A 115,343-nucleotide genomic window follows, 5' to 3' on the forward strand; every position below is an offset into this window, starting at 1 on the left:
GTATACTGGTGGCTTTAGGTAGTGATAATGAAGCTGACCACGCTTTTTTACCTGCTTCATTAACGGCATATAGAGCGCCATTCTTAGTCAAACCATAGATGAATCCATTACTGTACGTGAACAATGGGGCTAATTCACTTCCGAATTCCCACATTTTTTTACCTGTTGTAGCATTCAATGCGACTAGTTTTTCATTCCGCTGCAAGGCAAAGACTTTCCCATTCTCGGCAAGGGCTGTAACGTTCTGCCCAGTGATTCTATCTTCTTTTAAGATGGCAAGCGGTGATGACCATACAGGTACAAGAATAGGTGCTTTGACTTCATTGTAATAGGGATTGCTTGTGCTTATAACTGCTTGTTCCGCGGAAGTGACGGATAACGATCCGTTGTAAGCTATTGGGGATGCAATGCATGTAACAGCTAAAACTTTAATCATTGTCTTGTGCAAAGACTGAATCATCGTTTCACGCTCCTCAAAAATAGTGATTACTATAATTAGACATTATAAATGGCAAAAAGTTACTACTTCTGTAGAACAAGCATAAACGCCTACGGCTTTTTTGTAAGGACGTTAAGCGTTCAAGCGAGAAATATAGAACATAAAGTTGAACTAAGGCAAACTATGTTACGCTCCGCAAAACAGTTATGACCTAGCAACTCTATTTGACGGAGGGAACTATTACGCCTCATAGCAACACTGTTTCTCTAGACCCACCCGAATCTCGGAGTGTAGTATAGAACAATACTATTCTTTGGGGGTTCTTTTTTTTGGAAAATTACAACGACATCAAACAAGGTGAAAGAGGAGCATGGCTAAGCATAGTTGCCTACATATTTCTATCCGCCATCAAACTGTTTATTGGTACGGTTGCGGGATCTCAAGCGCTACTTGCAGATGGCCTGAACAACAGTACTGATATTATCGCTTCTATCGCCGTACTAATCGGTCTTAAGATCTCCAGGAGACCGCCGGATTCCAATCATAGCTACGGGCATTTCAGAGCAGAGACCGTGGCATCCTTAATAGCTTCATTTATTATGATTGTGGTAGGGCTTCAAGTGCTGTACCAAGGCGTGAACAAATTTATTCAACCTGAACTGGAAAGTCCAGATCTTATAGCAGCCTGGACGGCAGTTTTTTGTGCTGTGATAATGATGGGCGTATATATGTATAACATTAGACTGGCCCGCTCTATTAATAGTAACGCTATGCGAGCAGTAGCACTAGATAATCGATCAGATGCTTTAGTTAGCATAGGTGCTTTTGTCGGAATTGTGGCTTCTGGATTTGGAATTCCATGGCTTGATCCGCTTACAGCGATTATTGTCGGCCTGATTATCTGCAAGACGGCATGGGATATCTTTAGTAAAGCTACACATGACTTAACGGACGGTTTTGATGCGGAAGAGCTTGAACTCATGAAAGAAACCGTTGCTGAAATTGACGGTGTGCAATCCATTAAAGATATTAAAGCTCGCATCCACGGGAATAACGTGCTAGTTGATACAACTGTATTAGTAGATTCCGAGCTTAGTGTGGTGCAGAGCCATGATATTACGGAAGAAATTGAAGAACAATTGAAAGATCGGCACCAAGTTTCAAATGTGCTTGTCCACATAGAACCTGTAATGAAGTAGAAAAGGATATAGATGTGACATTCCCTTGGATGGATATGGGATTTTGCCTGTGATGTTGTTAATAGATCTTTTGTGCGGAAAGGTGGAGAATTAGTTGTATTTATCGATATGTTAATTTCAGGAAATGGAATGGTGATTTCGTGATTGAATGGAAGGATTCTTATGATATCGGTGTTGAGAAAATAGACTGTCAGCACAGACAGTTGTTGGCGAAATTGAATGAATTTTTTGATGCTTGCAGTAAGCAGCAGGGGAAAGAGAAGATCGAAGAAACGCTCAAATTCTTGAAGGAATATACCATCGAGCATTTTAGCAATGAAGAGCAATTGATGGAAGAGATCGATTTTCCTGAATTGGCGGAACATCGTAAGACGCACGCTAATTTTGTAAAAGCCGTTCTTGAATTAGAAGAAACGATTAAAACCAAGGGAGTCTCCGTTCTCTCGACGATTAAGCTTAACCGTACGTTAACCGATTGGCTTCTGAATCACATTAATAAATGCGATAAGCTAATTGGCGAATGTATGGCCACGCGTGATAGAGCAGTATAATTGAAGACCTCCAACGAAGATGCCGACGGGCATTTTCTTTTTTTTTTTGACGGGGAATGTGTTAAAGAATTGTAGTGCGTTATTTGATCCATTTTCCGAAGACAACATCGTAATTTATACTGGGATAACGGTTTGTGTTATGATTTGAGATAAGTCGTATAGAGTTAGTATGGTAAAGGGGAGTGGAACGATGAAAACATTACGAATGTTAGCTTCAGGGTTTGCTATGCTGCTTATTCTGGGCCTTGTTAATTTTTACATTGGGTATCACGGTTGGCTGCTTGTCCATGAATGGTTCTCAGGCGCTTCCTCTGTTCTGTTCTGGACATTATTCCTGCTTGTTGCCTTTGCGTATGTCGTTGGAATGATACCTTGGCCTACAATTGTGAAGCCGTTAGCCAGATTCTTTAAGGTGATTGGGTCGTATTATCTAGCTTGCATGGAATTCGCTATTATCATGTTGCCATTAGCTGATCTGTTATATGTGCTGCTGGGCTGGATGGGTGTCGATCGAACCCACTACGTCTCAGAAGCGGGTGGTACATTGCTAATATTACTGGTTGTTTTTCTAGTCTGGGGTTCGATCAACGCTTGGAGTACAGTAGTTCGTACCCATCCTGTTCCCATTGATAAATCTATCGGAAATAGTACGCCACTTACCATCGCGGTTGCATCCGATCTGCATTTAGGAAATATCGTCGGCAATCGGCATCTCAAAAAAATGGTTGCACAAATGAATGCTATGAAGCCTGATGTGATTTTGCTGGCTGGGGATGTACTTGACGATAGTATTGAGCCATTTATTCGCAATAGTATGAGTGAACAGCTAAAGCAGCTAAAAGCTCGCCATGGTGTCTACGCAGTACTGGGCAATCACGAATATTACGGTGGTTCGATTAAGGAATATACAGATTTAATGAGTAGCATAGGCATTAAAGTCCTACAGGATGAGGTTGAAGAAGTGGCGGGAACTTATATTGTAGGTCGAAAAGATAAGACTGCCGAGACGATGGAAACCGGAGGTAGATTAAGCGTAAACTCCTTATTGAATGGCCTCGATCTAACGCGTCCTGTGATCATGATGGATCATCAGCCTACCGGATTTGATGTCGCTGCCCAAGAAGGCGTAGATATTCTACTCTCAGGTCATACACACCGTGGACAGATTGCTCCTAATCACTGGATCACCAAGCGGTTGTTCGAACTGGACTGGGGCTACCTCCGCAAGGATAAATTGCATGTCGTTGTTTCCTCTGGTTATGGGACTTGGGGACCTCCAATCCGTTTAGCCAGCCGTTCGGAGATCATTAAGCTTGAAGTGGTGTTAGAAGGGACTAAACAATACAGTGAAGAAGCCGTGTCTACAAAGACGGTGTTAATCTAAAAGCAATCTTTAATGATATGAGGCTGCCCGAATCCGTAGAATTTTTCTGCGAGCTGAGGCAGTTTCTTTTTTTTGACAATTAGTAGAGCTTGTAGTATGGTTTAAAATAGTTAAGTACTTAACTAAATTGGAGTTGAAAAATCTAAGATGGATCATTTACAACCGTTGGTATTGAATCAGCCGCTACATACTCAGGCATTTTTCACTTTAGTTGATACTACTGCAAGCTTAGTTTCTGTCTCTGATAAATATTGGCAGTCGAAAGGATTAAATGGCGCAAGAATTCGTATCTTGGTAGAAATATCTAAACAGGGCGGAACGATTTTACCTTCTACACTGGCTCACAATATTGGGGTTACCAAAGCTAATATTAGTCTGTTGCTGACACCCCTAGAGAAAGATGGTTGGATTACCCGCTCGAACCATACTCAGGATGGTAGAAAAAGCGTTATTACAATTACGGGTGAAGGACAACGATTACTTTTGGAGCATCTTCCCGGAAATCGTCAAGCGGTCGCTGAACGTATGCAGGGTCTGGATGAACAAGAGCTTCGGCAACTCATCGTTTTATTAGAAAAGCTTAGCAACGGCTAGATATAAATAATGATGTGGTCTTGAAAAGATGGAACAGAAAGGTTGGGGTGTTATGTCAATTATGGTTACTGGGGCTACTGGTCAATTAGGAAGTTTGATTATAGACAATCTTCTTCAGTTTGTGCCGGTAGGTGAGATAATCGCATGTGTTCGTGATCGGGATAAAGCAAATGATCTTTTGGAAAAAGGGGTTGAGATTCGCTTTGGCGATTATGATCAGCCTGATACTCTAATTCAAGCTTTTACAGGTGTAGCAGAGCTATTATTCATCTCTAGTTCACATCCCGATGATAACGTCAGATTAAATCAACATTCTGAGGTTGTTCATGCAGCATTAAAGGCAGGGGTGAAGCATTTGCTGTATACAAGCTTCGCATTTCCACCTAAAGGACAAATTCCAGCTAATCATGTTCACTTACTTACAGAGCAGATGATTCTTAAATCAGGTATTGACTATACATTTCTACGCAACGCTGTGTATATGGATTTTGTGGATGTACTAGGTCTGAAAGAGGCGATCCAAAGCGGTGAGTTAATCACCTATCCGGGGAACTGGTTATTTAATTCGGTGACACGAAAGGATCTCGCTTTAGCTACGGCGGTCGTGCTTACAACTACAGGTCATCTTAATCAAATTTATGAATTAACCGCACCGCGCTCTTGGGACTTCACCGAACTTACGGAGGTATTATCCGAGCTCACAGGAAAAAGAATCGTTCATCGGCAGGATTCAAGCATTCAGCACTGGATTTATTCATTCCTCGGGAAGATAGATACAGCTTCTACTTCAAAAGATATGGAGAGACTAATGGGACGGCCTGTTACCTCTTTGAAGGAAAGTATCATCACTTTCCTTCATGTTTAAATAATGACTCTGACTTATTCAACTATATAGTGGTTCGATCTAAAGTAAGTAAATAATTATATTTACTGGCATGTTTTAATTCATCTAATATAATCCCATAAACAGTATCACGGTATACTCCAACAGGCAGACCAAACCATATTTTGCGATACTTTTCGACTGCAGCCAGTTCACCTTGGAGTGCTTTTTCTAAACCTTCTTCATAGGAACTGATCCGTTGATATTGTTCACTACTAATTCCAGTGATATCTTGACCCGTAATTTCTTTGAACATCCCGCGGAACATGGAGTTGTGACCCCGTTCGTCATCTCGTATTGAGGTGATGATGGAGGCTTGCTCGGAATTTGGGGCCAGTTTGATAAGTTCATCATAGAAAAGCTCATCATTTCGTTCACCTTGCACAGCTTCTTTGATTAAATTTAATGCTTGAGGAAGAGAGGTTGCCCAGATAGGTTTGAAATCAGATCTATTCTGAGATAAAGGTGTCCAATACATAGTTCTTACTACCTCCTGATTCGTTCTTTATTATTAGTGTAGTATATGTACGAATGCCCAAAATGGTCTCTTCCGGTTCTTTAGTTGTTCTAACCCTTTAAAGTTGATACTATGGGTTCATCCGTTATTCAGGGAGTGTAAACGATGAAAAAGATTTTAGTAGCAGATGATGATAGTAATATTCGTACATTATTAAAGCATGTATTGACCAGAGAAGGTTATCAAATCATGGAAGCCAGCGACGGCCGGGACGCGATACATAAACTGAAAGAAAGCATTGTGGATTTAGCCGTTGTGGATGTGATGATGCCACATGTGGATGGGTTGGAGCTATGCCAGCATATAAGAGAAACGTATGATATACCGATCATTCTGTTAACAGCCCGGCAACAGCTAAGTGATAAAGAACAAGGCTATTTGCGGGGGACAGATGATTATGTAACGAAACCTTTTGAGCCGGAAGAATTGTTGTTTCGGATCAAAGCATTATTTCGGCGTTATTCCATCGCTTCGGATGATCGGATTCGTTTAAATTCACTAGTTATTGATCGTAAAAATTATGAGATTACTGATGGTGATGAAGTACTACTGTTACCGGTAAAGGAATTTGAACTGCTCGCACAACTGGCACAATATCCAGGAAGACTGTATTCACGCAGTGAGCTGATTGAACTGGTATGGGGAATGGATTATGAAGGTGATGAACGCACAGTGGATGTACATATCAAGCGATTGCGTCAACGGTTTTTGGATTATCAGAATGATTTTGTGATTCGGACGGTACGGGGAATTGGATATAAATTGGAGATGGTGAGCTCGTGAAGTCTTTGTATGTGAGAATGTGCATTCTCTTTTGCTCGGCCATTGTGGTGAGCAGCCTTCTTGGCTTCTTGGTATCAAATATTTATTATCAAGCTCAGATTAAATCGCAGAATGATGCGAAGCTTACGGGGATGGCCATTGGAATCCAGCAGTTTGCAGAATCTCACCCGGAATCTATGGAGGATTACCTGCGAAGTGTAGCTGTACTGGGATATAAGATCTATTTAATCGATGCAGAAGGTCAATCCCGGTTTTACGGCAAGCCATTTCGGAAAGAGGATTTAAATCCGCAGCAATTAGAGAAGGTCCTGAATGGACAAGTGTATCACGGTGTTGCTGAGTTTCCTGACAGCGCATTTATTACAGGTTTTTTTGATAATCAATTACGCAATACGATAGGCGTACCTATTGAAGTCAATAATGAGACTTTTGCGTTATTCATGCGGCCGGATGCAGAGGTTCAGTTCGGTGAACTGCGCGTGTTTTTTGCTGTCATCATCGGTTTTACCGTGTTATTCAGTCTAGGGTTCGTCATGATCAGCGTACTGCATGTGGTCAGACCCATTACACGTTTGACAACGGCAACTAAACGAATTTCAAAAGGTAGATATGATATTAAATTAAATACTTGGCGGCGGGATGAGATTGGCCAGTTAGCCTCACACTTTATGATTATGAGTCGTGAGCTGGAAAGGACCAATCGTGCGCGTCAAGAGTTTGTTGCGAATGTGTCGCATGAAATCGAATCGCCATTAACTTCTATTCAAGGATTTGCTCAAACCCTTAAAGATCCTACATTACCCGAGGATGAACGGATAGAGTACCTCAATATTATTGATCAAGAAAGCCATCGTCTATCGATGCTTAGTAAACAGCTGCTAACGTTATCTTCCCTCGATTATGATCCGAATTCCTTGCAGAAGAAACCTATAGATTTGCGTGCACAGCTTCGGCAGGTTGTACAAATCATGGAGTGGAGATTAACAGAGAAGCAATTAGCGGTTCGTTTAAGTCTTGCGGATATTAGCGTACATGGCGATTCCAATCTATTGTATCAGGTGTGGATGAACCTCATTACGAATGCTATCAAATATACACCTGCTGAGGGATCCATTATGATTTCCGCAAAGCTTGATGAAGGGAACTGTGTAGTAACCTTTTCGGATACTGGGGAAGGTATTCCTGCTGAGGAATTACCACTCATCTTTGACCGTTTTTATAAAGTCGACCGAGCACGTACACGAGAAACGCATAGTAGCGGTCTTGGACTAGCGATTACGCAAAAAATTGTAGAGACACATAACGGAACCATAGAAGTATCCAGTACAGTTGGCAAAGGCACGACCTTTACTGTAACTCTTCCGCTTTTGTAACTCGTTATTCATACTCCGTTCATTTTCATCTTCTAAACTGTGACTATACAGATTAGAAGGAGTGGTAATATGTTTCTAGCCTTAAGAGAAATGCGACATTCTAAAGCCAGATACCTGTTAATAATGGTAATCATGTTATTGGTTTCCTTTCTTGTACTTTTCGTAACGGGACTGGCCAGAGGATTAGCGTATGCTAATATCTCAGCAATAGAGAATATGCCGGCAAACTATTACGTGGTGCAGAAGGATGCGGATCAGACGTTTAGACGTTCTCAGTTAACGGATACGGAGCTGGGTAGTGTTCGAGCAGTAGTAGGAGATAATAATGCCTCTTCACTCGCTCTACAGATGAGTACAGTGACTACGAACGATGCGGATACTAAAGCAGACGTAACTTTTTTCGCGGTTGATATGAACGGTTTACTGGCTCCAAAAGTGATTGAAGGTGACAAGATTACGAATGATACGCAGGGAAGTGTCATCGTTGATCGTGACTTGGAACAGTCGGGCATTAAGATTGGTAGCACGATCCAAGATCAGGCAACTGGGAAGGAATTTAAAGTTACAGGATATGTTGAGAATAGCTCATACAGCCATACCCCAGTAGTCTATATTAACAATAAAGACTGGCAGGAAATGAGACAAGGCGTTAATCAAGGTAGTGAGGCTACATCCGGAGCGCCTTTTAATGTAATTGCGCTTAATGCAAACGCAGGGCAAGTGGATAAGATCTCTGCTAGTACGAAAAATGTGGAAGTTATTACGCAAAAAGAAGCGATCTCTAATATTCCGGGTTATTCATCAGAACAAGGTTCACTGCTTATGATGATTGCCTTCCTGTTCGTAATTGCTGGTTTTGTTCTGGCTGTATTCTTCTATGTCATTACAATTCAGAAAACAAGCCAGTTTGGCATTCTGAAAGCCATGGGTACAAAAATGTCTTACTTGGCTTGGAGCGTTGTAGGGCAGGTCATGATATTAGCTATTGCAAGTCTAAGCATTAGCTTGCTGCTAACTTTTGGAATGAATCAGGTACTACCAGACACTATGCCGTTCCAACTGGAACCTTCTACGATTCTACTAACCAGCGGCTTGTTCGTGGGGATGTCTCTTTTAGGATCACTTATTTCTGTCGCTAAAGTGGCAAAAGTAGATGCATTAGAAGCAATTGGGAGGGCTGGAGCATGAGTGCGAAATTATTGATGAAGCAAGTAACCAAGACCTACGGAGACGGCGATACAACGGTATCTGTTCTGAACAATTTGAATCTTATAGTTAATGAAGGGGAATTCGTTGCTGTCCTTGGACCTTCTGGAACAGGGAAGAGTACATTCCTATCAGCAGCTGGTGCGCTTCTTACGCCAACCAGTGGTGAAATTTTTATAGACGGAGAATCTCTTACAGATAAAAGTAAAAGTGAGCTGACTGAGCTACGATTAGAGAAGATAGGCTTTATGTTCCAAAGCGCACAGCTATTGCCTTACTTGAAGGTAGAAGAGCAGCTTCTCTTTGTAGCTAAACAGGGGAAGATGAGTTCTAAGGAAGCTAAGGAACGGGCAGCTGATTTGATGAAGCGTCTGGATATCTGGAAACGTCGAAACCATTATCCTGAACAACTATCAGGCGGGGAGAAGCAACGTGTAGCTATCGCAAGAGCTTGGATGAATAAACCTGCAATCTTGTTTGCAGATGAACCAACAGCAAGCTTAGATTTCAAACGAGGCAGAGAAGTTGTGCAAATGATTGCTGACGAAGTAAAGAATGAGGGTAAAGCTGCCGTAATGGTCACTCATGATGAACGGATGCTCGAATGGTGTGATCGAGTGCTACATCTGGAAGATGGACATTTGGTTGAACATGAGTTAAGAAAAATTTTGTAAAAAAAACGATTCATGCTATTTATGGCATGAATCGTTTTTTGGTGTGTGAACAATGGTTTGTTCTTATTTGTCAGCTATGGTGACTTGGCCTGAGCCATATGTGTCAAACCAGCCTTTAATCGTGTTGAAATCACTGCTGAATGACAGTGCCAGTTCCAAAAGAATTCGGGCATGAGCTGCGTTCAGATTATCTCCGGCAATTATGCCGTCACTTGAAGCATAGTTGGAACCGGAACCCGTACGCGTGGTAGACACGAAGATAACTCCGTTTTCCTTAATAGCTTTCGTACGAGCTTCTCCCATAGCTTTAGATACGCCGCCAGCCCCTGTGCCTGAAGTTACAATACCTTTTGCTCCATCTTGAACAAAACCTGTAATTGCCCCAGAACCGGCATCTTGATAAGCATAAGCAATTTCTACCTTAGGCATATCACTGCTCTTAATCTTCGTTAGATCGAATGGCGTTGCCCATTTGTCAGCGGTCAATAGTGCTCTGGAATTCGCCCGATAAATTCTTATATTATTCTCATCGATATATCCGAGGATTCCTAGTTGTGGAGATTCAAAAGTGTCTGTACGATAGGCATTCGTCTTGGTAACCTCTCTAGCCGTATGAATCTCGTCATTTAGCATGAGCACAGTACCGTAATATTTCGTCTTTCCGCTAGCTGCTAGTTTAATAGCGTTAAATAGATTGGCCTGAGCATCACTTCCAATAACAGTCCATGGACGCATAGAGCCAGTTACTACAACAGGTTTGGAGCTACGCACTGTAAGATCAAGGAAATATGCAATTTCCTCCATCGTGTCCGTACCTGTAGTAACAACGATGCCATCTTGGGTTTCTAGTGCTTTATCTACTTTTAAGGAGAGATCATATAGTTGTTGCATGGTATACGAGCCAGAGCCTGCATTCCCGAATTGATAGCTAGTTACATCTGCGAACTTTTTAAGGTTAGGCAGTGCCTTAACCATATCTTCCATTAACAAAGTCCCGGCTTTATAGTTCTGGAAGCTGGTCTCATCCACAGATTTACCGGCAATAGTACCACCGGTTGCTATGACTTGGACCTTTGGAAGCTTAACCGTTCCTTCAATCGTTTGGGTAACCTCAGCTGCGTAAGTGGGAGAAACGGGAAGCATTGTTGTAGCAGAGAAGAGTAGAGTGAAAGAGAGTCCTGCGGCAACAGTAGTTTTGGCGAGCATTGATTGTAATCCATTCATAGATGTAACCTCCCATTTAATTATGTATTCTCACGTTAATGTTATTTTATATTACATAAACGTGATTCATGATTGGATTATATCTATGAATATATTATAATGACAAGTTTACTGACATATCAATAAAACGCTTAAATACACTATTAATAAAAGATATCTATTTATATCTTGTGTATACTATGAATTTTATTATATTTTTTTAAAGTGAAATATAATATTGATGTTATATTTTATCACATAATATTAGAGGTGAATAAATAACAAAATGCCGGACAATCTTTAGGAGATTGACCGGCATAGTTATTAGATTTACCTGACTACTTATCTTTTCTAGAGACAAGTAGTTTTTGAATAAAGACATGGGTAGCCATGGAGGAGGAGCTTTCTTTATGGCGAATGATGGAGAATTGTCTTTCAAGATGATGATGTCGGATGGGAAGCTCACAGATTTCACCACTTGCTAATTCTTTGCGCACAATCCATCTGGAGAGCATCGCGATTCCCAAACCGGAGGCAACGGCTTCCTTAACTCCTTGACTACTGTTGAAGACATAGGATCTTTTGACGGAAATCTCTTCTTCTTGAATGAAATGATCACTGAAAGCACGCGTTCCAGAGCCAAGCTCTCGCAGAACCCAAACCTGATTTTGTAGCATCCCTTGCTCCACAGAGACTATTTTTGACAAAGGGTGGTTGGCCGGGGAGACCATAATCATCTCGTCCTTCATGTAAGGGGTAACGATCAGATCATTCTCATGGGCTTCTCCTTCGATAAACCCAATATCCAATTCATTGGCTCTTACCCCACCAATAATTTCTTCAGTATTACCGATCGTCACCTGAAGCTTGACTTGTGGGTATTGATTTGCAAATTCCGCAAGTCTTGAGGGTAATATATACTCTCCAATCGTAAAGCTCGCACCAATATGTATACTGCCAGTAACCTCATCCTGTAGCATTTGTATTTCCTGATGAGCTTCTTCGAAGTGGGCCAATATTTGTTTGGCGTGATTATAAAGTATTGTACCTGCTTCGGTTAATTTTACCTGTTTCGAGGATCGGTGTAGAAGCTTTGCGCCTAGTTCATTCTCGAGATTCCGGATATGTAGACTGACACCGGGTTGAGATAGATTCAGTAATTCTCCTGCTTTAGAGAAATGACTTTGCTCAGCAACTGTAACGAAAACCCGTAATGTATCCACAATCATAGAATTCCCTCTCTAAAAGTCCCGAATGTATTTAAAGTTCCTTATCAAGCACGAACTGAGCTTTCTTCTGCGAAAATCCAATACGTGTATAGAAACGTACCGTATCTTCTCTAGTTTGGTTGGTGCGCACTCTTAATTTGTTCACTCCAATTTGTGCTGCCCAGCGTTCACAGGTTTCAACAAGTTGTCTGCCGATCCCTTCTCCGCGATACTGCCCATCGACCACCAAACCACAAATTTCAACAAAGGGTGGAGATTCAATTAACATTCGCACATTGGCGTGAATCCATCCGATTAATTGGCTATCCGACTCTGCTACATAAATAGCATGATCTTTACGATTTCTGATATCTTGAAGTCTATCTGCTAGCTGTTCGATATTTAAAGGATATCCAAGCTCACTGGATAGTTTTGCAATTTCTTGCGTGTCGCTATATGAAGCTGTCCTAATATGTATGATCATCCGCCACCTTAAAATGTTGTTTCATGCTGCTTTTTTATTATAGTTCATCTCATTCAGAGGAACATCTCTATGTAAATTACTTCGTACTATTTCGATAAGTGGATGGGGATAGACCCATCGTCTTTTTGAAATATTTAGAGAAATGAGCCAATTCCATGCCGACTTGTTCCGCAATATCTGAAATGCTGTAATCTGTGTAAGAAAGCTGTCTTTTAGCGTGCTCCATACGTTTCAATTGAACATAGGCCATTGGAGTCACCCCCATGAATCTTTTGAAATAAGGTATAAAATAGTTCGGGTGCAGGTGGACAAGCTCTGCTAGTTCATCAATCTCTATGGGCTTATTTAGACAATAATCGATGTAATGGAGCACATGAGCCAGCTTACCATGGTCTCCGGTGTGTATGAATTGCGTCATAAAGTCTGTGTGACTACTGTCGCTCGATTCAAGACAAGTGGCAATGAGATTAAGTAAACAAGCCTGAGTGCGAAGGATAGATAAGACATCGTCCTTTTGAAATTGTTCGATCATCTCCACGAAAGTTGCCCTTATTGAATCTGGATTAGGCGAATCACAGATGTATAATTTTTTCTCCGCATGGAATAAGGGCCATTCTCCAATGTCAGCATCAAAGTGGCAGTAATAACGGATATATGGATCATCGATAGAAGTTTCGGTAGTTTGTGTGCTCCCCGCAGGCATGATCATTATCTGACCTGGCTTCGGATAGTAGGTAATCCCGTTTATAATTACTTTCCCCTCACCCCCATCAATAAAATACAGCCGATTAAAAGCGGGGGTTTCCAGCGTGCGGTTCCATCCGGGATATCTATTACTAAGTTGGGCATGGGTCACAGTAACCTTGAGATTCTGCAGGAGACGTCCTGATAAGTTCCCTGAATTGTTCATCATTTAACTCCTTTAAAGCTTTTATATCCTCATTATAACGGTTTCATTTAACTAAAACATCTTACTCAAATACAAATAGTTCTTAATTTCGATCATGTTCATGTCCTTAAATAAAGTATATCCTCTAACCATAACCATTAATAAGGAAGTGATCAGAGATGGGTACAGTTCGTTATGGGATTATTGGTATTGGAAATATGGGAACCGCACATGCGCAAAGTCTGCTGAGTGAGATTAAGGGGGCTGAGCTTACAGCCGTATGTGATATAAGAGAAGAACGTTTGAAATGGGCTGAAGAGCAGTTACCTGAGAATGTTAGGAAATATTCTACGCCGAAGGAATTATTCGAGTCACGTATCATGGATGCGGTATTAATCTGTACTCCGCATTATGATCATCCTACACTTGCAATCGAAGCTTTTCAGCATGGTTATCATGTACTAGTGGAGAAGCCTGCAGGTGTTTATACGAAAGCTGTTCAACAGATGAACGATGCTGCAGCACAGTCTGACCGCAAATTTGGAATCATGTACAATCAGCGTACAAATCCTTTGTATCAGAAGCTGAGAGATCTTATTCAGTCTGGTGAGTTAGGTGAGATCCGCCGGACGAATTGGATTATTACCGACTGGTATAGATCGCAGAACTACTATAATTCTGGTGGCTGGCGGGCGACATGGGCGGGTGAAGGTGGCGGGGTATTGCTTAATCAAGATCCTCATCAGCTAGATTTATGGCAATGGACGACAGGCATGATGCCGAAGCGGATAAGAGCATTTTGCCACCTTGGAAAATATCGCAACATTGAGGTTGAAGATGATGTAACCGCTTATGTGGAATACGAGAATGGCGCTACAGGTCTGTTTATTACTACAACTGGAGAGGCACCGGGAACTAATCGTTTTGAAATCAATGGCGATAATGGAAAAATCGTAGTGGAAGACGGGAAGCTAACCTTTTGGCGTTTACGTACACCGGAGCCGCAGTTCAACGCAGAGTTCACGGGAGGTTTCGGTAGTCCGGAATGTTGGAAATGTGAGATACCTGTACAAGATGGCGGAGGAGAGCAGCATAAAGGAATTCTACGGAACTTTACGAATGCCATTTTGCATGATGAGGCATTACTTGCTCCCGGGGAGGAAGGGATTAAGGGGCTAACCCTTTCAAATGCCATGTATTTATCGGCTTGGACGGACAATTGGGTGGAGCTTCCGATGGATTCGGATTTATTCTACGAAAAGCTGATGGAAAAAGTAAAAAACTCGACTTTCCAAAAGGAAACCTCAGAAACTAAAACATTGAATGTTAAAGGAACTCATTAAATAGAAGAAAGAGAGAGGTTAAATCCTATGAAACGTTCGACGATTGCGGCTCAAATGTACACGTTACGTGATTATACTCAAACTGCGGAGGATTTAAGATCAACTTTTCAAAAGGTATCGGCAATGGGTTATGAGAGCATTCAGATTTCATCCATTGGACCGATTGATCCGATGCTCGTTAAAGAATATGCGGATGAAGCAGGGCTGGTTATATGTGCGACCCATGTGTCCTGGGATCGATTAGTGAATGATCTGGATGCGCTAGCCGCAGAGCATAAGCTGTGGAATTGCAAATATATTGGACTTGGAAGTTTACCAGAAGAATTTCGTACGGGACTTGAAAGCTACCGGAACTTTGCGAAATTGATATCTGAAATTGCAATAACATTAAAAGAACAACACGGTCTGCAATTTGTTTATCATAATCATGATTTTGAATTTGAACGCTTTGAAGGTACTACTGGAATGGAAGTACTGCTCAATGAGACTGATCCATCAGTTGGTTTCATACTTGATTTATATTGGGTGCAGGCAGGTGGCGCGAGTCCGGAAGAATGGATACGTAAAGTTGAAGGCAGAATGCAGGTTGTGCATTTAAAGGATATGGCGATAGTTGATAGGAAACAGGTTTTTGCTGAAATAGGCGAAGGAAACATGAACTATGCGGAGATCATTACTACTTGTCGTGAGACGGGTGTTGAATGGTACGTAGTGGAGCAGGATGTTTGTAGACGTGATCCTTTTGAGAGCTTAGAGATGAGTCTGCGCTATCTCATTAGCTTATTATAGAATCGATAAGAAACCGTTAGGAGGATTCTGATGAATAGAATAGATGGGATGACCTATGCACCCACATATGAAGCTAAACCTGTAGTGAAGCCAGGTGAATTCATCATCGCAGCTATTGCACTCGATCACGGTCATATTTACGGGATGTGTAATGGGCTCGTTGAGGCTGGTGCAGAGCTGAAATGGGTATATGATCCGGATGAAGAGAAAGTTAGAGCATTCATAACCAAATATCCTGGAGTTAGGGCTGCTGAGTCTATGGATGAAATATTGGAAGATCCAGAGGTTCGCTTAGTTGCAGCGGCTGCTATTCCTTCAGAACGAGGTCCCTTAGGAAATAAGGTTATGGCTCACGGGAAGGATTATTTTACGGATAAAACCCCTTTTACAACACTTGAACAACTGAATGATGCTAGAGCTATGGTCGTAGCAACCAATCAGAAGTATATGGTTTACTATAGTGAGCGTCTTCATGTTGAAAGCGCAATCTATGCGGGACAGTTGATCCGTCAGGGGGCTATTGGTCGTGTTCTTCAAGTCATTGGATTAGGGCCGCATCGTTTAAATGCATCTAGCCGTCCAGAATGGTTTTTCGAGCGGGAGAAATATGGAGGAATTCTATGCGATATTGGCAGCCACCAAATTGAACAATTTTTGTATTATACAGATTGTCAGGATGCTTCAGTTGTTCACAGTAAGGTAGCAAATTATAATCATTCGTCTTACCCTGAATTGGAGGACTTCGGTGATGCGACGCTTGTTGGGGACAATGGGGCAACCCAATACTTCCGTGTAGATTGGTTTACACCTGATGGGCTCGGAACCTGGGGAGATGGACGTACAATGATCATGGGGACTGAAGGCTATATTGAATTGCGAAAATATACTGATGTCGGGCGTTCAAATACAACAGATCATGTGTACTGGGTGAACGGAGAAGGGGAGCATTATGAGCATGTGGCTGGAAAAGTTGGTTTTCCGTTCTTTGGTGAACTTATACTCGATTGTCTGAACCGGACTGAGCTGGCCATGACTCAAGCACATGTCTTCAAAGCTGCTGAACTATGTCTGATGGCTCAAGCTCAAGCGATGAATCTAACCCCTGATCAACTAAAATAGCGAATGGAACGATTATAGGAGGGTGGAATAGATGACTACACTTGGAGCAGCGATTATTGGCTGCGGGGCGATTTATCCTCTCCATGCTAAAGCAATATCAGCAATAAAAGATGTAAACCTACTTCTAGTTGTAGATATCGATGCTGATAAAGCTACACGAGCGGGAATAGAATATGCCTGCGATGCCACTGATGATTATAGAGAAATCTTAAATGATAATCGTATTGATGTTGTTCATCTCTGTACACCTCATCATCTTCATGCAGAAATGGCTGAAGAGCTATTACGTGCGGGGAAGCATGTGTTAACTGAAAAGCCAATCTCCGTTGACCTTCCTTCAGCCATGCGCATGCTGGAAGCAGCGCAAGAGAGCTCTGGCCAGCTTGGTGTGGTGTTCCAGAATCGTTATAATGATGCTTCCGTTTATATTAAGAAGACTATAGATTCCGGTGATTTTGGGAAGCTGCTTTGTATGAAAGGTGTCATAACCTGGCATCGAAACGAAAGTTACTACAAAAATAGCAATTGGAGAGGAAGGTGGTCCACGGAAGGCGGAGGTGTTCTAATAAATCAGACCATTCATACCTTGGATTTACTACAGTGGTATGGGGGTGAGATTAAATCCGTGAGAGGGAGTATTACCACGGATGTGCTTGATGGCGTCATTGAAGTAGAAGATACTGCCCATGCTTGTATCGACTTTGCCAATAATGTTCGCGGGCTGTTTTATGGCACGAATACCTATCTTGAGAACTCTCCGGTGGAGTTGGAGCTAGTTTTTGAAGAGGGGACGCTTAACCTCCGTCGAGAGCACTTATATCTTTGGAAAGATGGGAAGGAAACCTTGGTTTGTGAGCCTATTTTCAGTCCTGCGGAAGGCAAATCGTATTGGGGGACTGGGCATAAGAGACTAATTGAGGACTTCTATGACCATATTTTCAGTGGATCAAAGTTTTGGCTGGATGGTCCTGAGGGGATAAAGGCGCTGGAACTGGTGAAGCGTATTTATAGCTCATCGCAGAGGAACAAATAAGTCATAAATATAGCGAAGGCTGTTCCATATGTAGATTTATCTACGAATGAGGCAGCTTTTTCGTGTTTAGGGACTTCCCGCATTTGGTTAAACACTAAGAAGACGACGACTTGCAGAGGAAGATGGATTTGATTAATTCTCCTTAGTGGAATAATCTAAAGTAAGTATAGGTTATTAACAGCAAGATATCTGGAGGGTGCATACAATATGGAGAAAATACTACTGAACATTAGAACGAACACCAAGCTAATTTCCATTATGCAGACCATTGTTTTTATCTTTGTCATATTATACGTACTGATGTTTCTTTCTGGTGGATTATTCACCACCTTTTTTATTATGCTCATTGCTTGTTTTGTTAGTGTAATTGCTGCTTTACTCATGCTAATTCGTAAAAGCTTCTTATGGGCAATTGTTGATCTTGCTGCTGCGGGCAGTATGTTCATTTATTTTATTTATAATGCTTAACTGTTATTAATCCTTGCAAGAAGCGGGTTTATGGCTGTAGCTTAAGTTCCTTAACCTGGAGGACTTATTTCTCTCTTTTTTGCAAGCTTTTAAATAATTTATTTTTTTCATATAATAGTAGATATTAAATTTATAAATAATTGTAATACACTCGGATAAGGGTATAATTGAGACAGAAAAGGTGTGACGCCTAAGAAGGAGCGCCCACATCCTTTCTGCAAAATTCAGGGGATAAGGATGGTAATAATGGGCAAAAGTGCAACTGAAACAGACGTCATTTTAATTGGTGCTGGAATCATGAGTGCGACTTTAGGAACACTTTTAAAAGAATTAGTGCCGGATTGGAAGATTAAAGTGTTTGAAAAGCTCGAAAATGCAGGTGAGGAAAGCTCTAATGAATGGAATAATGCAGGAACTGGACATGCGGCGCTCTGCGAGCTTAACTACACTGTCGAAAAATCCGACGGAACTGTAGATATAAGTAAAGCCATCCAAATTAATGAACAGTTTCAACTTTCAATGCAATTTTGGTCTTATTTGGTAAATCGTAAGTTGATACATAATCCTCAGGATTTTATCATGCCCTTGCCCCATATGAGTTTAGTACTAGGGGAGAAGAATGTAGCTTTTTTGAAGAGAAGATTTGAAGCGCTGTCAAAAAATCCTTTGTTCCAAGGAATGGAATTTTCCGATGATTCTAGCAAATTAATGGAATGGATACCGCTTATTATACAAAATCGTCCATCGAATGAACCTATAGCAGCAACAAAAATCGACTCAGGCACAGATGTTAACTTTGGTGCTTTAACGCGTATGTTATTTGATCACTTAAAGAGAAAGAATGTAGATCTCCATTATAAACATAGTGTAGATGGAATCAAACGTACTAGCGATGGGTCGTGGGACTTGAGAGTGAAGAACGACAGCGGTGCTATTGAACACCATACTGCAAAATTTGTCTTTGTTGGTGGCGGGGGAGGAAGCTTGCATATCCTGCAAAAATCCGGTATTCCTGAAGGGAAACATATTGGCGGATTCCCGGTAAGTGGAATATTTATGGTGTGTAATAAACCAGAAGTTATAGCCCAGCATCATGCAAAAGTATACGGTAAAGCTAAAGTTGGAGCGCCTCCAATGTCTGTTCCGCATCTGGACACTAGATTTATTGACAACAAAAAATCGTTGTTATTTGGACCGTTTGCTGGCTTCTCACCAAAATTTTTAAAAACGGGTTCAATGTTTGATTTGATCACTTCCGTAAAACCGGATAATCTCCTAACGATGCTGTCGGCAGGTGCAAAGAACATGTCTTTGACCAAATACCTGATCGAGCAAGTGTTGTTATCGAAAGAAAAACGCATGGAGGAATTACGAGAGTTTATCCCGAATGCCAAAATAGAGGATTGGGATCTAGTTGTAGCAGGCCAACGCGTACAGGTAATCAAAGATACAGAGGATGGCAAAGGTATCCTTCAATTCGGTACAGAGGTAATTAGCGCCGCAGATGGTTCGATTGCAGCATTGCTTGGGGCTTCCCCAGGTGCTTCTACGGCTGTTCACGTGATGCTTGAAGTACTTAACAAATGTTTCCCTCAGCATATAAAAGAGTGGGAACCGAAAATTAAAGAAATGATTCCTTCTTATGGTCTGTCACTACTGGAAAATCCAGAGCTTTTGCATGAAGTGCACACATTAACGGCAACTACATTGGGTCTAGGTGGAAAAGAGCGAGTGCATAGTTAAGCAATGATCAATCGCTCGAAAGTATGATAATTGACAGAGATTTTCTTCAAGAAAGCCTATGGATTTCATTCATAGGTTTTTTGTATAGGGAAATTGAACAGAAAAGTGGGGTATATATGAAACGAGGAATCACTTTTAAGATTCCAAATGATTACGGGAAAATACTTGGAGATCTGTTAAAGCCATTTAATACCGAAACATTCAATTGGTATATAGGTGGCGAGGAATCTTATTTTATCCAAAACGATACGTTAGGAGAGGTCATGTTCCATGAAGAAATTTATGGAATGGACGGCAACGTCCTGAAAGAACTGTTGGAGAATAACGAATACTATATCATCTTTGCGAACTTCAAGGCTTTTCTACGAGAGAAGGACGTAATAGATGTACAGACCTATGAGGAGTTTTTAAATAGTGATTGCCAGCTTGTACTTTTAGTCGTCGACAGTGAATATGCTACAGTTTATTGTAAAGATCAGGGGATGCTTGAAGCACTGTGTCATAACGCAATTTCAAATGGATATGATGATGTGCAATACATTACGAATGAAAATGACTTCAGAACAAGATTATCAGTATGGTAGAAGGAAACCGTAAGGTTGATTTGACGAACAAATCATTCATTTGTTACAATGACCCCATCAATTAGGAAAAGGATGAGGACGATGGTTCGTCGTTTGAAACGGTTTAAGAATGTCGCTACTGTATCAAGCTTCTAAGTATAAATGCTATAAATTACTTAGAAGCGAGGAAAAGAAAATGAAAAAACATCAATTTAACCACTGGTCTGAAATTAAGTATTTAAAGGATATTGTCACCAACCCAATGATTGAAGTAGGGGATTACTCGTACTACTCTGGTTATTACGATAGTCATCATTTTGAAGATGGGTGCGTCAGATATCTTTGGGGAGACGAACCGTCAAGAAGGCTATTTAACCCGATCGAAGATTTTGGGTGGCATTTAGATAAATTGATTATAGGAAATTATGTTTGTATTGCAAGTGGTGTAATTATTTTAATGGGTGGAAATCACAATCATCATCCTGAATGGATTACCGTGTATCCTTTTGTGGACCAGATTGAAACCTCTTACGAACCTAAAGGTGATACGATCATAGAAAGTGATGCTTGGATTGGGATGAATGCAATGATTATGCCAGGTGTGAAAATAGGTGAAGGTGCTATTGTTGCTGCAGGCTCGGTTGTTGTAAAAGACGTTCCACCATATACAATAGTAGGTGGTAATCCTGCTAAAGAGATTAGAAAACGATTTACAGATCGTGAAATCGAAAAGTTAAAGGAAATGCGTTGGTTTGATTGGAAACGTGAGAAAATTGAACAAGCTACTCCTATCTTTTCAAGTTCATCGATTGATCAATTATATGAGTTTTATCTAAGAGAGATAAAATCATAACACAATCACAACAGGCTGCCGCAATTATTCGGCAGCCTGTTCTTTTATCAGATAAGGTAGTTTTACAATATTTATTATTTACCAGATTACTCCTAATTAGTATGATAATATGAATGGACTCATCTAATTATTTGGGAGGAAAGTGTGCTAGATATATGAAATATATTGAATTTGGTCTAGGTAATACATGGTTTATTAGAACCGAAACGGAGTTAGAGGATGGAAGTGAATTTGAAGAAAAAGGAATTGTGAAACCGGTAAGGTTCCATTCTCTATATATCAGGATTTGGATTGGTAAAACTATAGTAATCCTAGACTTAAAGCAAGGTTTTGAAAAAAGTAAGAAAAGTTATAACGCGTTTAAGATTATTTTTGGTATAACAAGTCTCTAGAATGGAGGAGCAAGATGCCCCCTTTTTTAATACACAAATATAGTCCGTTAAGAGATAAGGAGCAAATCGAACGATTGTTAGTTCACAATTATGATCTATTGAAGATTTTTTGTCAGGATGAAGGGATCAACAAAGATAATATTTTGGTTGCCCTTATTAAGGATACACTCATAGGCTTTCTTTCATTTAATGGGTTCGGAAGAAAACCACAAGCGACCCTATTTGTCAGTAATGAGTATGACATAATGGATGTTGGATCGAAGTTAATAGAAGAATATGAAAAAGTGCTTATACATAATGAATTAGTTGAGCATACAGTATTCAATGTTCTTTCTAGCGATGTTAAATTAATCACCGTCTTGGAAAGAAATGATTATCGCATATACTATACCTCATATATTATGGAACGAATGGGCGACCCTTTTCCTTCAGAGAATATTGTGGTTAGAAATTATGAGGAGAATGATTACTTTGAATGGGACAGAGTTTGCGAATTAGCATTCTATCATATGCGTCAACGTATAGGTATGTATCCTTCGTTTTTTTATACACCTGTGGAATGGGAACGGGAACAGTTTAAGAAAAATAAAGACAATATGTTTGTAATGACAGTTGATGATACTATAGTAGCTATAGGAAAAATAGCAGGAAATAAAATAAGTATTGTTGCTATTTCGATAGAACATCAATCACGAGGTTATGGTAGAGCTTTTGTTAAATTTCTTGTTAATGAGATTATTCGCAAGGGCGAGGATAAGGTCACCCTTGAAGTAGTCAAAGGCAACTTTGCAAAATCGTTATATGAAAGTCTTGGATTTGAAGAGACAGAAATCTATCATAATTATATCAAGTATTTTAGACCAGACACTAGGCTTAGTGCCCCGCCCGATAATTATTAATAGGTTCAAATATATAACGACAAGATGGAGGAAACTATGGATAAAATATTAAATGAAATAGCCAATTTGATTAGTGCTGAAGCGAAAAGAGTCACCATTGGGATTTCGGGTCATGGTGCATCTGGAAAGACAACGTTTGCCCATAATCTTTTAAAGCTTCTGGGTCAAGAGGACGTAAATTATATTAATACTGATCCCTATATTATCGGCTCTCATCTTAGAAAGTACACTTTAATCGAGTATGAGTATAACAATGAAACTCATCATAATAAAATGACAGCTTGTCATCCTGCTGCTCATAATGTATCCGCTTTAGAGAGAGATATTCGAATGATGCGAGAGGGTTTAGATTTTTATACAATAGACACAAATTATTTAAAGAGTACTTTAATAGCTTCACACAATAGAGTGAATATTGTAGAAGGCATGAGCGTTGCTTTTTCAGACCCGAATTTGTTTGATCTGAAAGTTTACTTATATACGGATGGAGAAACTGAATTGATGAGAAGGAGTCTACGAGATGTCTCTGAAAGAGGAACAGATATTAATGATTTAAGAAAATCTCATGAAGAGCGTAGAATTCAATATGAGTTATTTATGCATCCTTATCATCGAAACTTTGATATCGTTTTAAAAAATTCCAATGAAGGTTATATACTCGAAGGAGGGAATTATGAATCTTGCAAATAGAATAACAATCGCCAGAATATTATTAATCCCTATCTTTATAGTGCTTTTCACAAAATACCCTGATTGGCCAGAGGGGATTTATTATGCAGCTATTGTTTTTTTACTCGCTTCAGCAACAGATAAACTAGATGGATATATTGCTAGGAAGTATAATCAGGTTACGAACCTTGGGAAGTTACTTGATCCATTAGCGGATAAGTTACTCATATCTGCAGCGTTGATCCTACTAGTAAGTCAGCAGATGTTATACGCATGGGTTGCTTTAGTTATTGTAGCAAGGGAAGTTATCATTACAGGAATTAGACTTGTCGCTGCTTCTCAGAAAATAGTTCTGCAAGCTGATCAATACGGTAAAATTAAAATGGTATCTCAAGTAGTAGCAATTACCGCAGTTATGTTTGCAAACCACCCATTCACCTTTTTTACGAATATACCTTTCGATCAAATCCTTATCTATATTGCATTAATCATAACTGTCTATTCTGGCTTTAACTACATAAAAAATAACTATCGTTCTTTAAAATTAGAGAGATGAGAATAAAAGTCCGCCATCACCCGCATGTTTAGTTATAATTGTTTATTACCCTCGATATCTTTTCTGAGATGCTATACTTTTTAAGCAAAAGCTGCCACACGGCAGCTTTTTTTGCGGTTTATGGAATTATCAATACTTAAACTAGTGGATACAACTCAACTTTACGTTCCCATTGCAGATTGTACAATAGAAATCACTATTCTCGCTCATTAACTACCATCTACTGTACTTTGTGCAATCAAACTACGGGAAATGTGCTATAATGGGCAATTTTCATTGGATCGATTGTACAAAATACAACAGAAGTATCATTCAGCTCGATTTAAATAAGTTCTGTTGCACAAAATACAATGGCTAAGAACGATAATCTTAGAAGCCTGTGTTCAAAATTGAACTATTGACACAAAAGTGTATTACACGTATAGTACATAAATAAGATGTATGAACCACTTAGTACACACACTTAGTATATGGAGTTGGTTGTATGACAGAAGAACAAAAATCAGGTGTCAGCTTTAATATTCGAGAACCGGTATATATTCAAGTTGTCCGTTACTTTAAAGAACAGATTGCTACAGGGCAAATCGGAGCAGGAGACAAGATTCCTTCACGGCGTGAACTGGCATCAGTAATGAAGATTAATGCGAACACGGCACAGAAGGCATATAAGGAAATGGAGGAACAGGGTTTGATCGTAACAGAAGGAAATTCCCCAAGTCGAATTACACAGGATCAGCAAATACTAAGCTCGATTCGTGCTGAATTAATCGAAAGTGCAGTGGATATATTCATCGGTTCCATTCGGAATATTCAAATTCCAGTTGAAGAACTTGTAGACATCATAAAGACAAAATATACATCAGAGCGATCTCCAGAGGGTGGTGACACAAGATGATCCAAGTGAATCAGATGGTGAAGAATTACGGATTCAAGAAGGTACTAAATGGCGTTAGCTTCACTGCTGCCAAGGGAGAGATCACCTGCCTGATCGGAATCAATGGTGCCGGAAAGTCAACGGTGCTGAAGTCCATCATGGGACTGACACCGTACAAAGGTGAAGTCTTAATCGATAATGCATCACTAATACCTGCGATGTATGAGAAAATGACTTTTATTCCAGATTCGTTAACGATGCCCTCCAATATGCGAATTGCTGATTGCTTCAGCTTTATGGCTGACTTTTATCGGAATTGGAACTCTGAACGTGCAGAGGAATTGCTTAAGTTCTTCCAACTGAGCTCTAAAGATCGCGTGTCTTCATTGTCGAAGGGGATGGCTGCAAAGTTAAATTTGTTGCTTGGACTTGCCTTGGATTGTGATTACATCCTAATGGACGAACCGTTCTCGGGAATTGATATGTTCAGCCGCGAGCAAATTACTGATGTGTTCACTAGTGAATTGATCGAGGATCGTGGTGTGATTGTTACAACTCATGAAATTAACGATATTGAGCATTTAATTGATAAAGTGGTCTTGCTACAGCATGGGAAGGTAGAACGTGAATTCTACTGTGAAGAAGTTCGCGAGCAGGAAGGTAAGTCCATTACGGACGTAATGAGAGAGGTGTACATGAAATGAGAGCTTTTGTGAAGCTATTGAATTTTGAAATGAACCGATTTGCCAAAATATATTTTGGACTCATGGTGCTGACAGTCGCCTTGCAACTTGTAGCGGTCACCCTCGGTGCTAATCATTGGTTGGATTCTGCGAATGAGGCAATGAGAGTGAATCAATGGACCCTTGAGCAATATCACAATGTGACTGGATATATTCAGCTAAACAGTATGATGTATGCTCGCTATAATGCACTTCTATATTTCGGACCCATATTTTTGAGCATCACAGTGTTGCTAATATATAGCTGCTTCATCTGGTACCGTGACTGGAGAGGTAAAAATACGGTAGTATATCGCCTGCTCACGTTGCCATCCAATCGGGCGAATTTGTATTTTGCCAAGCTGGTTACGATCTTGTTATTCGCATTTGGATTTGTCGCCCTGCAAATTATCCTTGTTCCACTGGAACGTTTGATAGCACATTCGATTCTTCCTGCTGAAATATATCGGAACATCTCGGTATTTGATTTTTTGAAGTATCCTACTGTGCTTAAAGTTCTGGTTCCGCCCTACTTTTCTGAGTTTGTACTATACTATGGACTGGGTATTATTGGCTTGATCGTCTTGTTCACAGTGATTCTAATCGAGCGGAGCTACAGACTGAAAGGGATTGGCTTTATCGTACTATATTTAGCGGTTCTGGCTGGACTAGCCTCAATACCATTTCTTATGGGTTATAGCAGTTACGATAGCTACTTCTATCCAGGTGAAATCATAGGCGCTTGTCTCGGATTAATAGTGATCATTGTTGGAGGTTCGCTTTGGTACAGCTTGTATCTATTGCGTAAGAAAATATCGGTATAATTGAAGGGGTATGGAGGTTAAGGAATGAGAAAATATATGGTTACCGCCGTTCTTGTAGTGTTCGCGGTTGTTACAATCGGGACGTATTATGTACAAGCTTCACAAGAGACACCACCTAATTATAAGCTGACGACGGTTCAAGGGGATGCTTCCCTCGTTGAAGGTATAGCTGTATACGGAAACTACATGATTAAGGATAGTACTTTTGGCATCAAACGAGCTTATATCACGACAAATGGTACAGATTATCCAGATGAAAAGTCGGCGATTAGCCAAAGCTTAAATCGAAGACCAATGAAAACGCAATTGGATCAGTGGATTGAAGAGCATCGTCAGTTCATGCGTGGTAAGACAAAGACATCTGGTTTCTATGAGAATGAGGAAATGCTTGCTTATGTTAATGCGACAGTAGATACGAAGCGATCAAATGATTCATCAGCGAAGAGAAATGCAAAGCTTAGTATTTCTGTACTCAACAAGCAGAAGAACAATACGCTTGAAATCACATCCGATATCAATGTAGATCATGATATTTCAGATATGTATGTACAAAATGTACAGCTTATTGATCAGCAGCTTGTTGCTATGGTGTTTATGAATCACAGTGCCTCAGGTTATGTATCTGAACCTCAGATCATCCGTGTTAATCTAACCACAAAAGAGATTAAGATTGAGCCGCTCGCGTTGCCAGGCGTTAAATCTGTAGCAGCAGATGGGGATACTCAATACGCATGGCTAGCCAATCAAAATCTGGAGCACACGGATCAATGGATTTTAAGGATTAGCAGAAATAATCATAGAAAAGCATATCAAGTGGATGTCAAGACAGGGCAAATCTCGCCGCTCACGTTCCAAGGGCATGAAATGTTATTGAATAATATCATGAATGCCTATGGAGAGAAAATTTATTTCCTGCAAAAAGCTGTATCGAGTAAGGAAAATATAGGATTCACTGTTATTTCTTACGATATCATGAGTAAAGAATATGAGACTACACTGAAGAATACAAATATAGATTTAAGTGAAAACATTACCTATGCTTTTAAACAAGACCATCTCTATATTATGGGTTATAAGAATTTCAAAGGTAATCGTCTATATGTATTCAATTTGACAAGCGGTAACCTTGAGTACGAAGGAAAAGTAATATCAACAGAGGCCGCAAATCAGGCAGAAGATGAAGCTAACATGGATTTGAATTTTATCGATCTCGGTCAGTTCTAGCATTATTTTTAGAATAGAAAATTAGATATAAAGAGATATAAAGAGATATAAAAAGGTGACAAAGGCCGGGCTAATGACTTTTAATAGTCAATTAGCTCGGCCTTTTAGTCGTGAAATATAAAACAGTCAATAAACACTATTTTTCGATTAAAATATATTGTAAAACGATAAACTATATGTTAGATTCAATTTTGAAAATAACTTTGTGAGGTGTGTTTTATGAAACTTGGATCAACGCTTTTTTTAAGGCTAGCTGTTGTTCTTATTGGGCTTCCAGTTCTTGCCTTGTGTATAATTTTTGTGCCTGCGATTTCGAATTATGCAGCAGAATTATACCCTGATCAAACCTATATTAAATATCTCTTGTACATTGATTTGTATGCATCGGCGATACCTTTTTACTTTGCATTATATCAAGCGATCAAATTGTTAGGGTATATTGACAACAACAACGCTTTCTCAGAATTATCTGTAAAGGTATTAAAAAATATCAGGAACTGTGCAATTGCAATCAGTGGAATTTATGTAGTGGGATTGCCCCTTTTCTATCTCGTCGCGGAGAGAGATGATGCCCCAGGGTTCATTGTCATTGGGGTGGTTGTGATTTTTGCTTCCATGGTGATTGCAGTGTTTGCTGCGGTGCTCCAAAAGCTTTTGAAGGAAGCTATTGATATAAAATCAGAAAATGACTTAACGGTCTGAGGAGAAAACAATGGCGATTATTATTAATATTGACGTGATGCTGGCTAAAAGAAAAATGAGCGTGACCGAGCTTTCGGAGCGGGTTGGAATAACAATGGCTAACCTGTCTATATTGAAAAATGGAAAGGCGAAAGCGGTTCGATTATCAACATTAGAGGCGATCTGCAAAGCTTTAGATTGTCAGCCTGGCGATATTTTAGAATACAAAAGTGACGAGGAGACTTAAGAAATAAATGAATAGTAGAGGCAGGGCTCTTTTCTCAATCTTTATGAGAAGGGGGCCTTTTTGATGTGGAATAATTGGAGGTGGAAAATAAAGGGCGATATATTAATGATAAAAAATAATTGTAATACAATCAAAATATATTGAATAACGATAAATTATGTGATAAATTGAATCCAGATTATTAACTTTGTGAGGTGCAGTTTATGAAACGAGAAACACTCTTTTTAAAGATAGTTGTAATTCTTATTGGACTTCCGGTTCTTGCTTTGTGTATTTTTTGGTTACCTACGATACCTAACAAGGCAGCTGGAGATTATCCGGTGTATTTGGTTTATCCCGTTCTTATAGGGGTGTATGTAACGGTGATAGCCTATTTCGTAGCTTTATATCAGGCGTTAAGACTTCTAAGCTATATTGACAAGAACAAAGCGTTCTCAGAACTATCCATTAAGGCTTTAAAAAATATAATTTACTGTGCAATCATCATCAGTATCTTATATGCGGCGGGTATGCCACTTATTTACGAAATGGCACAGGAAGCCGATGCACCAGGTCTAATCGTACTTGGACTTGTCATGACTTGTGCTCCAATTGTGATTGCGGTCTTTGCTGCTGTTCTTCAAAAGCTCTTGAAAAATGCCATAGAAATAAAATCAGAAAATGACTTAACAGTCTGAGGTGAAAATAATGGCGATTATAGTGAATATTGACGTGATGTTAGCTAAAAGAAAAATGAGCGTTACAGAGCTTACAGAAAGGGTTGGAATAACAATGGCCAATCTTTCTATATTGAAAAATGGAAAAGCAAAAGCGATTCGACTATCAACATTTAATGCGATTTGTAAAGCTTTAGAATGTCAGCCTGGAGATATTTTAGAATACCTAATGGACGAAGATGCTTAAATCGTAATGAGTAATCGACTCCGCAGATTGAAAAGAACAGCATTGCCTGGAAAGGAGAGAGCATCATTGAAATCAACAACGCAGCTTCTGCATTTTGGCTATCATCAAGCGATGAGTTGCATATTTCCTATTGCGATCTTTGGGACTTTAGCTCTCTCTAACGTAATAGATCTGCCTTACATTTACCGATATGATGCCATTCTTATTATATTGCTTACCGTTCAATATCTTATGTACCGTACTGGATTAGAGACGCTTGATGAAATTAAAGTCATCTGTGTATTTCACATTATTGGTTTACTGCTGGAAATTTATAAGATAAGAATGGGGTCATGGTCATACCCTGAACCCGGGCTAACCAAGGTGTTTGGAGTGCCACTGTATAGCGGGTTTATGTACGCGAGCGTCGCGAGCTATATGTGTCAAATTTGGCGTAGACTGAAAATGGATATGACGGGCTGGCCGGGACTTGCTGCTGGATCGCTCGGAGCAGCTATCTATCTGAACTTTTTCACGCATCACTTCATTCCTGATTTTCGATGGTGGCTAAAGGGGCTTGTACTCATTGTTTTTTGGAAAACTTGGATCATTTATCGGGTACGAAACACTACTTATCGGATGCCCTTGACACTGGCTTTTTTCTTAGTTGGTTTTTTTATCTGGTTAGCTGAGAATATCGCTACATTCTTTAATGCTTGGAAATATCCTGATCAGAATCAGGTATGGCATGTGGTTAGTGTCAGTAAGATCAGTTCATGGTTCCTTCTGGTCATTATTAGTGTCATTATAGTTGCTCAGCTTAAACATGTTAAAGCTAACCGTAACGCGAAAGAGTAGAGTATTGTCTTCAAAGGAAATAGTAGTACATGGAGTAAGAACAAATTAGTGATGAGGGGGAGATGAGATGGAATATACAGATTTAAAAGAATTGCAGGATGTGTTTTTCTTTGGTCTAATAGAGCCAGAGGTAAATCAACTAAGGTTATCTTTTTGTAATAGCAAAGCTAGTGATATAGCTCAGCCTCTTATGGATGGTGAGAAAAGCTCTCCCATAATACAAGTTGATTTTCACTCCTATATTGCATATTCGATTAGAAATGAATTCTTTACTTCTGGGGATGATTACGAGGAATTTGACGGAAAAACATTTAGGATTTATAAGAAATCAAGGTATCTTGATTTTATTTCTAATGGAATATTTGCATCAAAGGATTTTCCAAAACCATATAAGCACTATGGGATCTGTTGTATTGACCACGTCGTTGATATTATTTCAACATCGGAACCAGTTGTAAGGGAAATTATATAGATCTGAATTTCTTTCCAGAGTATAGAAGAAAGCAGCTGATTGCACATGCTTGTCTTTTTTAACGATTAGAGTTATTATGGATTTTCAAAGTCGTTAATGGAGGTGCTGAATGAAATATTCCCAAGCGACAGACTATGCGCTTCATGCAATGCTTTATCTGGTGACGGCGGCGTCCGATAAGCCTGTAGGCGTTCAATTACTTGCTGAGAAGCTGGGTGTTTCGCAAACCTATCTGTCCAAAATGATGACCAAGCTAGTCAAGGCTGGATTGATTCAATCTGCACCCGGTGCAAACGGTGGGTATCGTCTCAGACGGAAGTCCGAAGAGATCTCTTTTCTGGATATTATCCATGCGATCGAAGGGACTGCATCTTTGTTCGAATGTAGCCTGGATCACGGTAGCGAGTGCCTGATTCAACAGGTTGTGATTGACGCTGAAAGACAGATGGAGCAGTACTTGGAGAACAAGAAAATTGCAGATTTGGCGAAAACAATGAAGACGGAGTAAAGATCCGTTCTTTTTTTGAATTGATTAAAGATAATATAAGTCCGTAATGACTTTAATATAAAGGAGAATGAAATATGACGGAATTCTGGGAATCAAGCTTTATAGAAAAACAAACGATGTGGGGATTTGAACCTACAGACTCTGCGATCGCCACTAAGGACTTTTTCCTTGAGAGGAATGTTAAAGACATATTGGTACCAGGGATTGGATATGGCAGAAATGCAAAGGTTTTTATTGAGAGTGGGATAAATGTAACGGGTATTGAGATTTCTCAAACAGCAATTGATTTGGCGAGGCAAAATGGAATTGATATTAGCATTTTTCATGGTTCAGTGAATGACATGCCTTATGATAATAACCTCTATGAAGGAATATTTTGCCATGGTCTTATTCATTTGTTGAATAAAAGTGAAAGAGAAAAGTTCATTAAGGATTGCTACAACCAGTTAAAGCCCGGTGGTTATATGATTTTTACAGCGGTTTCAAAAAAAGCCCCAATGTTCGGAAAGGGCGAACAATTAGACAAAGATTATTTTGAGACGAAGGATGGCGTAAAAATATTTTTTTATGATACTGAATCCATTACACAAGAGTTTGAAACCTATGGACTAGTTGAGTTTTCTGAAATTGACGAGCCGCACAAGGACATGATCAATAAACCGTCGATAAACTTTTTAATGGTAAAATGTAAGAAAGAACTATAGAAAAATTTCGACATATCGAAGATAATATATTTCAAAAGAAGGCAGGTGTTATGTTGATGAGCAATATTATTGATTATTACTCCAGCTTTGACGAGTGGGGCAGGCTGGATAGAGAACCCTTAGAGTTCATTATTAATCTCCATTATATCAAGAAATATATGCCATCAGCTGGGAAGGTGCTAGATAATGGCGCAGGACCCGGTAAATACGCGATGGAACTGGCTAAGCTCGGATATACAGTAACCCTTTCAGATATCACACCTAAATTAGTTGAAGTAGCAACGGAAAAGGCAGCTGAACTAGAATTAACTGAGCAATTTGACGGGTTTCATAACTTAAATGCTATTGATTTAGAAGGAATACCTAATGAGAATTATGATGTTTCATTGATGCTCGGTCCTTTGTATCATTTGCAGAAGGAAGAGGAACGAATTTTAGCAGTAAAAGAGTTGCATCGCGTGACCAAGCAAGATGGCATAGTATTCGTGGCTTTTCAAAGTCGGATGAGAATGACCATTAATTCGTTACAATCCCCGCAGCAATGGAAACCGAACGATAATATGAACACCATCAATGAATTCTATGAGAGCGGAATCTTTAATCATAGTGACAAGGGCCGATTTACAGGTGCTTATTATTTTAACATTGATGAGATTCAGCCTTTCATGGAAAGGAATGGATTTGAGTCGATAGATTTAATTGGTTCATCAAGTATTGCTGCCATGTTATCTGCAGAGCAGCAACAGTATTGGACTCACCAAGAGGGGGAAGAGAGCTTGATTAACTTTCTCATATCCAAAGCAAATGATCCCTCAATCTTGGGCATCTCATCACATTTGTTATACATCGGTAAAAGAAAATAAAAAAGAGCGTCAGTTTCTTAACTGGCGCTCTTAATTTTATAAATGACAGACTACTTTACAAATGTAGTGTGTAACGATTCGCTTTGCTCAATCTCTGAATCACTTTGATTTCTTCCGCAGACAATGAGTCTGCCTTAGTAGCCGTTACATTATTCTTCAACTGCTCCATGCTACTCGCTCCAGGAATGATAACCGCTACAGATGGATTAGCTAGAGGATAATGAAGTGCAGTTTGTGCTAAGGGGCGAGAGTGGCTCGTTTCCTGGATAAGCTGATCATGCAACTTCAGAAGCTCCTCACTGCTGTAATCTAAGTACTTCTTCTCTGCCTTACTGCGGCCGTTCTCCGAAAGGATGCCACCCGCCAAAGGACCCCGGGCAATAAGACTGATCCCATGCTCGGCCAGCAGAGGGAGGATTTCCTCCTCAGGACGTCGATCTAAAATGCTGTATTGGCTCATTACACTGACAATATTTGATTTTTTTACATATTCTCTAATGACATTAGGTCGAATAGAAGAGATCCCATAATATCGGATTAGCCCCTCTTGCTTAAGTTCTTCAAAGGCTTCAATAGTTTCATCCATCGGATCATCGATCGTTCCGCCATGCAGCTGATACAGATCGATATAATCCGTTTGGAGGCGTCTTAGGCTGTCTTTGACTGCGGATTTAATATAGGATTTTGATGGATCCCAGCTCCAGCCTTCTTGACCTGGAATTCTGCGGTTACCCACTTTTGAACTCAATATCACCTCACCGCGGCGGTGGCGAATCGCCTTACCAATGATCTCTTCATTACGACCCTCATCATACAGATCGGCTGTATCTAAAAAGTTAATGCCTTGATCGAGCGCTTCATGGACGATGGAAATGGCCTTTGCCTCATCCGTACCTAAGGACATGCATCCGAGTCCTACTTCACTTACATATAAATCGGACTGACCCAAACGATTTTTATTCATAGGTTGTTCCTTTCTAATTCCGTTGTTTGTTATATTATAACGCCTTAAAGCATCGAATTCGAATGTAAATGAATGATTTCCTTTGACATTATAACCTAGAAGCATTATCGTCATAGCATATGTTATTACTAGATGATGATGGATAGGGAGAGACTTGAACATATGGAACAAGCTATGTTTGCAGGTGGTTGCTTTTGGTGCATGGTTACACCGTTCGAGGAGTTACCAGGTATCCAAGGGATTGTATCGGGATATGCTGGAGGATTAACCGAGAACCCAACTTACGAAGAAGTCAAAACAGGAACAACAGGACATTACGAGGTGGTACAAATTACGTTTGATCCATCGCTTTTTTCATACGAGAAGCTGCTTGAATTATATTGGCCTCAGATTGATCCCACGGATGATGGTGGACAATTTCAGGATAGAGGAACACAATACCGGACAGCCATCTTTTACTATAACGAAGAACAACGTTTAGCAGCCCTTGCCTCGAAGGAGCAGGTTGCTGTGAGTGGCAGATTCTCAGGACCCGTTGTGACGGAAATCCTTCCAGCGCCAACCTTTTATCGAGCGGAAGAATATCATCAGGACTATCATCACAAGAATCCCAAGCATTATAAAGAGGATCGTGAGCAATCCGGACGGGATACCTTTATCGCTAAACACTGGTAATTGCAGAAACGGAATTTCTAAAGTAAAAGAGCATCCTAAGTCGTTCATGGCTTACAGGTGCTCTTTTTGCATCATATACAAATTTTATATATTTTAAATTCTACATACTTTCTACACATTTATAGACTAAACTACTCTAAATCAAGCGAGAAATTTAAAATGGAGGGTTTAGGATGAAAAAAATCATACCCATAGTTGCTGTAACCTTGCTACTGAGTGCAGTGTTAGCTGGCTGTCAATCGGGCAATAATGCCCCATCTGGATCAGATAAGCAAGCTTCTATATCGTCAGTGGATCAACCGTGGATCGCAACAAAAAACACAACTCGTATAAACACTTCTGACCCTATTGAGGCAGCAGTTATCGTTTCACAAACCCTATGGACTGCACAGACGAAGAACAACAGACCTTCAAGTGTAGTATTAACGGATGTAAGCAATTGGCAGATTGCCGCGGTTAGTGCGGATTTGATCCATCATCCGAATAATGGCCCTATTCTTTTTACAACTATAGAGGGTGTCCCTGAGGCAACGTTAGCAGAGCTTAAGCGATTGAATCCTTTAGGCGCAGAAGGTAATAATGGTGTACAAGTAGTGCTCGTCGGACCCATGGCTTCCAATGTCGAAGAACAATTAAAGACACTGGATCTGAAAGTAGACCGAATTGAAGGGGACGAGCCTGCAGCTATAGCACAAGCCATTGATACTTATTATGCAAAAGCTTCTGGTGAACTTCCAAAGGCAGTCATTGTAGGTTCTATGGATAGTCCTGAGTACACACTGCCTGCAGTGAATTGGATCGCCCATATGCCAGAGCCGCTTCTCTATGTAACAAAAGATGAAATTCCAGACCCTACGGTTAATGCTTTGAAAGAGCGTGGAGGTTCGGCTACAATTTATATCTTAGGACCTGAAAAAGTTGTATCTACAGCAGTAGAAAAGCAATTACAGGAATTCGGCACAGTAACCCGTATAGCTGGAAAAGACATTTATGAGAATGCCATTGCTTTTGCTACTTTTAAGGACGCCAGCAACGGTTTCGGCTGGGACATAACGACACCTGGACATAATTTGTCTTTGTTGACTACCGATTCAACGATGCTGGCGATCGCCGCTGCACCTTTTTCGCATTTAGGGAAACATGCACCGCTTATCTTTACGGAAAAAGATGGGTTGCCAGATTCCGTGATGGAATATATGATGACCCTTCAACCTAAATTTCAAGATTCACCAGCAGAAGGCCCCTATAATCATGCTTGGTTAACTGGGGACATCAACGCAATAAAAGAAAGTGCTCAAAGCGAAATCGATGATATGCTGGAAATCTCACCGGTTGCAGGAGGCAATCCACATTCCGGTCACTAAGCCACGAAGAGGGTGAACAACTTGAATAAGCTTCAGGTACTGATCGTTGACGATGAATGGAACATGCGAAATTTAATTCGGATTTATTTAACAAGAGAAGGAATAACGACTAGAGAAGCGTCAACGGGGCATGAGGCACTCACTTTGCTGAAACAACAGAACTTTGATCTAATCCTGCTGGATGTGATGATGCCAGATATGGATGGCTGGCAGGTCTGTAAAGCCGTTAGAGAGGTAAGCTCTGTCCCCGTTCTAATGCTAACAGCTCGCTCGGAAACTAAGGACAAGGTTCGTGGCCTCGGAATAGGAGCGGATGACTATCTCACCAAACCGTTCGAGCCAGAGGAATTAGTCGCAAGAATTTATTCTTTGGTACGGCGTTCAATGCTTACATCGACCCAACAACCTCTGAAAAAGGTTCTGAGCTACCCTGAGCTAGCGATTTACCCGGATGCTCGTGAGGTACATATTCTGGATACAGCAGTTGAGTTTACACTCAAGGAATTTGATCTGCTAACGGCCTTGGCGCAAAATGCGCACCGAGTCTTTACGAGAGAAGAACTAGTGGAGCGTTTATGGGGCAATGATTATGAGGGTGAGAACCGTGTCATCGACACACATATTAAGAATATTCGCGAGAAATTACATAAGGCGGGTCTGTCTTATAATCCTGTTCAAACGGTATGGGGATTAGGCTATAAATTTGAGATCCCAGGTAATCATCTATGAAGAATAATATTATCGGACTGAAGCTCGGGTCAGTTATTATGTCTGTTTTTTTAGTTGTTTTGCTTATTCTTGGGATAACGATAGATCGAATGTTTACCAGTTTTTATTACAACGAGATGCAAAAAGAAACTGAGGAACTAACCTCGCATTTTATCGGAATGGCTGAATCGCCGGATAGTTCAAACGAGCAGATGATGAGTACTTTTGCAGAGTTTTCGGACGTGAGTATATTTAATATTTCAAAAGACGGTAGTGTCATTCTCCATTCGGGTGTTCATGACCGCGCAGATCGTTCATTCATAAATGCTTCGGATATTAGTCGGATATTTGCCGGAAAAAGTGTGGATTTTGAGTATACAGATCCTACTGGACACAGATATTTCATCACTGGAAAACCAATTTCAAATGGTCAAACCATCCAGTCTGCACTATATGTAATGTCCTCTACAGAGAACATGAAGCAATCCTTGGCTTCTATCCGTAACCTACTGTTGCTCGCAGGAATTGGGGCCTTTATATTGGCACTAGGAATTACGGGAATAATTAGTTTGTTGTTATCCAGGCCGCTGATCAAGATGCAGAAGGCGACTAGAAAAATTGCTGCCGGTGAATTGGAAACGAGACTTTCCATACGTAGTAACGATGAAATCGGATTTTTGGCAGGAGCTATTAACGACCTTGCTATAGATCTGCAAAGATACAGGGATACGCGTCAGGAATTTTTAGCCAACATTTCTCATGAACTGCGGACACCCATCACCTATTTGAAAGGGTATACCAAGGTCGTAAAAGATGGACTCTATGAGAACGAAGGGGAACGAGATCTGTATTTGGATATTATTCACGAGGAAGCGCATCGGCTTGAGCATCTGGTAGAAGATTTATTTGAACTGGCAAAGATGGAAGAAGGCAAGATCTCACTTACGCTGGACTGGATAGATCTTAAGCACATGGCAGAACAAGCGGTACGCAGAGTGGAATTGAAAGCCAAAGAAAAGGGACTTCAGCTGAAGATTATGTATCATGGAGATTCGTATAGGGTTCGTGGAGATGAAAAGCGTATGGAACAGATTATGATGAATCTTCTGGAGAATGCGATCCGTTATACGGATGAAGGTGAGATTACTGTCCATGTAGATGAGGATGCCGACGGGGATACCGTTTTATTTATTGTAGAGGATACCGGAATAGGTATTCCTGAGGAAGAACTACCCTATGTCTTTGAACGCTTCTACAGAGTTGAGAAATCACGATCCAGGCAATATGGTGGTACAGGTCTTGGACTATCCATTGTTAAAAAGCTTGTAGAATTACAGGGCGGTAAGATTCGAATTACAAGTCAGCCTGGAGTTGGAACCCGTTGCGAGGTGCTGTTACCTAGATTAACAAAATCCGAAAAATAAGAGCCAAAAGAGACTTTGCGTATGTACGCGAAGTCTCTTTTTACTTGAAGTCAACTAACGCTATTTTGCTGGCTCAAGCTCTTCAAGTGCCCATTCGCAAAATTGTATAGAGCTCTCCATATCGAGCACACGTTTCCGAATGAGTAAATAGCGTCCAAAAGTCGTTGCTTTTAATTCACGAGTCTCACCTCGTTCATCACGTAAGACTTCGTTAGCCTTCAGCAAGACCTTGTATCGTTCTAGCTCGCTTTTACAAAATTCCGCTCGTTTTTGTAGAAGTTCTTTTGCCTCCTCGGGTTTGGAGAGCCATAGACTATACAGCTTAAAATGTAGCTCGTCACGTAGAACTGGAGGCTCTGCTGGAGTCTCCACCCATCTCCGCAATTGCTCAAGTCCTGCTTTCGTAATGGAGTATTCCTTTTTATCCGGCTTATCCGACTGCTCAATGAGCTGATATGAAATATAACCTTGCTGCTCCATGCTCATTAGAAGAGGGTAGATTTGACTATGTCCTGCTCGCCATAACGGTTTGATATTCTGTGTTAATTCATATCCAGACAACGAATTAGCACTAAGTAAAGTAAGAAGTCCATAAGACAGTGTATTCATTACTCTGAAGCCCTCCAGTTATTATATATCCGTTATTATTGTGATTTTTAGGCATATGTCATCATTGACATATATTCAATATGATTATAACATTATTTAAGTTAAATTATATATGTAAAAGTAGACATATAAAAAAGATGAGGAGGGGTAGCGTGGACGTTAAACAAGAAAGTAAAATTCATTTTTGGCCTATAATGATTGCCATATTCTTCGGAAACTTCGTCTCTGTCTTAAGTACAACGACCATCAACATAGCTGTTCCTCTTTTAATGAATCATTTCCATTCGAACCTGAACACTATGCAATGGATGGTTACAGGTTTTATGTTAGCAACGGGAGTAACTGCACCACTTGCCGGATATCTGGGAGGCAGATTTAGCTATAAGCGACTGTATCTATTCGCTTTGATGGGATTCACCATGTTCTCCCTACTCTGTGCAATAGCTTGGAATCCAACCTCTTTGATTGTATTTCGAATGCTTCAAGGCTCTTGCAGCGGATTGATTATGGCTTGTACCATGACGATTATTTTCCAAGTGATTCCGTCTGAACGCAGACCTTTCGCTGTGAGCCTGTGGTCACTGTCCGCGATGGTTGCCCCAGCCATTGGTCCGACATTTAGCGGATGGTTACTTCAGTATGCAAGCTGGCACTGGTTATTCTTAATTAACATTCCCATTGGGATCATTGCTATTATTCTGACTGTAGCGTTAATTCCATACTATCGAATGAATGTTCCGAAGTCCTTTGATATTCCTGGATTTCTTACCGTAGTACTGGGGAGTTTATCATTGCTAACTGCATTTAGCCAAGGCAACAGCTGGGGGTGGAGTTCATGGAAGACCTTATCCTTAATCCTTGTGGGCATCGTTCTTCTAGTTTACTTTGTCTTGCACGAGCTGAAGGCGGAAGTACCACTGCTGAATCTGCGCGTCTTCCGAAATCGCCGCTTTACTGCCATGCTTAGTATCTATAGCCTGGTGACGATAGCGATGTATGCTGGAACTTACTTAACACCATTGTTCTTACAAACAGTAGAAGGAGCAACAACGCTTAAAACGGGGCTTATCTTATTGCCATCTTCGATTCTGCTGGCTTTACTTAGTCCAATCGTGGGTAAGATGTATCCAAAGTTTGGGCCTGTGAAGTTAATTTCTGCTGGTATTTTATTTATTTTCATCGGTTTATTCATGATGAGCCGGCTGCATACAAATGTTTCTTACAGCTTCATTATGTGGGCAATGGTTGTTCGGAATTTAGGTATTGGATTAGCTAACGTTCCGAGTAGCACAGCGTCTATGGAGGAAATTCCAGTCGAATGGTCAGGTCATGCCACATCGATCAACAACTGGGTTCGGAATGTGTTAAGCTCACTTGGGATTGCGGTGTTCACTTCTATTTTGTCCACAAGATCCTTACTGCACTCTAAAGAATTGATCAGTTCAGGTTCAGGTAATGCAGATTCGATAAGATTATTATCGTTCACTATGGGTGTGAATGATGTATTCGTAGTCGGCTCTATCATCGTGTTGTTTGGATTACCACTTATGTTTTTATTGCGCAAGAAGCGTAGTGTGATTTCTGTTCAAAGTGCGGGATAACCTTCGCATCACATTAGAAAAGCAGACCAAGGGCTAAGCCTTGATCTGCTTTTTTTATATGTTAAGTTAGTGCATCATGTCGCCCATTCCACCCATGCTGCCCACAATTTCCGGATTGATCATCCCGAATATCATCGCGATATGTGCTACAACCAAGAATCCACTGATGAGTATAAAATGGAGCTTCATTTTCTGTTCATCTGTTCGTTTACGAGCGATCAGACCAAGATCTAACAAAGCTAGCGGTAATAAGAAAAGCACTCCGCTCAAATAGAAGCCTACGGCTACCACGTCAACCCATGTGTGCCACTCACCATTCACTGACAAAGGGATGAATGCGGTAGGAAACAAGTAGAGGAATACCCCTGTGAAGTACAACCCGGCCAGAATGCTACAGATTTTGTTAAAGGTCCGTAAAGAGCCTTTTAGATTTTGGGTGAACAAAATAATAAACTCTGTAACGGTGATCGTCTCAGCAAAAATCACAGGGATCGCCATAAATAAAATCAAGTTCCAAGGCTGATTATCCGCTAGCAAAGACATATAATGGGTCATGTTCATAAAATACTCCTCCGATATATAAAAATAACTTTCGTACTGATCGTATTCGAGAAGTATGTGGAAAGTATGTAGAAACGAAGGTATTATAAATACATCCATTAATATCAATTGAGGGGAGCAAGACAGCAGTGGGAAGAGGACTACAAAGTATTTTATTTGATTTGGATGGTACATTAACGGACCCTAAAGAAGGCATAACAAAAAGCGTAGAATACGCATTGAACAAATTTGATATTCAGATCGAGCATTTGGATAAGCTTCTTCCTTACATAGGCCCACCTCTTTATGATTCATTTATCGAGCTGCATCAGTTCTCAGAGGAACAAGCGCAACAAGCAGTTGTATTCTACCGTGAGCGTTACAGCACCGTTGGAATGCTTGAGAATATGGTGATTGAAGGTATACCGCAATTGCTGGAAGACCTCAAGAATAAAGGATTTTCATTGTATGTAGCCACCTCTAAGCCTACTGTTTTTGCAGAACAAATTCTTGAGCATTATAAACTAGATCATTATTTTGAACATATCGGTGGTAGTAATCTGGATGGCACCCGTTCTAAAAAGAAAGACGTGATACAGTACGTACTCGATCAGAATGCTATTCTTCCGGAGGAAGCTGTGATGATTGGGGACCGAGAGCATGATATTATCGGTGCTGTAGGTTGTGGAGTAGAATCTATTGGTGTGACGTTTGGTTACGGACCTAAAGAAGAACTGGAGAATGCTGGGGCAGATCATATCGCTTATCGAGTAGAAGAAGTTGCGGATATCATCCAACATATATCATTAAGAGAGCGGTGTGCGAAATGATCCAACCTCGTAATTCAATCTTGGAGGGCAATACAGTCAAGCTGGTTCCAATGGATGACAGCCATGTAGAAGGGCTAGCGAGAGTATTAAGAAATCCAAACATCTGGGAATTTACTTGGCGAAAAATAACGTCGGACGAGCAGGTACAGGATTTAATCACAACCGCATTCACAAATCAAAACAATGAATCGCAAATTCCCTTCGTCATCATTGAAAAAGCTACTGGACAAATCGTCGGTACCACTCGAATCATGCATCCGGATTTGGTTCATCGCAATGCTGAAATCGGATGTACGTGGATCTCACCTGAATATTGGAGAACGAGTGTGAACACCGAGGCTAAGTCATTACTGCTTCACTATTGTTTTGAAGAGCTAAAGCTGATTCGTGTAGAGTTTACAGTGGTGAAGACTAATTTGAGGTCTCAAAGAGCGGTAGAACGATTAGGGGCTGTAAAAGAAGGGGTCCTACGCCAGCATAGAATTAGATCGGATGGTTCGATTCATGATAATGTTGTCTTTAGTATTTTGGATAAAGAATGGCCATCGGTAAAAGAAAATCTGCATTATTTATTAAATGAGAAGTACTCATAATTGTATAAAAGAAGCCAAGAGTCCCTCTCTTATGGAGAAGGACTCTTGCTCTATAGATCAGCCACTTGGCTGTTTATGGTTATTGTTTAGGACTTACAAGAATTTTCACTTGATTTTTTTCCTTCAAAAGCGCCTCAAACCCGTGTTCAATCACTTCGTTCAATTTGATTCTTTTAGTCACTAGTTTGTCTGCAGGGAAGTAACCTTGTTCCATGAGACTAATTACTGCTGGGAATACATCACGGTATCCGATGATACCAGTTAAATTACGTTCTTTAAGTACGATGTTGTTTGGAGTAATCGTAGCATCTTTTTCAAAAATACTAACGATCATGATTTGACCACTTAATTTAGTGGAATTGATAGCTTGTGTTAGAACGGGAGGGACACCTGTGACTTCAAAAGCAACATCCACGCCGCCATCGGTACGTTTTTGAATTTCTTCAACCACATCATATTGTTTAGGATCGATTACAATACCACCAAGTTCCTCAGCTTTGCTCTTACGTTCTTCTGAGAGTTCAACAACATAAATTTCAGCTGCACCGGAAGCTTTCAAAGCTTCAATCACAAGCAAACCGATAGGGCCAGCGCCAAATACTACAGCTTTATCTCCGACCTTCAATTGACTGGAACGAACAGCATGCAGAGCAACTGCAGAAGGTTCTACTAGAGCGCCTTGCTCATAGGACAAGCTGTCAGGAATTTTGTGCACCATATGTTGGTCTGCTGCAACGTATTCTGAGAATCCACCGCCGCCTCCAGCCAAACCTAGAAAACCCATTTTTTCACAAAGATTGTATTTGCCTTGTCGACAAGCTACACATTCACCACATGCAAAAACTGGTTCAACGACAACTCGATCACCAACATTAAACTTGCTAACGCCTTGACCTACTTCAACGATTTGTCCAGAGAATTCATGTCCCATTACGACTGGCGCTTTTTCACCAGTAAGGGGATGATCTGTACCTTGGGGAATGAAAATAGGACCGGCTACATATTCGTGAAGATCGCTGCCACAAATCCCGCACCATTCTATTTTGATTTTCACTTTTCCTTCAAGTGCTGCTGGTTCTTCAATCGTTTCTAACCGTAGATCTTTGACGTTATGCCATCTTAATGCTTGCATATCATTCATCTCCTAGATTAATTAATTGATAATAAATAGTGTTTTTATCCTGGAAAAGAGGAAACGTTTCCGAGAACAAATATGTCACATAATTTTCATATTGTCAAATTTAAATACTAAAATATTAATATCAAAAATTAGTGAAAAATTTCACCTAAACTTAGCGATAACAGGCATATATAGACTGTGTCGTACTTGCTATAAGTGCTTTTATAAGTACATATATGTTATAATAAATACATCGGAAAAACGGCTTGAATGAGACGGATAGATTTAATAATAGCTATGATTACGGAAACGATTCCGAAAATGAGGGGACTATCAACTTGGCTAATAAAAACAAAGTAACCATAGAGGATGTAGCGAAACGAGCGGGAGTAGGTATTGCTACTGTTTCAAGAGCGATTAATAATTCGGAGGGAATTAGTTCCAAGACTAAGGCATTAGTACTGCAAGTGATTGAGGAGATGGGTTTTACACCTAATACCTCTGCACAAAGTCTGAAGATTCGCCAAACGAAGCAAATCGCTCTGGCCGTTCCCGACATTCGAAATGCCATTATTCCAGATATCGCCTGGTCCGTGGAGCAAGCAGCTAAACAGGACGGCTATCGAGTCATTCAGATTAATACTTCCGGAAATCCGCGGACAGAGCTCGAAACGATTCGCGAGATCAAGAAATTACATGTTGATGGACTCATTATCATGCCTCTTGCTTATCCCAAGACTATGGTAGAGCTAATTAATAAATCGAGTGTTCCTGTCTCCATCATTAACTACGGGAAACGAATTACAGAGAATGTGAAAGCGGATATCGTAAGCCTGTCACGTTTTGAGGGCCAGCTAATCATGGAACATCTAAGCAATATTGGCCGAACTAGAATTGCTTACGCAGGAGCTCAGAAGGATCTCATTGAGGATCGTTATCTTGCCTATCAGCAGGCGTTAAATCAAGTGGATATTTCTTTGGTTTATTTTGGGGAGGATTTCTCCTTGCAAACGGGGGTACAAGCTGCAGATTATTTCTATAGCCTGACCCATATGCCAGATGCAATATATGCTGTAAATGACATGGTTGCTATAGGGATTGTAAACCGATTTAAAGAGTTAGGCGTTCGTGTTCCTGAGGATGTGGCAGTGGTAGGGGTGGATAATAACGCATGGACAACCATTACTAGTCCGCAGATTAGTTCGGTCTCGATCATGGGCAATGAAGTCGCCCGATTGGCTACTCAGCTTCTGTTGCAACGCATTCAGGATAATATTACGGGCGACTACCAAAGGGTGCAGCTTGATCCGCGTTTAATTGTGCGAGAGTCTAGTGTTTCGGTTAAGCGTAGTACGACAGGTTGAAAATCCTCTAAATCCTGTTAGACTTAATACTAAGTAAGTTGATGGGGGAATATGAAATGAGGAGATTATTATGGCTAAAATATATAAAAGCGTAACAGATTTGATTGGTAATACACCGTTATTGGAAATTTCGAAATATAGTAAATCTCAGAACGTTGAAGCAAAAATCCTTGCCAAGTTAGAGTCTTTTAATCCTGGAGGTAGCGTCAAGGATCGTATAGGTTATGCGATGATCAAAGATGCTGAGGATAAAGGCTTAATTCATAAGGATTCTGTAATTATAGAGCCAACAAGTGGCAATACCGGCATTGGCCTTGCAATGGCTGCAACCAGCCTTGGGTACCCGTTGATTATCGTTCTTCCGGATACATTCAGTATTGAACGCCGTAAGGTGATGGCTGCGCTTGGTGCTAAGCTTGTATTAACACCTGGAGCTGAAGGGATGAGCGGTGCTTTGAGAAAGGCGGAGGAATTGGCAGCGGAAATTCCACATGCATTCATTCCACAACAATTCAGCAACCCAGCTAACCCGGAAATTCACAGAACGACTACAGCGGAAGAAATTTGGCGAGATACTGATGGAAATGTAGATATTTTTATCGCAGGTGTTGGTTCTGGAGGCACCATATCAGGGGTTGGGGAAGCTTTGAAGGCTAAGAACCCTTTGGTACAAATCGTTGCTATTGAACCGTTTGATTCACCAGTATTATCTGGTGGCCGGCCTAGTGCGCATGGAATTCAAGGAATTGGGGCTAACTTCATTCCGGAGATTTACAATAAAGAGGTTGTTGATGAGATTTTTCAGGTGAAGAATAAAGACGCATTTAATGTAGCGCGTGAAATTGCCAAGACCGAGGGATTACTTGTAGGGATCTCGTCTGGCGCCGCGGTATATACAGCTACACAAATTGCTAAACGTCCAGAAAATAAAGGGAAGACGATTGTGGTGATTTTGCCGGATACTGGTGAACGTTATTTAACAACTACTCTGTTTGATTTTAACGAATAGATTGGTTTGACCTAAGATAATACAGAAGAAGTGGCTAGAATTAACGAATTGAATCAAACCCATCGGATGAGTGCAGATCCGGAGTATTTAAATTTCTAGCACTGAGGTTAATACAAACAAGGAGGCTCAGCGGAATGCTGAGTCTTTTTGTGTATTTAGTAATTAAAGAGTGATCAATTCAGCCCCTTATTTTACCATTGGCTATGGTACAATATAGCATAAATCGTAGTAGTTCTAAAAAAGGAGTATGAAACGTGTGAATGTGTTCAAAAAAGTTAGAAATAATTATGTGATTTGGCATGCAAATCGTATTCAGTTACTGGATTTTCCTTCAAGTCCTGTCGTTAGAAAGAAAGTGGTTTTCTCAGGTAGAGTTCAAAACGTAGGATTCCGCTTGGAAATATATACGATTGCTGAAAGAATGAGATTAACGGGTACGGTTAAAAATTTAAAAGACGGAAGTGTAGAGGTAGAAGTACAAGGAGAAGAGCAGCAAATCTCTTTTTTAGTTCATTGCATGAAATCATTGAAACGGGCATCTGTAAAGAAAGTAACTATGAGTGATCTGCCTCTTAATGAGAGTGAGAAAGGTTTTACGATAGTGAAATAAGTACATATGGATTAGTAGAATTCTGAAGTAGATTATATTGCGCTAGATTAGGAAGATAGAGGAGAAAAACATGAATAGATTAATTGGGATTAAAGTTTCTCAGTTCATTTTTCTGATCATTTTAACAATCGCTTGCTTTACATATGGTATTGATATTATTGATCAATTCGATGGAAAGGTATTCAGCCACGCGGCTGTACCCTTTGGGTCCTCTTTGAGTTTTCTTTGTTTATTGATTAGTGTTGGAATAATGCTTGGATTTTTAATTGAAGGGACATCCGTGTTCAGTACAATCATTTTAATGTGGCCGTTGATACATATTGGTCTTGTAATTCTCTTATTTATTGTTGGGGCGCTGCTTTGGGAATTACTCTATGTAATAGCCCTTTATCCTTTAATATTATTGCCTATTAATTTAATTGGTGAGGGAATATCATTAGGGTTTCAGTTAAATCGATTAGTTTTTCGTAGAGATCAAAATAAATTATCAGAGTTTTTCATAAGCATATTGATTAACCTAATTATTATTATTTTCATTATTATAGCTATATCTAAACCTGAAAGTGCTAATTTCTTTATGTAAATTTGGCGGCCGGGGCTTTATGTAACATCTGGATGTGTGGTTTATTGAATAGAACAAAATGGAACTATTGTGTAAACTGAGCGTAACCGATAAATAAAAGAGATTATGATAGAGCAGGAGGTACATATGAACTACAGAATTTTTAGAAAAATGCTTCTTACCACACTTGCCACCCTGATGTTAAGTGTTTTGCTTCTTCCGGTTTTAACTTCAGCTAAGACAGCTGTACCTAAGCATACTGGGTCATTTTATGTGAATGATTTTGCGAATGTGATCGACGAGAAAGCTGAGAATTACATGGTGAACTATGGGATTCGATTACATCAGGATACGGGTGCTCAAGTCGTAGTGGTGACAGTCGATTCTACAAATGGAGTTTCGATGGAAGAGTATGCAACTTCGCTATTCAATAGCTGGGGCGTAGGCTCTGCGGATAAGAATAACGGGCTTTTGCTACTGCTTTCTATAAAAGATGATGACTACTGGGCGGTACAAGGTAAGGGTATTGAGGACACGTTGCCTAACAGTAAGATTAAAGATATTCTCTCTCAATATCTTGAGCCGGATTTTGCAGCTAAAACTTATAGTAACGGTGCACGTAAAACTTATGGCGCTTTTATTCAAGCCATGGGTGGGACCTGGGTGGAAAATGTCGGCACCAAAAACTATGTATCCGATAATGCCGGTGTACTCAAAAAAGTAACAAAGGATTATTTGAACGAATCTAGCAACAGATATAAAACTACAACTGGCAGCGGAATTTATGTGGTTACTATAAAGAACGCAGGAGATAAAACACTTCAGGATTATACCTACATGAAGTTTGCCTCCGTTGCTGCTGGCCCTAAGGATGTTATGCTCGTGCTAGACATAGGTGGAGACAACTATCATGTTCTGCAAGGGAAGGACATCGACAAGGTTCTAACTAATGATGCAATCAGCAATATTTTGGATACTGTACTTGAGCCCCAATTTGTGAAAAAAGATTACGGAACGGGAGCTACGGCAACTTCTAATGCTTTGTACAGCTTCTTATTGGCTAGAGCGGATCAATCCGTTGGAGCGACGGGAAATAGTGGAGGCACTACAGCCGCCAATTCTCCCTCAACAACCACTTCAGCAAAGGAGACTAGTGTTAGTGTAGGTAAAGGTCTTCTAATTTACTTATTGATATTTGCTCCGCTCATATTGTTCGGATATGGTCTTTCACGACGCAATAAATATATTGAAATGTACGGTTTGCCATTTAATCCGTATAGCCCAAGAAATATTCGTCGGTATGGGAATTGGTACGGTCAAGCGGATTACGGTTATGGTAGACGTTGGCACAGACGTTATAATAATCACCATCATAATCACCACCATCATCATAGAAACACACCATCCAATAACTCACAGTCAAGCTTCTGGGGAAACAGTGGTGGAGGCGGATCTACTAGAGGTGGCGGAGCAGGACGATATTCCTCAAGCAACGAGAATCGTGGGGGCGGAGGCTCGAGTAGAGGCGGAGGTGCAGGTAGACATTCTTCCAGCTCCTCCAGCTCTTCCAGCAGCAGCTACTCTAACAATGATAGTGGCTCTTCCGGTGGAGGAGGTTATTCCGGCGGTGGTGGCTCATCAGGTGGTGGGGGTAGCGCCAGCAGTGGTGGTGGAGCGGGTAGACACTAAATAAATCATGCAGTTAATAAGAGGTACAAAGGAGCTGTCTCACAAGTAGAAATTCTACTACTGAGACAGCTATTTAAATGGAAAAAAGCTTATGTACCCCGCTCAGTTTCTAGTATAAAACCATCTGAATAATGAAGACACGACTAACAAGACCACAAGAACACTTGCCAATGTGAAAAAGATAACCTGGTTGAAGAAAGATGAGATAATACTTCCAAATGAAAGCAACCAAATCATTAAATTTATAGTGGAGTTGTAACCTTTTAATTTGATACTTTGATTTCTTTCATCTTCTTCATAGATCACCATTTCTTCAAGCGCATTCTCGTCTTTAAGCAGCTTTCTAAGCTGTATTATGTTCATTACACAGACGCCTTCAATACCAAAGAAAAATCCTGTGATATACGCATCAATAGAAGCAAAATCTCCCGTGGTATTGAGCAATTTAATGATGTAGGTACCTATTACAGCAAGTCCACCAATAACAGCGATAACTATTTTGGCACGTAGGCGTTTTTGAATCCGCGCTTTATATTTTTGATTCATCATTTTCCTCCACCTCAGAGAAATCAAATACTTCCTCAATCATTAATCCAAAATACTTAGCTATTTTATAAGCAAGGATTAAAGAAGCTGTGTATTTTTCATTCTCAATTGAAATAATGGTTAAACGAGTGACACGAACCGCTTTTGCTAATTCCTCTTGAGATATTTTTCGCTCTTTTCGCAATTCTCTTATTCTTGTTTTCATGTCATGCTCCCGTGTAATAATTAATATCGAAAATTGCTTTCATGATGAAAACCGAAAACGACAACGTCGTACTTTCTTATTATATCAATAAAAAATTTTATCACAATCAAAATAAGTATAGTTAACTATACAATTTATGTATAGTCTGCTATACTTATTTTGGGTTTCTTAAGGAGGATTGTGCGATGCGCAAAATTGAACTGAAAGATGTGAAAAAAACATTCGGGCGTGTAAATGCTATCAATGGATTGAGCCTTTCCATTCAGGCGGGAGATGTTTACGCCTTATTGGGACATAATGGAGCTGGGAAAACAACTACTCTTCGTTTCTTATTAGGACTTTTAGAGCCTGATGAGGGAGAAGTAGCAGTATTTGGTTGTAATCCTAATCTAGAGGGTGACACTGTTCGTAAAATGTGTGGTGTTTTATCAGAAGACGTTGGGTTATATGAGCCTTTGAGTGTATATGATAACTTAAGTTATTTTGCTCAAATATATGGTATGAAACGTAGTGATTACGACAAACGAATAGACGAGCTATTGAGTGATTTTGAAATCCTAGATAAGAAGCATTTGCCTGTTAAGGGCTTTTCTACAGGGATGAAGAAGAAGGTTGCTTTAACTAGAGCCTTACTTCACAAACCCAAAATCCTTCTATTAGATGAGCCCACGAATGGACTAGATCCAGTAAGCATTGATCATTTAAGAGTAATGCTGCATGATTTAGCACAGAAGTACGGGACCACCATTATTTTGACCACACACAATTTAGAAGAAGTAAAAAAGATCTGTAATAAGATCACAATAAAGCGACATGGGAAAAACGTATATACTAACACAATGGCAGCATTGAAAGAGCAAGCCAATAGTAAAGTCCGTATTATCTGCAACCAAGATTTGTCCGCTGATTTGGAACGTCTTCATACGGCATTGTCTAGTCTTGAAATAAATATTGAATACAAGGTACAGCAAAACACGATTATCGTTGAACTAACAGAAAATATTGCGATTTCGAAGTTGATTAAAGTGTTAGCCACATTAGAGATAGATGTGAAGAATATTGAAACTAAGGAATTTGACCTCGAAGAGCTGTATATGCAGGTAGAAAATGGTGAGAAACCAAATGAATGAAATAGAAATCGTCTTTAGGATGCAGATAAAAGAGTATTTCAAGGATAAAGGCGCTCTGATCTTTCATTTATGTGCTGTAGTTCTCATAGGGATCGTTGCTCCTTTATTTCGAATGAACGATACTGTTTTGTTGAGCGGAGCAATCTTATTTCCACTTATTCTGTTAAAGCAATGGACAGCCAATAGCTTTGCGGGTGAGAAAGAAATGAAAACGATAGAAACATTATTATCCTCACCCATTAAGAGCAAAAGCCTATTCTATGGAAAATGTATGTATTGCTTCGTTTGCAGTGGAGTTTATTATTTATCCATATTCATTCTAATGCTGTTAGTGAAGACTTTCACAAAAGAACATTTTCAAATCAATTTTTGGGAATGGGTAGGTATGTTGATTCTATTTATTCAAATTTTATTAACCGTCACTTTAATAGGAGTAGATAGATCCATTACTTCTGACGATATTCAGACAGCGAATAGTAAGCTAACCGTAGTTTTTTATCCGATTTACATATATATTGTTATTCTTTTTAATTTATTTACTCAGCATTTGATGGTGGCTACTTATTTACTATCAGCAGTATTTTTAGTCGTTTTGATGGGGGTTAACTCTTATTTTATCTTTATAAAAGTTAAGAAAATGGATCGTTCGTATTTTTTGCGGAGTCATTTAAAAAGGTAGGTGTTTCTGATGAAATCACAAATATCTAGTGTACTTCATCATGAATGGAAATATTTCGTAGCTTTAAAGCGATTTCGGTTTAGCATGCTTTTCTTAATCGTTGCACCAGCCATCTTTACGATGCTAGCCTATATTTATTTTGGCAAATTGAACTTTTATTATCCAATCATCATTATGGCTCTAGGTGTGCCTCGAATAACAGTAAATATGATCTCATATTCGATTGGAGGAGAAAAAGTATATAAGACCTTTGAATCTTTATTGTCAACGCCAATACGAACAGAGTCAATGTTCATTGGGAAGAGTATGATTGCAATCCTGATTTCACTAGTAATGCTAGTAGTATCGTCATTGTTTACTTGGCTGAGCGCAAACTTCATCCAATATGTTTTCATGCATGAAACCAGCCTCATTTGGTTCTCAACAGCACAAAGTATATTAATCTTTGATAATCTTCTGATTTGCATATTCATGATCTTTATAACTGGAATATTATCCATGGTAATGCAAAAGCCGCGACAAGGATTACATATTGCTTCAGCGCTAAGCTTCTTGACGATGGTACCTTCTTTACTGGTTACATTTGGTGTAAAGCATCCATTAGAATGGTCAGCAGGGATTATGATTATTTTGCTAGGAATAAATCTATTCTTGATTTATTATGTGTTGAAGCGAATAAAGAGACCGCAAATAATGGCGAAATTATAAAGGAAAACTAACAAACAATCGCCGTATGATGAGAATCGTACGGCGATATTTTTGTGTATGCTCAGAAACTTACGTATAACTAGTAATTCCCTCAACAGAAACTTTTCATGGAATTTATCGTCTATGATAAAGTTAGACATTTATTTTAAATTCCGTAATAGTCAGGGAGGAAAAAGAAGTGAGCACTTCATCATTACCTCAACGTTCCACCGTACGCAAAAAGAAGCCAACAAAAAAACGTAAGAAACGGAGCTTTTTCCGAACACTATCCAAAGTGTTTTTATTCTGCATAATTTTGTTGATTGCTGGAGGCGGTTGGTTTTACTTTGCACCTTCGGCTAAAAATCTGCGCTATTCAATCGCTGATACACTGATTACAACACAGCACCGCTACATGGCTAAATATATTATTGGTGAGGACGGATTAAAGAACAGAGTGACTGAATATAGCGCCCAATTTGAAGAGATGGGGGTCGAAAAGGACACACATACCATCACTCCTGAACCTGAAGTAAAAGAGAAACCACTGGTCGAGATAGAAAATGTCTCAGGTACTGGATATTCAGGATATGTCATGATCGTTAATGATCCTACTAAAGTCCGTTTGGGAATTCCGGATAAAATAGGGTCAGGTGAGAAAGTAACTAGTATGGTGAAGCGCACAGGTGCTATCGCTGGAGTTAACGGTGGTGGATTCGCTGACCCCAACTGGAAAGGTAACGGATTTAAACCTATCGGTATTGTGATCTCACAAGGTAAGTTATATTACAACGGTCTCGGTGGCAAGAAATCCACGCAAATCGTAGGTCTTGATAAACAAGGGAAGATGGTTGCTGGAAATTATACTTTAGACGAGATTAGTAAAATGGGTGTTCAGGAGGCAGTAACTTTTAGCCCTCGTTTAATCGTCAATGGAAAAGGATTGATTAAGAACGCGGCTGAAGGTTGGGGAATTGCACCAAGAACAGCGATGGGCCAGCGAGCTGACGGAGCGATTATATTTGTTATTATTGATGGAAGACAACCTACTTATAGTATTGGGGCAAATCTATACGATGTGCAGCAAATCCTTCTTAAGCATGGAGCAGTGATTGCTGCCAATTTGGATGGGGGTTCTTCTACCGTACTGGTAAAAGACAACGAGATTATGAACAAGCCATCTTCTCAATATGGGGAACGATATTTACCTACGGCTTTTCTTGTATTTGAGCACCCTGAGCAAGTCGATATGCCGAATATTTGGAAGGGACTTGACCCCTCCAAAATTGATGCTGCTAAGAAGCGTACACGCTAAAGCACTCTTAATACGTAAATAAGATAAGGATTATCTTGGATTGCCATGTGAAAATATGCTACGATATCACCTAGCATGAAACAGAATACAGAACTAACAGGTCTGGAACAGGGGGAATAGGAGTGACGTTGCAACAACTCCGCTACGCTATCGAAATTGCAAATAGTGGCTCCATGAATGAGGCGGCAAAGAAGCTCTTTGTTTCTCAACCGAGCCTGTCCAATGCCATTAAAGAGTTAGAAAGTGAGCTGGGGATTACGATTTTTGAGCGAACCAACCGTGGAATCAGTATTTCCGTTGAGGGAATGGAATTCCTGGGTTATGCCCGCCAAATTATTGAACAGACGGAGCTTATGGAGAATCGTTATACTGGGAAAAAGCGTAGTCCGATCTATTTTTCCATCTCTACGCAGCACTACGCCTTTGTGGTTGACGCCTTTGTAAATCTCATGAAGCACAATGATGTCTCAGAATACAACTTTAGCTTGAGAGAGACGCAAACCTACGAGATTATCGAAGATGTACGTACCTTGCGCAGTGATTTAGGAATTCTTTATATTAACGAGAGTAACTATAAGCATATGAATAAACTGTTTAGTGATGGCAATCTGAAATTCACACCACTTTTTAATACCGATCCGCATCTTTATGTTCGAACCGGACACCCGCTGGCTCAGAAGGACGTCATTACACAGGATGATATTGTGCCGTTCCCTTATATCACTTTTGAACAGGGGGAGAACAATTCACTGCACTTCTCAGAGGAAATGTTAAGCTTTTCACAAATTGAGAAGAATATTAAGGTGAATGACCGAGCGACACTGACCAATTTATTAATGGGTACGGATTGCTATACGGTAGGCACAGGAATTCTGGCGTCTGATCTAAATGGTGATGGACTGAAGACGATTCCTTTTGAGAGCAATGAAGTATTTACGGTTGGCTGGATAGCGCATAAAGATCGTAGACCGAGTGTAATGGCATCTAAGTATATCGAGATTTTGAATGACCTGGTTTCAGGAAGTTATTTTGATCTAAATCATTTTTTACTATAGCAGTAGGAGGATCGGTATGATTAGACCCGTAATTGGCACCCAGAGAAATGCTCCACCCTTTCGCTACGATATCGTTGGCAGCTTCTTACGAACGGATGAGATAAAAGCAGCCCGCCTCCAATATGACAATGGTGAAATCACGGGCAGTCAGCTTCATGAAATAGAGAATATTGAAATCGCCAAACTACTGGAACTGCAAAAAGAAGTGGGTTTATTGGCGGTCACAGACGGGGAATTTCGCCGTTCCTGGTGGCATCTCGATTTCTTTGTAGGGATTAAAGGAACTGAGAAGATTAACTTAAATCAAGGAAGAGCGGAAGCGGCTCAGCGCGCGGAATCTTTTCGAATCGTGGACCGGATTGCCTTTGGAGATCATCCAATGATCGACCAATTTATCGCTTTGAAACAAATGGCCGGAGACCGAATTCCGAAAATGACGATCCCTTCACCCGCTTTATTTCACTTTGTGGAGGATTTTAACGGGAATGAAGTTTACCCGGATCAAGAAACCCTATTCCAAGATATTATTGCTGTTTACCGAACTGCAATCCAAGCGTTCTATGATGCAGGCTGCCGTTACCTCCAGTTAGACGATACAACTTGGGGAACACTGTGTAGTGGCAGACATCGGGCGCATTTACGAAGCAGAGGTACAGACCCAGATCAGTTGGCTAAGGATTACGTTAGGCTGATTAACGAGAGCATTGCCAATCGTCCAGATGATATGACGATCGCGCTTCACGTATGCCGAGGTAATTTCCGCTCCACATGGTTCGCAGCTGGTGGTTATGAGCCTGTGGCCGAAGAGCTTTTTTCGAATAGTAAAGTGGATGCTTTTTTCTTGGAGTATGATAATGAGCGGGCGGGCGATTTTGAGCCCTTACGTTTTATTAAAGATCAATTTGTGGTATTGGGATTAGTAACTACGAAACATGGTGGTCTTGAGAGCAAAGAGCAGCTCAAAGCGCGTATTGAAGAAGCGGCGCAATATGTAGATATTGAGAAGCTTTGCTTAAGTACTCAATGTGGATTTGCTTCCACCGAGGAAGGAAATATCCTAACCGAAGAAGAGCAGTGGGATAAAATACGTCTCGTAATTGAAACAGCCCAAGAGGTTTGGGTATAAATAAAATAAGTTTTTAGAAGGCTCCTGTTTGATTCAGGGGCCTTTTTTATGCGTGTATTGTGACAGCTTAGAGGATTAACCTACCAGCGCACTTTACTAGAGCTATTAATCAAGGGTATAATAAGTAACAATTGTTTTTAATTCATGTTGAAAGAGAGCGGGAACAATATGGGTCGTAAGTGGAATAATATTAAGGAAAAGAAAGCCTCCAAAGACGCCAACACAAGTCGCGTCTATGCAAAGTTTGGTGTTGAGATTTATGTAGCAGCCAAGAAAGGTGAACCCGATCCAGAAGCAAACCGGGCCTTGAAGGTTGTATTAGAACGTGCAAAAACTTACAATGTACCAAAAGCCATTATTGACCGCGCAATGGATAAAGCCAAAGGCAGCGGTGATGAGAATTATGAAGAGCTTCGTTACGAAGGATTTGGACCTAACGGTTCGATGATCATCGTCGATGCACTTACGAATAACGTTAACCGTACAGCGCCTTTGATCCGTTCTACATTCAGTAAGAATGGCGGGAATATGGGTGTCAGCGGATCTGTAGCCTACATGTTTGACTCAACGGCTGTTATCGGTGTAGAAGGTAAAACTGCCGATGAAGTGATTGAGATGATGTTCGATGCAGAACTAGATGTACGTGATGTACTGGAAGAGGATGAAGCGGTTATCGTGTATGCTGAACCTGATCAGTTCCATGCCGTACAAGAAGTGTTCAGGAATGCAGGAATCACTGAATTTACGGTTGCTGAGCTGAACATGCTTCCACAGAACTATGTAACACTTCCTGAAGATGCACAAGCTCAATTCGAAAAATTGATTGATGCCTTAGAAGATTTAGAAGATGTTCAACAAGTGTATCATAACGTAGATTCTGAGGACTAAGAATAACATATAACAAGGCGATGGAGTTCGCCACAACCGTCTCTTCAGACTAATGACTCCTACCAGAGTGAGCTTAACTGGTAGGAGTCTGTTTTGTTGCCAGAGACTAATTTATATTGACTTTGGGAGTTGCTGTTATGAATCAATGGTCTGCACGATGGCATGAATTCGTGAAGAAAAGAAGTCATTTTGCACTTTGGAGTACATTTATCAAATGGATTGTTCTCGGAAGTGTGGTTGGACTCTTATCGGGAACTGCCTCGGCTTTCTTTCTGAAAAGCTTAGACTATGTAACAGATGTACGTTTAGAGCATCCATGGCTACTTTATTTGCTGCCTCTTGGGGGAGTATTTGTTAGTTTCTTATATATACGTTACGGAAAAAACAGCGCTAAAGGAAATAACCTTATTATAGAACAAATTCAGGATGGTACAGAGACCATTCCATTACGTATGGCACCCTTAGTATTGTTAGGAACACTGGTCACTCACTTGTTTGGTGGATCTGCCGGACGGGAGGGAACAGCTGTACAAATGGGAGGAAGCCTCGCGGAGTGGTTTGGGAAATTAATCAAAATCAGCCCGTTAGATCGCAAAATACTGTTAATGTGCGGGATTAGCGGAGGCTTTGGTTCTATTTTCGGAACACCGCTGGCTGGAACCTTATTTGGTCTAGAGGTAGTAACCATTGGACTTATTAGCCAACAGGCATTACTTCCATGTTTTGTGGCTAGCTTTGTTGGTGATCTGGTCACCACTCGATTGTGGGGCGTTCATCATACTCACTATGTCGTGAATGAATTTCCAGCCTTAAGTTTAATGATTATTCTAAAAGTGGTATTGGCCTCTGTAATTTTTGGTCTCGTGAGTATGCTTTTCAGTGAACTGACTCATTTTCTGAAAAAAACCTTCACCGCTATGATAAGCAATCCTATGATAAAAGGTGCAGTGGGTGGTTTGATTATCATAGCGTTAGTATTCCTTGTAGGGTCCCGTGATTACTTAGGCCTCGGAATTCCATTAATCAAGGATTCTTTTGAGGGAGATGTCTCTCCTTTCGCTTTTTTATGGAAGCTGATCTTTACCGCCTTTACCTTAGGTACAGGATTTCAGGGTGGTGAGGTTACTCCGCTATTTGCGATTGGAGCCACATTAGGCAATGCTTTGGCTGGCATTTTACATGTATATGGACCGTTTCTGGCTGCTCTCGGATTCATTGCTGTTTTCTGTGGAGCTACCAGTACGCCTATCGCTTGCTTTTTAATGGGGATTGAGTTATTTGGTTCAGAGGGTGCTGTATACATGTTCATCGCTTGTGTGGTGAGTTATTTATTCTCCGGACATAGTAGTATTTATACTTCACAGATTATTGGTGTATCGAAGAGCCAGTTCATTTCAATTCCTCAAGGGACTAGAATAAGTAATGTTAAAAAAAGAAAATAAATTTGTTGGATTTTTGAAAATATAAGCACCTGACAGAGGATGGTTAGTTCGTAATACGAGCTGACCTCCTCTTTTTTTGTTTCAAAAAACAAACCCTCCAATATAACACCAGCCTTTACTTCATTTGATATAGTGTAAACCTAATATCTGAAACGAGGTGGGGATATGGTTTTATCCGTAAAGGATCTCTCTGTACGATACGGAGATAGAATGGCTGTCCAGGATTTAAGCTTTCATTTAGGTGAAGGAGAAGTAATTGGTTTATTAGGTGCAAATGGTGCTGGGAAGTCTTCGAGTATTGCTGCAATTCTAGGCATCGAAAAAAGTGAATTCCAAGAGCTTGTATTACTTGGGAAATCACCGATCACAGAACGAAAGGAAGTGTTTCAAAAAGTTGGTGTGCAATTTCAAGATACGAATTTCCAAGATCGCCTAACCCTAGAAGAAGCTTGTATTCAATGGCGTGCTTTGTACAAAAAACCACAAGCTATCGATCCCTTACTCCATACCTTTGGATTATATGAAAAGAAAAAGCAGTTAGTGAAGTCGCTTTCTGGTGGTGAAAAGCAGCGGTTAGCTGTTTTATTGGCCCTATTGCCCAATCCTCAGCTTGTCTTTTTAGATGAATTAACAACGGGTCTTGATACTAAGGCGCGTAAAATGCTGTGGAAACAGCTTTTAACTATGAAAGAAAAAGGACTATCGATTGTACTCACCTCTCATTACATGGACGAAGTAGAAGCTCTCTGCGATCATTTAATCATTTTAAGAGAGGGGAAAACAGTCGCGTCTGGTTCTGTTCAAGAAATTATAAAGCTTAGTGGACAAGCAACGTTAGAGGATGCTTATTTATATTTTTCAGGTGAGGAGGAATGGGAATGAATTTATTTTGGACACTACTAAAAATAGAGGGTAAGCTTGTTTGGAAAGGTATGGATATACTTATATTCGGGATCATACTCCCAATCATTTTGGCGACTCTTTTTGGATATGTCATGAGTAAAGAAGTGCCAGCCAGCGGAACATCCATGTTTGAAATCTCCTACCCTGCTGTCATTTGTATAGGGGTACTTGCGACAGGCGTGATGGGTGTACCCCTTACCATTGCTGACTATCGCCACCGGGGGATTTTAAAAAGATTCCAAGTAACTCCCGTATCCCCTTTACACATATTATTTGCACAAGTCGTTATTCAGTTATCTTCAGCACTTGTTTCATTTATTGGCGTAACTGCTGTATATACTTTATTATTTGATTATGAAATGGGCGGTTCATGGGGAGTCTTTCTCCTCACTTATGCATTTGTAGTGTGTGCGATGTACAGTATTGGGATTCTTATCGGCAGTGTCGTTCCTGATCAAAAGTCTGCAAATTTATGGAGTTCAGTTGCCTACTTTACAATGCTTCTATTTTCGGGTGCGACGATTCCGTATGAGATTATGCCGCGATTTTTCCAATGGTTAATGGATATTTTACCACTTTCACATGGCATCCATTTACTAAAACAAGTTTCGATTGGAGAGCCTATTCAGCACTTATTCATTAGCATTATAATTCTTGGTTTATGTATATTGATTGGTTTAGGTGGCGCTATCAAATTTTTTAAATGGAAGTGAAGGAGGGGGACGGATGTATAGCACCAAAGAAATAGCGAGTCTTGTTAATGTACATCCGAATACCGTTCGCATTTATGAAGAGTGGAAGTATATTTCTCCAGTTCCTCGTGCTGAAAATGGATATCGAGTTTTTTCAGAGCTCCATTTATTTCAGCTCCAAATAGCAAGAACCGCTTTTCATTGTGAGATTATTCAAGGTCATAGTCGAGCAAAAGCACGTGCAATTGCAGAAGCCAGTGGTAAAAGCGATTTCAAGCTGGCTTTTAAACTTGCTCATGTTTATTTGGCCCATCTTAAACAAGAATATCAACTAGCATTAGAAGCGATTCAATTGGTTGAACAATGGCTCAGTGGCAAGGAGTCATTGTCTAATCAGACTTACACTCGGATTGAAGTCACTCAGTTATTGAATTTATCGACTGAGATCCTTCGCAACTGGGAAAGAAATGGTTTATTAACGGTTCCTAGACTACCGAATGGTTATCGTATATATACTGAAAGAGAATTAAACAGAATGAAGATTATTCGTACATTGCGAGCAGCACACTATTCATTGAATGCTATTCTTCGACTAATAAATACAGCAGAACAGTCAAAGGAACTAAGCATCAAAGAAATACTAGATACGCCTGGAGAGTTCGAAGATATTGTTACAGTAACAGATCGTTTAATCTATTCTCTAGAAGAAGCTATACAAAAAGCAAAAGAAGTTATTCAACTGTTAGAGACTAAAAACAAGTATGATTTCCCGTTCTAAGTTGACAAGTAACGGCATGCGTTTTAAACTGTTACCAAACGAAGGGATGGTTTAACATGATTCATGTAGAAACTGTAAAGTTATATACCAGAGGCTGCTCCGAACAATCGGATACAAACGATGAAACGTTGTCCGGAGCTTAATCAAAAGCGTATTGCTTTTATATCATCGAAGGATAGCGAATCCGATTTAGCGTGAAATGTCATGCTTATTTGGTTATGCTATCTTTCGATGTTAATGATTAAGAGGCTGTAGACAATTTTCGTCTACAGCCTTTTGTGTTATATTGCTCAGTTTCTACACTGACATTTATATGTTTGTGCCGTTCATTCGTGTACTGACAAGCAGAAGGCTTGCACCTAAGGGTGCAGTGTCTTCTGCTTTTTTTGCGTTCTTAATTAATTTTAGAAAAGAGGAATAGGAAATGAGTTTACTTGAGGTTTCTAATTTATCACATGCTTTTGGCGATAAGGTTCTATACAAGAATGTTTCTATGGAATTGTACAAGGGAGAGCATGTAGGAGTGGTTGGACAGAACGGAACGGGTAAGAGTACGTTGATTAGCATCTTGACGGGGGAAGTGATCCCGGATGATGGAATGATAAAGTGGCAGCCCAATATTACAATCGGTCATCTCGATCAATATGCTGTCATGGATGGAAACCGTACGGTTCATAATTATTTAAGACAGGCTTTCTCAGAATTATATGAACTAGAACGAAAAATAAATGAGCTCTATGAAGAGTGCGCTGTTACTGGCAACGAAACGTTATTACAAAAGGCAGCAGACTACCAGGAACGATTAGAAGCGTTAGACTATTATTCGATGGAGAGCAACATCAGTAAGATGGTTACCGGTCTAGGGATCAACGCGATTGGAATCGACCGTCCCATCGAGCAGTTAAGCGGGGGGCAACGGACGAAAGTCATTCTGGCCAAGCTTTTACTTGAACAACCTGATGTGCTATTACTCGATGAACCAACCAATTATCTGGATACCGAACATGTTAACTGGCTCGCTGAGTATCTGATTGCATTCAATCAAGCGTTCATTGTAGTGTCTCACAACTATGCCTTTCTCGATAAAATATCCACTAGTATTTGCGATATTGAGGGCGAAACGATTAAAAAATACCACGGGAAATACTCGGATTTTGTGAAGCAGAAGGAACATTTACGAGAGAGTCATATCCGGCAATATCATGCACAGCAGAAAAAAATCGAAACCACTGAGCAATTCATTCGAAAAAACGGTGCAGGTGTTAATTCCAAAATTGCCCGTGGTCGCCAGAAACAGCTGGATAGAATGGAACGAATCGCTGCTCCGACATTTGTCTCCAAAGCGTCTATTCGCTTTAAGGAGCTTCCGTGCATGTCACAAGTAGCCCTTAAAGTGGATCACTTAGTCGTAGGTTACGATAAGCCTTTGTTGCCTAAATTGAAGTTCTCCATTCGCGGTGGACAAAAGCTCGTGATTACGGGGTTCAACGGAATCGGGAAATCAACTTTACTAAAGACGTTGGTTGGAGAGATCCAAGGGATTACCGGTAGGTTTCAGTTCGCAGAACAAGTTAAAGTGGGTTATTTCGAGCAAGATTTAACTTGGGAAGACGATACAATGACACCTATTCAGGTGATTTCAGCTTATGATCCCAAACTGACTGTAAAGGAAATACGTCGCTATCTAGCGCAGTGTGTTGTTAAAGATAATCTTGTAACACAGTCATTACGAACACTCAGCGGCGGGGAGCAATCTAAAGTTAAGCTGTGCTTATTACTGCTTTCAGAATATAACTTTCTAATTATGGATGAGCCGACCAATCACTTAGATGCTGAAACGAAAGATGCTTTACAGAAAGCTCTAATCCAATTTGGTGGAACTGTGATTCTTGTTTCTCATGAAGAACAATTTTATAAGGGATGGGTTGATCGTGTGCTCAACATAGGAGATGAGACCAGAAATAAAGGAGTTAAGTACTAATGCAAACCATGAATGATCATTGGAAAAGAAAAACAACCCTATTTCTAACGGCTCAAACCATATCTTTATTTGGATCTTCGCTTGTTCAATATGCGATTATTTGGTATATCACTCTAACAACTACCTCAGGGGTGATGATGACGATATCAACCGTCTGTGGATTTCTCCCGCAGATGGCCATCTCGCTGTTTGCTGGGGTATGGATCGACCGCTATAGTCGTAAAAAAATGATCATGCTAGCAGATGGTATGATTGCGATCGCTACACTTCTTCTCGCTGTGATGTTTTTGATGGGTTATAACAATATTTGGTTGCTATATTTAATTTTGCTGATCCGAGCAGCAGGTACGGGCATACAGGTTCCTGCTGTGAACGCACTTATACCTCAAATTGTTCCAAAAGATCAGCTTATGAAGGTAAACGGAGTAAACAGCAGTATTTCATCCTTGATGATGTTTCTGGCTCCAGCTGCAGGTGGCGTGATCCTGTCGATTAGTACCATTGAAACTGCCTTTTTTATCGATGTGATGACTGCAATTATTGGGATCGGTATGATGTGTATAATCGTTATTCCAGCTCACGCTAAAGTGGAGGACGGTCAGAAATCGAATGTACAAGACATTAAGGAAGGATTTAAGTATCTAAAGGATCATGCTTTTATCAAGCAATTACTAATCTATTTATTTATCGTAATGATACTGATTAGTCCAGCCGCCTTCTTAACCCCTCTAATGGTGAGTCGATCCTTTGGTCCAGAAGTATGGAGATTGACCGCAAGTGAGATGACTTTCAGTGCTGGGGCATTAGTTGGAGGGGTTCTAATCGCATCATGGGGCGGCTTTAAGTCTCGTATGCATACCAACATTTTAGCATGTGCTTTCTACGGTTTGCTGATGGTTGGACTTGGCGTCGCTCCTATGTTTGCAATGTACCTATTGTTTAACTTGTTGATAGGTATAACGATGCCTTGCTTTAACGCTCCTTTGACAGTATTGTTGCAGCAGAATGTGGATCCGGATATGCAAGGTAGGGTATTTAGTCTTGTTCAAGTAACGAATTCATGTGCTTTGCCACTCGGGATGGTGCTGTTTGGTCCGCTAGCTGATAGTATCCAAGTGGAGACTATTCTTTTACTCGCTGGTATTGCAGTGATTATGTGCGCCTTGTATGCAGTGATTAAACTTCTTGCCTTAGCAAAGGACTACGATTAACATGAAGTTATTCCAAAAAAATACAATCATAGTCCAGAGGATCTTAGTTCGGTAAATTGTGGAGGGGGTTAGGTATGTATATCCATACATCTTCTTTAACACAGTTCCAAGGATTAGAGCCAATTGACTCATCACTCGAGCTATTCCTTAATCAGCATTTAGATCGTTATGATAAGTTGGAGCCTCACATCCATGCTTTTGTATCGGAAGAGAAAAGAACAGATAGAATCATGAGTGAAGTAGCGCTGCTAAGACAAACCTATCATGAGCTCCCAAAACCATCATTATACGGAGTTCCAGTAGGAGTTAAAGATCTAATTCATATAGACGGCTTGCCCACTCGTGCCGGTTCAAAACTTCCTCCACAGGAATTAACACGTTCAGAAGGTAGTTTTATTAAAAAGCTGCGGCAAAAAGGAGTATGGTTCACAGGCAAAACGGTGACCGAAGAGTTCGCATATGCCGGGCATCTCCCAACTCGTAATCCTCATCATTTGGATCATACACCAGGCGGCTCTAGTGCAGGGTCTGCTGCGGCAGTTGCAACTGGCATGTGCCCATTTGCGATAGGTACACAAAGTTTGCGTTCTGTTATGGCACCTGCTTCTTTCTGTGGTGTTGTTGGATTTAAGCCAAGCTATGGACGTATCCCTTTGGATGGTGTTCAGTTGATGTCCCCTTCATTTGATACGATGGGATTTTTCACACAGGATATGGTTAGCATGGAGCGGATCTCTTCAGAACTCATCTCGGAATGGAGGCCTTTCGAATCTAACCGTAAACCAGTGCTTGGTATTCCAGAAGGGGTATTCATGACTTTATTGGAAGAGAACGCTAAACATACTTTTTGGAGCCAGATTAAGAAGTTGGAAGAGGCGGGCTTCATCATAAAAACGGTTAAGATGCCATGGGAAGATAGTTTCATCTATGGGGATGCAATGTTGAGATTAGTACAAGGGGAAATGGCTCAAGTGCATGCCGTACGATTTGAAAAATATAAAGATTACTATGGTTCGGCGATGCGTGCTGGTATTGAATCAGGTCAAACCATCAGAGAGGAAGAACTGGAGCGATATCGTAGAGGTCAAATTAAGTTGAGATATGATCTACTGGATGTCCAAAGGACAAAAGGAATTGATATTTGGGTCTCACCCTCGCAGGCGGGAACTGCTCCATTGTGGGGAACACGGACAGGATGGGCTGGAATGACGGCCATTTGGTCATACGCAGGAGCGCCAACTGTGAGCATTCCTTCAGCCACTATTCATAACATGCCTTTAGGATTTCAATGTATTGGGGCTTACGGTCAGGATGAAGAGCTTATATATTGGAGTAGACTTGTATCACTAGCACTGGGGTGAGCCTATTTGGCTGCAGATGGGGCATGTTCGAGGTTAGCAACAGAGTGGGTCTTCAATACAATTGAAGATCTACTTTTTTTTGTATAAAGTGAGAGTTTTTCTGTTAGGGATCGTCTATAGAGTATCGTGCATCAAGGAGGCTTAAGGGTGAAGGGACATGTACCGAAAGTTGAAAAAGAGGAAGAAAGGCAATGGATCCTAAACGTTCTGGATGGTCATAAGGAAGACTATTCGTATCTTGTGAATCGATATAAGAATAAAATCTATGGTCTTTTGAGAGGAATGGGGGCTGATCACCAAGACGCGCAAGATATCACTCAGGAGACTTTTATAAAAGCTTATCGTAAGCTGGCCTCACATGATTTAGATAAAAACTTTGCGGCTTGGCTGTATACGATTGCGACTAATTTATTGAAGGATTTGTGGAAAAAAACTAGCCCTACAGCGAGCTTGCCAGACGATCTTCCAGAACTTTCTCTTTCAGATAATCCAGAAGAAGAATTCATTCGATCGGAGCATCGCACAGAGCTGTACCAGTTAATGCAGAAGCTACCGCCTAATTATCGGACGGCTTTGTTGCTTCGTTACACCAATGATTTAAGCTATGAAGAAATGTGTACGCTCTTAGAGGTCCCTTTAAGTAAGATCCAAAATGACCTTTATCGTGCAAAGCAGCGATTGAAGCAAATCATGACACCCCAGGAGGTGAAGAGCGATGAAGTGCTTAAGTCCATTTGAGATAGAGCAATATATCCTAAGTACACCGACCTCCCAGCCTTTGGAAAAGGTTGATCATATCGCTGCTTGTGCCCATTGCAATTTAATCTATCATGCACTATTAGAAGAACAAGAGGAGTGGTCGCAAGCATTGTTTGAAGAGAAGCTTCCAGATTCTTTTACTGCTCAAGTTATGGCTTCAATAGAATTCGTAGAACTAGAGAAAGTAACGGTACCTGACAGGAAGCGAAAGAATCCGAAGATACTTAAGTCACTAAGAATAGCCATGGGAGCGGCTTTGTTACTTGTTGTTCTGAGTGCCGTGATTTTATATTCTGTGCCCACATTGGCAGAGACTTTACGTTCTCTTTTTGTAAAAGATAATGTGGACATTGGCCTTCTGCGTGCACAAGAATTTGGGTTAGTAGAACATCCTAATATTAAGGTGAAGGATAAGGGCTACACTATCAAAATAGATGAAGCGGTGGCAGATCCTACACGGGTAATTATTGCTTTACAGTTGTTCGGACCGGATGGAAAGCATGATAAAAAGCGGTTGGTCCTTAATGAAGGGAATAGTATTGCGATAAAGGATGATCAAGGGAAGATCGTAGGGAAATTATCCGATATAGGATTTACCAGTGACTTTTACTATTTGATCGTTAATTTCTCGGAGCCACTGCAAACCGATCAAATTACAGTCGAAGGTCATATTACTGAGTTGGGAAGCAAGGACAGAAATATTCCTGCACTTCATGGCGACTGGAACTTTAGTTTTTCGATGGATATGACAAAAGCGAATGAACAAACAACCTCAACTCCCCTAACGGGTAGCTACACTTCTCCGGATGGTTTAACAGTCACCTTGAAAAAATTAACTCATATGGTACAAGGTGTCCGTTTTGAATTTGATACGGAGTTGAGTGATGAGGCGCTAAACCGTTCTCCAGGTGAATTATGGAAGCAGCAAGGGGTGAAGTTCCATTTTGAGGATAGCGCGGGTGAAGAGATTCACAGTGTTAATGCGAGAAAATTGCCGAGTAAGGATAGTGTAATGTCACGATCTTCGACACCCGGTGATAAACCTGGACTTATGCATTGGAGCTATACGTTTAAATATTTGCCTCAGGATACGCTGTATACTTTTGTGCTCGATGGGTATTTCATTCTAGAAAAGGATGGTTCGATGGTACAGTTTGAGCCATCCAAGTTGAAGGAGCATCCGATCCCCTTTGCATTTGATGGAGATGAGCTGATGTTAAATGATTTTACTGTGGAATCACCGCATGATACCAATGGATCAACGAAGGAAGGTTCATTACATTTTAGCGGAAGATTGAGAAATGAATTTATGAACAGTGAGTGGATATTTAAGGATCTTGAGGGTAAAGAGTATCCTCTCTCAGGACGAGGAGCTTATTCTACTGATGGTTCCGGATGGAAAGATGGTTATATCGTAATCGTTGAATCGCAGTCAAATAACAAAAAGAATTTTTTTGAGTTCCGTGCAACTGGCCTTACTACGATCCCTGATCAGCTTCAATTAATACGCACGATAGTCAACCGATTGTATACCAATGTAGATTGGTCCGTTCCTATCATGGAAGCTAGCAAAAAGCAGTAAAATCAATCATTTACCTTCCGGAATGTACAAGCAGATAGGAGCTCTGTCGCATCTCATATACTATCACAATCGAAAAGAGGTGGTAGTTTATGACTGCTGCAGAGAAGAGAAGAATTCAAAGAGCTTTGAATGCTTTGCGTAAGCAAAGAGTGGTTCTGAAGGAAAGCCTTAAAAGAATTGAAGCATTGCTTTGCAGATTGCCTATTGGCAGCCGTGAAAGATTTGAATTGTTAGCAGTAAGAGATTCAATCATTGAAGCGCTCCGACTCAATGCTATTGCTATACGAAATTTAAAAGACGTTACTTGTGCTTGTTAATTCGTTGAACTTCTGAACCTTCTGATCCTTGTATCAACGATCAAAGTAAAGCTTTTTCCTGTCACATTAGGAGGATACTGTTTTTCTTTCTTATTGATCTGACGGGTAACGATAGCTCAATAAACACGATAAGGCAGCCGGTCAGTCAATGTGATCGGCTGCCTTTATTCAGCAAACGGGCAGGATAGTTGAAGTTCAAACGCGGGAAAACGTATCATAAATAGAGTGTAACCCCTAAGATGACTCTTAGTTTTTTTATATGACTTAATACAACAATATTTACAAATTCATGATACGATATTGCTAAATCAGGAAATAGATGCTCCATATGTAAGATAGAATTAATTATTGATGGAACTGTTGAAGATTATTAATAACAAAATGATTGATGATTAACCAAGGACGTTTACTGAAACTATTATGATTCTGTAGAATGGGGGCCACTATATGTCATTAGTTAATGAAAAAGAAGAGTGTTTACTTATCGAGACATTAAAATCACATATACCAAATGTAGAGGGATTACTGAATCCAGCAGTTGAGGAATCAGAAATAAACCTTTTTGAGAGCATGATGAACTGCAAATTTCCAGAAGATTTTAGAAAGTTATACATGAATTCTAATGGAGAAGGAGAGCAGATTTTTGGCGTTATGGCTGGTCTTGGTTGGATGAACATTGAATCGATAGTAAGCAACTGGAAGTCCCTTTTGGAATCAGCATACGATATTATATCCAGCAAACCAGATTTAATAAAAGATGGGAACTACAGAGAAGGCTGGATTCCTTTTGCCGAAGATGGTGGAGGCTCATATTTGGCAATTGATTTAGACCCCGGAGAAAAGGGCGTTTATGGGCAAATTATAACGATAGATCACAATTCTAGTTTTTCATATGTTATTGCGGAAAGTTTGGGACATTTCTTTGAATTTATCGATTCGAGCCTCAGAAATAGTAGTATTGGTATTCGTGAAGAAGATGATGTAATCATATTATCCCGTGAAAGTGGAAGTTTGTTGGATGATATTTTGGCTTTGACTAAAATGGATATCGAAGAGAACAGCCTTATCCCTGTAAGCGGATTCTGGGAAGAGTATTTTAAAGACGATGTTGAAAGTGGTTTTGTATCTTCAAAAACATTGAAAAAAAAGAGAATGGTATTTATTAGAGCTGATCAAGCTCAAAAATACGGAGCAATATCTTTGGATATTTTAACCCATATGGTTAATCTTAAAGAACTTATTATACATGCGGATGAAATTACTAATTTCGATGTACTTAAACGGTTGCCTTCTTTAGCAGAACTTGTGATAGGATCAGAAGCCTTTAAAGAGTCTGATTTGGAGTACTTAGTTTCTTTAGATGGGCTAAGGCAGCTAACATTAATAGGACTTTCATTAAAAGATATACATAAACTGAAAGATATAAAGAAATTAAAGAGTTTGAGATTATGTAGAATGAACTCAATTGATAGGGGATTAATAGGAACTATAAAAAATTTGAAGGAACTAAGTTTAGAAGAAATGAAGGTTGGCGACCTGCTTTATATTTCAAACCTTAGTAAGTTAATAAAACTAGAGCTCAAACAAGTGACTATACCACATTTATCATTCTTAAAAGGTTTAAAGAATCTAACGTTTTTTGAGACGGATAGCTGTGCAATAGATGAATCACATATAGAGGTTATAGGAGAATTGAAGAAATTAAAGCAATTCACTTATCCGGTTGGAGATTTAACAGTACTCAAAAATTGTATGAGTCTAAAGCAGATTGGAGTAGATGCATCAAGACTTAAAGGGTTGGAGGAAATTTCAGGCTGTAATATAGTCGATATAACTATATTTCATGCAACATCGAAAGAGAACGCAAAGTCCGTAGTCGCGGAGTTTAACAAATACTTTAAACTTCAGTCATATGGATGGCAGGTAACATGGAAAGATTAATGAAACTTGCCTACACTGAGCTTTATCATAATAGGGCGAAATTTTTATAAAAGAAAGGAGACTAGCCATATTGGTTAGTCTCCTTTCTTTTTGCTGTTAGACCAACTTGACAGAGGTCTATATTTCGATTGGTCGAAAAGCCATGAAATATGGATAACGATCGCCGGAAGCGTTCGCAAGGGTGTTCAAGAATCTCCATGGGATCATGCCGATATCTGCGCGCGATAAAGGCGTTTCCTTACGCCGCTTCATAATAATCTGTTGAGATGCTCTGCAAGTTGGCCAAATAAATAACCATTGTGTAACCCACCCACTGTCAAACTGAGGCGATGATGACTGAGTAGAGCGCTAGACGCGGATCTCCGAGAAAATTGATGCGTTCAAAGCCAAGAGCAACTACAAGTTGATTAATTAAACCGAAGTCGGAAGGTGAGTACATAAAATTCCAAAGAAAACCGATAACCAATACGCTGAACAACGCAGCCCGCAGCAGATTTTTTGTTTTTAATTTTTTTTTGAGAAATACCGATAATGGAATGGCAACAACCTTTAGCTTATAGGATGTACAAGAGACAAATCGCCTTACCCCTTGTAATTTATACGACCTATTTAGATTTCTCCAGCAGCTCAACTGCTTTCTTGTCTACCGCTTCTAGAACTTGACGAGGCGTTTTAGTACCTGCTATGATTTCTTGAATACCTTTTCCTAGATCTGAGAAAGCAGGGCCAGCAACGCCCCAATTATTAACAAGGTACATGACATTGCCGCCTTGAAAGCTTCTTGAAGTAACCCCTTTCAAAAAAAAGAGGAACCTCCTTTATTATCGACCCGTTGAATTACAAGCGATAGCGGATACATGAAGGATGTAATCTCAAATCTCATACATTAAAAGAGACAGTTTTGAGGAGTATTCGTATGGAACATAAATTAACCTTAATTAATGTTTTTGCCGGCATAAATTCAGAGGAAGCAGTCTTTGAAGAGCTTCCTGCAGAATGTATAAGCGATAAAATATTCAAATTATGTGCATCTCCTGGGCTGGCTCTAGGGCTTGCGAAAGGAGATACAATAAAACTCCATCCCAATGGAGAGTTTGAATTAATAAAACATGGTGGGAATTTCTGCATTCAAATTTACAAAGAGGAGCTTGTTAAAGAAAAGATAGAGACAGCTGAATCTATAGTCAAACGAGAGCTTTCCGGTTCTTTAGATGGATTTCATAATGGCTCACTTGCCTTCACCGCGCCCATCAGGAATGGATTTTATGCCACCAATAAGGTTTTCAATGTAATTAGAGATTTATTAGAATCGGAGTACTATTATTCTAATATTTACGAATATCCATATAACTTTGACGATGAAGAGTTAGTTAGCTGGGCTAGAGATCTGGATTAATCGCTTCAAAATATCAGTTCTCCGGCATCATACACTATCTCTGGGCCACATTTTTCAATATGATCTCTAATCCTGAGTCAAAAAAATAACGCGTAATCATAATATACCCAAAAGCTCAAGAGTTGCAGGAGGCAGATATGGTAGATGAAAGGCATCTTGTTTATTTCAAAGAACTCCTGGAAGGAAATGCTGAAATTTCTTTTAAGGCATACCTTTCAAATAATGAAGATTCTTTGCGCAGGCAATTTTCTTCGGCGAGATTTGCAAGACTGAAGTTCAAGTCAATTGATGAAATAATAAAGATTCTTGACGAAGAGAATGTATCCTACAGCATTAATGATCATGCCGTAAGAAACGAAAAATATTTAGCAACCTTTCATCTGGATGCCTTGAATGAACAAGGTAGGCTTAAGGAAGGATTCAAAGACACCCTATTCAAAGGAACTGTTCACAACTTTAAAGCCAAGGGGGAAGAAGCAGTCTTAACCCTCTATAAATACATCGAATACCCTGAAAAAATCAATAACAAAAAAAATATAGAAAAACTCCAAGACATCGAATGTTTCGCCGAATTGGAATTATCCTTAGGGGATGAAAGTCTTGGCTTATTTTTACTAAAGGCTCTAGCCTCTATTGAGCGCCAGCTTTCCGAAGTAGATGATATTGTCCTTAAAGCTCAAGAAGCAGTCATGAAGCACCATTCATCAAAAAGAGATTAATAACTTCTTAATTGGAGAGATTTGCCCTTTCAATTACTGAAATGGCAGGCCGCGAACGATGAAGGAGGACAATGATACCAGCCCAAATTCTAAACCAAAAAACCAATATTGAAAAAAGGTGATGGATGTGCAAATCAATAAAGAGTCATGCCGAGGGATCATTCTGGAATTTGACATTAGGAGAACAATTATTCTCAATTTATATATTAAAGAATGGTCTATGCCAGAATATAGAGTCATAATGACAAAACCGGAGATTGGCGTATATATTGAGTTATATTATTTTCCATCAATCGACGTTAATATTCCTGCAAGATTCGCAACAGTCGGCCTATCTAATTCCATTCGGAAAACTGGAAAACCTATTGAGAATGAATGGATGATAGCTTTAAAACCCGATTTGGGACAAGAAAACATTGATCGCATATTCTCATATTTCTGTGACATAGTTGCCCATAATATTGAACATATACAATCTTCGGAAGTACCACGAGTAATGACTGAGAGCGCACTCGCACCAGAAAATTGGACTACAAAAGCCCTCTTGATTGATGAACTAAGAGGTGAAAGTGAGGATTTAGAACAAATAAAAATAGGTGAAGAAATAATTAATGTCTTGTGGGTAGTACCAATTACCCCCAAAGAATCGCGTATAATTTTACAAGAAGGCATAGATGCTTTTGATGCTTACATAGATAATCATCACTATTCCATAATTGATCCCACTCGTCCTGATTAATAAGAGCAGTTCAATATCATTTGCACTAAACCAACCATACCCCTACAGGTGGGACCTTGGCTCGCGAACCACGTTGTGGAAATTCAAACCATGTCTACGGTGGTGCCAGAAAGTCCAAGTGACACTGTGAAGCGCTTGCTCGGCTAGGGCATTATTTTCCTTGAAGAGGGGTAATGGTTCTAGAGTATGACAGCGGAATTCTTAGATGAGAGTACAGGATTACTGATGTACAAGGTAGAAGACAACTGAAAGTATAACAAAAGAGTGAATTCCTTCCAAAAGCGCCGCAAGGCGTTTTTCATTGTGCAGTTTGTCTTTGAAATCCGTTATGATACTATAAGCTTAATGTGCCGAAAACGTATAAAAGAGAGGGATACATATATGACCAACAAACTATACTACAATTCTACATACCTTACTGATTGGGAGACCTGTATTACTGAAACCATAGAACGAGAAGATGGACTCTATGTTATTTTGGAGAAGACCTCTTTTTATCCGCATGGCGGTGGGCAACCTTGTGATTTAGGGACTATTGGGGATATCCCGGTACTTGATGTAATCAGTGAGGAAGATCTTGTCCTGCATAAGCTGGAACGTCTGCCTGATGATTTATCCGTCACTTGTCAAATCGATTGGAAGAGAAGATTTGATCATATGCAGCAGCATAGTGGACAACACTTGCTCTCAGCCATCTGTCTCGATTTGTACCAGTTTATGACTCTAAGCTTTCATTTGGGTGAGGATTATTGCACCATTGATATAGAAGTGCCAGAACTGTCGCCTAAACAACTTCATTCCATAGAGTGGGAGGTTAATCGGCAGATTTACCAGAACCATAGTATCCTGAGCTATTTTGTAACAGGGGAAGAGGCGTCACAGCTTAAATTGGTCAAACAACCTAAAGTGACGGAGAACATCCGGATTGTAGAAATTAAAGATGTTGAATATAACGCTTGCGGTGGTACGCATGTATCTTCAACAGGTGAGATTGGTATAATTAAGCTTCTGAAAGCGGAGAAACAAAAAGGCAATACGCGGATCTATTTTAAATGTGGATACCGTGCTTTGGAGGAGTTTAATAGCAGTCTGCAAATTGTTGGAGTTCTATCTTCCAAGTTCAATACGGGAAAAGATGAAATTATCGATCGCATTGAAAAATGGGAGAATGAACAAAAGCAGCTGCAAGCTGAAATTACCCTACTTAAAGAGAAGAATGTTGATTATGTCGTACAGGAGCTTTTAGCACAGCAAGAAGGAAAGCTGATCTCAGAAGTGTTCGAGGATAAATCGCTGAAAGATTTACAAAGTTTAGCTAACAAGCTTACCGCGAAATGCGATGTTCCAGTTTTATTGGCTAGTTCTGCTGAGAATAAGGTTGTATTTGCACAGAATGGCAGCGCGGAGATCTCCTGTGGAGCTTTTTTCAAAGAGCATCTTAGTGCCTACAATGGAAAAGGCGGAGGCAGTGATAAACTAGCGCAAGCAGGATTCCAGACATGGGGAGATGCCTTGGCGTTTTATGAGTTTGCTAGAAGTTAAGATTACTTTATAAAATACAAAAGACCTGACTGTGGTAGTCTACCATGGATCAGGTCTTTTTTATAAGTAAAACAGAAACAAGAAACTTTTTCCAAATCCTGTCGTCTAATTACATATGACTATAGAGTCAAGGGAGACGAAAAGAAATGAATAAATGGAAGGTAACGCTAGGAATCTTGACTGTTTTGATTTTAAGCACGGGGTATGGATCGGTATCAGCCCAAGTAGAAAACCAAATTCAATTCAACTATAAAGAAATCGGAATCAGCAGCAAACAGGTGATCACGGAGAATACAACTTTTGTGCCCCTGAAATCACTCGCAGATGCGATGGGGTATACATTATCATGGGATCAACCGTCCAAAACGGCCAAACTGGTTCGTCCTGAGCGTGAGGTTATCTTCACGGCTGGTACTGTAAAGTCAAAAGTGAATGAGGCAGTGGTGACCTTAACAAAGTTCCCACGTATTATAAAAGGCTCGGTGTACGTGCCATTGGTCTCAGCGGTCAGTGCGCTTGGAGGTAAAGCGGGGCTTAATAAAACGGATGGGGTTATCCAAATTATAGATGAAGCTAGATTGGTTTCTGCTTCTGTAGATGGAAGATCCTATTGGATATCTCAAAAAAACGGCGATTTGTATTACCGTGCAACGGAAACTGGGAAACCAGTAATTATTGGTCGACTACCGTTCAAGGAATCAGCCTACAACTACGCTTTTGAGATTAAAAAAATGAGCAATGGTACGGACTTACTCCAGTTAACGGACAATCATTATGCCATGTTCACCGATTTCAATAGCAGTTATCAAGTATTGGTCAAAGCGGGCACTATTCTCAAGCAAATGGACTATCATTACAATAACTCGGCTTATATCCATGCACCACAAGTGCCTTCCACTCAGGTGTATATGACCGATGGGAAGAACGTTCAATATATTACTAAGGATGGCGGTTTGGGCAAGTTATTTGAGATGGAAAAGTTAACAGGAGCAACAGGAGATTTCATAGTGGAGTATGCTGCGGAAGACGTTGTGCTCGTTCGTTTATTAGATACGACACACTTATATTTAGTTTATAGCAACACCGGTGAAATCATTAATCTCTATGAAAAACTAATTACTAGTGAGGATCGTAAGGAATGGGATAGAGTAAATGATGGCAGAGATCCATATGTATTGACCAGAATGTTAGTGTTGAAGAGTCGCAAAGGGAATGTAATGACATTCACCTATACTCCAATCCTTGAGGAAAAAGCAAAAACAGTGACATTTACACTTCAATCCAAATAATTGCACTCACTTGTATGTAACTAGCAAAAAGAGCGATGTTTAAAATCGCTCTTTTTTTGCATTTTGGATTATTTCATCATCATCGTACTTCCACCTTTAATCTGAACAGGTTGATCATTTACGGATACCCAAACATCAATAGCCGAGTTGTTACGGATGACCGTTTTGTCAGCACTCATCTTCAGTGAATATAGCGCAGCAACATAATCATAAATCTCTATATTGGTAGCGTACCAAATATCCGAATGTCCACCTGCTTGTTGGCAAAAGGACTCGATAAGCTCCCAATTGTCCTGCTGTGCAAATTCATAACTATGACCCCAAACATAACAGAGTCTCAGTTTCTGGGATGGCCCTTCCGTTGTAAATCGCTCCCATACGTGATGCAGATCTTCTATATGATGACATGTTGGATGCCACTCCATGAAATTCAAAGGCATATCAAACTGTTTGGTAGAATGGACAGTTCGGCTATATTCAATCCCAACAGACTGTAGAGGAGCAATGAGTTCCTGAGAGTATGTACCGTATGGATAGGACATGCCTCGTACCGGATAATCCACTAGTTTCTCCAGTCGCTTACGGTCTTCGAACAGCTCATCGATTACCATAGGTAAAGGTAGACGCTCTAGATGTGGATGGGTAACGGAATGGGCAGATACCTCATGGTTTCTGAGCGAATGTTTAACATCAGCAGATGATAAGAATCCGGGTGCGTTTATCATTGCGCTATTTAAATGGAAAGTACCTTTAATCCCATATTGATCAAAAATCTCCGCCAAGCGACTATCGTGTTTCTGTCCGTCATCATAGCTCATGGTGAGCGCCTTGGGCAATCCGCCCGGGAATAAGTTAAATTGAAGTTTCATGAATGTACACTCCTGTTCATTTGGTCATTTCGAAAATTACCTCTTCCAATTATAAACATTAAACGTTATAATCGGTTTCCACGTCTAAACAATAAAAGTGTTTACAGAATGGAATACACTTATAAGGAGAGATGCTGTCTGCCTGACTTTCTCTATGTTGTAAAACTATTATATGTGAAAGACAGAAGAAACTCACTTTTATATTTTATCACTAACTTACTGAGTGCCCCAATCCTTTTTGCAGAATTATTCACAACGAAATATGTGGTTGACCTCATTCAGAACTTCAATCCTAACACCTACCAACATATCTTGTTATTAGTAAGTTTGCTTATGGTAATGTTATATCTCGCGGGCCTTAATAGTTCTCTTCGAGCCATTGCTATCACCAATTTAACATCCACCAGTATATATGAACTGGAACATACCATTTTGGAAAAGACTTCTAAATTATCTACGGCACTTTTGGAGGACCCCGCTACAAAAACTAAAAGAGAAAAAGCAAAACGACTTTCCTTGATTGATCTGTTAGACCAATGGACAGCTGTGACAGTTCACCTAATAACATTAGTTGTGTTAATGGTTGTCTTATCTGTTTATGGCTTCTATATTCTGGTTTTGATTATTTTAGGGGTGCAGATTCTACAGCTTTATCTTATGAAGCGAATGTCACAGAAAGTAGAGTCCATTTCAGCGAATCAAACCTCCTCTGTGCGAATGATCAACTATTTAGTCGATTTGTTGATGAACAGAAATTCCATTCCGGAAGTAAGAATGTACAGAATGTCCTCCTATTTGTTTTCCTCAATGAAAGAGAGCTTTACGAATAACTTCAAACAAATGCACCGTAAGGTTATTTATTCTGAAACCCTCAACTTCTCCCAAAGCTTAATCATGATCTTATTAAATGGGACTACGATTGCCATTCTAGCGATTACGATCGGAAGTAGCGGACAGAGTGCAGGGCTTTTTGTGTTATTACTTCAGATATCCAGTCAATTATTCATCGTTATTCCTGCATTAACAAGAGTTTACGCTGACTTAGCGAAGAGTCGTTTACGGTACGAGGATTATACGTCTTATTTAGATTTGGAAGAGCAGGTGCTTAGAGATCAGGAGGTGAATTCCAATAGGAACACCGATCCGATGAAGGTCCAAGTTCATCAGCTGTTTTTTAGATATCCGACCAACGCTAAGAACACCCTGAGTAATATAAACATGACTATTCATCCAGGTGAACGAATTGCTTTTGTAGGTGAGAATGGTTCGGGTAAATCTACGCTTGTTAAGTTGATCTTAGGGTTGTATCCTGCAACAGCTGGAAGCATCCAGTGGTTTAAAGGTGAGAATGAAGTCTTAGCGCATAACGTGACACAGGATACAAGAGTTGTTTTTCAGGATTTCATTAAGTTACAAAGACCAATTAGAGAAAACATTGCATTAGGTAATATGGCTACTATTCATGACGATTCAAGGTTATTAGCCGTGATGAAAAAAGCAGAAGCTGATAATTATGGTGTTGCGTTGGATACCTTAGTAGGTCCTCAGTTTGGAGGGATAGATTTGTCTGGGGGACAGTGGCAAAGACTTGCGATTGCACGAGCCTATCTCAATGACGGCGCTCTTATGATTTTTGATGAGCCGACTGCTGCCCTAGATCCTTATGCGGAACAACAGGCGTTTGATACTTTTATGAAATTAGGAGAACAGCAGACTTCCATTATAGTGACTCATCGGCTGTATATGTCCAAATTCGTCGATAGAATTTTTCTATTTGAGCATGGAGAAATCGTTGAAAGTGGAACGCATGAAGAATTAATGAGGGTGGATGGTAAATACAAAAAGATGTTTAATCGCCAGTCCTCTTTATATGTATGAGAAAGGAGAAATCCATGCTGAAGTCAGATATCTATAATATTTTTAAGGTATTGGTGCGGATGGTTAGAAAAAGTCCGATGATCTCAACAATCACTATCATAGTCCCTATAATCAGTGGATTATTAACTTTTTATTCTTACGCTGTCCAAGTGAATATCATTAACGGTGTGGCTCGCGGTGTTATGACGTTGCTCCCTATTCTATGGTTTGTTGTGATTCATGGCGTACAAGCTTGTTCATTAAGCATAACCAACATGATGAAGAATCGAATGAATGCGGAACTAACTCTCGCTTTTCAATCCGAATTGATAGATATTGCAAACCGGGTTGATTTTGAGGATTTTGATGATGAAGAGTTTGGAAATAAACTGCAAAGAGCTAAAAAGGTAGTTGGAGAAGATTTAGAGGGGATTACAGGTTTTTTGGTATCGAGTGTAGGAATTATCTCAGGACTAATAAGCATCATCTGGTTGTCTGCGACAAGTGGTTATTTCTTGGTCACATTCGTAGTAACACTAATGATCGTGACTACCTTAACCATTCGATTATTTACGGAAATTAAAGTGAGAAGAACAGGAAGAGAGCTCACCTTTGATGGAAGAATGGGAGACTATGTTGCTAACACTTTGGAAGACCCTAATGCGATTCGAGAAATGCGAATTTATAACTCCATCTCTTATTTTACAAATCTCTGGGCAATGATTATGAAGAAGCAGCATAATAAAAGATTTAGCGCCAGAAAATTCGAGATCAAAACAGGGATGGTCGTGGCTATGGTCCAGACGAGTGCTATCTTTGTAGTTCTAGTGTACCTGTTAAACAAAATGGGGGAGTCTAATACAGTTACAATTGGAACAATTTCGGTGTTATTTCTGGCGCTGTTATCGAGTGGTGGTAAAATTATGAGTTTGACCTGGCCATTAAGCAAGCTTTACATCAGCAGTAGCAAATTATATGACTTAAATGAAGTACTTACATATAAGAACAGGGATTTTTGCAAAAATAACATCAATAATTCAACTGATGCTATGCTCCCAATTACCGTTTCAAATGTCTATTTTAAATACGCCAAATCGAACAAAAATGTCTTATCTAACATCAATATGACCATAAAGCCGGGTGAGAAAATAGCCATCGTCGGGGAAAATGGAGCAGGGAAATCTACGTTGATTAAAATGTTATTAGGTCAATATAGACCAAGCTCTGGAACGATTTGCTGGAAGGGTCATTTAGAACCTCACGGTAAGGTGTCCGTTGTATTTCAGAATGCTGTGAAGTTTGAATTGACACTAAGAGAAAATATCCTATTGGGCGATGCGAATACACCTTCAGATGATGCTAAAATACTAAGGGTTCTAGAACAATGTGAGCTGATAGATTTGCTCCATGAATTAGGCGGATTAGATGTGAATTTGGGGCAAATAGTAGAAGGAAGCAGGCAGCTATCAGGTGGACAATGGCAAAAGCTGGCGATTGCGCGCGCGTTATACAATGATGCGGAGCTTATAGTATTCGATGAACCTACTTCTGCGATTGATTCGAATGCCGAGATGGAGATCTATACGAAATTATTAGAAATCTGCCAAGATAAAGCAGCTATTTTTATTTCTCATCGCTTGGGTTGGGCGAAGAATGTTGATACGATCTATGTTATGTATCATGGAGAAATTGCTGAAGTAGGAGATCATCAAGACTTAGTACATCACAATGGGATTTATGCAAACATGTACGCTTTACAATCCTCTTGGTATAAGTAGCTTATTAGATGTGATTGCAATTGATATAAGATGGCATATTCTCCTTAACTATACTCATGAGGTTTACTAAAAAAATCCACAACAAATTTCTGAAAGTGTATAGCCGCTTGTGATAAAAAGTGTTTTCTGCTCCAGGCGATGCCAAAAGTGCGTTGACAAAACGGATCGGTTATTTTCAATTGAACGATTTCTGTGTTTTTACTTCTCCTGCTTAAGGCTAAAGGGAGAGTAAAGGTGATACCCAGCCCCATCTGAACTAAGGTTTGAACGGCACTTACTTCTTCGAGCTCGAAAGCAATTAGCGGTTCAAATCCAGCTTGACGGCAAAATGCATCTGTTATTTCACGGAAATTAGATCTAGAAGACAAAGAAATGAAATTCTCACCTGCAGCTTCAATCAAAGAAATACTTTCGCGATTGGCAAAACGATGATTCTTCGGCACACTTAAACATAATTCCTCTTCTGCTAAGGTAAACCATTCGATGTCTGGTCCGGTAACAGGTGTCGAAGATATGCAAAAATCAATCACTGCACTCTCCAGATCGTTTCTCATTTCTAATGCTGAGCCAAGCTGACGCTGAATGATCCGAACGTGCGGGTGAAGGGTAAGAAACTCTTTTAGTAAAGTGGGCAATACATACGGTAGAGTAACTGCTATAGATATTACACCATGTTCAAGTCCGGCCATATCTGTGAGCTCATGCTGACCTTCATCCAGTTCCAGAAATGCTTGCTCCACACGACGAAGATATGTTTTTCCGAATTCGTTCAATTTTAAATTTCTGCCTTGGCGTTCAAATAAGGGAACACCTAAGGTTTTCTCTAACCGTTGGATGGAATTGCTAAGTGAGGGTTGAGATACATTTAATTCTTTGGCGGCATTAGTCATGTGCTCAAGACGAGCAACTACACGGAAATATTGAAGCTGAAGGAATTCCATAACATTGACCTCTCTTTATTCATAACTCTAATGTGATATATCCATCATATAATATGTATTTTACTTAATTAATTTTCGGTCCTATACTATTGTAACATATAAAAAGATATAGGTAGGATGGAGAGAGTCTGCTGTGATTAGAGAGAAAATATGGACCCGGAATTTTATTGTTGTTTGTTTGAGTAGTTTTTTTATGTTTCTGACCTTTTACATTCTGGCGACTGCATTCCCGTTATACGTGAAGGAAAGCTTGCACGGGAATCAGCAGCAAATGGGGTTAGCCATTACCATCTATGTCCTCGGAGGTGTATTGATCCGTCCTTTTTCAGGATCATGGGTTGATAAATTCGGTAAAAAGAAAATGGCGGTTATTGGGCTGGTCTTATTTCTACTCGCCTGTATAGGATACTTCGGAGCTAATGGAATTGTATTGTTTCTGGTGATTCGTTTCATTCACGGTATGAGTTATGCGGTTGCCTCGACAGCGACAAGTACAATAGCTTCCACGCTAATCCCGTACTCACGCCAAGGAGAAGGCATCGGTTATTTCAGTATGTTTATGAGTATTGCGATGGTCATTGGACCAGCTTTGGGTCTTTTTCTATGGAAAGATGAGAACATTCATGTACTGCTGTTAGGTGTATGTGTGATTGCTGCGCTTTCGCTATTATACACATTAGGCGTTCGTATGCCCAAAGAAGAGAAGGATACGGTTAAAAAAGCCGTTAAGGAACCTGTGAAGATGCGAAAGGGTCTTCGCTGGAGTGACGTCATTGAACCCAAAGCACTGCCCATCTCGCTTGTTGGATTTACGCTTGCGTTCTCCTATAGTTCTTTATCTGGTTTTATCGCTTCTTTTACAAAAGAAATTAACCAATCACAGCTTACCGGTTATTTTTTTGTGGCCTTTGCGATTATGATTGTGCTGTTTCGACCGCTAATCGGTAAAGTATTCGATAAATATAATGAACATATTCTCATTTATCCCGGAATTCTGATCTTCGCTGTAGGTCTGCTTAGCTTAAGTCAAGCTAAATCCGGATTCATGTTGATGTTCTCAGGCATCATTATGGGGGTTGGGTATGGCGCACTTATGCCATGCTTTCAGACGCTTGCACTTAAATTAGCCGATAAAGAACGTAGAGGAAGCGCAAACGGAACCTTTTTCTTGTTATTTGATTTGGGGTATGGAGCGGGTTCTTATATTATGGGTGTAGTTGCTTCTTATACAGATTACCGTATGATGTACGAAGTTGCAGGGTTCGTAACGCTTATCTCAGTTGCTGTATACTATTTGCTTCATCACCTACCTCAATGTAAGCTTCGCGTTCAAAAATCTAAAGCTGACGTTGCATAAATGTATACGTTCAGCTGTATGATATAATTGTTGAAAAAAAGGCATGGGGAGAACAATATGACAACAATCATTGATAAAATCGCCTGGATTCATATCGAGAATGGACAAGTCTTATGTGCGCGTTCCAAAGGGAAAGATATGTATTATTTACCTGGAGGAAAAAGAGAAGCCGGAGAAACAGACGAAGAGACGCTCGTGCGCGAAATCGAGGAAGAGATTTCTGTTCAGATCAAGACAGAGACTGTCTCTTATTTTGGAACGTTTGAGGCAGAAGCTCATGGGAAAGCAGAGGGTGTTACAGTCAAAATGACCTGTTATATTGCGGATTATGAAGGGACATTAACGCCAGCGTCCGAAATCGAGGAATTATCTTGGTTAAGCTATAAGGATCGGGATCGCGTGTCTGTTGTTACCCAAATTATTTTTGATCAATTGCATGAGAAGAATTTGCTCTCATAATCAACCATATACAGCATTTGAAGTCCGTTTTAAGCCAGCAAGTTGGCTTGAGACGGTCTTTTTATTTCTACGAGCCAAAGGTCGTTGTTGGGCGATAGCAACGTTTCTTCTCATTAAGGACAGATGTCCTTTTTTAAACCCTTGAATTGCTATTTAATATGTAAGAGATCGAAGTTGAGGAGAGAGAGAAATGAGAGGAATTATATTTGCATTTTTAGCGGGGGCTTGTATTACGCTACAGGGCGTGTCAAATGCTCGAATTAGTCAAGATATCGGGACTTGGCAGGCGGCTACAATTACACAATTAACAGGGTTCATCATGTCCTTTCTCATTCTTTTGTTCGTTAGAGATGGGAAAAAGGGAGGCTTTAAGCAAGTAAAACCATTATATTTGATCGGTGGCGCTTTTGCGGCTGTTATTATTTTCAGTGAAGTAACGGCCATTCAGCAAATTGGTGTTACGTTTACGATATCCTCATTGTTGATTGCTCAGCTATGTCTTACGTTCTTAATTGATATTAAAGGCTGGTTTGGAATGGAAAAGAGAAAAATGAAACTGCCGCAGTTCATCGGCATCGGGTTGATGATCGTTGGCGTAGTAATACTGAAATTTTAATGGCCTTGCGTAAAGTCGATAAATGGAGGAGTTAAGTTATGATTATTGGTTTGATATTAGCGCTTATCGCGGGATCACTAGTGAGTCTGCAAAATATATTTAATACAAAAGTTAATGAAAAGGTTGGATCTTGGGCCACGACAACTTTAGTGTTAGGGATGGGATTCCTAGCTTCATTTATCATAAGTCTTATCGTTGAAGGAAACCGTATATTTACTTTGAGAAATATGGAGCCTTGGTATTGGATCAGTGGTTTGATCGGGGTTGGGGTAGTAATATGCCTTGTGCAAGGAACTAAGCGGTTGGGCCCTACGTATGCGATTTCGATCGTATTAATCTCTCAGCTTGGGTTTGCACTGCTCTGGGATTCACTAGGCTGGTTAGGGCTTGAAAAGGTTCCTTTTACTTGGAAGCAGTTGGTCGGAGTGATTGTTATTGTTGGAGGTATTCTCGTGTTTAAGCTAGGTGGTGAACGGGAGACGCAGAAGGCGGTTTAGGCTTCCCCTCAGTCGCATGTCTGTCAAAATAGAAGTGATGGCAATCACACGAGGATGGAAGGAAATCAAATTATACTTTGGGAAAGTAATAGCTCGATTATAAATAAGGAGTAGATCATCCTATGTTCATACAATTGAACTCCCAAACTATTGAAAAGTTAGAAAAAAGCCTTGGTGAACGACCAGGATATTTTAAATTATTCTTCGATACAGAGGGCTGTGGTTGTAATGGCGTGATCGTAATTCAGGTCATTAGTGAACCTCATGCTACAGATATTGAAATTCAGAAAGAGCCTTTTACTTTTTTTGTTGACCGGCAACAGGAGTCTTTATTTGATGAACAGATGCGACTTGAAGCAGATGAGAATTACCCGTCATTCCGATTAAGTAGTGATTCGAGTCTGTTAGGTAGTAATATTCGTGTAAAAGATATTCGTTAGGCAGGTTGGAGCAGTTGAATGTAGAGTGTGTAGAATGGCTGATGAAGCGATTTTACACACTTTATTTTATTTTTTTCGAGCATTAATATTGTAGACTATGTCACGACGTGATATAGTCACGTTAAGACATATTTAAATGCGACGTATAAATAAAGGGAGCTGGGCATGTTGAACCCTGAGAAAGTATTGAAGAAATACGTACCCATGACTGAAACAGCATTCTATATTCTTTTATCCTTAGATGAACCACGTCATGGATATGGAATAGTGAAGCATGTGGAGAAAATCACGAAAGCACGTCTTTTGTTAGGTTCAGGTACAGTTTATGGCACGTTAACGAAGATGCAAAAAGATGGGATGATTACTGTTTTTGCTGATGAAGAGAGAAAAACAGTTTACGAAAGAACAGACATAGGGATGCTAATTCTTGCTACAGAGATTAATAGGCTTAAAGAGCTACATGAGAATGCTATAAAATATGGAGGTGACATAGATGATTATCAAAATATTTAGACCCTTTTGGAGTTATGATGTTCAGAAAACTGAAGAATGGTTAGCTTCTATGGCGCAAAAAGGCTACGTACTTATCCGAATCAACCGTTTAACTAGAAATTTTTACTTTCAACAGGTTGAATCGAACGTAGCTAACTATCGGATCGTATTCGATAAAGTTCCAAATCCATCCCTTTCTAAAGGATTATTAAATTTTGGCTGGACGAAGGTGTTACAGAGCGGCAAATGGGTTGTGACGATGAATAGGCTGCCTTTAGAACAAATAAGGACATTTCCTGATCGAGAAGGGATCGTAAAGCATAACAAGAAGATCATGTATATTTTTACGGGGATATTGATTTATTTAATGGTTGCATTACTCAATGTAATTTTAATAAGTACGATAGCAATGAGTGTTTCCAAGTCTGGTCATTTTAATGTCTTCAACGGACCTTATGGTTTTATTCCCGCTACTGCATTAGGACTTAGCATTATCTTATGTATTTTCACCGTATATTCGCTGATCACATTAAACAAGACGAACCAAAGATTAACAGAAGAATTCATACAACCAAACAAGCAAAATGGTGAGGGGACATCCTTTCTGAAAGACAGGCTAAGTAAGAATGAAGAGAAGCGTTTGAAAAGTTCAGGTCAACTTGTTATGAAGTGGAAGCTTGGATGGATGTATGCGCCGGATCGGCTTGAAGAGTGGCTAGAGGGAATGGAGGAAAAAGGATACAATCTGTACAGAGTTGGCAAAACAGGAACTGCCTTTTATTTTAAAAAAGGGAAGCCTCGTAAGATGTGTTATTGTGCGGACTTACAAAATACTGCTGATACCAATTACTTCAACATTCATACGGATTCTGGCTGGGTATGTCTGTATAAATCGAGTTCATGGAGTCAGAAGTGGGTCTTATGGGGCCAAGAATATGTTTCAGGTGAAGTAAAACCGCAAATATACAGCGATAAGTTAAATCAGTTGAAACTAGCTAGACGTATAGCTTTAACGTATTCTGCTATGTTCTTACCCCTCACTATTTTATATATGTATATCATTGGTTTAAATGTAAGATTATCGACTTATTCTAACTTGGATCGATTGCAGATCATAAATATGATCTTGTACGCCATCTTAATTCTAATGTTTGGATCATATGTAAGCAGAACTTGGCTATATTACAACCGACTTCGTAAACATCATCAATAATATCGTGGAGGTGTATGATGCGACAGAACATTTATGACAACCCTGAGTTTTTTCAAATGTATAAGAACTTAAGGGAGTCAAGAATTACATACAATGACTTTATTGAACAGCCTGCAATAAGAGGGTTACTTCCAAACCTACAGGATTTAAATGTTCTCGACCTTGGCTGCGGTTTTGGAGAACAGGCGAACTATATGATTGATAACCACGCTTCACAGGTAACAGGTGTAGATATATCAGAGAAGATGTTAGCTATGGCAAGGAAACGACCTGAGATCCGTTATATACAGGGCTCTATGGAAGAAATCGAATTTAATCGAAATGAATTTGATTTGGTAGTAAGTTCGTTAGCTTTTCATTATGTCGAGGATTATAAAACACTCATTAGTAGGATTTCAAAGTGGATTAAACCAAATGGATACCTAGTATTTTCAACAGAACATCCTGTTGTTTTATCAAATAAGATTCAAAGTGGGTGGGTTAAAGATTCCAATCATAATATCCTACATTGGCCCATTGATAATTATGGAGAAGAAGGTCTCAGAAATCAGTTTTGGGGAATCGATGGTGTCATAAAATACCATAGAAAACTTTCAACTTTACTTAATACTTTGATCCAAAATGGACTGACTATTGAAGAAATTGTTGAACCTGAATCCAACCTTGAGGGTCTTGAGAAGATGCCCAAATTAATAAATGAAAGAAGGAGACCTTCATTTTTATTAATTAAGGCTAGGAAAACAGTTATGCATGGACAGTAATCTTCAGTTATGAATAAACTTTACCAACCGATGAAGGACGATTACTTTATACTTATGTATACAGCATTTTGCAATGATAATAAGGGGAGTGTTTGTATGCATGAAATACCTCATGAGGATTATTATAAAGTGAAGCCACTACTTCAAGGAGAGCATATCCATCCTGAAATTCTCTCTGTGATTGAAGGCAATAATCCTGGTTGGATCTTTGTCGATCCACTTACAGCACCAAAGAGTGCGTTAGTATGGAGTCAGGGGATTGAAGGGTTTTATCTTATCGGCGATCACACCAATCAAGCCTTTATCCATGCACTGGACAGTTATGTAACAGATCAAATTGTACCTAGAATGAAGGAACTCGGGATGGAACATTTCGAAGTTTCTGGTCAACATGATGAATGGAATCTGGAATTGATGTTTCCTTCTAGGAAGTTATATCCTTTTGAACAGATGGTGTTCAAGTTACTTCACAAGCCGCCTACGAGCCTGACTAATGGGATTAGAACTATAAATCTTAAAATGCTGGATTGGGAGAACTCAGATCTAAAGAATATAGAATTTGTACATGAAAATATTGATTTATTCTGGTCATCGAAAGAAGACTTTGCTGAAAAAGGCTACGGATATGCTGCTGTTGAGGGATCTGAGGTTATGGGTGTGTGTTATTCTAGTTTTGTTACACAGGATACACACGCAATCGGAATTGAAACCCTTCCTAAATATCAGAAACAAGGAGTGGGGACACATTTAGCAACGCTAGTAGTTGAAGATGTGCTTGCCAATGGCTTTATTCCTTACTGGGATTGTTCACTAGATAATGAAGCTTCGAAAAAATCGGCACTACGACTAGGGTTTCAACAGATACATCAATATAAGTGTGGAGCTTTTGCAATATAATCATTTCAGAGACGTCTATTCAATGGAGTAGACGTTTTTATTATATTTACCGTGGAGTTGTAAATACTTTAATATGAATTGTAATTTGGTATAACTCTATAATTATGAGAGAATGATCATCGGAACGAATGGAACGATTGAATACATTATAAGGTTAGGATGATCATCCATGAAAATTTTTCTTGTCGAGGACGATAGAACGATAGCATCAGGGCTTGAATATTCATTACAGCAGGATCATTTTGAAACCCTTCTATGTTATGACGCCAGCTCAGCCAAAGCGGTGTTATCTGAGCAGTTATCAGAGCTCACCTTATGCATCTTTGACCTCTCACTTCCGGATGGCAGCGGTTATGAATTGTGCAAGATCGTAAAAGCACAAAGTGATATACCGGTAATTTTTTTAACGGCGATTGATGATGAGGTCAATGTGGTGATGGGACTCGATATGGGGGCAGATGATTACATAACCAAGCCTTTTCGGATTCGGGAGCTGCTATCGCGGATTAAATCCGTCTTAAGGAGATATAACAAGCAGGCTCAGACCCAATCCAATATCGAATTAGTGAATATACGGATTAACACGCTTGAAGGAAAGGTTTATAAGAACGGCGATGAAGTGCTATTGACCGCATTAGAATATCGATTATTACTGATCTTTGCTAACCATGTTGGTCAGGTTCTCTCAAGAAATCAATTGTTAGAACGCATTTGGGATGTGGCAGGTGAATTCGTGAACGACAATACATTATCGGTTTACATAAAAAGACTTAGGGAAAAGTTAGAAGATAACCCCCAAGAACCAACACTGATCAAAACAGTTCGAGGCTTGGGTTACAAGGTTGGTGATTAGGATGCTTCGTAATAGAGAATTTAGATGGTTATTGTTTACGATGTGCTTGATCAGTCTTGTGGCTACAGCGGTGGCGACATTTATATCGTTAGAGGCGGTAGGGCTCATAGCTGGGACTTCAGCTTTGCTTATAGCTTGCAGTGTATTGTTTACCCGCTGGAGATATGGTGAAATTGAAAAGCTCTCAGGGTATCTGCGCCAAATCAGTAGTGGGAATTATTCGCTCGATGTTCGTGATAATCAGGAAGGTGAGCTTAGTATCCTGAAGAATGACATTTATAAAGTGACGCTGATGTTATCCGAGCAGAGTGCGCAATTACAAGAAGATAAAATGAAGCTCACCAATGCGATTTCGGATATCTCTCATCAGCTCAAAACCCCGCTTACTTCCATGACTGTGATGGCAGATTTATTAAGTGATCCTGAGCTGCACACTGAGAAGAGAATGGAGTTTACCCGGAAAATTACGATTCAGCTCGAACGAATTGGCTGGTTAGTCTCCTCTTTATTAAAGTTCTCCAAGATCGATGCTGGAACCATTCATTTTAAAAAAGATCTTGTTCTGGTGAACAAGCTAGTTCAAAAATCTTTGGAGCCCATGTTAATTCCAATGGATATTAAAGAACAACGGATCTTGATTGATGGAGATGATAGCACCACATTTACGGGCGATCTCAATTGGACAACTGAGGCGATCATTAATATTCTGAAAAACTGTGTAGAGCACACACCTGCTGGGGGAGAAATTTCGATTTCTTTTGCAGAAAATGCACTGTTTACGGAAATTATCATTACAGATAACGGCAAAGGAATCCCAAAGACAGAGATCCCCTATATCTTCAAACGATTCTATAAAGGTAAGAATGCAAGCGAAGATAGTGTAGGGATTGGACTTGCCTTGGCACAAAGCATTATCACAGGACAAAACGGAACGATCGATGTGAAGAGTGAAGTGGGAAAGGGTTCACAATTTCAGATCAAATTTTATAAGCAAGTCATTTAGCACATATGGCTTAGTGACTAGAATGTCACTTTAGAGTCACTGGATAGTCATTGTAGACAGATATACTGATCTCATCAACAAATGGAGGTCTAACAATGGACATTTTAAAGATTGAACATCTGTCTAAAACATATGGAAAAGGCGAAACAGCGGTAAAGGCACTGGATGATGTATCTTTTTCGATTAAAAAAGGGGAATTCGTAGCGATTATCGGGCCATCTGGCTCCGGGAAATCGACCATTCTGCACTTATTAGGCGGAGTGGATAGACCGACAAGCGGCAAAGTATTCGTAGATAACACGGATATTTATGAATTGAATGAAACACAACTGGCGATCTTTAGACGCAGACAAATTGGGCTGATTTATCAATTCTATAATCTTATACCGGTCTTAACGGTCGAAGAGAACATCACACTTCCTTTACTCCTTGATCAGCACAAGGTAGATAAGAAACAATTTGCGGATACTGTAAAGGCGTTAAATTTGGAGAATCGCTTAAATCATCTCCCGAATCAGCTCTCAGGCGGGCAACAACAGCGGGTCTCTATTGGCAGAGCGTTAATTAGTAATCCTGCAATCATGCTGGCGGATGAGCCAACCGGTAATCTGGATAGTAAGAACAGTGGTGAAATTATAGACTTACTAAAAATGTTTAATAAAACCTATAATCAAACACTGATTGTCATTACTCATGATGAACGGATTGCATTACAAGCGGATAGAGTGATTACCATTGAAGATGGAAGGATCGCCAAAGATGAGGTGATTCGTCCGTGAATATCGTAAATAAATTAACGCTTAGACATTTGAAGCAAAATAAACGAAGAACATTGGTTACTATCATTGGAGTCATCATTTCTGTGGCTATGGTGACGGCTGTGGCAACGCTTGGTTTTTCATTTATGGAATTAATGAGGCAGCAGAGTATCTCAACAAATGGAGAATGGCATGTCCAATATAGAAATGTTACTAAAGCTCAGCTTAAAGCGATAGAAGCGGATGATGCAACGAAAACACTTGTCATCTCAAATGATCGTGGCTATGCCCCTTTAGAGGGGGGACAGAATGAGAACAAGCCCTATTGGTATATTAAGGAATATAATTTAGCTGGTTTTAAACAATTTCCGATTGAACTTCTGGATGGAAGACTCCCGAAGACTAACTATGAAGTAGTCATTTCTGAGGAAATTGCAAAAAACGCTAAAGTAACATACAAGATTGGTGAAACTTTAACTCTCGATGTCGGAGAGCGAGTCACTAGGGATGATAAAAATAGTGGGCAGCCCTTATCTCAGAACGAACGATTACGGACTGAAGAGGATACCCTGAATGAAGAGATCATTCATAAAAAACCAATGAACTACACGATTGTGGGAGTGATAAAGCGCCCTACTTGGGAACCAACATGGTCCCCGGGTTATACTGCTCTAAGTTATGTGGATGAAAGCTTGATTGGAGCAGCTGAAAAAACCACAGCGACGGTTGTATTAAATAAGGTGGATAGCTCCATATACAAGCATGCAGAGGAATTGGCACGAGAAAACAATATCGAGTCGATCTCTTATAATAATAGTCTGCTCCGCTATTATGGTGTGACGAATAACGATGGCTTACGTAACACACTTCTTTCATTGTCAGTCATCGTTATGACTGTGATTATCATTGGTTCCGTTTCTTTAATCTATAATGCTTTCGCAATTTCTGTCTCGGAACGTGCACGCCATTTAGGAATGCTCTCCAGCGTAGGTGCTACAAAGAGGCAGAAGCAGAATTCAGTGTTTTTTGAAGGGATGATTATCGGTTTAATTAGTATACCTATTGGGATCCTTTGCGGAATTACAGGAATCGGGATCACTTTTATGTTTATCAATTCGATGATTCAAGATGTATTAGGGATAACAGAAAAATTAACGTTGGTTGTTACACCTCTATCTCTTCTAACCGCTTGTGTAGTTTCAATTATGACGATTTTTATATCCACCTATCTTCCAGCCCGAAAAGCTTCAAAGATCTCGGCAATTGATGCGATCAGACAATCAACCGATGTTAAGCTCTCTGGTAAAGCGGTGAAAACTTCCAAGTTCGTTCGCAAGTTGTTTGGAATTGAAGCAGAAATTGGTTTGAAGAATTTAAAGAGAAATAAACGCAGGTACCAAGCAACCGTGTTCTCACTTGTCATTAGTATTGTTCTGTTTTTATCCGTATCTTCGTTCACTACTAATATGAGAAAGTCGGTAGAACTCTCACAGGATGGTTTAAACTATGATATCCAAGTTTATATGGGGACTGAGGACGCTCAAAAAGTAGCTCGGCTGACGAAATCGATATCTGCCTTACCTAATATAACGGAATATAATGTGGTCAGGGAACTAAGCTTGAGTTCATGGATTGATGAAAAAGATATGGCAAAAGAATTGCAAGAGAGCGTGGAGAAGGATAGCAGTATTTTAAAGAATGGGAAATATCCTTATTACATTCAGATCCATGCCCTAAATGAAGAGAGTTTGAGAACCTATGCAGAATCCGTCGGTGTAAGTTATGAACAATTAACGGATCTCAATCAGATGTCAGCTATTGTGAATGATACCGTCACCTTTGAGGATGAGAACGCCAAAAAAATTATTGAGACCAAAGCTCTTCATTCGGAAATCGGTCAGAAGCTTGATTTAATTTATACGGATTGGAACACAGAGAAAGAGACGGAATTACCACCAGTAGAAATCGTCGCATTAACTGATAAACGCCCTATGGGTGTTCATTCAGCACTAGTTGGTGGATTAAACATCATTGTCTCTGAACAAGTCTTCGATCAATTAACAAATGATACGATGAGTAACGATATAGAAAGCCGACTAAACCTGAACAGCTCTGATCCATTAGCGACACAACAAGCCATTGAGGAAATGAAAGAGCGGAATGTCTATGTTCAAAATGTGTTTCAAAATAGACAAAATAGTGAACAGATGATCATGTTAATGTCTATTTTTACCTATGGTTTTATTGCTTTGATTACATTAATATCGATTGCAAATATTTTCAATACGATATCAACCAGCATATCACTTCGTAAAAGAGAGTTTGCGATGTTGAAGTCTGTAGGGATGACGCCAAACGGTTTTAATAAAATGATTAATTATGAAAGTATCTTCTATGGGATAAAATCACTACTTTACGGGCTTCCGATTAGCATAGTCGTGATGTACTTGATCTATAGATCCATGATGAGTAGTTTCTCCTATGGATTCGCACTTCCGTGGATGAGTATCTTGTATGTCATAGTCGCTGTATTTATCATTGTTAGCTCGGCTATGCTGTACTCCAGTTCAAAAGTGAAGAAGGAAAATATTATTGATGCTTTAAAACAGGAGAATATATAAAGATTAGCCGCGATAATCGCGGCTTTTTTAGACTTATTTGAAGGTATATATTTTTTGGGGGTATTTTGTGTCATATATGACACGAACGGTATGTTATTACATATAAATCCCTATGATATAATGTATTCAATTGAATTTAACAGATTATAACTTTAGAGGCAGGTGTCAACGCTTGAGGACGGTCGTCGTGATTGGCGGGGGAATTACTGGATTGTCTACCGCTTACTATCTACAGAAATCTATACAGCATAATAAGTTGGATGTAAAAATCATTTTGGTTGAAGCCAGCGATAGATTGGGCGGCAAAATCAGAACACTTCAGCATGATGACTTCATCATGGAGTCTGGTGCTGATTCAATTGTCACTCGCAAGACAAATGTAGCACCATTGATTGAAGAATTAGGCATTCAGGATGAGGTTGTATATAACGCGACAGGAATATCATACATCTACACAGAAGGTAAGCTGAAGCAAATTCCTAAAGATGCAATCTTTGGCATCCCTCTCAGTATTGAATCGCTTGCTACTACAGATTTGATCTCTGCTGAAGGTAAAGTTGAAGCACTTAAAGATTTCTATACTCCGAATGATCGTTTTACGAAAAACGATTCTGTAGGTGATTTTCTGGAAGCTTTCTTTGGAAAAGAACTTGTCGAGAAGCAAATATCACCTGTCCTATCAGGGGTATATTCCGGGAAATTGAGTGAACTTACCATTGCCTCGACCCTTCCTTATTTGATTGATTATAAAAATGAATATGGAAGTATTATTCAGGGATTGTCCGCGAATAAAGCTAAATTCCAGGGGAACGGCGATAAGAAGTTTATGTCTTTTAAGGGTGGCGTATCTGCTCTGATTGATGCCATGGAAGAACAGCTGTCCGATGTAGAGATCATCAAAGGGATTTGGGCAGAGCGCATTGTAAAGGATGGACAACGGTACCGGGTAACACTGGCAGATGGACGAATCTTGGACAGCGATTTTGCCGTACTAGGAACGATGCATTCTACTGCACAAGCATTACTTCAAGACGAAGCGCTGAATGAAGATTTCAAACAGTTGTTTAACAGCTCTATGATTAGTGTGTATCTAGGATTTGATATCCCTGACAGTCAACTGCCAGCGAACGGTACAGGGTTCATAACAGCCAACAGTGACGATGTTCTTTGTAATGCTTGTACGTGGACAAGTCGCAAGTGGGAGCACACGTCTGGTCAACAACGTCTGCTTGTCAGACTCTTTTATAAAAGCTCAGGACCGCATTATGAGTCCTTGATTAAGCTTTCAGAAGAGGAATTATTAAAGGTGGCGTTGAATGATATACAGACCAGTCTTGGAATTACTGGACAGCCAGTTACCCACGATGTGACCAAATGGCATGATGTTATGCCAAATTACCACAAACGCCATCACGAGATTGTAGTATCCTTAGAGAAGAAGATTGCAGATCATTATCCGAATGTAATCCTTGCTGGATGTTCTTATTATGGCGTGGGTATTCCTGATTGTATTGCAAATGGAGAGAAGACAGCGGAACGCATTTTGGAACAAGTAATTACACATTAAACAAAGGAGGGCGGACAATAGTGAGAAAATTAGCGATAAGCTCTATGCAAAGTCTAGACTATAAACAACGGCGGTTGTTTGTATAGAGCGAATAAAAATTGATTTACCGCCAGTGCACTGTGCAGGGTTGTTTTTAGAATAGACTTTGCTACCTTCAAACTCAAAAAAAGTTTAAGGAGCAGAGCGACTATGAAATATGTAAATGCAGATACGATTTTTCCAAAAGAATTATTAGAGGAAATTCAGAAATATATTAATGGTGGTTTGGTGTATATCCCTAAGCCTGAAGAAGCACATGTAAAATGGGGCGAGAAGTCAGGGAGCAGAAAATACTTAAGATCTAGAAATATTGAGATTTGTTTAAGGTTTGCCGTTGGAGCAACGGTTGACCAGCTTTCGGATGAATACTGCCTATCAAGGGACAGTATTAAGAAGATTGTTTACACAAAAAAATAGCTATAATCCCAAAAAGCCACGTTAGAGGAAGCTCTTACGTGGCTTTTTGGGATTTAATTATCATTCAATCTTAAAGTTGTGTTTTTATAGCTTTTAAATAGATTTGATGCAAAGCCTGCAATTCTGGATTGGGTGCTTTAATTTTTTTTGCTTCTACTACCAGTTTAGTGTAATTAGGAAGGATCACATTATTAAACGCAGTGTAGCGTTGCTTTCTATTGGTACCCGTGTCTATTCTGTTCTTAATATATGCCTCATTGGCAATTTCGTCATATTGAATAATAGCTGCTATCTGATTAGAATAGGTTGTGAAATCTAACACTTCTTGAGGTGTTTTCATCTTTTCTTCGTAAGCAGACTTGGATAGAACGGTAATTGGATATCTTTCTTCAGTCCAACCAGGAATGTTGAAGACTACTTCTGCAGAACCTTCTTGAACGCCTGTAACAATATAATCTGAATATCCATCCAATTCAACGGTAAGTATGGATTCATCAGAAACTTCCGGTGTCAATTTTGCATATGTAAGACTGGTCATTTCAGCTAGTAAGCGAACATTTATTTTTGTAGTTCCACCCACAGAAATAACATCGCTAGACAAAGTAATACTTGCCTCATTGAGTAATTTCTTATCAGCAGCAAACACAGTGGATGGCATTAATAAAGCAAAAACCATAGTAGAAAGTATAAAACATTGACTAAACCTTTTCATTAGCAATCAACCTTATCGTTTGATTTTGTAGTCACTCGAAGTAATCTTGTATTCCATAATATTCCTGATTCCTTCTGAGTTTTACTATAAATTGTTTCTTCCCAAATACCAACTATTTTTTAAAAGCTTTGGGGTGGATCACCGAAACAAACGAATTCAAATATAAAGATGGATAGGGCGACAACCTGTATTTTTGATACAAGTAGTCGCCCTATCCATTAAATATGTAAAGCTATACGATTTGTTTATTCATATTCAAAGAGGCTTCAAATGCATCAATAATATAGAGGAATCTTTCAGCTTCTCGGAATACATGATCCGCAAGCAGTGGATGAATGATGCTTTTTATACGACATTCTTCAATAAGATCTCGAGCGGTTTTCTTGAAATCACGGAGGGATTTAACCGAGACTTTATTCTCGTCAAGTTGTTGACTTAGCAGGGGTTTGGTTTGGGATTGAGGACGCATGGAGCTAAGATCAATAGCTTGATACAACAATGTATCGAAATCATGGCTGAAATTTCTCGCTTGTTCAACGAGTTGACGTTCAGAGGGGTCCAATAAATGTCCAATGAATTTGGCATGATCCGCCATTATACGTAGAAAGAACACATTTTCATTGATAATTGCGTCAGGCAAAGGATCTAACCTACCTAGATTCAATTCTTCCAGTCGATTTCGAAAATAATTGGCTTCCCTGCTGACATGATCCACCAATAAAGGAAAATTCGTACCTCCTGGAAGTTTGCATTGTAAAATTAATCCTAATATTTTCCTTTTAAAAGCCCAGATATGTGAAGCAGCACTATGAACTTCCTCATTAAACTTCCGTATAACTGCCGGATCAGAATCCACAGTAAATCCGAGGGATCTATTCTCGATGGCTTCGAATGTGGCGTAGAAATGGTTCGCTTCATTAATTAGTTGCGTGTCTTCACAACGAAATCCTAATTTAAGAAAAAAAGAATGTTCTTTCATAATTCGTGACCAGAATCTAATTTCATCAAGAGATCTCGAAACAAAAGGATCCGGCATTTTTAAAACGCACCTCCCATATTTATACAATCATAATATGCGTGAAGTTTGTACTATATCCGCAAGAATTCAGGCGAATATGCCGTAGTACACAAACGCTTACGATCTGGAACTACGGTAGTATATAATTGACTGTATGTTCATTAACTACGAGGTGGAAGATTTATGGCAGACAAAACATACTTAGATTTACGGATAAGGAAGACAAGAAAAGCAATCCGGAATGCTTTTATAGATTTATTAGCAGAGAAAGAACTGAATAAGATCTCGATCAACGCTATTACGCAAAAGGCTGAAATCAATCGAGCCACATTTTATTTACATTACAAAGATATTAATGATTTGATTGATAGTATCTTGGATGATTTATTAGCAGATTTAAAGAAAATACTCATAGATAAATTTGAAGAATCCTATAGACCAGGGGATGAACTTACCTCGCTGATTTTATTGCTTGAGCATATTGCAGAGAATTCTCATATGTATAAGGTGTTGCTTGTAACCAAAAACATTCCTTATTTCACACCGAAATTGATGGATCTGTTATATGAATTGATATTAACAACTACAGAACAACAATCGATTCAAAAAACAGAGGATTTCTTAACCGTTGATACTCCATCTGATATTGCAGCTTGGTATGGAACATCTGCTATCATTGGTACAATTTCCATGTGGCTAGGCAATGATATGCCTTATACACCTAAATATTTAGCAGAACGAATCATACAGTTAAATCCATTTATACCTGCAAATAATAAAAAGATATAGTGAATTGTTTCACTATTTAAATTTTAATTAACACATATTTATCAACTGTTGCTTTATTAACGCTTTCAGTATTATTGTAGATTGCTTAGCTCCTTAATAACTACTACCATGAAAGTAATAGATAGTAATAAGGAGTGTTAATGAATGATGAAAGTCGGCATTTATCACGGTCAAAATAGTGTGGGGATAGAAGAGCGTCCGATGCCTCAAGTAGGAGCAAAAGATGTGTTGGTTCGTATTTTAGCGGGGGGAATTTGTGGTACAGATATTAATATAGTAAAAGCAGGCTCAGAAATGGGTATCCGTTTCGGCTCAGAGTTTGGACATGAAATGTTTGGTGAAATCGTCGAATTAGGTTCTGATGCGGAAACCGATTTGAAAGTTGGCATGCGTGTAGGTGTGAATCCAATTACTGCAAAACGTGCAGGTCGTCGTTATTCGTTGGAGGTAGGAGCATTTTCACAATATGTCTTAATTGAAGATGCAGCACTTAATTATAACCTTTATGAATTTGATGATTCCGTTTCGGCAACAGAGGCCGTATTAATGGAACCCATGAGCGTAGGCTTCCATGGCGCTTTTAGCATACTGCCCAAACTAGGTGAAAAAATCGTAGTTCTTGGTGCTGGTCCAATTGGTCTATCTGCAGCTGCAGGATTAATTGGTGAAAGCATTAAAGATGTTTGCGTAGTGGATATTGACAACTGGCGTTTGGATAAAGCAAAAGAACTAGGCGCATTAACAGTTAATACGTCGACTGAAACATTAGCAGAGGGTTTAATCAAACACTTCGGCGAAGTGAACGTATACGGTGTGAGTGTTCCCAATGTAGATGCTTTTGTGGACGCAGCGGGCGCTCCAATATTATTTGAACAAGTGATGCAGATTGTAAAGCCACAAGCAAGAATTGCAATCATTGCCGTTTATAAAAATGAAGTACCTATAAGCCTTGCTCAAGTGATGAGTAAAGAAGTTAACATTGTTGGAGCTAGTGGATACACACATGAAGATATTGTAAAGGTAATTGAACATATTAACGACAAGAAAACGAATATCTCTACAATGGTGACACAGACTTATAAATTAGAGGATATTCAAGCCGCCTTCGATAAAGCCATTGCAGCAAAAGAAACGATCAAGGTTATTGTAGATCTGACTTAATCATCAGTTAATTATATTGGAGTTCATTTGAGTGTAAAACTCAGGTGAACTCTATTTATTTTAGAAGAATAATGACGTTATATAAAATTTAATTCTAATTGAACATGGCATATTACTAGAGTGTGGTCGTAATTATACTGAGTATAGAAGTGAAATTAGAGAAAAAACGTGGAGGTATGATGGAAATTAATCTTGTTCCAGTAACGTTTGAAGATAAAGAGGTATTGTCTAATCTATATCAATTTTACAATTATGATTTCAGTTTATTTACAGATCAAGACGTAAACCAGCATGGGGAATTCGAGGTGAATATTGATTATTTTTGGGAAGGGGATCATCGATGGAATCCATATTTGATTGAGGTTTCAGGAAATTTAGCTGGATTTGTGGTTGTTCTTTTTGAAAACTTAGATACAGACCCAGATCCAACTCATGTGATCTATGACTTTATGATTTTGCAGAAATACAGGAGAAATGGAATAGGTACTGCTGCCGCAACTAAAACATTTGATCTATTTAAAGAAGCTAAATGGAAACTAGCTCAAATGGAAAATAATAAACCTGCTATTGTTTTCTGGCGAAAAGTGCTTAAGGATTATACAAAAGACAACTATACAGAACGTTATTTGAGTGATCTCCAAAAATATATTCAAGCATTCGATAGAAGGGGGAGAACGAAATGAATATCACCGTAACATTAACTGACAGCACAACAAAGTTTAAGATTAACAATCTCTACCCACTATACTTACACGATCTATCAGAGATATGGGGGAACCTTCCTAATCAATACGGGGTATACGAGGATAATGAAACACAGACGCTGAATGAACAGAATAAAGTGTTCGACATATGGTGGGAGAAGCCGGGGATTTTATATCCTTATTTAATAAAAGAGGATGGAATTCCTGCTGGTTTTGCATTAGTAGCCACACCACCTCATACACCACCAGGTTGTGAATTTTATTTAAACGAATTCTTTATCCTGCGGCCCTTTCGAGGTACGGGAATCGCTGAACGTGCGGCTAAGGAGGTATTTACTCTTCATATTGGAAAATGGGAGCTACAAACCAATCCCACAGCTACAAATAGGAGAGCCCAGCATTTTTGGAGAAAGATACTAAAAGAATATACTGGTAATAGCTTTCAAGAAGAATGTAAGAAGTCTTTTGATGATGAATTAAAGATGATTTTTAATTTTAGTAATGGATAAAGCTAATCAAATCGAAATGAGGGAATTATTTCTTCTATTGACTTATAGTGGATTAGGGCTTACAATTAGAAAAAATTATATAACAAAACAAATGCTTTGATGGAGAAAAGTAGTTCAATACCTCTTTACAGGGAGGAAACGCCGGAGATTGAGAGCGTTTCTAGAGAAAAGGGTTGATCGAAGTTCACTCCGGAGCAGTCCCTTGAAACCATTGTTGGCAAGTAGAGGTGTACCGGTGTTAACCGTTAAATATTTAAGTGAGAACATTTCTGCTTGTTGTACAGAATAGTTCTAATTTAGGGTGGTACCGCGGCTCCTCGTCCCTTTTCGGACGAGGGGTCTTTTTGTTTCCATTTAGAAGAAATAATTGTATCCATGTAAGGCTCGGTAGCTCAGTTGGTAGAGCATAGGACTGAAAATCCTAGTGTCGGCGGTTCGATCCCGTCCCGAGCCATCTTAACTTTAATAGCAAGGCTCGGTAGCTCAGTTGGTAGAGCATAGGACTGAAAATCCTAGTGTCGGCGGTTCGATCCCGTCCCGAGCCATCTTAACTTTAATAGCAAGGCTCGGTAGCTCAGTCGGTAGAGCATAGGACTGAAAATTCTAGTGTCGGCGGTTCGACCCCGTCCCGAGCCATCTTAACTTTAATAGCAAGGCTTGGTAGCTCAGTCGGTAGAGCATAGGACTGAAAATCCTAGTGTCGGCGGTTCGACCCCGTCCCGAGCCATCTTAATTTTAATAGTAAGCTTTCTATAAAAACAGCCTGTCCGACCATTATGGTTAGACAGGTTGTTTGTTATTTCATCTTAATTTGAGAGGTTTAAGGAGTAGATTAATTATGAAATATGTAAATGCAGATACAGTCTTCCCTAAAGAGTTACTACAAGAAATACAGAAATATATAAACGGTGGTATGGTCTACGTTCCAAAGCCTGAAGAATTACATGTAAAATGGGGTGAGAAGTCAGGGAGTAGAAAATATTTGGAATCAAGAAATATTGAGATCTGCCTGAGGTTTGCTGCTGGTGCAACCGTCGACCAGCTCTCAGGTGAATACTGTCTTTCTAAAGATAGTATTAAGAAAATTGTTTATACTAAAAAATAGCCGGTCAACCGAAGGGTTGACCGGCTATTACATTTATTTGAGACGTTAACTCGCAAATATATGCTTACCAATTTTTAAGTTCTGAGGACGAGTCCAGATCCATGCACTAGTAGCTGTATCTGGATTGAAATAATAGATCGAATTGTTTGTTGGGTCCCAACCTCGGACAGCATCAAGAGCAGCTAAATAGGCAGTCCGGTTTGGAGTAAGCCAGTATTGACCGTCAGATACGGCTGTAAATGCGCCTTTTTGAAATACAACGTTTTTAATATTGTCTGGGAATTGACTAGATTGTATGCGATTCATAACTACAGCACCAACTGCGACTTGTCCTTTATAAGGCTCACCGCGCGATTCACTGTAGATTACTTTCGCCAAAATATCCATTTCCTCAATATTAAGCGTGTATTTTTTTAGAGCATTCCAAGTTTTTGTACCAGTAACTCCATCGGCACTTAATCCGTAGGCCTTTTGAAATTTAGCAACGGCAGCTTTCGTTTGTGATCCATATACACCATCTAAAGGATGAGTATAGAAATTCAGAGTTTTTAATCGATACTGAAGATCCCACACATCTCCAGAAGAGCTCCCTACGGTTAATATCGGAGCAGCACTAGCAGAACCGATCATAGTAGCCATACTTACCAGACCCAAAAGAAGCAACAAAGTGAATATTTTAGTCTTCATTGTAGTAGCCTCCTTTCAGAAAACATTATAAATAACCTTCAATAACTGAAACAACACTCATTTATTGGTAATCTAATAATCCATTGTACATTTTCGAAAATACTTCATTAGGTTTGTGATCCTATGAAATGGGTAAATAAATAATCAGAGGCACATCAACTTCGGAGGTTTTATATATGAAAAAGCAATTGTATCTATTCATAATCGTAGCCGCACTCACTCTAAGCGCATGTGGTAATGATAATAGTTATGGCAATAAGATAATGGAAAATTCCTCACACTCTAGTTCAAGTGACATACCCGAAAATTTGAAGGTGTCAGAGAATCCTACTTTTAAAATAGGAAGTAAAGCGATTCTCCAAGCGGACCATATGGAAGGTATGAAGGGGGCTACTGCAACAATAGTTGGAGCTTTTGACACCACAGCGTATATCGTTTCTTATAGACCTACAACAGGCGGATTTCCAGTTACAAATCACAAGTGGATTATTCATGAAGAAATCAAAAAAGCAGCTGACAAACCCTATGAATCAGGCTCAGAAGTCGTAATGGAAGCTGACCATATGAAAGATATGAAAGGTGCAACGGCTCAAATTAACTCAGCTGAACATACTACGGTATATATGATTGATTACACACCTACTACGGGTGGAGATAAAGTGAAAAATCATAAATGGGTAACGGAAGATGAGCTTTCAGCAATAAAGTAACCAATAGAAATTAAGCTCTTAAGTAATGAAAAATGATCAAGGTAGGAACAGTCATGGACTTTGTTAAAGTTCTAGGCTGCTCCTACCTTTTTGATTGCTTCTTTTATTGGTAGTGAAGTGTTAAAATATCTTTATAAAGCACTGCTATACAAAATATACCATTTTAATTGATGTTTTCTTAGAAGGTAGGAGCGTGATTGAAATGCCTAACTGGCAGGTGAAATTCGATGAAGAAATGCTTAAACAAGCTGCACAACAGATTCAAGTCGATTGGACAACGATTAAGTATATTGGTGGTTTTGAAAATGTTGTCTATAGCTTTCCAAAAGATGATCATGAATATATTTTACGTGTAACACATCAGTCTCATCAGGAGCAGGAGATGGTCATCTCTGAACTTGACTTTATGGACCATCTTGCAAAACATGGCGTGCAACTGGCTCGCCCCATTCCCTTTCAGGATGGCAGCTTGGTACAAACGCTATTCAAAGATGAGGAAAGATTTATGATCTGTGTAATGGAGAAAGCACCAGGTGGTCATGTTAATGCTTCCGATCCCAATTGGGGAACGGAGCTTTTTGAGCAATGGGGTGAGGTAACAGGAAGAATGCATGCTTTAACTCTGCAATACAATCCGGAGACTGTTCTGGCAAGACCACATCAGGGTAAGCTAGATTTTGACTTTGCTAACTTTGGTACTGTTGAACAGCAGCTTTTTGAAAAGTTGCTTCAAATAAATGATCGGATTAACCAGTTGCCGCGGAATCGAGAAGGCTATGGACTATGTCACCGTGATTTGCATCCGGGTAATTTCTTCGTGCATGAGGGGCAGATCACCGTGTTTGATTTTGATGATTGCGGATACGACTATATGGTGCATGATATTGCCATTGCCGTTTATTATTCGACCATCTTTGGAGATTGGCGAAAACCGGAGGTAGAGCAGAGTAGAACTTCTAGTCTTGCGGCAGCCATGCTGACGTCTTTTATGAAAGGGTATAATCGAGAGTATGCACTCGACAATAAATGGCTAGAAGAGCTCCCGCTCTTTATTGAGAAGCGCCGACTGGAATTAGTGCTTTTGTTATTTCAAGAGTTTTCGGAGTCACAGCGTGAGCAGGATAGAGAGTGGCTTGCCCGTAATATTCAGGATGCCCTAAATGACAAAGCTTGTTTAGAGCTTTAATAAATCCCTTTGAGTAGTTTTTAATATATTTAGAATAGATAATGAGGATATATCATATAAAAAAGGAGCATTTATTTGAACCTAGCAACTCCTGTAACACCTATTCAACTTATGCAAGTACTTCTAAACGTTTCTGTGATCCGCCCTGTTTTTATTTGGGGGGCACCTGGTATTGGAAAGTCTTCTCTTGTAGAAGCTTTTGCTGATCAGGTGGGTCTTCCATGTGTTTCTCTTCTGGGTTCTCAACTAGCACCGGAAGACATCATTGGGGTACCTCAAATCGTTAACGGCAAGAGCCAATTTTGTCCTCCGAAAATGATTGCTCGGGACGAACCGTATTGCTTGTTCTTAGACGAGCTTAATGCCTGTTCTCAAGAGGTGCAAAAAGCTTTTTATAGTCTTATCCACGAACGCCGCATCGGCGATTATCACCTACCTGAGGGCTCTATAGTAATAGGAGCTGGTAACCGTGCACAAGATAGTGCAATTGTTAAACCTATGTCCTCCGCGCTTATCAATCGGATGTTCCATATACAGCTAAATGTATCTTTTCAGAATTGGATCTCTTGGGCATATGAGAATAGCATTCATCCTATGGTTATTGAATATCTGGAATTGCGTCCCGATCATCTGTGGAGTGCACCTCCAAAGACTGAAGAGCCTTTCTCCACGCCACGCTCTTGGCATATGCTTAGTGATGCACTACATGAGTTTGGGGATGATATAAATGTGGATACCGTGGGGATTTTAGCGAATGGTTCACTGACAACTTCTCACGCCACACAATTCAGGGCTTTTTATAAAAATCTAACTGGAAAATATGAACTTAATCAAATTATTGATGGTAAATCCTCATTTCCAACGGCTCCAGAAGATCGGGATCTCCTGTATTTCCTAGCGCAATCCTTGCGAGCCCAGATTATTAAAGAACTCCCTCCGATTAAAGATAACGTACGAGATGGACATCGCCAATTTGCACACACTGTTAAAAAACTGATTAAAGACCTGTCAGTCATTAGCTTTGAAATTGCACAGCTAGTAGTTGCTAAGCAGGAGCAAAGTGATAATATTCCAGATTGGTTAATGGTTGAAATTGTGCGTGATTTACCACGTCTTGCAATAAAAGATAGGGGGTAAATATGGCTAAAAAGACAACTCCAGAAAACCCCGCTTTGAAAAATTTTAATGAAGCATGTTCGTTAATCGCGGATCATCCTATTTTTGCACCGTTATCTGTTCGAGCTTCGATTATCCATAATGAAAATAGTCCCTATCCTGAAAACGGCTGGGCAATTGTCACTAATAACGGTTATATTTACACTCATCCTAAACGGCGTGGTGAGGTTGCTGAATGGATGTACGTTTTGGCACATTGTTTTCTTCATTTAGGACTTGGGCATTTAAAGATTAAAGAGAATCAAGTGGCGTGGAACGTTGCATGTGATGTGTATATAGCAAAGTTTTTAAATGACTTGAAGTTTGGGAAAGTACCCGCAGATATGGAGTCGCGAATTAATCTTACAATTAAAGATGAACAACAGCTTTACGAGCAATTTATGATAAAAGGAATTCCGGACAACTCCAGATATTTTGGCACTGCGGGTGTTTCAAAGCTGGACATGAATGTTCGAGATACCACCAAAAGATACTGGGGAAAAGCACCAGATTGGGAAGCCTATCTTGCTTATGGGTTATCGAATGCTGTGACGAGTGCAGTAAGTGTTGCTGGAGGACACGCTAATACTATTAGTGACCCTGCACTTTCATTAACAGCTCCACAACGTGCAAAACGATGGTTCATGGACAGATATCCTTTATTAGGTGCGCTTGCCGCCGGCTTTGAGATTATAGAAGATCCAGCGATATGTCGGCGACTAGATATTTCCATAGCTGCCATTGACGTTGTTGATCGCAAAATATTTATGAACCCTGCAGCCGGACTAAACGATGAGGAGTGTATTTTCGTGATGGCGCATGAGCTTCTGCATGCGGGGCTTCAGCATCACGAGCGATGTCTTGGTCGAGATCATTATCTTTGGAATGTGGCTTGTGACTACGTAATAAATCTTTGGCTAATAGAAATGAGTGTAGGGGAGTATCCGCGAATTGGACTCTTATTAGATCCTGAGCTTAAAGGTTTATCTGCTGAAACGATTTATGATCGTATGGTCGGAGATATCCGCACTTATAAGAAACTGGCAACCTTGAGAGGCAACGGACTCGGTGATATTTTAGATAACGGTTCATCTAGTTTTTGGGATGTGAGAGAAGGACAAACGCTTGATGATTTTTGTAAGAATGCTATGCAACAAGGACTTATGTATCATGAAGAGCAAAGCCGCGGTCTTTTGCCATCAGGACTAGTTGAAGAGATTAGAGCGCTGGGCCAGCCACCTATTAAATGGGATGTAGAGCTTGCTCGTTGGTTTGATCATTATTTCTCACCGCTTGAGAAGACCAGATCTTATTCACGAATTAGTAGACGTCAATCTTCTACGCCTGATATCCCTCGACCACAGTGGGTTCATAGCGGCGCTGTAGATGATGGCCGTACTTTTGGAGTTATTTTAGATACCTCAGGCTCAATGGATAAAAAGCTTCTGGCCAAAGCATTAGGGGCCATTTCAAGTTATGCGCAGGCTCGTGATGTTCCTTTTGCACGGATTATATTTTGTGATGCTTGTCCTTATGATGCAGGTTTCATGCCCCCCGAGGCTATCGCAGATCGAGTACAAGTGAAGGGAAGAGGGGGAACGATCTTACAACCAGCTATTGATTTGATTCAACAAGCTGAGGATTTTCCGAAAAAAGGACCGCTTCTAATTATTACAGATGGTTATTGTGACAAGCTGACCATTAAAAGAGACCATGCTTATATTTTGCCAAAGGGTAATGACTTACCTTTCTCACCCAAAGGACCTGTATTCAGAATTAATTAGGGCTTAGAATAAATTTAGAGCGAGGTAACAATGGATATGAATCCCCCCAAACATATTCTTTCAGCAGCTACAGTAGTATTCAATGATCAAGAAGAAATCTTATTAATAAAAGGTCCACGTAGAGGATGGGAGATGCCAGGCGGACAGGTTGAAGAGGAGGAGTCCCTTATAGAAGCAGCAATCAGGGAAGCCAAAGAAGAATCGGGCATTGATATAGAGATTAATAAGTTCTGCGGAGTTTTTCAAAATGTTGATCGATCTATTTGTACTAACCTATTTCTAGGGAAAGCCATCGGCGGCGAACCTGCTACTAGTTCCGAGAGCTTAGAAGTTGGGTTTTTCTCGATAGAACAAGCATTGGAAATGGTCACATGGAAAAACCTCAGACTGCGGCTAGAGTATTGTTTAAATGATGATGCGCAGCCGTTTTACGTAGAATTACGGGGCACAGAAGTAGAAGAAGTAATATTTAAATTAGAAAATCAGCAAACTTTTTAGAGGTCCCCCTGCGTCCTAATTAATGAAACCTCTGAGTTAATGTAGGGAGCACAATGAACAAATGTTACGATCAAACATTCATTCTTTTTTTATTTTATAACATTTTCACTTGATTACAGAACTTTTCATACGTTTACAGCGTCTTACTTATGAACGATAAATCGACGGTAAGGACTGAAACATTATGAAAGACAACACGAAGCTTTTCAGAAATAATATGAGGAGCCAGTCTTCTATACAATCTGTAGGCGGCAGGCGTTATGTGCCAGGAATTGATGGTCTAAGGGCTTTATCAGTACTCGCTGTAATCGCATATCATTTGAATCTGAATTGGGCTGAGGGTGGACTTCTCGGCGTTGGAATATTTTTTGTAATCTCCGGATATCTCATTACTGACCAAATCATTAGCCAGTGGGAGCAGCACCGAAGGCTGAACCTTGTAGACTTTTGGGTTCGTAGGGCGCGGAGGCTGTTGCCTGCGATGGCCGTTATGCTTTTTGTGGTTGCCATATGGCTTTTAATTATAGAACCATCAAGATTGTTTGGGCTCAAGGGTGACTTTACGTCTTCCTTATTTTATTTCAATAACTGGTGGCTAATATTTCATAATGTTTCCTATTTTGAAAGCTTTGGCCCACCATCTCCTATCGGACATTTATGGTCGCTTTCTATTGAAGGACAGTTTTATATTCTATGGCCCATAGTTCTTATCATCGTGATGAAAATCGCTCGTCGGCGAGGTAAGCTTATTGCATGGATTATGGCTTGCGCAGCAGTCTCGGCTTTAGCCATGGCATTGATCTACGTACCGGGGACTGACCCAAGTAGAGTGTATTATGGAACGGATACCCGCTTATTTGCGCTTCTCATTGGAGCAGCACTTGCAGTTGCTTGGCCAAGTCAGAAACTTAATGATAACGTCTCCGAACCGGCTCGGCGTGTGCTTGATATTGTAGGGGGATTAGGACTCATTCTATTGTTGGTACTTTTTAATCAGGTTAATGAGTTCGATGATTTACTTTACCGTGGTGGGTTTTTAGTGATTTCTTTGATTGCAGCTGTAGTTATTGCCGTTCTAGCTCATCCTGCTAGCCGTCTGGGATCGATCGTAGGCTGTAAACCTTTGCGTTGGATCGGGCTGCGATCATATAGCTTGTACATATGGCATTTTCCAGTCATTATCCTTAGCAGTCCGAATGTGAGTACTGAAGAAAGCAGCATGCTTCGGATCATCATTCAGGTAACAGTAAGTTTTCTTCTAGCTGCATTGTCATATAAGTATGTGGAGGAGCCCATTCGTCGAGGTTCATTTAAAGAAACATGGAAGAACATCAGTGTAAAACGAAGGGGTGGTCTTCGTCCAGGCTTCTTAATGGCTATTATTGCTGTGATTCTTATCCCAATCGCATGCAAAGGTTATTTGTTAAACGCTGGATCGGATACGTCTGCGATCGAATCGGCAGATTTGCAGTATGAACAACAACAACTGCAACAGCAAGAACAACGACTGCAGCAGCAAGAACAACAAGATATGGGAAGAAAGAATGATCCCGCAGATCATAAAGCAATAGACGAAAATGTAACTGATAAATCATCAATACCAGCCTTGGCAACAGCTACAACTGAACCTGAAGTGAAAAAAGCTGATACTAAGGTGGGAACTACAAATACAGAAATAGCAAAGCCTGAATCAGAAGTGGAAAAATCTGTTCCTGAAGAAAAGAAACCTGTGGCTGAGAAGAGTCAAGCTGGAACGGATGTTACGGCCATTGGAGATTCTGTCATTTTGGATGCAGCACCATACCTTTCAGAGGAATTACCTGGCATTGTCATCGAGGGAAAGATCGGTCGGCAGATGGCTAAAGCTCAGGAGGTAGTGGATCAGCTTAAAGCTCAAGGCCGGCTGGGTAAAAAGGTTATAATCGAGCTTGGGACCAACGGATCATTTAGTTCAAAGCAATTACGTAATTTACTGGATTCATTAAGTGATGCTGAGCAGATTTTTTTGGTCAATACACGGGTCCCAAGAAAATGGGAAAAAAATGTGAATCACAATATTTCAAAAGTTTCCAGTGAATATAGTAATACGACCGTAGTAGACTGGTACTCTGCAAGTGAAGGAAAAGACGATTATTTCTACCAAGATGGTGTGCATCTTAAACCAGAGGGCTCCAAGTGTTACGCCTCACTTCTTGCGAAAGCCTTGGAAAGTAAGTAAGAATTAATTGAATCTCCAAACTTTTTGATATTATATTTTAATAGACCGGCAAGAGTGTTCTCTCTTTGCCGGTCTTTTTTTTCGTAAACGAATGATCATTGAAAAGCTAATCAATTCCTAGTCGTAGATAAAATGCTCCACCACAGCCACAGTCTTCGTTATGTCTGGATTAGAATTGTCGATCACCTTCACATTAGAACTTGGAAGCGGCCACTTCACACTACGGTTTCCAAATGATTTGCGAAATTCATCCCAATGCTGGAACTTCCATTCATCTAATGGTGATTGTCGATCGTGAATTCGTGTCCGATACAATTCCTCATTGGCTAGTTCGACCAAGACAACTTTAACCTCAACATCTTGCAGCGAACGTCCGATTCGAGATAACTCACTGCTGATCCAGTCAGGGTTGGCAGCTTCTTTAGTAAATGGTCCAACCACAAATGCATCTACATTCAGGCCTATATTGTCTAGCGCTGCGTCCATCGTAATCCGGTAGCCCAAATCACGGCATAATCTTTTGTAATCGGTAGAGTCTCTGTCTGCCGGGTCCAATCCGTGAAAGGTCATGATGGCGTCTGCCGCTGGTCGTAAGAGGATATCCATATCAAAGAAGGGTACTTTACGCCGGGAAGCGATCGCTTTAGCTAATGTCGTTTTGCCTGCCCCAGCTGGCCCTAGAAAAAATACAAGTTTGTTCATCATTGTCTCTCCTTAGAACCTCAATTCATTGCTACAGTCTATCTCTAAATATTATCATATAAAAGAAGATGAGTAATCGCCAGCGTAAAATCCTCATCTACCGTAGGTTTTGAGAACCTGAGATATTTCGCGTTACGGTCCATAATATGATATTTTTTTGCTTCTCCATTGAGTTTTTGTGTAATCCTGCTTATAATATAGCGAGAAAAATAAGAAAAAGGTGTCCATAAATGAGCATATTAAATGTAGAAGGATTAAGTCATGGTTTTGGAGATCGTGCGATCTTCAAGGATGTTTCATTCCGTCTTCTAAAAGGCGAGCATATCGGATTATTCGGCGCTAACGGCGAAGGTAAATCCACTTTTATGAATATTGTTACAGGAAAGCTGCAACCGGATGAAGGTAAGGTCGAATGGTCCAAACGGGTGCGTGTTGGCTACCTCGATCAGCATGCAGTGTTGACCAAAGGCATGACTATTCAAGATGTACTCAGAGGCGCTTTTCAATACCTCTTTGATCTTGAGCAAGAGATGAATGATATGTACGGCAGAATGGGTGACGTGTCGCCTGAAGAGTTGGAAAAGCTGCTTGAAGAAGTTGGTACGATCCAAGATACGCTTACAAATCAAGATTTCTACATGATCGATGCGAAGATACAAGAAACCGCGCGCGGTCTAGGAATCACAGATATTGGTTTGGATCGTGACGTAGCTGATCTTAGTGGTGGTCAGCGTACCAAAATCCTGCTTGCGAAGCTGTTGCTTGAAAAACCAGATATTCTGCTCCTAGATGAGCCTACGAACTATCTGGATGAGCAGCATATTGAATGGCTGAGACGTTATCTTCAAGAGTATGATAATGCATTTATTCTGATCTCACATGATATGCCTTTCTTGAACAGCGTTATCAACCTGATCTACCATATGGAAAATCAAAAGCTGACCCGTTATGTGGGTGACTATGAGCAATTCCAACAGGTCTACGAAATGAGAAAACAACAGCTTGAATCTGCTTATAACCGTCAGAAACAAGAAATTGCAGAGCTGAAAGACTTCGTAGCACGTAACAAAGCCAGCGTAGCTACCCGTAACATGGCAATGTCCAGACAGAAGAAGCTCGACAAGATGGAAATCATCGAGATTGCAAAAGAGAAGCCAAAACCACAGTTTAACTTTAAAGAAGGTAAAACTGCGGGCAAGATGATTTTCGAAGCTAAAGAATTGGTTATCGGATATGAAACACCGTTGTCCAGACCGCTAAATTTGTTAATGGAGCGTGGACAAAAGATCGCGTTGGTCGGTGCGAACGGGATCGGTAAAACCACCTTGCTTCGCAGTATCTTAGGCGAAATCCAAGCATTGTCCGGATCGGTAGAACGTGGATACCATCAAGAGATTGGATACTTTGAGCAAGAAATGAAAGAAGGCAATTACAAGACTTGTATCGAGGAGATCTGGGATACATTCCCATCCCTGTCACAATTCGAAGTACGTGCTGCCCTTGCCAAATGTGGACTGACCACGAAACATATCGAAAGTAAGATTGCTGTTCTAAGTGGTGGAGAAAAAGCTAAAGTGCGTCTATGTAAACTCATTAACAGTGAGACCAACATTCTCGTATTAGATGAGCCGACGAACCACTTGGATATCGATGCCAAAGATGAACTGAAACGTGCGCTGAAAGCATATAAGGGAAGCATTCTCATGATCTCTCACGAACCAGATTTTTATCAAGACATTGTCACCGATATCTGGAATTGCGAAGATTGGACAACAAAAGTATTCTAATAAGCAAATCTTTATTGAACAAGCCTATGAGGTGTTAACGAATCAGTTACGCTTTATAGGCTTTTTTATGGATAGTGGGGAGGGTCTATGTGTTAGAGAATAAAATGGATCAGCTTAACATCAGTGTTCAACGAATTTTTGGAGAACAAGAAATAGAAATAGTCCATTTCAAATGCGAGGATTTAGATTATAAAACACCTAACTTTACAACAGCGGGAATCTTTCATCTTCAGGGTTTCGCACTAATTAATAACGAGCAGCTTCCATGGTCAATCATATTAAAAATCATTAAGTCTGATAGTGTAGAAAAAGAGGATCCAGCACATCACAATTACTGGCGACGAGAAGCCCTAGTCTTTGAATCTAAGATTCTGGATGAGCTTCCGGTCTCAATCCAAGCTCCTAAGTGTTATCTTGTTGAGGAGCAAGAAGATGGTACTGTATGGTTATGGATGGAACGAATTGAAGGGGAATTTGCACATACGAAGGAGCAGTTTGATATTATCGCTGAACGGTTAGGCCGATTTAATGGAGCTTATCTTTCAGGAAAGAACACTCCTAATGACCAATGGATATGTAGAAGCTGGCTTAGATCATGGACTACTTCGAGTAAAATGTATGCACCTAACCCTGAGGAATATATTCATCAATTACATAGAGACAATGACCGAAGCCTTTGGGCTTGGTTTCAAGACTTCACGAAGCGGATAGACAGTAACTTGAATGCTCTCCATCGCTTGCCGCGAGTATTAGCCCATCAGGACCTCAGTCAAATGAATATGCTGTTAACTCAAACCGGAGAGTTAGTCTTGATAGACTGGCAATTTATGAGCATATCAGGTTTAGGTGAAGATCTTGGTAAAATGTTTGGCGTAAATATGAGTCTTGGTGTGATTCCTATCGATCGTTACGAGGAATTCAAAGAGTCTTTATTCCATTCGTATATCAAAGGATTAAAGGCTAGCGGATGGCAGGGAGACGAATCCCTTGCAAGATATAGTTATTGTTTAAGCACTGCTTTACGTAGTGTCTGGGAAGTCCCACAATACTTTTCTCTGAATGCTCAGCTACAATCTGACCTGTTAAACGCTAATCTTCAGGAGCGGGTTAATCGGCTTGAGCAAATCATTATTATTCATCAAAAAATGACGCTAGAAGCAGAGACATTGAAATTATGGATAACATAGTTCTTAATTCTCATTAGATATGAAAAAGGAGCCCCTATTACAGGAGCTCCTTTTTGCTACACCTCAATAATGATGGGGAGAATCATTGGACGTCGTTTCGTTTTTTCGTACAGGAATCTACTTAGGGTCTCCTTGATGGTCTGCTTGATGATATTCCACTCGCCTAGGTCAGCCTCACTCATCTTTTGAAGGGTGGAGGTTACAAGCTTGTTGATCTCCTCCATTAAAGTTTCTGAGTTACGGACATAGATGAATCCTCTGGATATGGTATCCGGCTCGTTTAATAAACGTCCATCTTCTTGGCTTAATGTAATCACTGTAATCAAAATACCGTCTGCTGACAACTGGCGACGATCGCGAAGAACGACATTACCAATATCTCCAATCCCAAGGCCATCCACTAGGGTTTGTCCAGCTGCCACTCGGCCAGATTGGCGGACGACACCTGATGATGACTCGACGATATCTCCATTTTTTAGAATAAAGATATTATTGGGGTTAACACCAACTGCCTCTGCTAACAAGCTGTGATGATGTAGCATACGGTATTCACCATGAATCGGTATGAAATATTCAGGTTTCATCAAGGTTAACATTAACTTAAGCTCTTCTTGGCTTGCATGCCCAGATACATGAAGCTCGCTGCGTGATCCATAAATGACTTTAGCGCCAAGCACGTATAAATTATCGACGATTCTAGATACATTGCGTTCATTCCCGGGAATGGGATTAGCTGCTATCAGAACAGTGTCGCCTGCCTGGATTTCCATCTGCCTATGACTTGCGTTAGCCAGTCGCGATAACGCAGCCATGGGCTCGCCTTGACTGCCTGTACATAATACAGTTACTTGCTCTGGAGGGAGTTTGGCAGCTTCTGTAGGCTCGATCAGCATGTTATCTGGAATGCTCAAGTACCCGAGTTCCTGGGCTACTCGGACAACATTAACCATACTTCTGCCAAGTAAGGTTAATCTACGATCGGTTAAACGAGCAGCTTCAATGATCTGTTGTAGACGGTGTACATTTGAAGCAAAGGTAGAGATAAAAATTCTACGGTCAGCTTTCATGAATGCTTCTTCTATATGAGCGCCAACGAGTTTTTCAGAGGGGGTGAAGCCTGGGCGTTCTGCATTGGTACTCTCTGAGAGCAGGAACTTTACACCATTCTTCCCGATGTCAGCCATTTTATGTATATCGGGATACTGCTTATTAACAGGGGTCATGTCAAATTTGAAATCCCCTGTATGAACAACGGTCCCTTCTGGGGTATCGAATACAACACCAAGGCAATCCGGAATACTATGATTGGTATTAAAGAACGTTGTAGTAATCGCTCCTAGCTGTAAAGTAGACTCAGAATCAATGACATGAAGCTTGGTCTGACGTAATATTCCGTGTTCTCTCAGTTTATTTTCAATTAGACCTAAGGTTAACCGAGATGCGTAGATCGGAAGATTTAATTGTTTGAGTAGATAAGGAATTCCTCCAATATGATCCTCATGTCCATGTGTAACTACTAATGCTCGAATCTTATCAAGATTGCTTAATAAATACGTAACATCAGGAATAATGAGGTCAATCCCCAGTAGACTTTCGTCCGGAAATTTAGAACCGCAATCAATGACAATAATATCATCAGCATATTGCAGGAAATACATATTCTTACCAATTTCATTCACACCGCCTAATGCTGCAATCCAGAGCTGTTTAGCTGCCACTTTCATTAAAGTCCCTCCTTTTATAAATACACCTATATTATGTATGAAATCCCTTATAATTATCCTTTCATTGAGGTGGTACAATAGTATAACAATAGATTGATATTCAAAAGTTAGGGGACAGATTGATCATGAACATCAGAAGAATACATAAGAACGATAATCGTGCGATTGAACAGATTATTAGGAGCTGTCTGATTGAGTTTGGCGGGAATAGGGCAGGGCTTGCGTGGGAAGATGACAGCCTGCATCATTTATATGAGTATTACAATCATAGTGATAATCAGGCCTATTGGGTTGTAGAAGAAGATGGAAATATATTGGGCGGGTGTGGCATTGCGCCTTTCGGCAATGAGGGCGACATATGTGAGTTGCAAAAAATGTACTTATCTCCGTCCGTTAGAGGTAATGGGATAGCTTCTGAACTCCTAAATACGGCGCTGGATTTTGCCAAGCTTCATAACAATAAATGTTATTTGGAGACATTACAGAACATGCATGCTGCTAACCGTTTTTATATTAAAAACGGCTTCGAACTTTTAGATTCCCCCTTAGCTGGCTCGGAGCATTTCGCATGTGATGCTTGGTATATTAAAGAGTTAATTTAATTATGGTTTAGTAAGCCTGGATTAGCAGGCTTATTTTTTATTTGACAATAAAACCGTCTGGACGGTATAGTAAATAACAGGGGTGATTAATGTGAACAGTAATTCTAAACGTAAAACTATTTTATTGGCTGCTTCCACAGTTGTTAAAAATAATGGAGTAGAGAAGCTTACGCTTGAAGCTGTGGCTAAAGAAGCCGGGGTCAGTAAGGGCGGGCTACTGCACCATTTTCCAAATAAAGAAGCTTTGATCATAGGGATGGTCGAAGATCTAACGAACCATTTTTTTACCAGTGTTCAAGATAGAGCAATGAGCGAAACGCTTGAAAAAGGGAAGTGGAGTCGCGCTATTACTGAAGCCATGGATGATGATATTAAAGAGGGCAAAGAGATTGGTACCGCGCTTCTTGCTGCTCTTTTCACAAATCCAGATATTCTTAACAAATTTCAAAGTCAATATGCAACGTGGCAACAAAACATAGAGAACGATGGCATTGATCCTGTACGCTCCACTATCATTAGGTTGGCAGCAGATGGGTTATGGTATTCCGAAATGTTCGGATTAGGTGTGTTAGATGATAAATTACGCACGAAAGTCATTCAAGAATTGATAAATATGACGAAGTAAGGAGAGGTTATCTTTGAATTCATATGTATTACTTGCAACAGCGATCATCTGTGAGGTATTTGGCAGTTCAATGCTAAAAGTGTCTAACGGGTTTAAAAGGGTATTCCCATCCATTGGCGTGATCCTTGGTATGGGCTTAGCATTTTATAGTCTTTCTTTAGCGCTAAAAACAATTCCATTAGGTACAGCTTATGCGATTTGGTCAGGGGTAGGTACAGCTTTGACAGCTATAATTGGCGTAGTTATTTATAAAGAAAACTTTAATCGTAAGAAATTACTAGGTCTACTGCTTATTATTGGTGGTGTAATCATTATGAAGCTCTCAGGTGGGGCTCATTAGAATTTGGAGGCTGCAGCATGAAAAGAAATGTAGGATATATTGCTCTAAGTATAGCGATTGCTAGCGAAGTCGTAGGGACTACTATGT

Annotated in this window: 123 protein-coding genes, 4 tRNA genes, 2 pseudogenes, 1 riboswitch and 1 other annotated feature (2 of these 131 running past the window's edge); of the genes and pseudogenes, 109 read left to right on the top strand and 20 right to left on the bottom strand. The window is 39.9% G+C overall.

Features of this window, described 5'->3' with window-relative positions; all coding sequences use genetic code 11:
* Nucleotides 1–460, bottom strand: the start of a protein-coding gene (locus tag MKY52_RS26285; RefSeq protein WP_341054544.1) for an outer membrane protein assembly factor BamB family protein. It extends 899 nt beyond the left edge of the window; 460 of the gene's 1,359 nt are visible here — the first part of the coding sequence; the start codon lies at nt 458–460; the stop codon falls past the left edge of the window.
* A gap of 308 nt (nt 461–768) precedes the next feature.
* On the opposite strand from MKY52_RS26285, the gene MKY52_RS26290 reads away from it, so the two are divergent.
* The 5 genes from MKY52_RS26290 (at nt 769) to MKY52_RS26310 (ending at nt 5,032) form a co-directional block, all read left to right on the top strand.
* Nucleotides 769–1,638 (top strand): cation diffusion facilitator family transporter, encoded by an 870-nt coding sequence (locus MKY52_RS26290; RefSeq protein ID WP_341054546.1) that lies wholly within the window; start codon nt 769–771, stop codon nt 1,636–1,638.
* 140 nt (nt 1,639–1,778) lie between these two features.
* Nucleotides 1,779–2,189 (top strand): bacteriohemerythrin, encoded by a 411-nt coding sequence (locus tag MKY52_RS26295; protein WP_081382799.1) that lies wholly within the window; start codon nt 1,779–1,781, stop codon nt 2,187–2,189.
* Between the two features lie 190 nt (nt 2,190–2,379).
* Entirely contained in the window at nt 2,380–3,573 is a 1,194-nt protein-coding gene (locus tag MKY52_RS26300) for a metallophosphoesterase (protein ID WP_341054547.1), read from the top strand.
* Between the two features lie 147 nt (nt 3,574–3,720).
* Nucleotides 3,721–4,167, top strand: a complete 447-nt coding sequence (locus MKY52_RS26305) for a MarR family winged helix-turn-helix transcriptional regulator (protein WP_341054550.1) — start codon at nt 3,721–3,723, stop codon at nt 4,165–4,167.
* Nucleotides 4,168–4,195: 28 nt separating this feature from the next.
* Nucleotides 4,196–5,032, top strand: a complete 837-nt coding sequence (locus MKY52_RS26310) for an SDR family oxidoreductase (protein ID WP_341054553.1) — start codon at nt 4,196–4,198, stop codon at nt 5,030–5,032.
* Nucleotides 5,033–5,054: 22 nt separating this feature from the next.
* Here the strand turns inward: MKY52_RS26310 and MKY52_RS26315 are convergent, their stop codons facing one another.
* The gene (locus tag MKY52_RS26315) at nt 5,055–5,528 is read right to left on the bottom strand and encodes a ferritin family protein (protein ID WP_042187885.1); all 474 of its coding nucleotides are present in this window, start codon (nt 5,526–5,528) and stop codon (nt 5,055–5,057) included.
* 144 nt (nt 5,529–5,672) lie between these two features.
* Between MKY52_RS26315 and MKY52_RS26320 the strand changes: the two genes are divergently transcribed.
* From MKY52_RS26320 to MKY52_RS26335, 4 genes are all read left to right on the top strand, one after another.
* The gene (locus tag MKY52_RS26320; RefSeq protein WP_341054556.1) at nt 5,673–6,350 is read left to right on the top strand and encodes a response regulator transcription factor; all 678 of its coding nucleotides are present in this window, start codon (nt 5,673–5,675) and stop codon (nt 6,348–6,350) included.
* Complete coding sequence (locus MKY52_RS26325) at nt 6,347–7,723, top strand: sensor histidine kinase (RefSeq protein ID WP_341054557.1); 1,377 nt, start codon at nt 6,347–6,349, stop codon at nt 7,721–7,723. The genes MKY52_RS26320 and MKY52_RS26325 overlap by 4 nt, the downstream gene beginning before the upstream one ends.
* Before the next feature lie 69 nt (nt 7,724–7,792).
* Nucleotides 7,793–8,911: an ABC transporter permease gene (locus MKY52_RS26330; RefSeq protein WP_341054559.1), complete on the top strand. Its 1,119-nt coding sequence runs from the start codon at nt 7,793–7,795 to the stop codon at nt 8,909–8,911.
* Nucleotides 8,908–9,603, top strand: a complete 696-nt coding sequence (locus MKY52_RS26335) for an ABC transporter ATP-binding protein (protein ID WP_341054561.1) — start codon at nt 8,908–8,910, stop codon at nt 9,601–9,603. The genes MKY52_RS26330 and MKY52_RS26335 overlap by 4 nt, the downstream gene beginning before the upstream one ends.
* A 63-nt stretch (nt 9,604–9,666) precedes the next feature.
* Here the strand turns inward: MKY52_RS26335 and MKY52_RS26340 are convergent, their stop codons facing one another.
* The 4 genes from MKY52_RS26340 to MKY52_RS26355 form a co-directional block, all read right to left on the bottom strand.
* Nucleotides 9,667–10,827, bottom strand: coding sequence for an asparaginase (locus MKY52_RS26340; RefSeq protein ID WP_341054563.1), 1,161 nt, complete (start codon nt 10,825–10,827; stop codon nt 9,667–9,669).
* 317 nt (nt 10,828–11,144) lie between these two features.
* Nucleotides 11,145–12,035 (bottom strand): LysR family transcriptional regulator, encoded by an 891-nt coding sequence (locus tag MKY52_RS26345; RefSeq protein ID WP_341054565.1) that lies wholly within the window; start codon nt 12,033–12,035, stop codon nt 11,145–11,147.
* A gap of 31 nt (nt 12,036–12,066) precedes the next feature.
* Nucleotides 12,067–12,498, bottom strand: a complete 432-nt coding sequence (locus tag MKY52_RS26350) for a GNAT family N-acetyltransferase (RefSeq protein ID WP_341054568.1) — start codon at nt 12,496–12,498, stop codon at nt 12,067–12,069.
* A gap of 76 nt (nt 12,499–12,574) precedes the next feature.
* On the bottom strand, nt 12,575–13,411 hold the full coding sequence (locus MKY52_RS26355; protein WP_341054571.1) for a helix-turn-helix transcriptional regulator: 837 nt from the start codon (nt 13,409–13,411) through the stop codon (nt 12,575–12,577).
* Between the two features lie 155 nt (nt 13,412–13,566).
* On the opposite strand from MKY52_RS26355, the gene MKY52_RS26360 reads away from it, so the two are divergent.
* From MKY52_RS26360 to MKY52_RS26480, 25 genes are all read left to right on the top strand, one after another.
* The gene (locus MKY52_RS26360) at nt 13,567–14,730 is read left to right on the top strand and encodes a Gfo/Idh/MocA family protein (protein ID WP_341054573.1); all 1,164 of its coding nucleotides are present in this window, start codon (nt 13,567–13,569) and stop codon (nt 14,728–14,730) included.
* Nucleotides 14,731–14,757: 27 nt separating this feature from the next.
* Nucleotides 14,758–15,519 (top strand): sugar phosphate isomerase/epimerase family protein, encoded by a 762-nt coding sequence (locus MKY52_RS26365; protein ID WP_341054575.1) that lies wholly within the window; start codon nt 14,758–14,760, stop codon nt 15,517–15,519.
* Nucleotides 15,520–15,549: 30 nt separating this feature from the next.
* A complete protein-coding gene (locus MKY52_RS26370; protein ID WP_341054577.1) occupies nt 15,550–16,638 on the top strand; it encodes a Gfo/Idh/MocA family protein in 1,089 nt (362 codons plus the stop codon).
* Nucleotides 16,639–16,669: 31 nt separating this feature from the next.
* The gene (locus tag MKY52_RS26375; protein ID WP_341054579.1) at nt 16,670–17,671 is read left to right on the top strand and encodes a Gfo/Idh/MocA family protein; all 1,002 of its coding nucleotides are present in this window, start codon (nt 16,670–16,672) and stop codon (nt 17,669–17,671) included.
* A gap of 207 nt (nt 17,672–17,878) precedes the next feature.
* Complete coding sequence (locus tag MKY52_RS26380; protein ID WP_341054581.1) at nt 17,879–18,139, top strand: hypothetical protein; 261 nt, start codon at nt 17,879–17,881, stop codon at nt 18,137–18,139.
* A gap of 246 nt (nt 18,140–18,385) precedes the next feature.
* On the top strand, nt 18,386–19,882 hold the full coding sequence (locus MKY52_RS26385; RefSeq protein ID WP_341054583.1) for a malate:quinone oxidoreductase: 1,497 nt from the start codon (nt 18,386–18,388) through the stop codon (nt 19,880–19,882).
* 116 nt (nt 19,883–19,998) lie between these two features.
* On the top strand, nt 19,999–20,466 hold the full coding sequence (locus MKY52_RS26390) for a DUF2691 family protein (protein ID WP_341054585.1): 468 nt from the start codon (nt 19,999–20,001) through the stop codon (nt 20,464–20,466).
* Between the two features lie 175 nt (nt 20,467–20,641).
* Nucleotides 20,642–21,298, top strand: a complete 657-nt coding sequence (locus MKY52_RS26395) for a CatB-related O-acetyltransferase (protein ID WP_341054587.1) — start codon at nt 20,642–20,644, stop codon at nt 21,296–21,298.
* 155 nt (nt 21,299–21,453) lie between these two features.
* Nucleotides 21,454–21,690, top strand: coding sequence for a DUF3977 family protein (locus MKY52_RS26400; RefSeq protein ID WP_341054588.1), 237 nt, complete (start codon nt 21,454–21,456; stop codon nt 21,688–21,690).
* A 14-nt stretch (nt 21,691–21,704) separates the two neighbouring features.
* Nucleotides 21,705–22,589 carry a GNAT family N-acetyltransferase gene (locus MKY52_RS26405; protein WP_341054590.1) on the top strand — a complete coding sequence of 295 codons (885 nt, stop codon included), beginning with the start codon at nt 21,705–21,707 and terminating at the stop codon, nt 22,587–22,589.
* A gap of 36 nt (nt 22,590–22,625) precedes the next feature.
* Complete coding sequence (locus MKY52_RS26410) at nt 22,626–23,279, top strand: uridine kinase family protein (protein WP_341054592.1); 654 nt, start codon at nt 22,626–22,628, stop codon at nt 23,277–23,279.
* Entirely contained in the window at nt 23,263–23,814 is a 552-nt protein-coding gene (gene pgsA, locus MKY52_RS26415; RefSeq protein ID WP_341054595.1) for a CDP-diacylglycerol--glycerol-3-phosphate 3-phosphatidyltransferase, read from the top strand. The genes MKY52_RS26410 and pgsA overlap by 17 nt, the downstream gene beginning before the upstream one ends.
* A gap of 484 nt (nt 23,815–24,298) precedes the next feature.
* Nucleotides 24,299–24,709: a GntR family transcriptional regulator gene (locus MKY52_RS26420; protein ID WP_042187923.1), complete on the top strand. Its 411-nt coding sequence runs from the start codon at nt 24,299–24,301 to the stop codon at nt 24,707–24,709.
* Nucleotides 24,706–25,392 (top strand): ABC transporter ATP-binding protein, encoded by a 687-nt coding sequence (locus MKY52_RS26425; protein ID WP_341054597.1) that lies wholly within the window; start codon nt 24,706–24,708, stop codon nt 25,390–25,392. The genes MKY52_RS26420 and MKY52_RS26425 overlap by 4 nt, the downstream gene beginning before the upstream one ends.
* Complete coding sequence (locus MKY52_RS26430; protein ID WP_341054599.1) at nt 25,389–26,234, top strand: hypothetical protein; 846 nt, start codon at nt 25,389–25,391, stop codon at nt 26,232–26,234. Before MKY52_RS26425 ends, MKY52_RS26430 begins: the two co-directional genes overlap by 4 nt.
* A gap of 24 nt (nt 26,235–26,258) precedes the next feature.
* A complete protein-coding gene (locus MKY52_RS26435; RefSeq protein ID WP_341054600.1) occupies nt 26,259–27,458 on the top strand; it encodes a hypothetical protein in 1,200 nt (399 codons plus the stop codon).
* A gap of 219 nt (nt 27,459–27,677) precedes the next feature.
* A complete protein-coding gene (locus tag MKY52_RS26440) occupies nt 27,678–28,160 on the top strand; it encodes a DUF2975 domain-containing protein (RefSeq protein ID WP_341054601.1) in 483 nt (160 codons plus the stop codon).
* Nucleotides 28,161–28,170: 10 nt separating this feature from the next.
* On the top strand, nt 28,171–28,386 hold the full coding sequence (locus MKY52_RS26445) for a helix-turn-helix domain-containing protein (RefSeq protein ID WP_042127458.1): 216 nt from the start codon (nt 28,171–28,173) through the stop codon (nt 28,384–28,386).
* Nucleotides 28,387–28,589: 203 nt separating this feature from the next.
* A complete protein-coding gene (locus MKY52_RS26450) occupies nt 28,590–29,063 on the top strand; it encodes a DUF2975 domain-containing protein (protein WP_339271072.1) in 474 nt (157 codons plus the stop codon).
* 10 nt (nt 29,064–29,073) lie between these two features.
* The gene (locus tag MKY52_RS26455; RefSeq protein WP_341054603.1) at nt 29,074–29,289 is read left to right on the top strand and encodes a helix-turn-helix domain-containing protein; all 216 of its coding nucleotides are present in this window, start codon (nt 29,074–29,076) and stop codon (nt 29,287–29,289) included.
* Nucleotides 29,290–29,355: 66 nt separating this feature from the next.
* The gene (locus MKY52_RS26460; RefSeq protein WP_341054605.1) at nt 29,356–30,126 is read left to right on the top strand and encodes a DUF817 domain-containing protein; all 771 of its coding nucleotides are present in this window, start codon (nt 29,356–29,358) and stop codon (nt 30,124–30,126) included.
* A gap of 67 nt (nt 30,127–30,193) precedes the next feature.
* Nucleotides 30,194–30,598, top strand: a complete 405-nt coding sequence (locus tag MKY52_RS26465) for a hypothetical protein (protein WP_341054606.1) — start codon at nt 30,194–30,196, stop codon at nt 30,596–30,598.
* 109 nt (nt 30,599–30,707) lie between these two features.
* Nucleotides 30,708–31,106 carry an RrF2 family transcriptional regulator gene (locus MKY52_RS26470; protein ID WP_042127470.1) on the top strand — a complete coding sequence of 133 codons (399 nt, stop codon included), beginning with the start codon at nt 30,708–30,710 and terminating at the stop codon, nt 31,104–31,106.
* Between the two features lie 74 nt (nt 31,107–31,180).
* Nucleotides 31,181–31,810 carry a class I SAM-dependent methyltransferase gene (locus MKY52_RS26475; RefSeq protein ID WP_341054608.1) on the top strand — a complete coding sequence of 210 codons (630 nt, stop codon included), beginning with the start codon at nt 31,181–31,183 and terminating at the stop codon, nt 31,808–31,810.
* A gap of 56 nt (nt 31,811–31,866) precedes the next feature.
* Nucleotides 31,867–32,673, top strand: a complete 807-nt coding sequence (locus tag MKY52_RS26480; RefSeq protein ID WP_341055641.1) for a class I SAM-dependent methyltransferase — start codon at nt 31,867–31,869, stop codon at nt 32,671–32,673.
* Between the two features lie 55 nt (nt 32,674–32,728).
* On the opposite strand, the gene MKY52_RS26485 is transcribed toward MKY52_RS26480, so the two are convergent.
* A complete protein-coding gene (locus tag MKY52_RS26485) occupies nt 32,729–33,637 on the bottom strand; it encodes an aldo/keto reductase (protein WP_341054610.1) in 909 nt (302 codons plus the stop codon).
* 162 nt (nt 33,638–33,799) lie between these two features.
* On the opposite strand from MKY52_RS26485, the gene msrA reads away from it, so the two are divergent.
* The 4 genes from msrA (at nt 33,800) to MKY52_RS26505 (ending at nt 37,808) form a co-directional block, all read left to right on the top strand.
* Nucleotides 33,800–34,312 carry a peptide-methionine (S)-S-oxide reductase MsrA gene (gene msrA, locus MKY52_RS26490; RefSeq protein ID WP_149644416.1) on the top strand — a complete coding sequence of 171 codons (513 nt, stop codon included), beginning with the start codon at nt 33,800–33,802 and terminating at the stop codon, nt 34,310–34,312.
* Nucleotides 34,313–34,485: 173 nt separating this feature from the next.
* The gene (locus MKY52_RS26495) at nt 34,486–35,676 is read left to right on the top strand and encodes a cell wall-binding repeat-containing protein (RefSeq protein ID WP_341054612.1); all 1,191 of its coding nucleotides are present in this window, start codon (nt 34,486–34,488) and stop codon (nt 35,674–35,676) included.
* A gap of 21 nt (nt 35,677–35,697) precedes the next feature.
* The gene (locus MKY52_RS26500; protein ID WP_179086671.1) at nt 35,698–36,405 is read left to right on the top strand and encodes a response regulator transcription factor; all 708 of its coding nucleotides are present in this window, start codon (nt 35,698–35,700) and stop codon (nt 36,403–36,405) included.
* Nucleotides 36,402–37,808, top strand: coding sequence for a sensor histidine kinase (locus MKY52_RS26505; RefSeq protein ID WP_341054614.1), 1,407 nt, complete (start codon nt 36,402–36,404; stop codon nt 37,806–37,808). The genes MKY52_RS26500 and MKY52_RS26505 overlap by 4 nt, the downstream gene beginning before the upstream one ends.
* 60 nt (nt 37,809–37,868) lie before the next feature.
* On the opposite strand, the gene MKY52_RS26510 is transcribed toward MKY52_RS26505, so the two are convergent.
* A complete protein-coding gene (locus MKY52_RS26510) occupies nt 37,869–38,417 on the bottom strand; it encodes a PadR family transcriptional regulator (RefSeq protein WP_341054616.1) in 549 nt (182 codons plus the stop codon).
* 152 nt (nt 38,418–38,569) lie between these two features.
* Here MKY52_RS26510 and MKY52_RS26515 point away from each other — a divergent pair, with 152 nt between their 5' ends.
* A complete protein-coding gene (locus MKY52_RS26515; RefSeq protein ID WP_341054618.1) occupies nt 38,570–40,018 on the top strand; it encodes an MDR family MFS transporter in 1,449 nt (482 codons plus the stop codon).
* 66 nt (nt 40,019–40,084) lie between these two features.
* Here the strand turns inward: MKY52_RS26515 and MKY52_RS26520 are convergent, their stop codons facing one another.
* On the bottom strand, nt 40,085–40,579 hold the full coding sequence (locus MKY52_RS26520) for a DUF6803 family protein (protein WP_341054620.1): 495 nt from the start codon (nt 40,577–40,579) through the stop codon (nt 40,085–40,087).
* A gap of 128 nt (nt 40,580–40,707) precedes the next feature.
* Between MKY52_RS26520 and MKY52_RS26525 the strand changes: the two genes are divergently transcribed.
* Both MKY52_RS26525 and MKY52_RS26530 read left to right on the top strand, forming a co-directional pair.
* Nucleotides 40,708–41,388: an HAD family hydrolase gene (locus tag MKY52_RS26525; RefSeq protein WP_341054622.1), complete on the top strand. Its 681-nt coding sequence runs from the start codon at nt 40,708–40,710 to the stop codon at nt 41,386–41,388.
* Complete coding sequence (locus MKY52_RS26530) at nt 41,385–41,981, top strand: GNAT family N-acetyltransferase (protein ID WP_341054623.1); 597 nt, start codon at nt 41,385–41,387, stop codon at nt 41,979–41,981. Before MKY52_RS26525 ends, MKY52_RS26530 begins: the two co-directional genes overlap by 4 nt.
* A 79-nt stretch (nt 41,982–42,060) precedes the next feature.
* On the opposite strand, the gene MKY52_RS26535 is transcribed toward MKY52_RS26530, so the two are convergent.
* The gene (locus MKY52_RS26535; protein ID WP_042187954.1) at nt 42,061–43,113 is read right to left on the bottom strand and encodes a 2,3-butanediol dehydrogenase; all 1,053 of its coding nucleotides are present in this window, start codon (nt 43,111–43,113) and stop codon (nt 42,061–42,063) included.
* Between the two features lie 326 nt (nt 43,114–43,439).
* Between MKY52_RS26535 and MKY52_RS26540 the strand changes: the two genes are divergently transcribed.
* The 5 genes from MKY52_RS26540 (at nt 43,440) to MKY52_RS26560 (ending at nt 48,335) form a co-directional block, all read left to right on the top strand.
* Nucleotides 43,440–44,465, top strand: a complete 1,026-nt coding sequence (locus MKY52_RS26540; RefSeq protein WP_042193856.1) for a LacI family DNA-binding transcriptional regulator — start codon at nt 43,440–43,442, stop codon at nt 44,463–44,465.
* Nucleotides 44,466–44,535: 70 nt separating this feature from the next.
* Nucleotides 44,536–45,474, top strand: coding sequence for a cysteine synthase A (gene cysK / locus MKY52_RS26545; RefSeq protein ID WP_341054627.1), 939 nt, complete (start codon nt 44,536–44,538; stop codon nt 45,472–45,474).
* 247 nt (nt 45,475–45,721) lie between these two features.
* Nucleotides 45,722–46,084: an acylphosphatase gene (locus MKY52_RS26550; protein WP_341054628.1), complete on the top strand. Its 363-nt coding sequence runs from the start codon at nt 45,722–45,724 to the stop codon at nt 46,082–46,084.
* Nucleotides 46,085–46,154: 70 nt separating this feature from the next.
* Nucleotides 46,155–46,667, top strand: coding sequence for a hypothetical protein (locus MKY52_RS26555; RefSeq protein ID WP_341054630.1), 513 nt, complete (start codon nt 46,155–46,157; stop codon nt 46,665–46,667).
* 126 nt (nt 46,668–46,793) lie between these two features.
* Nucleotides 46,794–48,335, top strand: a complete 1,542-nt coding sequence (locus tag MKY52_RS26560; RefSeq protein WP_341054633.1) for a TPM domain-containing protein — start codon at nt 46,794–46,796, stop codon at nt 48,333–48,335.
* A 102-nt stretch (nt 48,336–48,437) separates the two neighbouring features.
* Here MKY52_RS26560 and MKY52_RS26565 read toward each other — a convergent pair whose 3' ends face one another.
* Both MKY52_RS26565 and MKY52_RS26570 read right to left on the bottom strand, forming a co-directional pair.
* Nucleotides 48,438–48,884: a hypothetical protein gene (locus MKY52_RS26565; protein ID WP_341054634.1), complete on the bottom strand. Its 447-nt coding sequence runs from the start codon at nt 48,882–48,884 to the stop codon at nt 48,438–48,440.
* Nucleotides 48,865–49,086, bottom strand: coding sequence for a helix-turn-helix transcriptional regulator (locus MKY52_RS26570; protein WP_076135000.1), 222 nt, complete (start codon nt 49,084–49,086; stop codon nt 48,865–48,867). The genes MKY52_RS26565 and MKY52_RS26570 overlap by 20 nt, the downstream gene beginning before the upstream one ends.
* Nucleotides 49,087–49,271: 185 nt before the next feature.
* Between MKY52_RS26570 and MKY52_RS26575 the strand changes: the two genes are divergently transcribed.
* The 19 genes and pseudogenes from MKY52_RS26575 to MKY52_RS26665 form a co-directional block, all read left to right on the top strand.
* Nucleotides 49,272–50,216, top strand: coding sequence for an ABC transporter ATP-binding protein (locus MKY52_RS26575; RefSeq protein ID WP_341054637.1), 945 nt, complete (start codon nt 49,272–49,274; stop codon nt 50,214–50,216).
* Entirely contained in the window at nt 50,209–50,895 is a 687-nt protein-coding gene (locus tag MKY52_RS26580; protein ID WP_341054639.1) for an ABC transporter permease subunit, read from the top strand. Before MKY52_RS26575 ends, MKY52_RS26580 begins: the two co-directional genes overlap by 8 nt.
* A gap of 9 nt (nt 50,896–50,904) precedes the next feature.
* Entirely contained in the window at nt 50,905–51,603 is a 699-nt protein-coding gene (locus MKY52_RS26585) for a hypothetical protein (protein WP_341054641.1), read from the top strand.
* Nucleotides 51,604–51,781: 178 nt separating this feature from the next.
* Nucleotides 51,782–52,897: a phosphodiester glycosidase family protein gene (locus MKY52_RS26590; protein WP_341054643.1), complete on the top strand. Its 1,116-nt coding sequence runs from the start codon at nt 51,782–51,784 to the stop codon at nt 52,895–52,897.
* A gap of 122 nt (nt 52,898–53,019) precedes the next feature.
* Nucleotides 53,020–53,952 (top strand): LysR family transcriptional regulator, encoded by a 933-nt coding sequence (locus MKY52_RS26595; RefSeq protein WP_341054645.1) that lies wholly within the window; start codon nt 53,020–53,022, stop codon nt 53,950–53,952.
* Nucleotides 53,953–53,968: 16 nt separating this feature from the next.
* On the top strand, nt 53,969–55,078 hold the full coding sequence (locus tag MKY52_RS26600) for a 5-methyltetrahydropteroyltriglutamate--homocysteine S-methyltransferase (protein WP_341054647.1): 1,110 nt from the start codon (nt 53,969–53,971) through the stop codon (nt 55,076–55,078).
* Between the two features lie 168 nt (nt 55,079–55,246).
* On the top strand, nt 55,247–55,966 hold the full coding sequence (locus MKY52_RS26605; RefSeq protein WP_042187963.1) for a YebC/PmpR family DNA-binding transcriptional regulator: 720 nt from the start codon (nt 55,247–55,249) through the stop codon (nt 55,964–55,966).
* A 7-nt stretch (nt 55,967–55,973) separates the two neighbouring features.
* A riboswitch (Fluoride riboswitch) is annotated at nt 55,974–56,035 on the top strand.
* 68 nt (nt 56,036–56,103) lie between these two features.
* Nucleotides 56,104–57,408: a voltage-gated chloride channel family protein gene (locus MKY52_RS26610; RefSeq protein ID WP_341054649.1), complete on the top strand. Its 1,305-nt coding sequence runs from the start codon at nt 56,104–56,106 to the stop codon at nt 57,406–57,408.
* A gap of 210 nt (nt 57,409–57,618) precedes the next feature.
* A complete protein-coding gene (locus MKY52_RS26615; protein WP_341054651.1) occupies nt 57,619–58,290 on the top strand; it encodes an ABC transporter ATP-binding protein in 672 nt (223 codons plus the stop codon).
* Entirely contained in the window at nt 58,287–59,024 is a 738-nt protein-coding gene (locus MKY52_RS26620; protein WP_341054652.1) for an ABC transporter permease, read from the top strand. The genes MKY52_RS26615 and MKY52_RS26620 overlap by 4 nt, the downstream gene beginning before the upstream one ends.
* Before the next feature lie 13 nt (nt 59,025–59,037).
* Entirely contained in the window at nt 59,038–59,781 is a 744-nt protein-coding gene (locus MKY52_RS26625; RefSeq protein ID WP_341054654.1) for a MerR family transcriptional regulator, read from the top strand.
* Nucleotides 59,782–60,205: 424 nt separating this feature from the next.
* Nucleotides 60,206–61,762: an ABC-F family ATP-binding cassette domain-containing protein gene (locus MKY52_RS26630; protein WP_341054656.1), complete on the top strand. Its 1,557-nt coding sequence runs from the start codon at nt 60,206–60,208 to the stop codon at nt 61,760–61,762.
* 8 nt (nt 61,763–61,770) lie between these two features.
* Complete coding sequence (locus tag MKY52_RS26635; protein ID WP_445671047.1) at nt 61,771–62,973, top strand: MFS transporter; 1,203 nt, start codon at nt 61,771–61,773, stop codon at nt 62,971–62,973.
* A gap of 74 nt (nt 62,974–63,047) precedes the next feature.
* Nucleotides 63,048–64,334: an amidase gene (locus tag MKY52_RS26640; RefSeq protein WP_341054659.1), complete on the top strand. Its 1,287-nt coding sequence runs from the start codon at nt 63,048–63,050 to the stop codon at nt 64,332–64,334.
* Between the two features lie 147 nt (nt 64,335–64,481).
* Nucleotides 64,482–65,072: an RNA polymerase sigma factor gene (locus tag MKY52_RS26645; protein ID WP_341054662.1), complete on the top strand. Its 591-nt coding sequence runs from the start codon at nt 64,482–64,484 to the stop codon at nt 65,070–65,072.
* Entirely contained in the window at nt 65,050–66,675 is a 1,626-nt protein-coding gene (locus MKY52_RS26650) for a DUF4179 domain-containing protein (RefSeq protein WP_341054665.1), read from the top strand. Before MKY52_RS26645 ends, MKY52_RS26650 begins: the two co-directional genes overlap by 23 nt.
* Nucleotides 66,676–66,764: 89 nt before the next feature.
* Complete coding sequence (locus MKY52_RS26655; protein ID WP_076285799.1) at nt 66,765–66,992, top strand: hypothetical protein; 228 nt, start codon at nt 66,765–66,767, stop codon at nt 66,990–66,992.
* 447 nt (nt 66,993–67,439) lie between these two features.
* Nucleotides 67,440–68,933 (top strand): SMI1/KNR4 family protein, encoded by a 1,494-nt coding sequence (locus MKY52_RS26660; protein WP_341054666.1) that lies wholly within the window; start codon nt 67,440–67,442, stop codon nt 68,931–68,933.
* A 139-nt stretch (nt 68,934–69,072) separates the two neighbouring features.
* Nucleotides 69,073–69,183: pseudogene (locus tag MKY52_RS26665) on the top strand (AraC family transcriptional regulator); the annotation flags it as partial.
* A gap of 355 nt (nt 69,184–69,538) precedes the next feature.
* Here MKY52_RS26665 and MKY52_RS26670 read toward each other — a convergent pair.
* On the bottom strand, nt 69,539–69,691 hold the full coding sequence (locus tag MKY52_RS26670) for a hypothetical protein (protein ID WP_341054668.1): 153 nt from the start codon (nt 69,689–69,691) through the stop codon (nt 69,539–69,541).
* Between the two features lie 158 nt (nt 69,692–69,849).
* On the opposite strand from MKY52_RS26670, the gene MKY52_RS26675 reads away from it, so the two are divergent.
* The 6 genes and pseudogenes from MKY52_RS26675 (at nt 69,850) to MKY52_RS26700 (ending at nt 74,618) form a co-directional block, all read left to right on the top strand.
* Nucleotides 69,850–70,329: a DUF4265 domain-containing protein gene (locus MKY52_RS26675; RefSeq protein WP_341054671.1), complete on the top strand. Its 480-nt coding sequence runs from the start codon at nt 69,850–69,852 to the stop codon at nt 70,327–70,329.
* Nucleotides 70,330–70,466: 137 nt separating this feature from the next.
* Nucleotides 70,467–71,048 (top strand): hypothetical protein, encoded by a 582-nt coding sequence (locus tag MKY52_RS26680; protein WP_341054673.1) that lies wholly within the window; start codon nt 70,467–70,469, stop codon nt 71,046–71,048.
* A 127-nt stretch (nt 71,049–71,175) separates the two neighbouring features.
* A complete protein-coding gene (locus MKY52_RS26685; protein WP_341054675.1) occupies nt 71,176–71,787 on the top strand; it encodes a suppressor of fused domain protein in 612 nt (203 codons plus the stop codon).
* Nucleotides 71,788–71,841: 54 nt separating this feature from the next.
* Nucleotides 71,842–71,934, top strand: a pseudogene (locus MKY52_RS26690) (SDR family NAD(P)-dependent oxidoreductase); the annotation flags it as partial.
* 234 nt (nt 71,935–72,168) lie between these two features.
* A complete protein-coding gene (locus tag MKY52_RS26695; RefSeq protein ID WP_341054677.1) occupies nt 72,169–73,329 on the top strand; it encodes an alanyl-tRNA editing protein in 1,161 nt (386 codons plus the stop codon).
* 146 nt (nt 73,330–73,475) lie between these two features.
* The gene (locus MKY52_RS26700; protein WP_341054679.1) at nt 73,476–74,618 is read left to right on the top strand and encodes a stalk domain-containing protein; all 1,143 of its coding nucleotides are present in this window, start codon (nt 73,476–73,478) and stop codon (nt 74,616–74,618) included.
* Nucleotides 74,619–74,686: 68 nt separating this feature from the next.
* On the opposite strand, the gene MKY52_RS26705 is transcribed toward MKY52_RS26700, so the two are convergent.
* Nucleotides 74,687–75,487, bottom strand: a complete 801-nt coding sequence (locus tag MKY52_RS26705; RefSeq protein ID WP_341054680.1) for a polysaccharide deacetylase family protein — start codon at nt 75,485–75,487, stop codon at nt 74,687–74,689.
* A gap of 432 nt (nt 75,488–75,919) precedes the next feature.
* On the opposite strand from MKY52_RS26705, the gene MKY52_RS26710 reads away from it, so the two are divergent.
* Both MKY52_RS26710 and MKY52_RS26715 read left to right on the top strand, forming a co-directional pair.
* Nucleotides 75,920–77,365 (top strand): ABC transporter ATP-binding protein, encoded by a 1,446-nt coding sequence (locus MKY52_RS26710; RefSeq protein WP_341054683.1) that lies wholly within the window; start codon nt 75,920–75,922, stop codon nt 77,363–77,365.
* Nucleotides 77,366–77,379: 14 nt separating this feature from the next.
* Nucleotides 77,380–79,122 (top strand): ABC transporter ATP-binding protein, encoded by a 1,743-nt coding sequence (locus MKY52_RS26715; protein ID WP_341054685.1) that lies wholly within the window; start codon nt 77,380–77,382, stop codon nt 79,120–79,122.
* A 44-nt stretch (nt 79,123–79,166) separates the two neighbouring features.
* Here MKY52_RS26715 and MKY52_RS26720 read toward each other — a convergent pair whose 3' ends face one another.
* The gene (locus MKY52_RS26720; protein WP_341054687.1) at nt 79,167–80,063 is read right to left on the bottom strand and encodes a LysR family transcriptional regulator; all 897 of its coding nucleotides are present in this window, start codon (nt 80,061–80,063) and stop codon (nt 79,167–79,169) included.
* Nucleotides 80,064–80,196: 133 nt separating this feature from the next.
* Here MKY52_RS26720 and MKY52_RS26725 point away from each other — a divergent pair, with 133 nt between their 5' ends.
* The 15 genes from MKY52_RS26725 (at nt 80,197) to MKY52_RS26795 (ending at nt 94,053) form a co-directional block, all read left to right on the top strand.
* Entirely contained in the window at nt 80,197–81,420 is a 1,224-nt protein-coding gene (locus MKY52_RS26725; RefSeq protein ID WP_341054689.1) for an MFS transporter, read from the top strand.
* Between the two features lie 57 nt (nt 81,421–81,477).
* Complete coding sequence (locus MKY52_RS26730; protein WP_149644449.1) at nt 81,478–81,879, top strand: NUDIX hydrolase; 402 nt, start codon at nt 81,478–81,480, stop codon at nt 81,877–81,879.
* 190 nt (nt 81,880–82,069) lie between these two features.
* A complete protein-coding gene (locus MKY52_RS26735) occupies nt 82,070–82,495 on the top strand; it encodes a DMT family transporter (RefSeq protein WP_341054691.1) in 426 nt (141 codons plus the stop codon).
* Nucleotides 82,496–82,533: 38 nt separating this feature from the next.
* Nucleotides 82,534–82,992 (top strand): DMT family transporter, encoded by a 459-nt coding sequence (locus MKY52_RS26740; RefSeq protein ID WP_341054693.1) that lies wholly within the window; start codon nt 82,534–82,536, stop codon nt 82,990–82,992.
* Nucleotides 82,993–83,114: 122 nt separating this feature from the next.
* Complete coding sequence (locus MKY52_RS26745; RefSeq protein WP_341054695.1) at nt 83,115–83,432, top strand: iron-sulfur cluster biosynthesis family protein; 318 nt, start codon at nt 83,115–83,117, stop codon at nt 83,430–83,432.
* A 165-nt stretch (nt 83,433–83,597) separates the two neighbouring features.
* Nucleotides 83,598–83,945, top strand: a complete 348-nt coding sequence (locus MKY52_RS26750) for a PadR family transcriptional regulator (RefSeq protein ID WP_371915742.1) — start codon at nt 83,598–83,600, stop codon at nt 83,943–83,945.
* Complete coding sequence (locus MKY52_RS26755) at nt 83,926–85,137, top strand: DUF2812 domain-containing protein (RefSeq protein ID WP_341054696.1); 1,212 nt, start codon at nt 83,926–83,928, stop codon at nt 85,135–85,137. The genes MKY52_RS26750 and MKY52_RS26755 overlap by 20 nt, the downstream gene beginning before the upstream one ends.
* Nucleotides 85,138–85,151: 14 nt before the next feature.
* Nucleotides 85,152–85,898 carry a class I SAM-dependent methyltransferase gene (locus MKY52_RS26760; RefSeq protein ID WP_341054697.1) on the top strand — a complete coding sequence of 249 codons (747 nt, stop codon included), beginning with the start codon at nt 85,152–85,154 and terminating at the stop codon, nt 85,896–85,898.
* A gap of 96 nt (nt 85,899–85,994) precedes the next feature.
* The gene (locus MKY52_RS26765; protein WP_341054698.1) at nt 85,995–86,795 is read left to right on the top strand and encodes a GNAT family N-acetyltransferase; all 801 of its coding nucleotides are present in this window, start codon (nt 85,995–85,997) and stop codon (nt 86,793–86,795) included.
* A gap of 169 nt (nt 86,796–86,964) precedes the next feature.
* A complete protein-coding gene (locus tag MKY52_RS26770) occupies nt 86,965–87,648 on the top strand; it encodes a response regulator transcription factor (RefSeq protein WP_341054700.1) in 684 nt (227 codons plus the stop codon).
* 1 nt (nt 87,649) lies between these two features.
* A complete protein-coding gene (locus MKY52_RS26775) occupies nt 87,650–88,651 on the top strand; it encodes a sensor histidine kinase (protein WP_341054703.1) in 1,002 nt (333 codons plus the stop codon).
* A gap of 95 nt (nt 88,652–88,746) precedes the next feature.
* The gene (locus MKY52_RS26780) at nt 88,747–89,430 is read left to right on the top strand and encodes an ABC transporter ATP-binding protein (protein WP_042127549.1); all 684 of its coding nucleotides are present in this window, start codon (nt 88,747–88,749) and stop codon (nt 89,428–89,430) included.
* A complete protein-coding gene (locus tag MKY52_RS26785; RefSeq protein ID WP_341054704.1) occupies nt 89,427–92,030 on the top strand; it encodes an ABC transporter permease in 2,604 nt (867 codons plus the stop codon). Before MKY52_RS26780 ends, MKY52_RS26785 begins: the two co-directional genes overlap by 4 nt.
* Nucleotides 92,031–92,202: 172 nt before the next feature.
* Entirely contained in the window at nt 92,203–93,597 is a 1,395-nt protein-coding gene (locus tag MKY52_RS26790; RefSeq protein WP_341054706.1) for a protoporphyrinogen oxidase, read from the top strand.
* 189 nt (nt 93,598–93,786) lie between these two features.
* On the top strand, nt 93,787–94,053 hold the full coding sequence (locus MKY52_RS26795) for a CD3324 family protein (RefSeq protein WP_042127555.1): 267 nt from the start codon (nt 93,787–93,789) through the stop codon (nt 94,051–94,053).
* A gap of 70 nt (nt 94,054–94,123) precedes the next feature.
* On the opposite strand, the gene MKY52_RS26800 is transcribed toward MKY52_RS26795, so the two are convergent.
* Both MKY52_RS26800 and MKY52_RS26805 read right to left on the bottom strand, forming a co-directional pair.
* A complete protein-coding gene (locus MKY52_RS26800; protein ID WP_341054708.1) occupies nt 94,124–94,765 on the bottom strand; it encodes a hypothetical protein in 642 nt (213 codons plus the stop codon).
* A 232-nt stretch (nt 94,766–94,997) separates the two neighbouring features.
* Nucleotides 94,998–95,801 carry a DUF2935 domain-containing protein gene (locus MKY52_RS26805; protein ID WP_149644458.1) on the bottom strand — a complete coding sequence of 268 codons (804 nt, stop codon included), beginning with the start codon at nt 95,799–95,801 and terminating at the stop codon, nt 94,998–95,000.
* A gap of 165 nt (nt 95,802–95,966) precedes the next feature.
* On the opposite strand from MKY52_RS26805, the gene MKY52_RS26810 reads away from it, so the two are divergent.
* The 9 genes from MKY52_RS26810 to MKY52_RS26850 all read left to right on the top strand — a co-directional run bounded on the left by MKY52_RS26810 (nt 95,967) and on the right by MKY52_RS26850 (nt 100,051).
* A complete protein-coding gene (locus tag MKY52_RS26810) occupies nt 95,967–96,572 on the top strand; it encodes a TetR/AcrR family transcriptional regulator (RefSeq protein ID WP_341054710.1) in 606 nt (201 codons plus the stop codon).
* 144 nt (nt 96,573–96,716) lie between these two features.
* Complete coding sequence (locus MKY52_RS26815; protein ID WP_341054712.1) at nt 96,717–97,733, top strand: zinc-dependent alcohol dehydrogenase; 1,017 nt, start codon at nt 96,717–96,719, stop codon at nt 97,731–97,733.
* Between the two features lie 149 nt (nt 97,734–97,882).
* Nucleotides 97,883–98,416 (top strand): GNAT family N-acetyltransferase, encoded by a 534-nt coding sequence (locus MKY52_RS26820; RefSeq protein ID WP_341054714.1) that lies wholly within the window; start codon nt 97,883–97,885, stop codon nt 98,414–98,416.
* On the top strand, nt 98,413–98,946 hold the full coding sequence (locus tag MKY52_RS26825) for a GNAT family N-acetyltransferase (RefSeq protein ID WP_341054716.1): 534 nt from the start codon (nt 98,413–98,415) through the stop codon (nt 98,944–98,946). Before MKY52_RS26820 ends, MKY52_RS26825 begins: the two co-directional genes overlap by 4 nt.
* Before the next feature lie 87 nt (nt 98,947–99,033).
* Nucleotides 99,034–99,274 (top strand) — a binding site (T-box leader).
* A 53-nt stretch (nt 99,275–99,327) separates the two neighbouring features.
* Nucleotides 99,328–99,400 (top strand) — tRNA-Phe (locus MKY52_RS26830).
* 18 nt (nt 99,401–99,418) lie between these two features.
* Nucleotides 99,419–99,491 (top strand) — tRNA-Phe (locus MKY52_RS26835).
* A gap of 18 nt (nt 99,492–99,509) precedes the next feature.
* Nucleotides 99,510–99,582 (top strand) — tRNA-Phe (locus MKY52_RS26840).
* Nucleotides 99,583–99,600: 18 nt separating this feature from the next.
* Nucleotides 99,601–99,673: transfer RNA gene (locus tag MKY52_RS26845), tRNA-Phe, on the top strand.
* A gap of 111 nt (nt 99,674–99,784) precedes the next feature.
* A complete protein-coding gene (locus MKY52_RS26850) occupies nt 99,785–100,051 on the top strand; it encodes a CD3324 family protein (RefSeq protein WP_042188024.1) in 267 nt (88 codons plus the stop codon).
* Between the two features lie 45 nt (nt 100,052–100,096).
* Here the strand turns inward: MKY52_RS26850 and sleB are convergent, their stop codons facing one another.
* A complete protein-coding gene (gene sleB / locus MKY52_RS26855) occupies nt 100,097–100,738 on the bottom strand; it encodes a spore cortex-lytic enzyme (RefSeq protein ID WP_042127567.1) in 642 nt (213 codons plus the stop codon).
* 176 nt (nt 100,739–100,914) lie between these two features.
* On the opposite strand from sleB, the gene MKY52_RS26860 reads away from it, so the two are divergent.
* From MKY52_RS26860 to MKY52_RS26885, 6 genes are all read left to right on the top strand, one after another.
* Nucleotides 100,915–101,448 (top strand): YdhK family protein, encoded by a 534-nt coding sequence (locus MKY52_RS26860; RefSeq protein WP_341054718.1) that lies wholly within the window; start codon nt 100,915–100,917, stop codon nt 101,446–101,448.
* A gap of 202 nt (nt 101,449–101,650) precedes the next feature.
* Complete coding sequence (locus MKY52_RS26865; RefSeq protein ID WP_076118536.1) at nt 101,651–102,634, top strand: phosphotransferase enzyme family protein; 984 nt, start codon at nt 101,651–101,653, stop codon at nt 102,632–102,634.
* A 75-nt stretch (nt 102,635–102,709) separates the two neighbouring features.
* On the top strand, nt 102,710–103,771 hold the full coding sequence (locus MKY52_RS26870; protein WP_341054720.1) for a MoxR family ATPase: 1,062 nt from the start codon (nt 102,710–102,712) through the stop codon (nt 103,769–103,771).
* Nucleotides 103,772–103,773: 2 nt separating this feature from the next.
* Nucleotides 103,774–105,573, top strand: coding sequence for a vWA domain-containing protein (locus MKY52_RS26875; RefSeq protein ID WP_341054722.1), 1,800 nt, complete (start codon nt 103,774–103,776; stop codon nt 105,571–105,573).
* A 36-nt stretch (nt 105,574–105,609) separates the two neighbouring features.
* A complete protein-coding gene (locus MKY52_RS26880; RefSeq protein WP_341055646.1) occupies nt 105,610–106,071 on the top strand; it encodes an NUDIX hydrolase in 462 nt (153 codons plus the stop codon).
* Nucleotides 106,072–106,288: 217 nt separating this feature from the next.
* Nucleotides 106,289–108,289, top strand: a complete 2,001-nt coding sequence (locus tag MKY52_RS26885; protein ID WP_445671048.1) for an acyltransferase family protein — start codon at nt 106,289–106,291, stop codon at nt 108,287–108,289.
* Between the two features lie 117 nt (nt 108,290–108,406).
* Here MKY52_RS26885 and MKY52_RS26890 read toward each other — a convergent pair whose 3' ends face one another.
* A complete protein-coding gene (locus MKY52_RS26890) occupies nt 108,407–108,991 on the bottom strand; it encodes an AAA family ATPase (RefSeq protein WP_341055647.1) in 585 nt (194 codons plus the stop codon).
* A gap of 230 nt (nt 108,992–109,221) precedes the next feature.
* On the opposite strand from MKY52_RS26890, the gene MKY52_RS26895 reads away from it, so the two are divergent.
* Nucleotides 109,222–110,778 (top strand): ABC-F family ATP-binding cassette domain-containing protein, encoded by a 1,557-nt coding sequence (locus tag MKY52_RS26895; protein ID WP_341054726.1) that lies wholly within the window; start codon nt 109,222–109,224, stop codon nt 110,776–110,778.
* Nucleotides 110,779–110,867: 89 nt separating this feature from the next.
* Nucleotides 110,868–111,965, top strand: coding sequence for a phosphotransferase (locus tag MKY52_RS26900; protein ID WP_341054727.1), 1,098 nt, complete (start codon nt 110,868–110,870; stop codon nt 111,963–111,965).
* Between the two features lie 56 nt (nt 111,966–112,021).
* On the opposite strand, the gene MKY52_RS26905 is transcribed toward MKY52_RS26900, so the two are convergent.
* Nucleotides 112,022–113,689: a ribonuclease J gene (locus tag MKY52_RS26905; RefSeq protein WP_042188039.1), complete on the bottom strand. Its 1,668-nt coding sequence runs from the start codon at nt 113,687–113,689 to the stop codon at nt 112,022–112,024.
* Between the two features lie 125 nt (nt 113,690–113,814).
* Here MKY52_RS26905 and MKY52_RS26910 point away from each other — a divergent pair, with 125 nt between their 5' ends.
* The 4 genes from MKY52_RS26910 to MKY52_RS26925 all read left to right on the top strand — a co-directional run.
* A complete protein-coding gene (locus MKY52_RS26910) occupies nt 113,815–114,291 on the top strand; it encodes a GNAT family N-acetyltransferase (protein WP_341054728.1) in 477 nt (158 codons plus the stop codon).
* 91 nt (nt 114,292–114,382) lie between these two features.
* Nucleotides 114,383–114,916, top strand: coding sequence for a TetR/AcrR family transcriptional regulator (locus MKY52_RS26915; protein ID WP_341054729.1), 534 nt, complete (start codon nt 114,383–114,385; stop codon nt 114,914–114,916).
* A 13-nt stretch (nt 114,917–114,929) separates the two neighbouring features.
* A complete protein-coding gene (locus MKY52_RS26920) occupies nt 114,930–115,256 on the top strand; it encodes a DMT family transporter (RefSeq protein ID WP_042188043.1) in 327 nt (108 codons plus the stop codon).
* A gap of 17 nt (nt 115,257–115,273) precedes the next feature.
* A protein-coding gene (locus MKY52_RS26925; protein WP_341054730.1) for a DMT family transporter crosses the window boundary here: on the top strand, nt 115,274–115,343 show its start. The gene runs 281 nt beyond the window's last position; only the first 70 of its 351 coding nucleotides appear in the window; it begins with the start codon at nt 115,274–115,276; its stop codon lies beyond the right edge, outside the window.

The organism is Paenibacillus sp. FSL P4-0184, from assembly GCF_038004625.1.
Taxonomy (GTDB): domain Bacteria; phylum Bacillota; class Bacilli; order Paenibacillales; family Paenibacillaceae; genus Paenibacillus_AQ.

Excerpts from the sequence above, each read along its gene's own strand:
- MKY52_RS26300 (WP_341054547.1), top strand. The coding sequence starts at position 2,380 with ATGAAAACATTACGAATGTTAGCTTCAGGGTTTGCTATGCTGCTTATT.
- MKY52_RS26305 (WP_341054550.1), top strand. The coding sequence starts at position 3,721 with ATGGATCATTTACAACCGTTGGTATTGAATCAGCCGCTACATACTCAG.
- MKY52_RS26310 (WP_341054553.1), top strand. The coding sequence starts at position 4,196 with ATGGAACAGAAAGGTTGGGGTGTTATGTCAATTATGGTTACTGGGGCT.
- MKY52_RS26315 (WP_042187885.1), bottom strand. The coding sequence starts at position 5,528 with ATGTATTGGACACCTTTATCTCAGAATAGATCTGATTTCAAACCTATC.
- MKY52_RS26320 (WP_341054556.1), top strand. The coding sequence starts at position 5,673 with ATGAAAAAGATTTTAGTAGCAGATGATGATAGTAATATTCGTACATTA.
- MKY52_RS26330 (WP_341054559.1), top strand. The coding sequence starts at position 7,793 with ATGTTTCTAGCCTTAAGAGAAATGCGACATTCTAAAGCCAGATACCTG.
- MKY52_RS26335 (WP_341054561.1), top strand. The coding sequence starts at position 8,908 with ATGAGTGCGAAATTATTGATGAAGCAAGTAACCAAGACCTACGGAGAC.
- MKY52_RS26340 (WP_341054563.1), bottom strand. The coding sequence starts at position 10,827 with ATGAATGGATTACAATCAATGCTCGCCAAAACTACTGTTGCCGCAGGA.
- MKY52_RS26345 (WP_341054565.1), bottom strand. The coding sequence starts at position 12,035 with ATGATTGTGGATACATTACGGGTTTTCGTTACAGTTGCTGAGCAAAGT.
- MKY52_RS26350 (WP_341054568.1), bottom strand. The coding sequence starts at position 12,498 with ATGATCATACATATTAGGACAGCTTCATATAGCGACACGCAAGAAATT.
- MKY52_RS26355 (WP_341054571.1), bottom strand. The coding sequence starts at position 13,411 with ATGATGAACAATTCAGGGAACTTATCAGGACGTCTCCTGCAGAATCTC.
- MKY52_RS26360 (WP_341054573.1), top strand. The coding sequence starts at position 13,567 with ATGGGTACAGTTCGTTATGGGATTATTGGTATTGGAAATATGGGAACC.
- MKY52_RS26365 (WP_341054575.1), top strand. The coding sequence starts at position 14,758 with ATGAAACGTTCGACGATTGCGGCTCAAATGTACACGTTACGTGATTAT.
- MKY52_RS26370 (WP_341054577.1), top strand. The coding sequence starts at position 15,550 with ATGAATAGAATAGATGGGATGACCTATGCACCCACATATGAAGCTAAA.
- MKY52_RS26375 (WP_341054579.1), top strand. The coding sequence starts at position 16,670 with ATGACTACACTTGGAGCAGCGATTATTGGCTGCGGGGCGATTTATCCT.
- MKY52_RS26380 (WP_341054581.1), top strand. The coding sequence starts at position 17,879 with ATGGAGAAAATACTACTGAACATTAGAACGAACACCAAGCTAATTTCC.
- MKY52_RS26385 (WP_341054583.1), top strand. The coding sequence starts at position 18,386 with ATGGGCAAAAGTGCAACTGAAACAGACGTCATTTTAATTGGTGCTGGA.
- MKY52_RS26390 (WP_341054585.1), top strand. The coding sequence starts at position 19,999 with ATGAAACGAGGAATCACTTTTAAGATTCCAAATGATTACGGGAAAATA.
- MKY52_RS26395 (WP_341054587.1), top strand. The coding sequence starts at position 20,642 with ATGAAAAAACATCAATTTAACCACTGGTCTGAAATTAAGTATTTAAAG.
- MKY52_RS26400 (WP_341054588.1), top strand. The coding sequence starts at position 21,454 with ATGAAATATATTGAATTTGGTCTAGGTAATACATGGTTTATTAGAACC.
- MKY52_RS26405 (WP_341054590.1), top strand. The coding sequence starts at position 21,705 with ATGCCCCCTTTTTTAATACACAAATATAGTCCGTTAAGAGATAAGGAG.
- MKY52_RS26410 (WP_341054592.1), top strand. The coding sequence starts at position 22,626 with ATGGATAAAATATTAAATGAAATAGCCAATTTGATTAGTGCTGAAGCG.
- pgsA (WP_341054595.1), top strand. The coding sequence starts at position 23,263 with ATGAATCTTGCAAATAGAATAACAATCGCCAGAATATTATTAATCCCT.
- MKY52_RS26420 (WP_042187923.1), top strand. The coding sequence starts at position 24,299 with ATGACAGAAGAACAAAAATCAGGTGTCAGCTTTAATATTCGAGAACCG.
- MKY52_RS26425 (WP_341054597.1), top strand. The coding sequence starts at position 24,706 with ATGATCCAAGTGAATCAGATGGTGAAGAATTACGGATTCAAGAAGGTA.
- MKY52_RS26430 (WP_341054599.1), top strand. The coding sequence starts at position 25,389 with ATGAGAGCTTTTGTGAAGCTATTGAATTTTGAAATGAACCGATTTGCC.
- MKY52_RS26435 (WP_341054600.1), top strand. The coding sequence starts at position 26,259 with ATGAGAAAATATATGGTTACCGCCGTTCTTGTAGTGTTCGCGGTTGTT.
- MKY52_RS26440 (WP_341054601.1), top strand. The coding sequence starts at position 27,678 with ATGAAACTTGGATCAACGCTTTTTTTAAGGCTAGCTGTTGTTCTTATT.
- MKY52_RS26445 (WP_042127458.1), top strand. The coding sequence starts at position 28,171 with ATGGCGATTATTATTAATATTGACGTGATGCTGGCTAAAAGAAAAATG.
- MKY52_RS26450 (WP_339271072.1), top strand. The coding sequence starts at position 28,590 with ATGAAACGAGAAACACTCTTTTTAAAGATAGTTGTAATTCTTATTGGA.
- MKY52_RS26455 (WP_341054603.1), top strand. The coding sequence starts at position 29,074 with ATGGCGATTATAGTGAATATTGACGTGATGTTAGCTAAAAGAAAAATG.
- MKY52_RS26465 (WP_341054606.1), top strand. The coding sequence starts at position 30,194 with ATGGAATATACAGATTTAAAAGAATTGCAGGATGTGTTTTTCTTTGGT.
- MKY52_RS26470 (WP_042127470.1), top strand. The coding sequence starts at position 30,708 with ATGAAATATTCCCAAGCGACAGACTATGCGCTTCATGCAATGCTTTAT.
- MKY52_RS26475 (WP_341054608.1), top strand. The coding sequence starts at position 31,181 with ATGACGGAATTCTGGGAATCAAGCTTTATAGAAAAACAAACGATGTGG.
- MKY52_RS26480 (WP_341055641.1), top strand. The coding sequence starts at position 31,867 with ATGAGCAATATTATTGATTATTACTCCAGCTTTGACGAGTGGGGCAGG.
- MKY52_RS26485 (WP_341054610.1), bottom strand. The coding sequence starts at position 33,637 with ATGAATAAAAATCGTTTGGGTCAGTCCGATTTATATGTAAGTGAAGTA.
- msrA (WP_149644416.1), top strand. The coding sequence starts at position 33,800 with ATGGAACAAGCTATGTTTGCAGGTGGTTGCTTTTGGTGCATGGTTACA.
- MKY52_RS26495 (WP_341054612.1), top strand. The coding sequence starts at position 34,486 with ATGAAAAAAATCATACCCATAGTTGCTGTAACCTTGCTACTGAGTGCA.
- MKY52_RS26505 (WP_341054614.1), top strand. The coding sequence starts at position 36,402 with ATGAAGAATAATATTATCGGACTGAAGCTCGGGTCAGTTATTATGTCT.
- MKY52_RS26510 (WP_341054616.1), bottom strand. The coding sequence starts at position 38,417 with ATGAATACACTGTCTTATGGACTTCTTACTTTACTTAGTGCTAATTCG.
- MKY52_RS26520 (WP_341054620.1), bottom strand. The coding sequence starts at position 40,579 with ATGAACATGACCCATTATATGTCTTTGCTAGCGGATAATCAGCCTTGG.
- MKY52_RS26530 (WP_341054623.1), top strand. The coding sequence starts at position 41,385 with ATGATCCAACCTCGTAATTCAATCTTGGAGGGCAATACAGTCAAGCTG.
- MKY52_RS26535 (WP_042187954.1), bottom strand. The coding sequence starts at position 43,113 with ATGCAAGCATTAAGATGGCATAACGTCAAAGATCTACGGTTAGAAACG.
- cysK (WP_341054627.1), top strand. The coding sequence starts at position 44,536 with ATGGCTAAAATATATAAAAGCGTAACAGATTTGATTGGTAATACACCG.
- MKY52_RS26550 (WP_341054628.1), top strand. The coding sequence starts at position 45,722 with ATGAAACGTGTGAATGTGTTCAAAAAAGTTAGAAATAATTATGTGATT.
- MKY52_RS26555 (WP_341054630.1), top strand. The coding sequence starts at position 46,155 with ATGAATAGATTAATTGGGATTAAAGTTTCTCAGTTCATTTTTCTGATC.
- MKY52_RS26560 (WP_341054633.1), top strand. The coding sequence starts at position 46,794 with ATGAACTACAGAATTTTTAGAAAAATGCTTCTTACCACACTTGCCACC.
- MKY52_RS26565 (WP_341054634.1), bottom strand. The coding sequence starts at position 48,884 with ATGATGAATCAAAAATATAAAGCGCGGATTCAAAAACGCCTACGTGCC.
- MKY52_RS26570 (WP_076135000.1), bottom strand. The coding sequence starts at position 49,086 with ATGAAAACAAGAATAAGAGAATTGCGAAAAGAGCGAAAAATATCTCAA.
- MKY52_RS26575 (WP_341054637.1), top strand. The coding sequence starts at position 49,272 with ATGCGCAAAATTGAACTGAAAGATGTGAAAAAAACATTCGGGCGTGTA.
- MKY52_RS26580 (WP_341054639.1), top strand. The coding sequence starts at position 50,209 with ATGAATGAAATAGAAATCGTCTTTAGGATGCAGATAAAAGAGTATTTC.
- MKY52_RS26585 (WP_341054641.1), top strand. The coding sequence starts at position 50,905 with ATGAAATCACAAATATCTAGTGTACTTCATCATGAATGGAAATATTTC.
- MKY52_RS26600 (WP_341054647.1), top strand. The coding sequence starts at position 53,969 with ATGATTAGACCCGTAATTGGCACCCAGAGAAATGCTCCACCCTTTCGC.
- MKY52_RS26605 (WP_042187963.1), top strand. The coding sequence starts at position 55,247 with ATGGGTCGTAAGTGGAATAATATTAAGGAAAAGAAAGCCTCCAAAGAC.
- MKY52_RS26610 (WP_341054649.1), top strand. The coding sequence starts at position 56,104 with ATGAATCAATGGTCTGCACGATGGCATGAATTCGTGAAGAAAAGAAGT.
- MKY52_RS26615 (WP_341054651.1), top strand. The coding sequence starts at position 57,619 with ATGGCTGTCCAGGATTTAAGCTTTCATTTAGGTGAAGGAGAAGTAATT.
- MKY52_RS26620 (WP_341054652.1), top strand. The coding sequence starts at position 58,287 with ATGAATTTATTTTGGACACTACTAAAAATAGAGGGTAAGCTTGTTTGG.
- MKY52_RS26625 (WP_341054654.1), top strand. The coding sequence starts at position 59,038 with ATGTATAGCACCAAAGAAATAGCGAGTCTTGTTAATGTACATCCGAAT.
- MKY52_RS26630 (WP_341054656.1), top strand. The coding sequence starts at position 60,206 with ATGAGTTTACTTGAGGTTTCTAATTTATCACATGCTTTTGGCGATAAG.
- MKY52_RS26635 (WP_445671047.1), top strand. The coding sequence starts at position 61,771 with ATGAATGATCATTGGAAAAGAAAAACAACCCTATTTCTAACGGCTCAA.
- MKY52_RS26640 (WP_341054659.1), top strand. The coding sequence starts at position 63,048 with ATGTATATCCATACATCTTCTTTAACACAGTTCCAAGGATTAGAGCCA.
- MKY52_RS26650 (WP_341054665.1), top strand. The coding sequence starts at position 65,050 with ATGAAGTGCTTAAGTCCATTTGAGATAGAGCAATATATCCTAAGTACA.
- MKY52_RS26655 (WP_076285799.1), top strand. The coding sequence starts at position 66,765 with ATGACTGCTGCAGAGAAGAGAAGAATTCAAAGAGCTTTGAATGCTTTG.
- MKY52_RS26660 (WP_341054666.1), top strand. The coding sequence starts at position 67,440 with ATGTCATTAGTTAATGAAAAAGAAGAGTGTTTACTTATCGAGACATTA.
- MKY52_RS26670 (WP_341054668.1), bottom strand. The coding sequence starts at position 69,691 with ATGTACCTTGTTAATAATTGGGGCGTTGCTGGCCCTGCTTTCTCAGAT.
- MKY52_RS26675 (WP_341054671.1), top strand. The coding sequence starts at position 69,850 with ATGGAACATAAATTAACCTTAATTAATGTTTTTGCCGGCATAAATTCA.
- MKY52_RS26680 (WP_341054673.1), top strand. The coding sequence starts at position 70,467 with ATGGTAGATGAAAGGCATCTTGTTTATTTCAAAGAACTCCTGGAAGGA.
- MKY52_RS26695 (WP_341054677.1), top strand. The coding sequence starts at position 72,169 with ATGACCAACAAACTATACTACAATTCTACATACCTTACTGATTGGGAG.
- MKY52_RS26700 (WP_341054679.1), top strand. The coding sequence starts at position 73,476 with ATGAATAAATGGAAGGTAACGCTAGGAATCTTGACTGTTTTGATTTTA.
- MKY52_RS26705 (WP_341054680.1), bottom strand. The coding sequence starts at position 75,487 with ATGAAACTTCAATTTAACTTATTCCCGGGCGGATTGCCCAAGGCGCTC.
- MKY52_RS26715 (WP_341054685.1), top strand. The coding sequence starts at position 77,380 with ATGCTGAAGTCAGATATCTATAATATTTTTAAGGTATTGGTGCGGATG.
- MKY52_RS26720 (WP_341054687.1), bottom strand. The coding sequence starts at position 80,063 with ATGGAATTCCTTCAGCTTCAATATTTCCGTGTAGTTGCTCGTCTTGAG.
- MKY52_RS26730 (WP_149644449.1), top strand. The coding sequence starts at position 81,478 with ATGACAACAATCATTGATAAAATCGCCTGGATTCATATCGAGAATGGA.
- MKY52_RS26735 (WP_341054691.1), top strand. The coding sequence starts at position 82,070 with ATGAGAGGAATTATATTTGCATTTTTAGCGGGGGCTTGTATTACGCTA.
- MKY52_RS26740 (WP_341054693.1), top strand. The coding sequence starts at position 82,534 with ATGATTATTGGTTTGATATTAGCGCTTATCGCGGGATCACTAGTGAGT.
- MKY52_RS26745 (WP_341054695.1), top strand. The coding sequence starts at position 83,115 with ATGTTCATACAATTGAACTCCCAAACTATTGAAAAGTTAGAAAAAAGC.
- MKY52_RS26750 (WP_371915742.1), top strand. The coding sequence starts at position 83,598 with ATGTTGAACCCTGAGAAAGTATTGAAGAAATACGTACCCATGACTGAA.
- MKY52_RS26755 (WP_341054696.1), top strand. The coding sequence starts at position 83,926 with ATGATTATCAAAATATTTAGACCCTTTTGGAGTTATGATGTTCAGAAA.
- MKY52_RS26760 (WP_341054697.1), top strand. The coding sequence starts at position 85,152 with ATGATGCGACAGAACATTTATGACAACCCTGAGTTTTTTCAAATGTAT.
- MKY52_RS26765 (WP_341054698.1), top strand. The coding sequence starts at position 85,995 with ATGCATGAAATACCTCATGAGGATTATTATAAAGTGAAGCCACTACTT.
- MKY52_RS26770 (WP_341054700.1), top strand. The coding sequence starts at position 86,965 with ATGAAAATTTTTCTTGTCGAGGACGATAGAACGATAGCATCAGGGCTT.
- MKY52_RS26775 (WP_341054703.1), top strand. The coding sequence starts at position 87,650 with ATGCTTCGTAATAGAGAATTTAGATGGTTATTGTTTACGATGTGCTTG.
- MKY52_RS26780 (WP_042127549.1), top strand. The coding sequence starts at position 88,747 with ATGGACATTTTAAAGATTGAACATCTGTCTAAAACATATGGAAAAGGC.
- MKY52_RS26795 (WP_042127555.1), top strand. The coding sequence starts at position 93,787 with ATGAAATATGTAAATGCAGATACGATTTTTCCAAAAGAATTATTAGAG.
- MKY52_RS26800 (WP_341054708.1), bottom strand. The coding sequence starts at position 94,765 with ATGAAAAGGTTTAGTCAATGTTTTATACTTTCTACTATGGTTTTTGCT.
- MKY52_RS26805 (WP_149644458.1), bottom strand. The coding sequence starts at position 95,801 with ATGCCGGATCCTTTTGTTTCGAGATCTCTTGATGAAATTAGATTCTGG.
- MKY52_RS26810 (WP_341054710.1), top strand. The coding sequence starts at position 95,967 with ATGGCAGACAAAACATACTTAGATTTACGGATAAGGAAGACAAGAAAA.
- MKY52_RS26815 (WP_341054712.1), top strand. The coding sequence starts at position 96,717 with ATGATGAAAGTCGGCATTTATCACGGTCAAAATAGTGTGGGGATAGAA.
- MKY52_RS26825 (WP_341054716.1), top strand. The coding sequence starts at position 98,413 with ATGAATATCACCGTAACATTAACTGACAGCACAACAAAGTTTAAGATT.
- MKY52_RS26850 (WP_042188024.1), top strand. The coding sequence starts at position 99,785 with ATGAAATATGTAAATGCAGATACAGTCTTCCCTAAAGAGTTACTACAA.
- sleB (WP_042127567.1), bottom strand. The coding sequence starts at position 100,738 with ATGAAGACTAAAATATTCACTTTGTTGCTTCTTTTGGGTCTGGTAAGT.
- MKY52_RS26860 (WP_341054718.1), top strand. The coding sequence starts at position 100,915 with ATGAAAAAGCAATTGTATCTATTCATAATCGTAGCCGCACTCACTCTA.
- MKY52_RS26865 (WP_076118536.1), top strand. The coding sequence starts at position 101,651 with ATGCCTAACTGGCAGGTGAAATTCGATGAAGAAATGCTTAAACAAGCT.
- MKY52_RS26875 (WP_341054722.1), top strand. The coding sequence starts at position 103,774 with ATGGCTAAAAAGACAACTCCAGAAAACCCCGCTTTGAAAAATTTTAAT.
- MKY52_RS26880 (WP_341055646.1), top strand. The coding sequence starts at position 105,610 with ATGAATCCCCCCAAACATATTCTTTCAGCAGCTACAGTAGTATTCAAT.
- MKY52_RS26885 (WP_445671048.1), top strand. The coding sequence starts at position 106,289 with ATGAGGAGCCAGTCTTCTATACAATCTGTAGGCGGCAGGCGTTATGTG.
- MKY52_RS26890 (WP_341055647.1), bottom strand. The coding sequence starts at position 108,991 with ATGAACAAACTTGTATTTTTTCTAGGGCCAGCTGGGGCAGGCAAAACG.
- MKY52_RS26895 (WP_341054726.1), top strand. The coding sequence starts at position 109,222 with ATGAGCATATTAAATGTAGAAGGATTAAGTCATGGTTTTGGAGATCGT.
- MKY52_RS26905 (WP_042188039.1), bottom strand. The coding sequence starts at position 113,689 with ATGAAAGTGGCAGCTAAACAGCTCTGGATTGCAGCATTAGGCGGTGTG.
- MKY52_RS26910 (WP_341054728.1), top strand. The coding sequence starts at position 113,815 with ATGAACATCAGAAGAATACATAAGAACGATAATCGTGCGATTGAACAG.